The following is a 113,185-nucleotide window of genomic DNA, read 5'->3' on the forward strand; positions in this document are numbered from 1 at the left end:
ATCCGGGCCACCGCACTTTGCTTTCCAGGTGTCAGACCTCGAACTGACCCGACTCGAGGCGCTGCTTCACGTCGGCGAGGAAGCGGCCCGCGTCGGCGCCGTCGACCAGCTGGTGGTCGTAGCTCAGAGCGAGGTAGACCATGTAGCGCACGGCGATCGTCTCGCCGAGGTTCGGGTCGTCGATGACGACCGGCCGCTTGACGACCGCACCGGGCCCGAGGATCGCGACCTGGGGCTTGTTGATGATCGGGGTGTCGAAGAGCGCCCCGAAACTGCCGAGGTTGGTGATCGTGAACGTGCCGCCACCCAGCTCGTCGGGCGTGATCTTGTTGGTGCGGGTCCGCTCGGCGACGTCGGCGATCTTCTTGGCCAGGCCGGCGATCGAGAGGTCGCCGGCATCCTTGACGACCGGGGTCAGGAGGCCCTTCTCGGTGTCCACCGCGAACGCGACGTTCTCGCGGTCGTAGTAGGTCACCTCACCGGCCTCGGTGTCGATCGCGGCGTTGAGCTTCGGGTGCACCTTGAGCGCGTCGATGGCCGCCTTGGCGAAGAACGGCAGGTACGTCAGCTTCACGCCCTCGCGGGCCAGGAAGTCGGCCTTCACGCTCTCGCGCAGCCGCGCGATGTTGGTGACGTCGACCTCCATCACCTGGGTCAGCTGGGCCGAGGTCTGCAGCGATTCGACCATGCGCGAGGCGATGATCTTGCGCAGCCGCGACAGCTTCTCGGTCTTGCCGCGCAGCGGCGACGGGGCCGCCGGTGCCTGGGCGGCGGCCGGCGCACTCGAGGCGGCGGGCGCGGCCGCGGCGGGCTGCTCCTTGGCCTTGGCGGCGTCGAGGACGTCCTGCTTGCGGATCCGGCCGCCGACGCCGGTGCCGGTGACGCTCGCCAGGTCGACGCCCTGCTGCTGCGCCATCTTGCGCACCAGCGGGGTCACGTAGCCGGGACCGTCGCCACCGCCGACCGGCGCGGACTCCTCCGGGGCCGGCGCGGGCTCGGGTGCCTTCTCGGCTGCCGGGGCGGGCGCTTCCTTCTTCGGCTCTTCCTTGGCGGGCTCCGGCTCGGGCTCGGGCTCCGGCTCCGGCTCGGGCTCGGGCTCCGGCTCGGGCTCGGGCTCGGGCTCCTTGTCCTCCGACTTCGCGGGAGCGGGGTCGCCGGACCCGATCACGGCCAGCTCGGCGCCGACCTCGACGGTCTCGTCCTCCTCGACCTTGATCTCGAGCAGCGTGCCCGCGACCGGGGAGGGGATCTCGGTGTCGACCTTGTCGGTGGAGACCTCGAGCAGCGGCTCGTCGACGGCGACGTCGTCGCCGACGGCCTTCAGCCAGCGGGTGACCGTGCCCTCGGTGACGGACTCGCCCAGCGCCGGCAGCGTGACCGACGTACCGGACCCGCCCGACGGCTTCGTCTCGGCAACCGGCTTCTCGGCCTCCTCACCGGCAGGAGCGGGCTCCTCGGCGGCGGCGGGCTCCTCGGCCTTCTTCTCCTCGGCCTGGTCCTCCTCGGGCTCGGGCTCCGGCTCGGACTCGGCGGAACCCGCGTCGCCCGAGGACTCGCCCTCGTCACCGATGACCGCGAGGATCGCGCCCACCTCGACGGTGTCGTCCTCGGCTGCCTTGATCTCGAGCAGCGTGCCGGCGACCGGCGAGGGGATCTCGGTGTCGACCTTGTCCGTGGAGACCTCCAGCAACGGCTCGTCCACGGCCACCGCGTCGCCGACCTGCTTCAGCCAGCGGGTGACGGTTCCTTCGGTGACGGACTCTCCGAGTGCCGGGAGGTTGACTTCGGTGGCCATGGACTTCCTTCGCGTCGTGTCTGGATCTTGAAATCAGGAGTGGGCGTGCAGCGGCTTGCCGGCCAGCGCGAGGTGCGCTTCGCCGAGTGCTTCGTTCTGGGTGGGGTGCGCGTGGACGAGGGGTGCCACGTCCTCGGGGTACCCCTCCCAGTTGTAGATCAACTGTGCCTCGCCGATGAGCTCACCGACGCGGTCGCCGACCATGTGGACACCGATGACCGGTCCGTCCTTGCGGCGGATCAGCTTCACGAAGCCCTGGGTCTTGAGGATCTGGCTCTTGCCGTTGCCACCCAGGTCGTAGGTGAGCGACTCGATGCCGTCGGCGCCGTACGCCGCCGTCGCGGCCGCCTCGTCGAGGCCGACCGAGGCGAGCTCGGGGTGGGAGTAGGTGACCCGGGGGATGCCGGCCTCGTCGATCGGTTGCGGCGCGAGTCCGGCGATGTCCTCGGCGACGAAGATGCCCTGCTGGAAGCCGCGGTGGGCCAGCTGGAGGCCGGGCACGATGTCGCCGACGGCGTAGACGCCGTCGAGGTTGGTGCGGCAGCGCCCGTCGGTGAGCACGAAGCCGCGGTCCATCGAGACGCCCTGCTCGTCGTAGCCGAGCCCGTCGGTCGTCGGACCGCGACCGACCGCGACCAGCAGCAGCTCGGCCTCGATCACGTCACCCCCCTCGAGGGTGACCGCCACGCCGTCGTCGGTGACCTTCACGCTCTGGAACGGCGTGCCGGTACGGAAGTCGATCTTGCGCTTGCGGAAGGCCCGCTCGAGGACCTTCGACGACGCCTCGTCCTCGGCCGCCATCAGCCGGGGGAGTGCCTCGACGATCGTCACCTCGGCGCCGAAGCTGCGCCACACGCTGGCGAACTCACAGCCGATCACGCCGCCGCCCAGCACGACCACGGACCCCGGCACCCGGTCGAGCCCGAGCGCGTGGTCGGAGGTGATGACTCGCTCGCCGTCGATCTCGAGACCGGGCAGCGTGCGCGGGTAGGAGCCGGAGGCGAGGACGACGTGCCTGCCGGTGTACGTCGTGTCGCCGACGGTCACCTGCTTCGGGCCGGTCAGCCGGCCGGCGCCCTCGATCACGGTGATGCCGCGACCCTTGATCAGTCCGGTCAGGCCCTTGAACAGGCGCGCGACGACGCCGTCCTTGTAGGCGTTGACGCCGGCCATGTCGATGCCCTCGAAGGTCGCCTTCACGCCGAACGTCTCGGACTCGCGGGCCTGGTCGGCGATCTCGGCGGCGTGCAGCAGCGCCTTGGTCGGGATGCAGCCGATGTGGAGGCAGGTGCCGCCGAGGTTGCCCTTCTCGACCAGTCCGACGGACAGGCCCAGCTGCGCGGCGCGCAGGGCGCAGGCGTAGCCCCCGGACCCCGCACCGAGGATGAGGACGTCGAAGTCGGGGTCTGCCACGTGCCCCATCTTTGCACTTCTCCTCATCGTGTCCACACCGACCTCCGGCGTACTGAACGGTCACTTGGCACACTGGTCCCCATGTCATGGATGGACCGCTTCCGACGCGGGTCGAAGACGAAGATGACGGGCCCGGCGCGCGACGGGTTCCGGACCGGCTCGACCCGTGTGCGTGCGTCCGACGCCGTCGACCAGGAGCACCTGAATGCCTGGGTCGCCGAGAGGCGCGGGGTGGAGGGCTTCGTCGAGCCCCGCACGGCGGTGAGTGACGTGACGCTGCTGTTGGTCGCCCACGACGGTGAGTGGACCCGGCGCCGGGTGCCGTCGGTCAAGTGGGCGCACGCCTTCTGCAACGCCCACCAGGTGCCGTCGTACGACGCCGCGGTGGTCGGCATCCCGCAGCGGATGCGGGACTACAACCGGCGTCGCAAGGAGCAGGGGCCGCTGTAGCCCGCACGGCCCTACTTCTTCTGGGCCAGCGTCCGCGCGTAGTCGACCAGGGTCGCGACGCCGACACCGGTGCCGCCGGAGGTCATGTGGCCCCAGGCGCCGCCCGAGTTGAACGACGGGCCGGCGATGTCGAGGTGCGCCCACGGCACCCCGGCGGTGAACTCGCGCAGGAAGGCCGCGGCGTACAGCCCGCCGCCCCAGCGGATCCAGTCGTGCTGGGCGAGGTCGGCGATCTTGCTGCCCTTGATCCGCTCCTCCATCGAGTCGGGGATGGGCATCGGCCACATCTCCTCGCCGGCGGTGGTGGCGGCGGCGAGCACGTCGGCGACGACGTCCTCGGACCCGAGCACGCCGGCGACGCGGTCGCCGAGCGCGACGACCATGTGGCCGGTCAGGGTCGCGACGTCGAGGATCACGTCGGGCTTCTGCTCGGTCGCCCGGACCAGGGCGTCGGCGAGGATCAGGCGGCCCTCGGCGTCGGTGTTGAGCACCTCGACGGTGGTGCCGCCGTACATCGAGAGGACGTCACCGGGCCGGACCGACGACCCGGAGACCATGTTCTCGGCCATCGGCAGGAACGCGCTGACCTTCACCGGCAGGCCGAGGGCCGCGATCGCGAAGGTCGCCTGGGCGACCGCGGCGGCGCCGGCCATGTCGGACTTCATCTCGCTCATGCTCTGGGCGGGCTTGATGGTCAGGCCGCCGGAGTCGAAGGTGATGCCCTTGCCGACCAGCGCGAGGTGGTGCTTGGCGCCCTTCGGGGCGTAGGTGAGCTCGACGAGCCGCGGGGGAGCGTCCGACCCCATGCCGACGCCAAGGATGCCGCCGCAGCCGAGCTCGGCGAGCTCCTTCTCGTCCAGCACCCGGATGGAGACCTTCGGGGCGCCTCGGCCCTTGGTCAGCTCGCTGGTCGCCGCGACGACCGCGTCGGCGAACGCCGGCGGGGTGAAGTCGCCCGGCGGCGTGTTGACCCAGTCGCGGGTGGTCGCGACGGCGCGGGCCACGACGTGCGCGTCCGCGAAGGCCGCGACGGCATCCTTGCGGCGGGAGATCGGGCTGAGCACCACGACCTCACCGGGCGTGCCCGCCGCGGCTTCCTTCTTGTACGTCGTATACGTGTAGGCGCCGAGCTCGTAGCCCTCCGCGACCGCGCGCACCAGCTCGACCGAGTCGGCGGGCAGCGCGATCGCGACCGACGCCGCGTTGGTGACGGCCCGGGCGGCGGCGCCCGCTGCCCGGCGTACGGCGTTCGGAGTCGGCGTCTTCCCGAGGCCGACGAGCACCAGCAGGCTCGAGGAGACGGTGCCCGTCGTCGGCACCTTCACCACCTCGCCCGCCTTGCCGGTCACCCCGAGCGTGGCGAGCAGCGGGCGCAGCTTGCGCCCGTACGCCTTGCCGACGTCCTCACCGCCCGCGGCGAGCTCCGGGCCCCCGGGTGTCTGGACGACGCCGATGACCACGGCGTCGGAGCGGGTCTTGGCGGGGCTGGCGCTGCGCAGGGTGTAGGTCGTCACCGGGGAAGGATAGTCGGGTAAGTTCGCGCCATGTCCGACCTGCTCCGCTCCCCGCTTCACGACCGGCACGAGGCGCTCGGCGCGAAGTTCGCGGCCTTCGGCGGCTGGTCGATGCCGCTCGAGTACCCGTCCGGCGTCGTCAAGGAGCACACGGCGGTGCGCGAGTCGGTCGGCATCTTCGACGTGAGCCACCTCGGCAAGGCGGAGGTGACCGGGCCCGGCGCCGCCGGCTTCGTGAACCGGACGCTGACCAACGACCTCGGCCGGATCGGGCCGGGCCAGGCGCAGTACACGCTGTGCTGCGACGACGCCTCGGGCGGCGTGGTCGACGACCTGATCGCCTACCTGCACGACGAGGAGCGGGTGCTGCTGGTCCCCAACGCCGCCAACACCGCCGAGGTGGTCCGCCGGCTCGACGCCGAGGCGCCCGAGGGGATCACGGTCGCCAACCGCCACCGCGACCTCGCCGTCCTCGCCGTCCAGGGCACGAAGTCCGACGAGGTGCTGGCCACGGTCGGCCTGCCGGCCGGGCACGACTACATGTCGTTCGTCGAGGCACCCTTCGAGGGCGAGACCGTCGTCGTCTGCCGCACCGGCTACACCGGCGAGCGCGGCTACGAGCTGGTCGCACCGAACGCCGTCGCCGTACCGCTGTGGGACGCGCTGATGGCGGCCGGCGAGGAGTTCGGCATGCTCGCCTGCGGGCTCGGCGCCCGCGACACCCTGCGCACCGAGATGGGCTACCCCCTGCACGGCCAGGACATCTCGCCGGACGTGACGCCCAACGAGGCCCGGCTCGGCTGGGCGGTCGGCTGGACGAAGGACGCGTTCTGGGGCCGCGACGTGCTGACCGCCGAGCGCGCCGAGGGTCCGAAGCGGATCCTGCGCGGTCTGGTCGCGACCGGCCGCGGCATCCCGCGCCCCCACATGAGCGTCAGCCTCACCGCCGACGTGCTCCTCGGCGAGATCACGTCCGGCACCTTCTCGCCGACGCTGCGCAAGGGCATCGGGCTGGCGCTGCTGCCGTCGTTCGTCGACCCCGACGCCGAGGTGGGCGTCGACATCCGCGGCCGACGAGAGATCTTCCAGCTGGTGAAGCCGCCGTTCGTGGACCCCTCCGTGCGAGAGTCGTGACCGTGAACCTTCCCGACCAGCCGCCGACCTTTCGTCAACCCGGCCCGGCCGAACGGCCGTGGTGGTGGCGCCTCGAGAACGCCGCCGGCGACGAGGTGACGCCCCCCGACGACGACCTGGCCGGCCAGCGGTTCGCGAGCCAGGCCGACGCCGAGTCGTGGGTCGGCGAGACCTGGTCCGACCTGGCTGCGGAGGGCGTCGACGCGGTCACGCTGTTCGAGGACGACCGTCGGGTCTACGGGCCGATGTCGCTCCACCCCTGATCCACGGCTGAGGGGAACCTTTCTCGTCTTCTCGGGGGTCTGGTCGGTGGGGGTCCGTGCGAGAAGGATGCAGTCATGCGGAACGACGCCGACTTCGCTGCCTACATGGCAGCGCGCTGGCCGTTCCTCGTGCGCTCGCTCGTCCTGATCGGCTGCCCGCGCCACGAGGCGGAGGACGTCGTCCAGACCGGGCTGGCCCGCTGCTACGCGTCCTGGGACCGGGTGCGCAGGGCCGACGACGTGGATGCCTACGTCTACCGGACCGTGCTCAACTGCTGGCACAAGAGCCGCAAACGCCGGTGGTGGGGCGAGGTGCCGACCGAGGTGCTGCCCGAGGCGCCGACGACCGAGGACCCGACCGACCAGGTCCTGCTCCGCCAGGCCCTCGAGGCCCAGCTGGCCCGGCTGTCCCCGGAGCACCGTGAGGTGCTCGTGCTCCGCTTCGTCGCGGACCTGACCGAGCCGCAGGTGGCCGAGGTGCTCGACGTCCCCGTCGGCACCGTCAAGAGCCGGGTGTCGCGGGCCCTGGCCCAGATCGACCTGGCCGCGGTGAGAGAGGTGGCCGGGTGATGACCGAGCAGCTCGCCCAGGAGGTCTTCCGCACGGCCAGCGAGTCGATCGACGTGCTGTCGCCGCCCGTCGAGGGTGCGATCGGGCAGGCCCGCGGGATGCGCCGCAAGCGGCGCCGGGTCGTCGCCGGCGCGGTCGCGGCCGCGGTCGTCGTGGTCGCGGGTGCGACCTGGGCGACCACCCGGCCGGACGACGTGCGGCCACCGGAGCCGAGCCCGGCGAACGTCATCTCGTCGCCCAACCCGACCGCGATCGCCTGGTACGCCGGCGGGGAGCTCCACCTCGAGCACATCGCCGTCGAGCTGCCGCCGCTGACCGACCTCGTGGAGGTCTACGGGGGTGCGGTCTACGGCGATCGGGAGGGGGCGGTCGCCTACATCGCTGCCGACGGCACCCGCACGGTGATCGGGGAGAAGGCTGCCGCGGAGCCGTTGGTCGGCTCCGACGTGAGCGGCTGGGCGGCCTGGGTCGACCCGCGCGGCGAGACCCCCGCGCTGGTCGTCTACGACGTGGTCGGCGGCAAGGTCCTCGACCGCCTCGAGCTGCCCTCGTCGGACCCGGACAGCCACCCGGTGGCGATCGACCAGAACCACGTCTTCTACGTCACGCACGAGGGCGACTTCGCCTGGACGCCGCACGACGAGGAGCCCGCGCGCCTCGACCGCCAGGGCCTGCTCGACTCGTCCTCGGCCACCCGTGTCTACGGGGCGTCCGGGCAGGTCGACATGGTCCAGTCGTTCTTCAGCGTCCACTTCGTCCGCCGCGGCGAGGGCGCGATGCTGTCCGCGGGCGGCAACTACGTGCTGACCCGTGCGCCGGGCGCGTGGACCCCCGGCGCGCCGTTCCGCCCGCTCCTCTACGACGCCCGCTCCGGCGACCGCCTCGTGTCGGGGGTGGCCCCCGACGAGCTGGTCCTCGACGCGTCGTTCGGGGAGGAGCACGACGTGATCTACATCGTCGGCCGGGCCGCCGACCTCGACGTCGCCGCGGGCGGCTCCGAGGATCTCCAGATGAGGCTGCGCAGCTGCCAGATCGGCACCGCCGACTGCCACGACGAGGCGCTGCTGCCGCAGGCAGGTGAGCGGCCGCTGCTCGCCCACTAGCGTGGCGACATGCGCTTCAGCCAGGTGGACGTCTTCTCCCGCGAGCCGCTGCTCGGCAACCCGGTCGCCGTGGTGCACGACGCCGACGACGTCACCGACGCGGAGATGGCGGCCTTCGCGCGCTGGACCAACCTGTCCGAGACCACGTTCTTGCTCACGCCGACCCGGCCCGGCGCCGACTACCGGCTGCGGATCTGGACGCCCGGGGGCGAGCTGCCCTTCGCCGGGCACCCCACGCTCGGCAGCGCGCACGCGTGGCTCGAGGCCGGGGGAGTGCCCGCCGGCAACGACCTCGTGCAGGAGTGCGGCGCGGGCCTGGTGACGATCCGGCGCAGCGGGGACCGGCTGGCCTTCGCGGCCCCGCCGCTGACCCGCTCGGGTCCCGTCGACGCCGACGACGTCGCCGGCATCTGCCGGGCGCTGCGGATCTCGGAGTCCGCGATCGTCGAGACCACGTGGATCGACAACGGCCCGGGCTGGGTCGGCGTGCTCCTGGAGGACGCCGCCGCGGTGCTCGCGCTCGAGCCGGACTGGGCCGCGTTCGGCGAGCTCAAGGTCGGCGTCGTCGGGCCGTACGCCGACGGCCCGCTCGCGGTGGAGGTGCGCGCCTTCTGCCCCGGCTACGGGATGCCCGAGGACCCGGTCACCGGCTCGCTCAACGCCGGCATCGGCCAGTGGCTGGCCGGCGGCCGGCTGCCCGCGTCGTACGTCGCGAGCCAGGGCGCCGCCCTGCAGCGGGCCGGTCGGGTGCACGTGGGGCTGGAGGGAGGGACGGTGTGGGTGGGGGGCGACACCCGCACCACGGTCACCGGATCCGTCGACCTCTGACGACTAGGGTTCGAGTGTGCAGATCTATCTCGACCTCCTCCAGCGGGTCCTCGACGAGGGCGTGGAGAAGAGCGACCGGACCGGCACCGGCACCCGGTCCGTCTTCGGCCACCAGATGCGCTTCGACCTCGCGGCCGGCTTCCCGCTCGTCACGACGAAGAAGATCCACACGCGCTCGGTCTTCGGCGAGCTGCTGTGGTTCCTCCGCGGCGACACCAACGTGAAGTGGCTGCAGGACCGCGGCATCACCATCTGGGACGAGTGGGCCGACGACAACGGCGACCTCGGGCCGGTCTACGGCTACCAGTGGCGCTCGTGGCCGACCCCCGACGGCCGCCACGTCGACCAGATCGCCCAGGTCGTCGACCAGATCAAGGGCAACCCCGACTCGCGGCGCCACATCGTCTCGGCGTGGAACGTCGCCGACATCCCCGACATGGCGCTGGCGCCGTGCCACACGATGTTCCAGTTCTACGTCGCCCCGTCCGACTCGGGCCCGGGGCGGCTGAGCTGCCAGCTCTACCAGCGGTCGGCCGACGTCTTCCTCGGCGTGCCGTTCAACATCGCGTCCTATGCGCTGCTCACCCACATGGTCGCCCAGGTCACCGGCCTCGAGGTCGGCGACTTCGTGCACACCCTGGGCGACGCGCACCTCTACTCCAACCACCTCGACCAGGCGCGGCTCCAGCTCACCCGCGAGCCGCGGCCGCTGCCGACGCTGGTGCTCGACACCTCGGTCACGCAGCTCGACGCGTTCGACCTCGAGCACATCGCGATCGAGGGCTACGACCCGCACCCCGGGATCAAGGCCCCCATCGCCGTATGACCCCCGGTGGCAAGCGGGTCGTGATGGTCGCCGCCGTCGCCCGCAACGGCGTGATCGGCAACGGGCCCGACATCCCCTGGAAGCTGCCGGGCGAGCAGCGGCTCTTCAAGGAGCTCACCCTGGGCCACGTCCTGCTCATGGGGCGGGCCACCTACGAGTCCATCGGCCGGCCGCTGCCCGGCCGCACCACGATCGTGCTCACGCGGTCGCCGGCCTGGTCGGCGGACGGGGTCCTCGTCGCCCACGACCTCCCCGCGGCTCTCGCCCTCGCCGACACCGTCGACGGTGACGTGATGGTCGCCGGGGGCGGCGAGGTGTACGCCGCCGCGCTCCCCGTGGCCGACGAGCAGGTCCTGTCCGAGGTGGACCTCGCGCCCGAGGGCGATGCGTTCTATCCGGCCTACGACGCGGGGGAGTGGGTCGAGGCCTCGCGTGAGGTGTTCGACGGGTACGAGCGGGTCTTCCTGACGCGGGTCGGGTGGGGCCGGTCTTGCGACTGATGGCAGGGTGAGGCCATGGAGCTTCGAGTGTTCACCGAACCCCAGCAGGGGGCGACGTACGACGACCTGATCCGGGTGGCGCAGGAGGCCGAACGACTCGGCTTCGGGGCGTTCTTCCGGTCCGACCACTACCTCGCGATGGGTGGCGACGGGCTGCCCGGGCCGAGCGACGCGTGGATCACGCTGGCCGGCATCGCCCGCGAGACGAGCACGATCCGGCTCGGGACGATGATGACGAGCGCGACCTTCCGGCTGCCCGGGCCGCTGGCGATCTCGGTCGCGAACGTCGACCAGATGAGCGGGGGTCGAGTCGAGCTCGGCCTCGGGGCCGGCTGGTTCGAGGCCGAGCACCAGAAGTACGCCATCCCCTTCCCGTCGACCGGGGAGCGCTTCGACCGCTTCGAGGAGCAGCTCGCGGTCATCACCGGGCTGTGGGCCACCGAGGGCGGCTTCACGTTCGAGGGTGAGCACTACACGGTGACCGACTCGCCCGGGCTGCCGAAGCCGACCCAGACGCAGGGACACCGGGGCGGTCCGCCGGTCCTGATCGGCGGCACCGGCAAGAAGCGCACCCCCGAGCTGGCCGCCCGCTACGCCGACGAGTTCAACCTGCCGTTCGTCGACGAGGCGACCACCGAGACCCAGATCGCGCGGGTCCGCGAGGCCTGCGAGGCCCAGGACCGCGACCCGGCGACGATGACCTGGTCCAACGCGTTGGTGCTCTGCGTCGGCGCCGACGAGGCCGAGCTCGACCGCCGGGCCGCCGCGATCGGCCGCGAGAAGGCCGACCTGCGCGAGAACGGCCTGGCCGGCACTCCGGAGGAGGTGCTCGACAAGATCGGGCGGTACGCCGACCTCGGGGCGCAGCGCCTCTACCTCCAGATGCTCGACCTGGCCGACCTCGACCACCTCGCTCTGGTGGCGCGCGACGTGATGCCCCACGTGTGAGCGATAGCCTGTCCTCCATGACGTCCGCTTCATCGGCCCCGTTCGGCCGTGTCCTCACGGCCATGGCCACCGCGTTCCACGACGACGGGTCCGTCGACCTCGAGGGCACCGCACGGATCGCGACCCACCTGGTCGACCACGGTCACGACGGTGTCGTCGTCTCGGGCACCACCGGCGAGTCGCCGACGACGACCACCGCCGAGGACGGCCGGATCCTCGCCGCCGTGAAGGACGCCGTCGGCGACCGGGCCACGGTCGTGGCCGGCGTGGGCACCAACTCCACGGCCCACTCCGTCGAGCTCGCCGAGCAGGCCGCCAAGATCGGCGCCGACGCGCTGCTGCTCGTCACGCCGTACTACAACAAGCCCAGCCCGGCCGGCGTCCTCCACCACTTCACGGCTGTCGCCGAGGCCAGCGACGTCCCCATCATGTTGTACGACGTCCCCTCCCGCACCGGCACCCAGATCGCCCTCGAGACCTACGAGGCCGCCATCCGGCTCGAGTCCGTCGTAGCGGTCAAGGACGCGGTCGGCGACTTCGCCCGCGGCGTCAAGATCATGCAGATGGGCTACGCCCTCTACTCCGGCGACGACGTGAGCACGCTCGGCTGGCTCGCCCACGGCGGCTGCGGCGTCGTCTCCGTCGTCGGCCACGCCGCAGGCGACCAGATCCGCGGCATGGTCGACGCCTTCCTGGCCGGCGACCACGCCGCGGCCCTCACCAGCTTCACGCGGATGCTCCCCGCGACGGACGCCGTCATGGGCGTCCCCAACTACGGAGCCACCACCGCCAAGGCAGCACTCCAGCTCCTCGGCGTCCTCGACAACCGGAACGTCCGCGCACCCCTGGTGCCGTTGGACGACGACGAGGTGGCCGCACTTCGAGCGGGCCTCGAAGCCTCCGGCCTCCTCTAGACAAGGACCACGACTTGAGTCACCCCCACCCCGAGCTCTCCGCACCGCCGAAGCTGCGCAAGGGCGGTCTCCGGATCACCCCGCTCGGTGGCCTCGGTGAGGTCGGTCGGAACATGACCGTCTTCGAGTACGCCGGTCGCCTGCTGATCGTCGACTGCGGCGTGCTGTTCCCCGAGGACCACCAGCCCGGCATCGACCTGATCCTCCCGGACTTCGACAACATCCGGGACCGCCTCGACAAGGTCGAGGCGCTCGTCCTCACCCACGGGCACGAGGACCACATCGGCGCGACGCCGTACCTCCTGCGCGAGCGCGGCGACATCCCGCTCGTCGGCTCCGAGCTGACCCTGGCCCTGCTCGGCAGCAAGCTCCGTGAGCACCGCCTGCGCGAGACCGTCCACCACGTCGTGAAGGAGGGCGACCGGATGACGTTCGGGCCCTTCGAGCTCGAGTTCGTCGCGGTCAACCACTCCATCCCCGATGCGCTCGCGGTCGCGATCCGCACCGGCGCCGGCCTGGTGCTCCACACCGGCGACTTCAAGATGGACCAGCTGCCGCTGGACGGCCGGATCACCGACCTGCGCGCCTTCGGGCGGCTGGGGGAGGAGGGCGTCGACCTCTTCCTGACCGACTCGACCAACGCCGAGACGCCGGGCTTCACCCCGACGGAGAAGTCGATCACCCCGGTGATCGACCAGGTCTTCCGCGAGTCGAAGCAGCGGATCATCGTCGCCTGTTTCGCCTCCCACGTGCACCGGGTCCAGCAGGTCCTCAACGCGGCCGTCGCCCACAACCGCAAGGTGGCGTACGTCGGGCGCTCGATGGTCCGCAACATGGGCATCGCCCAGGACCTCGGCTACCTCCACGTGCCGCCCGGCGTGATGGTCGACGCCAAGCAGCTCGCCGACCTGCCGCCCGAGCGCCAGGTGCTGGTCTCCACCGGGTCGCAGGGTGAGCCGATGAGCGCGCTCAGCCGGATCGCCCAGCGCAACCACAACTTCGTGCACATCGAGGAGGGCGACACCGTCCTGCTCGCCTCGAGCCTGATCCCCGGCAACGAGAACGCCGTCTACCGGGTCATCAACGGGCTGGCCCGCTGGGGCGCGCACGTCGTCCACAAGGGCAACGCCCTGGTGCACGTGAGCGGCCACGCCAGCGCCGGCGAGCTCCTCTACTGCTACAACATCGTCAAGCCGCGCAACGTGATGCCGGTGCACGGCGAGATCCGGCACCTGCTGGCGAACGCCGAGCTGGCGCGCTCCGTCGGGGTCGAGAACGTCGTGATCGCCGAGGACGGTGTCGTCGTGGACCTCATCGACGGGGTCGCCAAGGTCGCCGGCAAGGTCGACTGCGGCTACGTCTTCGTCGACGGCTCGTCGGTCGGCGACATCACCGAGTCCGACCTCAAGGACCGCCGGATCCTCGGTGAGGAGGGCTTCATCTCGGTGATCGTGGTGATGGACTCGGTCAGCGGCAAGGTCGCCGCCGGCCCGGAGATCCACGCGCGCGGCAACGCGCTCGACGGGACCTCGTTCGAGGATCTCAAGCAGCCGATCATCGACGCGCTCGACCGGGCCATGGCGGAGGGCAACACCGACTCCTACCAGCTGCAGCAGACCGTGCGCCGCGTCGTCGGCCGGTGGGTCAGCAACACCCACCGCCGCCGGCCGATGATCATCCCGGTCGTCATCGAAGCCTGAGGCAGCCGAAGGGGCGTGTCGAGACACCGGTGAGCCAGCTGGCCACCGCAGGTGGCGCCGGTACGCCGTCGGCTCGCCGGGTCTCGACACGCGGGTCGCGACGTCGTTCCTCAGTCGCGCCGCTCGCTCGACCACCGGCTTCGGGTCCGCTGACGCGTCCCCGACACGCACTCCTGTGATGCGTGTGACTGGAGTGGCGCCTGCGTAGGGTGGGGACTATGGCGACCCGTACGTCTTCCCCGCCGGGGTCGCGGAGCAAGAGCACGTCTTCATCCAAGGCTGCGAGCACCTCGCGCAGCACCGGTCGAAGTGGCTCGAGCACCCGATCCCGGAGTACCAGCCCGAGGCGCAAGCCTGCCCCCAAGAAGACCACCAGCAAGCGCAAGCCTGCTCCGAGGCGACCGGCGCCGCGCGCCGTACGCACCGGACCGGGTCCGGTCGCGCGCTTCTTCGGCCTCGTCTGGCGGGGGGTCTCCGCCGTCTGGCTGGCCGTGGCGCACGGCGTCGGCGCCGTCGCCCGCGGCATCGGGCACACCGCCCGCGACCTCGAGCCGGAGCACCGGCGCGACGGAGTCGGGCTCTTCCTCCTCGGCATCGCCGTGGTCGTGGCCGCCGCCGTCTGGTGGCAGCTGCCCGGGTCGGTCATGGACGCCGCACGCACCGTGGTCGAGGGCTCGGTCGGCAAGGTCGGCTTCCTGGTCCCGCTCGCCTTGATCTTCGTGGGGTGGCGCACGATGCGCGACCCCGAGCACAACGGCCCGGTGGGTCGCCAGGTCGTGGGCTGGGCCGCGCTGTCCTTCGGCCTGCTCGGCATGGTGCAGATCGCCGGTGGCAACCCGCAGCCCGTGCTCGGCGACACGTCCGACCTCCGCACCGCCGGCGGCGCGATCGGGTACGTCGTCGCGAGCCTGCTGCTCGACCTGCTCCGCTCCGAGTACGTCGTGATGCCGCTGCTCGCCCTGCTCACCTTCTTCGGCGGGCTGATCATCACCGCGACCCCGCTCTACCAGGTGCCCGCGAAGCTGGCCGAGACCCGCGACCGCCTGCTCGGCCGCGAGACCGCTCCGGCGGAGGACCCCGACGCCACCCAGGCGATGCCCGCGGTCAAGGGGCGCAAGCGCCGCCTCGACGAGACCGGCGAGATCGACCCCGACATGGGCGACCCGGCCTACGACAGCCCGGTCCTCGCCGAGCGCGAGATGCGCCGGCGCAAGAAGCGGATGGAGACGACCGACGAGGGTCTCGACATCTTCGCCCCCGAGCCGCGCTCCGTGCCCGAGGTCGAGGAGCCCAGGGCCGACCTCGAGCCGCCGCCCCACACGCCGCTGCCGCCGCGCGTCGAGCAGCTCGCACTGTCCGGCGACATCACCTACTCGCTGCCCGCCAACGAGGTGCTCAAGCCCGGGTCGGTGCACAAGGCCCGCTCGAAGGCGAGCGACGCGGTGGTCGAGCGGCTGACCCAGGTGATGGAGGAGTTCACCATCGACGCCCAGGTCACCGGCTACACCCGGGGGCCGACGGTCACCCGCTACGAGGTCGAGGTCGGCCCGGCGGTCAAGGTCGAGAAGGTCACCGCGCTGTCGAAGAACATCGCCTACGCCGTCGCCTCGGCCGACGTGCGCATCCTCAGCCCGATCCCCGGCAAGTCCGCGATCGGCATCGAGATCCCGAACACCGACAAGGAGGTCGTGTCTCTCGGCGACGTCCTGCGGTCCGGCAGCGCGCGCGCCGACCACCACCCGATGGTGGTCGGGCTCGGCAAGGACGTCGAGGGCGGGTTCGTCGTCGCCAACCTGGCGAAGATGCCGCACCTGCTCGTCGCCGGCGCCACGGGCTCGGGCAAGTCGAGCTTCATCAACTCGATGATCACCTCGATCCTGATGCGCTCCACGCCCGACGAGGTCCGGATGATCATGGTCGACCCCAAGCGGGTCGAGCTGAACGCCTACGAGGGCGTGCCGCACCTGATCACGCCGATCATCACCAACCCCAAGAAGGCCGCCGAGGCGCTGGCCTGGGTCGTGCGCGAGATGGACATGCGCTACGACGACCTGGCCAACTTCGGCTTCCGCCACATCGACGACTTCAACAAGGCCGTCCGCGCGGGCAAGGTGCAGGTGCCGCCGGGCAGCGAGCGCGAGCTGACGCCGTACCCGTACCTGCTGGTGATCGTCGACGAGCTCGCCGACCTGATGATGGTCGCCCCGCGCGACGTCGAGGACGCGATCGTCCGGATCACCCAGCTGGCCCGGGCCGCGGGCATCCACCTGGTGCTCGCCACCCAGCGGCCCAGCGTCGACGTGGTGACCGGCCTGATCAAGGCCAACGTGCCGTCGCGGCTCGCGTTCGCGACGTCGTCGGTGACCGACAGCCGGGTCATCCTCGACCAGCCGGGCGCCGAGAAGCTGGTCGGCCAGGGCGACGGGCTGTTCCTGCCGATGGGCTCCTCGAAGGCCGTCCGGGTCCAGGGTTCCTGGGTCACCGAGGCCGAGATCGCCCAGGTCGTCAAGCACTGCAAGAGCCAGCTCGAGCCGACCTACCGCGAGGACGTCACGGCTCCGGCCGCGAGCAAGCGGGAGATCGACGACGACATCGGCGACGACATGGACCTGGTCATCCAGGCGATCGAGCTCGTGGTCTCCACGCAGTTCGGATCCACCTCGATGCTCCAGCGCAAGCTCCGGGTCGGCTTCGCGAAGGCCGGCCGCCTGATGGACATCATGGAGAGCCGCGGGGTCGTCGGGCCCAGCGAAGGCTCGAAGGCCCGCGACGTGCTGGTCAAGCCCGACGAGATCGATGCCGTGATCGCGACCCTCCAGGGGGAGATGTGAGCACCATGAACGCAGCACTCGACCACTCCTACGACGACCCGGCCGCCCACGAGCCGGAGCACCCGACGCCCGAGCAGGTCGAGGTGCGCCGCAACGGCGGGGTGTCCGCCGCCGTCGGCGGCGTCGCGTCCGCGGTGGCCATCGCCTATCTGGCCCGGGCAACCAGCAGCGGCTCCTGGGTCGACTGGGCGGTGTTCGTGGTGATGGGCGCCCTGGCCGCCACCTACCTGAGCGCGTTCGTCGACGCCCGCACCCCGCTGCTCGTCGCCGACGGCCTGGGCGTCCGGATCCGGCTCGGCCGGAGCTGGCGCGGGGTGCCCTGGAGCGAGGTCGAGTACGTCGAGCACCGCCCGCGCGCGGGGCTGTTCCGCGACGGCCGCGTCGTGCTCTTCGCCCGCGATCCCGTCGAGGTGTTCGGCGACCTGGACTCCCCGGCCCGCCGCCAGGCCCGGATCGCCGACCGGCTGCACGGCTCGCCGTTGGCGATCCCGCTGGCGCTGACGACCCGCGTCACCGGCGCCGGCGACGACCTCACCGCGGCCCTCGAGCGGCTGGCCGGCAACCCCGACCAGGTGGTCGAGGTCGCGCCGGAGCAGGAGCTCGAGGAGTGGGACGAGGTCGTCGACGCCGAGGACGCCGAGGACGGCGAGACCGGGCTCGAGGAGCGCGAGGACACCGGGCTCCACGACGACGCCGAGGACGACGACCACCGGCGCCTGCTCCACGACCCCCGGCCGGCGCTGGCCCGGGGCATCGGCTTCGTCGCGACCCGGTTGCGGCTGACGCCGTCGATCGGCACCGACGAGCCGTCGACGACCCCCGAGCCCACGACCAGCCTGCCGATGGTCGCCAGCGCGGCGCCGATCCCGCTGCGCGACCCGGTCGGCGGTGCGCGCGCCGAGGTCCGTTTCGAGGGCGCCGCGGCGCTCAAGTCCGACCCGTACGAGACCGACGACACGGCGTCGTCGGAGCTCCCGGAAGCGCGCGAGCTGCGCCGGCACGGCAGCGTCGACCTGGTCGAGGACACCGTCGTGTGGAGCGACCGGGTCCGCCCGATCGCCCGCGAGGGCGACGCCGTCCCGGCCCTGGTCATCGACGACTTCTCGGTCGAGCCCGCCGACGACCCGGTCGTCGGACCCGAGCTCGCCGCGGCCCGCACCCGGCTCTCGCTGACCGTCGACCAGCTCGCCGAGCGCACCCGGATCCGCCCCCACGTCATCGAGTCGATCGAGGTCGACGACTTCGCGCCGTGCGGTGGCGACTTCTACGCCCGCGGCCACCTGCGCACATTGGCCCGGGTGCTCGGTGTCGACGCCGCGCCGCTGCTCGCGGCGTACGACGAGCGGTACGCCGACGCCCCGATCGACGCCCGCCGGGTCTTCGAGGCGGAGCTCGCGACCGGGGTCGACGGCCCGATCCGCAGCACCCGTGGGGGCCCGAACTGGTCGGTGCTGGTCGCCGCCGTGATGGCGCTCGTGCTCGCCTGGTCGATCGCCCGGCTGATCATGGACAGCCCGGTCGAGCTGCACTCGACGACGCCGATCCTCAACGGCTCGGGAGGCGCCAACTCGCAGGTCAAGCTCGGTCCCGCGGTCCCGGTCGAGCTCGAGGCCGCCTCGGGCGGCGCCCACGTCGTCGTCCGCGACGGCGCCGGCGAGGTCGTCTTCAACGGCGACCTGGCCTTCGGCGAGACCAAGACCCTGGAGGCGTCTCCGCCGGTGCGGGTGCAGTCGTCCGACGGTGCGCTGGAGCTCACCGTCGACGGCGAGGCCCGCGGCCCGCTGGGTGCCGACGGCCAGCCCGCGCAGAACACGTTCGCCGCCGCCGCTCGCTAGCCCGATCGCCGAGTCCGCGCTGTGTCCGGGGTCATGGGCCTCGACGCGGCGCCGACTCGGCGTTTCCGCGGGTCGGTTGACATACTCGACAAGCGATGACGACCGAGACCAGCCCTGCCCCCACCCGAGACCTCCTGTCGGTCGCGATGGTGACCCTGGGCTGCGCCCGCAACGAGGTCGACTCCGAGGAGCTGGCGGGCCGGCTCGAGGCCGACGGCTTCCTCCTCGTCGAGGACCCGGCCGACGCCGACACCGTGGTGGTCAACACCTGCGGCTTCGTCGAGGCCGCCAAGAAGGACTCCGTCGACACCCTGCTCGAGGCCGCCGACCTCAAGGCCAGCGGTCGCCCGCAGGCCGTGGTGGCGGTCGGCTGCATGGCGGAGCGGTACGGCAAGGACCTCGCCGCGTCGATGCCCGAGGCCGACGCCGTGCTCGGCTTCGACGACTACCCCGACATCGCCGCCCGCCTGCGCTCCATCCTGGCGGGGGAGACCCACGAGGCCCACACCCCGCAGGACCGGCGCCTGCTGCTCCCGATCACGCCCGTCGAGCGCGCACTGTCCACGGCCCCCGTACCCGGACACGCCTCCGGGCCGGCCTCGCTGCGCCGCCGCCTCGACCAGGGCCCGACCGCGTCGCTCAAGCTGGCCAGCGGCTGCGACCGACGCTGCTCGTTCTGCGCGATCCCGGCCTTCCGCGGCTCGTTCGTGAGCCGCCGCCCCAGCGACGTCCTGCAGGAGGCGCAGTGGCTCGGCACCCAGGGCGCGCGCGAGCTCTTCCTGGTCAGCGAGAACTCCACGTCGTACGGCAAGGACCTCGGCGACCTGCGGCTCCTCGAGACGCTGCTGCCCGAGCTGGTCGCGGTCGACGGCGTCGAGCGGGTGCGGGTCTCCTACCTGCAGCCCGCCGAGACGCGTCCCGGTCTGATCGAGGCGATCGCGTCCACGCCCGGGGTCACGCCGTACTTCGACCTCTCCTTCCAGCACGCCAGCGCCACGGTGCTGCGCCGGATGCGCCGCTTCGGTGACCCCGAGAGCTTCCTCGGGCTGCTCGAGCAGGTCCGCGCGCTGGCCCCGACCGCGGGCGTGCGCAGCAACGTGATCGTCGGCTTCCCCGGCGAGACCGAGGCCGACCTCGAGACGCTGTGCGACTTCCTGGTCGCGGCCCGGATGGACGTCACCGGGGTGTTCGGCTACTCCGACGAGGACGGCACCGAGGCCGAGACGTACGACGGCAAGCTCGGCGAGGACGAGATCCGGGCCCGGGTCGAGCACGTCAGCGACCTCGTCGAGGAGCTGACCTCCCAGCGCGCGATCGAACGCATCGGCGAAGAGGTCGACGTCCTGGTCGAGCGCATCGACGGAGCCGAGACCGAGGGGCGCGGGGCCCACCAGGGCCCCGAGGTCGACGGCTCGACGTACCTGGTCGACAGCACCGCCCACGTGGGCGACATCGTCCGGGCGGTCGTCGTCGACGCCGAGGGCGCCGACCTGTACGCGAAGGCCCTCGGATGACCGAGGTCCAGGCGCCGCCGAGCAACTGGAACGTCCCCAACCTGCTCACCACGCTGCGGATCGTGCTGGTGCCGTTCTTCGGGTGGGCGCTCCTCGTCGACGGCGGCGAGTCGATCACCTGGCGATGCGTCGCGTTCGTGATCTTCACCGTCGCGATGATCACCGACAAGGTCGACGGCGACCTGGCCCGCAAGCACAACCTGATCACCAACTTCGGCAAGATCGCCGACCCGATCGCCGACAAGGCGATCACCGGGATGGCCTTCATCGGGCTCTCGGTCGTCGGCGACGTCTGGTGGTGGGTCACGATCGTCGTCCTGCTCCGCGAGTGGAGCGTGACGCTGCTGCGCCTCTCGGTGCTCCGGAAGGTCGTGATCGCGGCGGCCGACCTCGGCAAGCTGAAGACCACCTTCCAGGCGATCGCGCTCGGCATGCTCTGCCTGCCGCTGCGCGACCCGGACCTCGCCGACTGGATGGACGTCCCCGGCGACGTCCTCTTCTACGCCTCCCAGGCGTGCCTCGCCGTGGCCGTTGCCCTGACCCTGTGGTCGGGCTACGAGTTCTTCCGCGACGTGTGGCGTCAGCGGGCAAGCCTGCGCAACAACTGACGGACAGTTTGTCGACTTCTGCCGTTGCGGTTTCCCGCCGGGGGCGTCGACGTCCGGCTGGGTCAGGATTTTGCCGAAAGAGTTACGTCGCGTTCACGTCCACGCTGGATTTCTGCCCGGGACACGGGGTTATGGTGCAGGCCCATTCAGGTCCGCCGAAAGGTATCTCACAGTGCCCCCCAGTTCTCGGGCGCGCAGGGGCATGCGTGCTCTTGTCGCCACCTCCGGACTCGCCTTCGTCGCGAGCTCGCTCGTCTTCGTCACCACCACCGCGCCCGCCCATGCGGCGGACCCCGTCACCCTCAACCTGCTCGGCGTCAACGACTTCCACGGCCGCATCAACTCCTCCACCGTGAAGTGGGCCGGCACCGTCGAGCAGCTGACCGCGGCCGGCGGCGAGTCCGACACCCTCCTGGTGGGTGCGGGTGACCTCATCGGTGCGTCCGAGTTCGCCTCGGCGGTGGCCGAGGACCAGCCGACCATCGACATGTTCAACGCACTCGGCCTGGACGCCTCCGCGGTGGGCAACCACGAGTTCGACAAGGGCTTCGCCGACCTGACCGACCGGGTCATCGGTCCTGACGGCGACCGCAACGCGCAGTGGGACTACCTGGGCGCCAACGTCTACGAGAAGGGCACCACGACGCCGGCGCTGCCCGAGTACGCCGAGTTCGATCTCGACGGCATCGACGTCGCGGTCGTCGGGGCGGTGACCGAGGAGACGAAGAGCCTCGTCAGCCCGGGCGGCATCACCCAGATCGACTTCGGTGACCCCGTCGAGGCGGTGAACCGGGTCGCCGGGGAGCTGAGCGACGGTGACGACTCCAACGGCGAGGCGCAGGTCATCATCGCCAGCTTCCACTCCGGTGCCGCGGTCGGCGCCGGTTCGACGTACGAGGCCGAGGTCGCCAAGGGCGGCGAGTTCGCCGACATGGCCAGCCTCGACCCGGCGGTCGACGTGATCTTCAACGGCCACACGCACCAGACCTACGCGTGGGACGCGCCGGTCCCCGGTGAGCCCGGCGTGACCCGCCCGATCCTGCAGACCGGCTCCTACGGCACCAACGTCGGGCAGGTCTCGCTGACCGTCGACTCCGCGACCGGCGACGTCATCAGCTACGAGTCGCAGAACGTCGCCCGGACGACCGTGTCCGACGACGAGCTGGTCGCGACCTACCCGCGAGTGGCCGAGGTCAAGCAGATCGTCGACGACGCCATCGCCCACGCCAACGAGGTCGGCAACCAGCCGGTCGGCTCGGTGACCGGAGACATCACGACCGCCTTCACCGGCGGCACCTACACCGACGGCCACTACACCGGCGGCACCCGCGACGACCGCGCCTCCGAGTCCACGCTCGGCGACCTGGTCGGCAACGCGCTGCGCGACGGGATCCCCGCAGACATGGGCAGCCCGGACCTCGGCATCACGAACCCGGGTGGCCTGCGCGCCGAGCTGCTCTTCGCCGGCGACACCACCTCGAACCCCGCCAACACCGACGGCGTCGTGACCTACGCCGAGGCCAACGGCGTGCTGCCGTTCGTCAACAACGTCTGGCTGGTCAAGCTCAAGGGCTCCGACCTCGAGGCGGTGCTCGAGCAGCAGTGGCAGCCCGACGGCTCGTCTCGGCCGTTCCTCGCCCTCGGACTGTCCGACAACGTCCGCGTGACCCAGGACCCGACCCAGGCCCGCGGCTCGCGGATCACCTCGGTGCTGATCGACGGCCAGCCGCTGGACCCGGACAAGACCTACACCGTGTCGACGTTCAGCTTCCTCGGCACCGGCGGCGACAACTTCGGAGCCTTCACCGCCGGGACTCCCAACGACACCGGCCTGGTCGACCGGGACCTGTGGATCAGGTACCTGCAGAAGCACGACGACCTGGCGCCGGACTACGCCCGCCAGCAGGTCCAGGAGAGCGGCATGCCGAGCTCCGTGTCGGCCGGGGACGCGGTCTCGTTCACGCTGTCGAACCTCGACCTGACCTCGCAGGGTGCACCGGCCAACACCTCGGTGTCGGTCTACCTGACCCAGGGCACCCGGTCCGTCGCGATCGGTGACTTCCCGGTCACCGCCGGCGCGGCCACGGTCGCGTTCACCGCGCCCGCGAGCCTGGACGGCGCCTGGAAGCTGGGAGCGGTCGCCCACGACAGCGGCACCGTGGTCGGCGCCGCCGAGTTCACCAAGGCGACGACGAAGACCACCGCCCAGGTCACCCCGAAGCGGGCGGTCGTGAGGAAGACCAGGGCGACGGTCCGGGTCACGGTCACCGCAGGCGGAGACGCGGCTTCGGGCAAGCTCCGGGTCCGGGCCGGCGGCAGGGTCTACCACGCCACGCTGAAGCACGGCACGGCGACGGTCGAGCTCAAGCGCTTCAAGCGGGTCGGCACGAAGGAGGTCACCGTGCGGTACCTCGGCAGCGACACCGCCAAGCGCTCGGGCGACATCGTGACCATCAAGGCCGTCAAGAAGAAGTAGCACCCCTCGGGGCCCGTCACGCGGCGGGCCCCGAGGGTTCCCCCTCACAGCACCACCTCTCGGAAGGTCCACCATGTTCACGACGTCTCGGGCGTCGCGGCGGGTTCTGGCGAGTGTCGCCGGTCTTGCTGCGGCGGTCACCGGCCTCACCCTGGCCCCGCTCACCCCCGCCAACGCGGTCAGCACCGGCCTCGTCATCAGCGAGGTCTACGGCGGTGGCGGCAACGCCGGCGCCACCCTCACCAACGACTTCATCGAGCTCTACAACCCGACCTCGGCCGCGATCAGCGTCGCCGGCATGTCGGTGCAGTACCGCAGCTCGTCGGCGAGCGCCGCGGCGACCGGCGTCACCGCGCTGACCGGCAGTGTCCCGGCGGGCGGTCACTACCTGATCCAGGAGGCGGCCGGCACCGGCGGCAGCCAGGCCCTGCCCACGCCGGACGCGACCGGCACGATCGCGATGTCCGGCACCGCCTTCACGGTGTGGCTGGCGACCGGCACGACGGCGCTCGCGCCCGCCGCCGACGGCAGCACCGTCCGCACCGGGATCGTCGACCTGGTCGGCGTGAACAGCAACACCTTCGAGACCGCCAAGACCGGTGCCACCGCCAACGCCACCTCGGCCGGCCGGACCGCCGGCGACACCGACAACAACAGCGCCGACTTCGCGATCGGAGCGCCCAGCCCGGCCAACGCCGGACCGGTCACCCCGCCGCCGGACGAGGACCCGACCGAGGCGACGATCGCCGAGATCCAGGGCACCGGGGACGCGTCGCCGCTCGACGGCGACGAGGTCGTCACGCAGGGTGTCGTGACCGCGGCGTACCCGAGCGGTGGCTTCAACGGCTTCTACCTCGAGACCCCGGGCGCCCCGGACACCCCGGGAGCGTCCGACGGGCTCTTCGTCTACGGTTCCGCCGCGACCGCGCTCGTCGAGATCGGTGACAGCGTCGAGGTCACCGGCCAGGTCGACGAGTACCAGGGCACCACCGAGCTCACCGGGGTCGCGGCCGACGACGTCGTCGTGCTCGACACCCCGCTCGGCACGGTGACGCCGCTGAGCGTCCCGTGGGCCGACCTGGACACGCCTGCCGAGAAGGAGTCCCACGAGGGTGAGCTGGTCTCGCCGCAGGGCGCCTTCACGGTGACCGACAACTACGACACGAACTACTACGCGTCGTTCACCCTCGCCTCGGGCGACCACCCGCTGGTGCAGCCCACCGACGTCGCCGACGCCCAGGACACGGCTGCGATCGCCGCGATCAACGCCGACAACGCGGCCCGGTCGGTCACGCTGGACGACGGGCAGAGCGTCAACTTCAACAGCGCCGCCAACAAGGGGACCCCGCTGCCGTGGCTGTCCAAGGCCAACCCGGTCCGGGTCGGCTCGGCGGTCACCTTCCACGAGCCGGTCGTCCTGGAGTACCGCAACAGCCTGTGGAACTTCCAGCCCACCACCCCGGTGACCGACGACGGCGCCGACGTGGCGACGTTCACCAACACCCGGACCGCGGCCCCGGAGGACGTCGGCGGCGACATCCGGCTCGCGACGTTCAACGTGCTCAACTACTTCCCGACCACGGGCGCCGAGTACGACGCCTCCGGGCTCGGCACCTGCACCTACTACAACGACCGCGCGGGCAACCACATCACGGTCAACACCTGCGGCACCGACGCGAGCCCCGGCCCGCGCGGTGCGGCGGACGACGCCAACCTGGCGCGTCAGCAGGCCAAGATCGTGACCGCGATCGACGACCTGGGTGCCAGCATCGTGTCGCTGGAGGAGATCGAGAACTCCGTGAAGTTCGGGCAGGACCGCGATGCGGGCGTCGCGACCCTGGTCGACGCGCTCAACGCGGCCGCCGGTGCCGGCACCTGGGCGTACGCGCCCTCGCCGGCGGCGGCCGACCTGCCGCCGACGGCCGAGCAGGACGTGATCCGGACCGCCTTCATCTACAAGCCGGCCGACGTCTCCCTGGTGGGCGACTCGGTGGTGCTGACCGGCTCGGCTCCGTTCGCCGACGCCCGGGAGCCGCTGGCCCAGGGGTTCAAGGCGACCGGCGCACCCGACTCGGACGCGTTCGCGGTGATCGTCAACCACTTCAAGTCCAAGGGCTCCGGCGTCGACGACGGCACCGGGCAGGGCAACGCCAACCCGGACCGGGTCGCCCAGGCGCAGGCGCTCAGCGACTTCGCGACGAGCTTCTCCTCCGATCTCGGGACGGACGAGGTGTTCCTCACGGGTGACTTCAACTCCTACACCCAGGAGGACCCGCTCCAGGTGCTGTACGACGACGGCTACGTGGACCTGCAGACGCAGTTCAACGGCGGTGAGACGACCTACAACTTCGACGGCCTCGCCGGGTCGCTCGACCACGTGCTCGCCAACCCCGCCGCCGAGGCGATGGTGACCGGCACCGACGTCTGGCAGATCAACGCCGAGGAGTCGATCGCGTTCGAGTACAGCCGTTTCAACTACAACGCGACCGACTTCTACGAGCCCGGCCCCTACCGCGCCTCCGACCACGACCCGGAGGTGGTCGGCCTCGACCTCCCCGCGATCGCGGAGCCGCAGGCGTCGTCGACGATGACGGTCGTGGCGGTCCCGCAGGTCACGATCGCCAAGCTGATCCCGGTCGGCCTGATCATCCAGGTCAGGTCCGAGGGCACGAAGCCGACCGGCAAGGTCACGGTCGCCTGGGACGGCAGGACCAAGGAGGTGCGCCTGGTCCAGGGGTACGCCGCGGTCAACCTCGGGACGTTCAAGGACCCCGGCATCCACCACGTCGAGGTGACCTACCCCGGGACCGACACGATCGCGCCGGTCACCACGACGGTCGACATCCGGGTGATCAGGCTGTTCTAGCGCCAGGTCGTGCCGCGTTCGATCTCGCCTCGGCGAGGTCGAACGCGGCACGCACCAGCGCCAGGTGGCTGAACGCCTGCGGGAAGTTGCCGACCATCCGGTCGTTGCCGACGTCGTACTCCTCGGAGAGCAGGCCGACGTCGTTGGTCAGTCCGCAGAGCCGGTCGAACAGCGTGTGCGCGTCGTCGACCCGGCCGGCCAGGGCGTAGGCCGAGACGAGCCAGAACGAGCACGCCAGGAACGGGTGCTCGTCCCCGCCGAGGCCGTCGACCCCGCTCTGGGTGCGGTAGCGCAGCAGCAGGCCGTCGCGCATCAGGTCCTGCTCCACGGCCTCGATGGTGCCGAGCATCCGCGGGTCGTCGCCGGCGATGAAGCCGGTCTCGGAGAGCACCAGCAGCGAGGCGTCGACCTCGGTGGTCTCGTAGTGCTGGACGAACGTGTTGCGCGACGGGTCGAAGCCGCGCTCGAGCACCTCGGCGTGCACGGTGTCGCGCAGGTCGCGCCACCGGTCGACGGGTCCCTCGACGCCGAACTCCTCGACCGCCCGGACGGCGCGGTCGAACGCCGCCCACACCATCACCTGGGAGTGGGTGAACCGGCGCTGGGGGCCGCGGATCTCCCAGAGCCCGTGGTCGGGCTGCTGCCAGGTCTTCGCCAGGTTGTCGACCAGCGAGCGCTGGAGCGCCCAGGCGTTCGCGTCCGCCGCGCCGGCGACCTCACGGGTCTGCTCGAGCGCGATCATCACCTCGCCCACCACGTCGAGCTGGCGCTGGAGGGCCGCCCCGTTGCCGATCCGCACCGGACGCGAGTCGGCGTAACCGGGCAGGTGGTCCAGGGTGAGCTCGGTCAGCCGCCGGCTGCCGTCGGTGGCGTAGACGATCTGCAGGTCCTGCGGGTCGCCGGCGACCGCCCGGAGCAGCCAGCCCCGCCACAGCTCGGCCTCCTCGGTGTAGCCGGCCTGGATCAACGCCCCGATCGTCAGCGCCGCATCGCGCAGCCAGCAGAAGCGGTAGTCCCAGTTGCGCTCGCCGCCCGGGTCCTCCGGCAGCGAGGTGGTCGGTGCCGCGACGATGCCGCCCGTGTGGGCATCGGTGAGCATCCGCAGCGTGAGCAGGGACCGTCGTACGACGTCGGGCTGGGGCATGTCGTCGCGGCACTGGCCGGCCCAGTCCTCGTCGTCGGTGATCGACGCGTCGATCTTCTCGTCGTGGTCGCCGAGGTCGCCGATCGCGAGGTGCGACGGCATCCAGGTCGTCGAGAACGTGAGGACTTCGCCCTCCGCCACGTCGAACTCGTCGCTGTGCCGGTGGTCGGTGGCACGGGGGAGCCGCGGGCCGCGCAGGATCAGGCGGTCGGGTCCGCCGATGGCCACGATCACGGCTTCGCCGCCGACGGTCTCGCGCCGCACCCACGGCGTGACCGCGCCGTAGTCGAGCCGCACCATCCACACGTGCAGCATCCGCACGGTCCCGCTGATGCCGCGCAGCTTGCGCACCACGTCGGAGCGGTCGTCGTTGCGCGGCATCACGTCGGTCAGGGTGACGACGCCGGTGGCGGTGGTGAACGTGGTCTCGAGCGCCGAGGACACGCCGACGTAGCGGCGGGTCACGGTGTAGTCGTCGGCCGGGCACAGCTGCCAGTGCCCGTGGTCGTCGGTGCCGAGCAGTCCCGCGAAGCACGCCGCGGAGCCGAAGCCCGGGAGGCAGAGCCAGTCGATGGAGCCGTTGGTGCCGACCAGGGCGCCGGTCTGCCGGTCGCCGATCAGCGCGTAGTCCTCGATGGGCAGGGCCATGCCGCGAGGCTACTGGTCGGTGGGTGGCTATCTTGGGCCCCGTGACCGATCTGCTCGTCCGAGTGCACCTTCTCCTGCGAGCCGCAGGCAGCACGATCGCGACCGCCGAGTCGCTGACCGGTGGCCGGCTGGCGGTTGCGCTGACCGACGTGCCCGGGGGCTCGGAGTCGTACCTCGGGGGCGTCGTCGCCTACGCGACCGAGCTGAAGCAGTCGTTCCTCGGCGTCGACGAGGAGCTGGTCGAGCAGCACGGCGTCGTATCTCCCGAGTGCGCGAAGGCGATGGCCTCGGGCGTGCGCGCGGTGACGGGGGCGACGTACGGCCTGGCGACGACCGGCGTCGCCGGCCCGGGGGAGCAGGAGGGCAAGCCACCCGGCACGGTGTTCGTCGGCATCGCCGGCCCCGGGATCCTGGAAGCGGTCGCGCTCGAGCTGACGGGCACGCGCGGCCAGATCCAGGAACGGACCACCCGCGAGGCTTTCCAGGCTCTCGAGGCGGTCCTCCGACGGGAAGAAACCCCGCTCGGGTAGCGTTGGCCAGACATACCTCGAAAGGGAGACGCGCATGGTGCTGTTTCGTCGGCTGCTCGGCGACGTGCTCCGCGACCAGCGGATGCAACGCGGCATGACCCTGCGCGAGGTGTCCGCCGAGGCCCGGGTCAGCCTGGGCTACATCTCGGAGATCGAGCGCGGCCAGAAGGAAGCGTCCTCCGAGCTGCTCGCCTCGCTGTGCTCCGCGCTCGACGTCCTGCTGTCCGACGTGCTGCGTGACGTCTCCGACGCGGTCGCCCTCGAAGAGGCCGCTGCCGGCCTGACCCCGATCTCGGTCCGTCGCGGTGCGGGCGCGGTCGTCGCCTCGGCCGCGTAGCGCGGCGTAACCGGATGGTCCCGGCCCTCGTTGGGCGGCCATGAACCGTCGCCTGGTGGGCCTGCTCGGCCTCGTCGTCGTCCTGGCGCTCGGCGTCGGGCTCCTTCCTGCCGTCCTCGCCGCGCCGTCCTCGGCGGCTCTCCCCACGTTCAGCCGGCTCAGCGGCTTCACGCTCGACCACGACCGGGCCCGCATCGTCCCCGATGACTACACGGCGTACCGGCTCGACGTCGACCGCATCGCCGACCAGCTCCGCGCCCCGTCAGCAGTGGTCGCGGTCCCCGACCCCGACGGCGGCTCGCAGCGGTTCGCAGTCGAACCGACCGAGGTCATGGCACCCGGCCTCGCCGCCGCGCACCCCGAGATCCGCACCTATGCCGGTCGGGGTGTCGACGACCCGACCCGCACGATCCGTCTCGACGTGACCCCCATGGGCTTCCACGCCTCCGTGCGGGGCCCGGGCGGTGCGCGTGCCTGGTACGTCGACCCGGCGTACGACGAGCGCGGCACCGTCGTGCACCTCAGCTACTTCGGCGCCGCCGTCCCCGCAGCGGCCGACGCCTTCGTCGAGCGCGACCTCGCCGACACCGCGGCGGCCCTCGCGGCCGCACCGACGGCCCGGGCGCCTGGTGCGCCGGTGGAGCTGCGCACCTACCGGCTCGCGTTCCTCACAGACCCGTCGTACGCCGCGTACTTCGGCTCGGCCAACGTCCTGAGCGAGAAGGTCACCCTGATCAACCGGGTGGACCAGGTCTACAACGACGACCTCGCGATCCGGCTCGTCCTCATCGACGGCACCGACGCGCTCAACCTCGACACCGCCGCGAAGGCGACCGGCGTCGACGGGCCCTGCGGGGCGAGCGCGTGCTTCTCGGCCTCCCAGCTCGAGACCTGCAGCAGCGCGACCCTCGCGCGCAACGGATGGGTGCTCGGCCAGCTCGTCGGCGCCGACTCCTTCGACCTCGGCCACCTCGGCCTGGGAGTCAGCGGCGGCGGGATCGCTGGCCTCGGCGTCGTCGGCGGCGCGGACAAGTCCAGCGGCTGCACCGGCGTGCCGACGCCCGAGGGCGACTACTACGCCGTCGACTACGTGGCCCACGAGATGGGCCACCAGTTCGGCGGCAACCACACCTTCAACGGGACCCAGGTCAACTGCTCGCTGACCAACCGCAACGGCGCGACGTCGGTCGAGCCCGGGTCCGGCTCGTCGGTCATGGCGTACGCCGGCATCTGCGGCCAGGACGACCTCCAGCCGCACTCCGACCCGTACTTCTCGCAGCGCAGCATCGACGAGATCACCGACACGACCGCGACCGACCCCCGCGCACTCAACGAGATCCAGACGGTCACGTTGCGCGGCTTCGACACCGACGGCGACACGGTGACCCTGACCTTCCCCGGTCACGACCCGGTGACCCTGACCCGGGGCAGCACCGACTACACCGTCGTCGGCGTCACCGCCGCGATCCGCAGGCTGACCGGGTTCACCCCACGGGTGCAGCGCTACGACGGCGGCGCGACGCTGACCGACGACGGCTTCCAGCTGACCTTCAACGCCGCCAGCGGCGCCGGCGGCCAGGACGTGCCGCGCCTGGGCGTCGGGGCCACGACCGGCGGGGTGTCCGCGTTCGTCGGCGTCCAGGTGCAGGGCGGCCCGGAGGGCAACGGGGGCACGGTCTCGGCCACTGCCAACCATGCGCCGACGGTGACCGCGCCGGCCGACAAGACCCTGCCGATCCGGACGCCGTTCACGCTCAGCGGCTCCGGGACGGACGCCGACGGCGACGCGCTGACCTACCTGTGGGAGCAGAACGACGAGGGCAGCGTGCTGCCCACCGGTGGCACCGCCCTGGTGAGCAACACCAAGACCGACGGGCCGCTCTTCCGGGTCTTCGGGATCGCCGCCACAGTCTCGTCCGCGGAGTCCCACCAGTCGCCCTCGCCGGGCGAGAACCTCGCCGACGGCAGCACGGCGCGGACCTTCCCCGACCTGACCCAGGTCCTGGCCGGCAACACCAACGCCCAGACCGGCAGCTGCCCCGCGGCACCCGCCGACACCGACGCCGACATGCCGGCCGCGGTCGTCGACTGCTACTCGGAGTTCCTGCCGACCGCCGACTACGCCGGCCCGATGCACTTCCGGCTCACCGCCCGCGACGGCTACGCGGCGGGCGGCGGCACGTCGTACGACGACGTCGTGCTCACCCTCGACAGCTCCGCCGGACCGTTCCTCGTGACCTCCCGGCGCACGGCGGCGCAGCCCGCCGTCGGCGGTGGCCCGGAGGCCGTGACCTGGGAGGTCAACGGCACCGACGCCGCGGGCCTCGCGCCGACCGTGCGGATCAGCCTCTCGACCGACGGCGGGCTGACCTACCCGTCGGTCCTCGCCGCGTCGACGCCCAACGACGGCAGCGCAGAGGTCACCCTCCCGGCCGTCGACACCGCGCACGCCCGGATCAAGGTGGAGGCCGTCGGCAACTACTTCTTCGACGTCAACGACGCCGACTTCGCGATCGCCACCGACGACCCGCCGGCACCCGACACCCAGGCTCCGGACACCGCGATCACGCGAGCACCGCAGGCGTTCACGCTCGGCCGCGCGGTCCTGCGCTACGACGCCACCGAGGCGGGCTCGACCTTCGAGTGCACCCTCGACGGCGCGGCGCGTGCCTGCGGGTCCGACGGGCTGGTGCTCACCGGGGTCACCCCGGGCACCCATGTCTTCACGGTCGCTGCCCGCGACGGGGCCGGCAACCTCGACACCACCCCGGCGACGACCCGGTTCGCTGCGCCGTACCCCGCCACCACGCTCAAGGCGTCGCGGGGTGACTGGAAGCGCGGCGACGGGTTCGTCAAGGCCGCGTCACGCGGCGCGACGCTGACCCGCGGGGCCGTCGACGTCTCGAAGCTCGCGCTCGTCGTCGGCACCGGTCGCGGGTTCGGCCGGGTCGCGGTCTCCCTCGACGGCAAGCGGCTGCGCACCTTCTCGCTGGCCGGCGAGCGTCGCACCCGGGTGCTGCTGCCCGTCATCACGCTGGCGAGCCCGACCAGCGGCAGGCTGAGGATCACCACCCTCGACGGCAAGCCCGTCCGCATCGAGCGCGTCGGGCTCCTCTGACCCCCTCCCGTCAACGAGGGGGCTGGCAGGACGGGCACCAGTACGCCACGCGCTCGACGCCCGGGCGGCCGAGCTCGGCGCGCTCGATGGGGGTGCCGCAGCGGCGACAGCGCTCGCCGGGGCGGCCGTAGATCCAGAGGCTGCGGCCGCGGCGCTTGTCGCCGGTGGTGCAGATCTGGGGGAGGTGCCGGTTCTGGTCGAGCATCGACCGGGCCAGCCGGACCATGCGCAGCGGGTCCGTCACCGCGCCGACCGGCGTTCGTGGGTCGTAACCGATGAGGAAGCACAGCTCGGTGCGGTAGATCGTGCCGATGCCGGCGAGGTTGCGCTGGTCGAGGAGCGCCTCGCCCAGCGGCCGGTCGGGGTCGGCGGTGAGTCGCCGGACGGCCTCCTCGTCGTCCCAGTCGGGACCCAACAGGTCGGGGCCGAGGTGGCCGACCACGTCGACCTCGCGGTCGCGGGGCACCAGCTCGACGATGCCGAGCGTGAAGCCGACCGCGCTGCGCACGCCCACGTCGAGCACGACCCGCGCCAGGTGCGCCGGCTTGGTCCAACGCTCGCCCGGTCGGTAGACGCGCCAGGAGCCCTCCATCTTCAGGTGGGTGTGCAGGGTCCAGGGCTGTTCGTGGTCGATCCGGGTGAGCAGGTGCTTGCCGCGCGACACCGTCTCGACGACGGTGCCGCCCGACAGGTCGACGGTGGCGTGCTGCGGGACCCGGAAGTCGGTGCGCTCCAGCCGTTGACCGTCCAGGGCGCGCCGGAGCCGCTCGCCGGTGCGCCAGACGGCGTCGCCCTCAGGCACCGGACGACCTCAGCCGCAGTCCCTTCGGGGTCGCCACGAAGCCGGCCGCCTGCAGGGCCAGGCGCAGCGGGGTCGACCCGGCGCCGAGCAGCTGCTCGCCGTCGGCCTTCTCGACGGTCAGCCGGCCGAGGGAGCCGCGTCGTACGGCGTCGCCGAGCGACGCCGCGGCCGGGGTGAGCAGGTCGGGGTCGTCGGTCCAGGTGAGCAGCGTGCGCCCGCCGCGCTCGACGTAGAGCGTGAGCACGCCGTCGACGAGGACGACGATCGCACCGGCCTTGCGGCCCGGTCGGTGGCCCGTGGTCTCGGGCCACGGAAGGGCGGCGCCGTACGGGTTCGCCGGGTCCGTCGCCGCCAACGCGACAGCGGTCGGCTTGGCGTCGGTGGGGAGCTCGGCGAAGGTGCGCAGCCGGTCGACCGAGCCGGCGGTGCCGAACTGCGCCGCGCCGAGCCCCGCCACGAAGTAGCCGCGGCGGCAGCGGCCGGAGTCCTCGAAGGCCGAGAGCACCTTGTAGACCGCGGCGAAGCCGCCCGGCACCCGTTCGCTCACCACCGTGCCGCGGATGACGACGCCGTGCCGGTCGAGCAGCCGCTCGGCGGTGGCGTGCGCGCGCCGGGTGGGGTCGGTGTCGAGGTCGGGCAGCAGGGCCCAGCGGCCGGCGGTCTCGGGCGGACCGGTGCGGCTGGGCCGGCCGGGCCGGCTCGTGGTCGTGCGTGGCGGTGGGCGCCGGCTGCGGTGGGCGGGCGTGCCACCGCGGGTGAGCGCGCGCAGCGGGGTGAGGGTGTCGTTGCTGACCCGGCCGGACCAGACGAGCTCCCAGAGTGCAGCGGACAGCGCAGCGTCGTCGGTGGAGCGCACCGCGTCGGACAGCTGGCGGAAGAACCACGCTCCGCCGGGCGAGAGCGCCTCGAGCACGGCCTGGTGGAGCTCGCTGTGTTCGAAGGGCTGATGGTCGGGAAGGGTGAGGGGCGCCTGGTCGGCGAGGTGCAGCGAGACCCAGCCGTCGGCGCCGGGCAGCGCGGCGTGGCCGGCCCACACGACCTCGCCGGAGGCGGTGAGCTCGTCGAGGTAGGACGGCTCGTAGTCGCGCACCCGCGCTCCCAGCACCAGCGGCTCGAGGGCCGAGGCCGGGACCGCGCAGCCGGCGAGCTGGTCGACGACGCTGAGGACTCCGTCGACGCCGCGCAACCGGCCGCCGACGTGCTGCCACGCCGTGAGGAACCGGCCCAGGGTCTCGGGCTCGACCGGCTCGATCTCCTGACGCAGCCGGGCCAGTGAGCGCCGCCGCAGCCGGCGCAGCACCTCGGCGTCGCACCACTCGGTGCCGGAGCCGGCCGGGCGGAACTCGCCGTCAAGCACCCGGCCCTGCCCGGCCAGCCGCTGCAGGGTGTGGCGCACGACGGCGGCGCCCAGGCCGAGCCGGGCGGCTACGTCGTCGGTGGTGAAGGGCCCGTGGGTGCGGGCGTAACGGGCGACCAGGTCGGCGAGCGGGTCCTCGACCGGGTCGGTGAAGGCGTCGGGGGTGCCGGGCGGGACGGGCACCCCGAGCCCGTCGCGGAGCCGGCCGATGTCCTCGACGACCGCCCAGCGCTCGGCGCCGGCCATGCGGACCTCGACGACCCGACGGGAGTCGGCGAGCGCCTTCAGCCAGCCGACGACATCGGAGCCGTCGACCGAGCGGGCGACGACCTCGTCGGTGCTCAGCGGTCCGATCAGCCGGATGAGGTCGACCAGGCCCTCGGCGTCGCGGGCCCGGCGGTCGGGGGCGAGCCGCTGGAGCTCGGCCTCGACCTCGGCCAGCACCTCGGGGTCGAGCAGCTCGCGCAGCTCGGCCCGGCCGAGCAGCTCGGCGAGCAGGCCCTGGTCGAGCGCCAGCGCGGCGGCGCGGCGCTCGGCGATGGGGGAGTCGCCCTCGTACATGAACTGCGCGACGTAGCCGAACAGCAGGCTGCGCGCGAACGGCGACGGGGAGTGCGTCGACACGTCGACGACCTGGACCTCGCGGCGCTCGACGCCGCGCATCAGGGTCACCAGGCTCGGCAGGTCGTAGACGTCCTGGAGGCACTCGCGCACGGCCTCGAGCACGATCGGGAACGACGGGTAGCGCGACGCGACCTCGAGCAGCGCCGCCGACCGCTGGCGTTGCTGCCACAGCGGGGAGCGGCGGCCGGGGTCGCGGCGGGGGAGCAGCAGCGCCCGGGCCGCACACTCGCGGAAGCGCGAGGCGAAGAGCGCCGAACCGCCGACCTCCTGGGTCACCAGGGCCTCGATCTCGTCGGGCTCGAACACGATGACGTCGCCGCCGGGCGGCTCGGCGTCGGTGTCGGGGATCCGGATCACGATGCCGTCGTCGGAGGCCACGGCCTGTCCGTCGACGCCGTAGCGCTCGCGCAGCCGGGCGTTGATCGCGAGCGCCCACGGCGCGTGCACGGGGACGCCGTACGGCGAGTGCACGACCAGCCGCCAGTCGCCGAGCTCGTCGCGGAACCGCTCGACGACCAGGGTCGTGTCGGTCGGCAGGAGGTTGGTGGCCTCGAGCTGCTCGTGGAGGTAGGTGACCAGGTTGCCGGCCGCCCACGCGTCGAGGCCGTCGGCGCGGGCGCGCTCCTCGGCCCGCTCGCGCGGCAGTGCGCCGAGCTCGCGGGTGAAGGCGCCGATCGCCGCACCCAGCTCGGCCGGGCGGCCCAGGGTGTCGCCCTTCCAGAACGGGAGCCGGCCGGGGATGCCGGGCGCCGGCGTCACCAGCACCCGGTCGTGGGTGATGTCCTCGATGCGCCAGCTCGTCGCGCCGAGCGCGAAGATGTCGCCGACCCGCGACTCGTAGACCATCTCCTCGTCGAGCTCGCCGACCCGCCTGCCCGGGCCCTCGCCGCCGACGAGGAACACCGCGAAGAGGCCCCGGTCGGGGATGGTGCCGCCGCTGGTGACCGCCAGCCGTTGCGCGCCCGGACGGCCGGTGAGGGTGCCGGTCACCCGGTCCCACACGATGCGCGGGCGGAGCTCGGCGAACTCGTCGGACGGGTAGCGCCCGCTGAGCAGGTCGAGCGTTGCGTCGTAGGCGCTGCGGGGGAGCTGGGTGAACGGCGCGCTGCGCTTCACCAGCTCGAAGAGCTCGTCGACCTGCCACGCATCGAGGGCCGTCATGGCCACGACCTGCTGAGCGAGCACGTCGAGCGGGTTGGTCGGCACCCGGAGCGACTCGATCGCGCCGCTGCGCATCCGCTCGACCGCGACCGCGGTCTGGGCGAGGTCGCCGCGGTGCTTGGGGAAGAGCACGCCGCGCGAGATCTCGCCGACCTGGTGGCCGGCCCGGCCGACCCGCTGGAGGGCGCTGGCCACCGACGGTGGCGACTCGATCTGGATGACGAGGTCGACGGCGCCCATGTCGATGCCGAGCTCGAGGCTGCTGGTGGCGACCACGCAGGGCAGCCGGCCGCGCTTGAGGTCGTCCTCGATCAGCGCGCGCTGCTCCTTGGACACCGAGCCGTGGTGGGCCTTGGCGATGATGCTCTCGGCGCCCTGGCTCTGGCCGGACTGGGCCATCAGCTGGGCGGGCGGCTCGCCACCCGCCTCGAGCACGACACCGGCCCGGTCGCTCGCGATCTCGTTGAGTCGCGCGGTCAGCCGCTCGGCCAGGCGCCGGGAGTTGGCGAAGACGATCGTCGAGCGGTGCTGCTCGACCAGGTCGACGACGCTCTCCTCGACGTGCGGCCAGATGCTTTGCGCACGCTGGGGCTCGTCGGAGTCCTCGTCGTACTCGCTCGGGGCCGTCATGTCCTCGACCGGGACGACGACCGTGAGGTCCCACTCCTTCTCCGAGGGCGGCGCGACGATCTCGACCGGGGCGCCGCCGCCGAGGAAGCGCGCGACCTCCTCGAGCGGGCGCACGGTCGCCGACAGCCCGATCCGCTGGGCCGGTCTCTCGAGGAGGGCGTCGAGCCGCTCGAGGCTGACCGCGAGATGGGCGCCGCGCTTGGTGCCGGCCACGGCGTGCACCTCGTCGACGATCACCGTCTCCACCCCGCGCAGCGACTCGCGCGCCTGGCTGGTGAGCATCAGGAACAGCGACTCGGGCGTGGTGATGAGGATGTCCGGGGGAGCGGTCGTGAGCTTGCGCCGGTCGGCGGCGGGGGTGTCGCCGGACCGGACGCCGACCGTCACCTCCGGCACCGCTGCGCCGAGCCGGTCGGCGGTGTGGCGGATGCCGGTCAGCGGCGCGCGCAGGTTGCGCTCGACATCGACGCCGAGCGCCTTCAGGGGCGAGATGTAGAGCACCCGGCAGCGGTGCCGCTTGTCCTCGGGCGGCGGGGTGGTCAGCAGCCGGTCGATGGACCAGAGGAAGGCGCTGAGCGTCTTGCCCGATCCGGTCGGCGCGACCACCAGCGCGTGCCGCCCGGCGCCGATCGCCTCCCACGCCCCCCGCTGGGCAGGCGTCGGCTCGGCGAACGCCGCACCGAACCAGGTGCGGGTCGGCTCGCTGAACCGCTCGAGACCACCGCTGTCGTCTGCCACCGGACCATCTTTGCTCACGGCACCGACAACGCCTTCGGTGCCGGCCTTGCGCGCGGGACGTGGCTGCCATCGGTAGTCGTCCAGGAGCCCGTCCCTCACCTGGCTACCCAGGGAACCGTTGCGCACCGAAGTCGGCGAGCAGCTCGTCCCTCGCGCCATGGATGATCTCCTCAGCGAGCATCCGGCCGATCACCGGCGCAAGGGTGATGCCGCTGTGGGTGACCGCTTCGTAGTAGCCAGGCACCGTCGGCACCGCCCCGACCGAGGGAAACCCGTCGACCGGGATGGGCCGCTCCGCAACCCGGGTCTCCGTGATCCGAGACCTGCTGAGGTCCGGTACGGCGTGCAGCGCCGACTGGTGGAGCTGGCGCGCGAGTTCGGCTGGAGCCGCACTGGTTTCGATGAGTGCGTCCACGTCGCGACTGTGCAGGACCACGGACCCGTCTCCGTCAGGACGGATCTCGACGTGGGGCGTGTGCATGGCCCGGTGGATCGGAACGTGAGCACAGCCGAGCCGGGCGACGACGCCGGGCTCGGGGCGCATTGGTAGGTGCCGGCCGACGAGCCCGGCGACTCTCGAGGCGCTGGGTCCTGCTGCATTCACGACGGCGTCGACGACGAGGCGCTCGCCATCCGACAGTGTGACTGTCCGGACGCTCCCGTCGGCGCCGACGCCGATGGCGCAGACCTCGGTTCCGAACCGAGGTTCGGCGCCCGACTCGACGGCTCGGCCAACCGGGCTTCCGACCAGCTGACGCCCGTGCACCCAGGCTTCGTCGGGGCAGAACAGCACTGGAGCCCTGTCGGGCACCGTGAGTGCGGGTTCGAGATGACGGCGCACCTCGGCTCCCGTGCAGACCACGACCCGGTAGTCCCAGCTGGCCAGGAGGTCGGCAGTTTCCAGGAGCCTCGCCTCCGCTGCGGGATCGTCGGCCCAGCGCAGATGACCGCTGGGGTGCCACCACGAGCCCGGTCCGAGGGAGTCGGCGAGCTCGCGGTGGGCGGCCATGCCCGCGACGTTCAGGTCGAAGTAGGACCTGCGCGCTGTCTTGTTGCTGGCGTTGACCCACGAGAAGGACCAGTGGGTGACTCCTTCGCCCGGCTGGCCTCCATCGATGAAGACCACCTGGGCCCCGCGCTGCCGCAGGTGCCAGCCGACACAGGCACCGAGAATGCCCACGCCGATGACAGCGACACGTTGAGCGTGCTTCACGGGCCCGACGCTCATAGCCAGTCCTCCCAGGACAACAGGCGAACTCCGGATACATCCAGCGCCCTCGACGGTAATCCATCGACAAGCCACTGAGATGAGCCGCGTCCGTACTGCGGCAGAGCCGGCAGACGCGGATGATCGGGTGCCATCCGCGGGTTGACTTCTCCCGTTCTAAGCGTATAATCGAACACATGTTCGAACATCGAGAAGTCGACGTCGCCGCCGTCCGCGGCTGGACGTCGGCTCTCGCGAGCGCGGCGATGACGCCTGACGACGGCGAGCGGATCGACGAGATCCGGGCGCTCGAGGAGCTGGTCTGTGCCGCGCAGTCGCGGCAGGCCCGGCTGGCCGCGGAGTTCGACCGGTCGCAGCGGGCGATCCAGGCCGAGCGCGGCACCCCGCCGGCGCAGCAGGGCCGCGGCATCGCCGAGCAGGTCGCGCTGGCCCGCCGCGAGTCGCCGCACCGGGGGCAGCGCCATCTCGGGCTCGCGAAGGTCCTCGACACCGAGATGGCGTGCACCGCCTTCGCGTTCGCCTCGGGCGAGATCACCGAGTGGCGGGCCATGACCATCGCCCGCGAGACCGCCTGCCTGTCCCTGGAGGACCGGCGCACGGTGGACCGGGCGATCGCGGGCGACCCCGAAGCGCTTGCGGGCTACTCCGACCGGGTCCTGCTCGGCGAGCTGCGCAAGCTGGTCTGCCGCCTCGACCCCGCCTGGGTCGCCGAACGCCGCCGCCGTGCCGAGGCCGAGCGGTGTGTGACGGTGCGCCCCGCTCCCGACACGATGGCCTACCTGACCGTCCTGCTCCCGGTGGCGCAGGCGGTGGCGGCCTACGCCGCCCTCAAGACGGCCGCCGACTCCGCGACCGCGGCCGGTGACCCGCGTGGTCGCGGGCAGGTCATGGCCGACACCCTGGTCGCCCGGGTCACCGGTGCACCGGTCGACGAGCTCGGCCGGCCGGTGGTGCCGGTGGCGATCAACCTCGTGATGAGCGACCAGGCACTGGTGGCCGGCGCCCACGACAGCGCCCACCTCGACGGCCACGGGCCGATCCCGGCCGGGCTGGCCCGTGAGCTGGTCGCCGACACCCTCGACGCCGGCACCCGGACCTGGCTGCGCCGCCTCTACGCCAGCCCCACGACGGGCGAGCTGGTCGCGATGGACTCGTCGGCCCGCCTCTTCCGTGGCGGGCTGCGCGCCGTGGTCCAGCTCCGCGACCAGTTCTGCCGCACCCCGTGGTGCAACGCCCCGATCCGGCACGGCGACCACGCCGTGGCCGTCGCTGACGGCGGCCGGACCTGCGCCGCCGGCGGACAAGGCCTCTGCGAAAGCTGCAACTACGCCAAGGAAGCCACCGACTGGCGCGCTCGACCCAGACCCGGACCCGGCCACACCATCGAGACGGTCACACCCACCGGACACAGCTACCCCTCCGCCGCACCACCCCTCCTCCGACCCCGCATCGGCGCCTACCGACAAGTCGCCGACGGCGTCTGGACACTCGTGGCGTAGGGCTCAGACCCCCACTCACAGCCAGCGACGCACCCGCCGCGCGTAGTCGTCGTACGACGCACCGAACCGCCCGTGCAGGAACCGCTCCTCGGGCCGGATGGCCCCCCAGAGGACGAGCAGCACCGCGGCCCCAGAGCGTGGGTGCGAGCAGCGCCAGCCCGAGGTAGAGCGCGAGCAGGCCGACGTACAGCGGGTTGCGGGAGAGCCGGTACGGCCCCTCCTCGATGATCGTCTGCGTCGCCTGCCCGGGAAGCAGCCCCGTCCCGTGCCGTCCGAACAGCCACAGCGACCAGCCGTTCCACCCGGCGAACACCAGCACCAACGCCCAGCCGAGCGGCATCCGCCACCCGCCGAGGTCGACCGGGTCTCCCCACTGCAGGGTGACCAGCCAACCGACGAGCAGGGGCGTGCCGATCGCGACCGGCGGCCAGAGCCGGAACGCGACGGTGTCCTCGGGGTCCGGCACCATCTCGTCAGTGTCGCGGGTGGTCCTCGTCTGCGGTGCGGTTCAGGTCGCTCGCGCCGGCTGGGCCTACCCCTGTCGTCGTCGCGCCGATCGTCCCCGCTCGCGCATCCGGGCCATGGGGAGCGGCGGCTGGTCCAGCGGGTTGGCCGCGGCGACCTCGTCCATGGCGTCGAGGATGTTGCGGAGGTTGATCGTCAGCGCGCCGTACACCGGCCACAGGCCCGGCTTCGGGTCGAGGTCGCCGACATCGACCACCAGGGTGGTGAGGCGCTCCCGGGCTGACCGGATGGCTCGGGGGTCGGCGGCGACGGCCCGGCCGGCGTCCCCGAGCAGGCGCGGCCACCGGTCGCGGAAGCCGGGGTCCCACTGGTCCTGGCTCGCCGAGTGGTAGCCGAGGGTGCGCGCCATGCTGCGCGTGTCGGCGACCGCCTGCTCGAGGCGGCGGAGCAGGTCGCGCCAGCGGTCGGGGTCGCGCAGCTCGCGCGCCGAGCGGCGCGAGTTCATCCGGCCGCTCTCCTGGGCCTGGCACACCAGCGCCCAGGCGTCGTCGAGGGCGGCGTCGAGCGACCGTCGAGCGACCGGGTGCGGTCGACCCAGTCGTCGACCTCGGCGTCGGTGCGCTGGGCGATCAGCCCGTCGCTCATGTCGACGAGCAGCGCGCCGATCCGGTCGTCGAGGCGGTTCATCGCGGCGATCGCCGTACGACGACGCAGCGGCGGCCAGACGACCGCGTTGACCAGCAGGCCCACCCCGATGCCGATGGCGGTGTCGCCGAGGCGGTCCAGCAGCGCCGAGTCGTCGCCCGCGAAGCCGGTGGTCAGCACGACCAGCGCGGTCGCCGCGGCCGCGGTCGCCTCGTCGGTGAACCACGGCAGCGCGCCCACCGCGAGGCCGAGGACGAGCACCACCGCGACCGACAGCGTGTCGAGGCCGAGCACGTTGCCGACGCCCCAGGCGAGCACGACGCCGACGACCGCGGCGGTGACCTGGCGCAGCCCGCGGGAGAACGTCCGGTAGACGGTCGCGTGGACGACGAGCAGCGCGGCCCAGGGTGCGAGGAACGACTGCGACAGCGAGAAGACCTCGGTGGCCAGCACCCAGGCGAGGACGGCCGCGAGCCCGGTCTTGAGGAGCTGGGTGACGCCGTTCCAGAACACGGGGTCTCGGCTGCGACCGCGCCAGTCGACGGTCGCGAGGATGGTCATCTCGTGACGTTACCCATCGAGCACGGCGTCCAACTCGACCTCGACCTTCCACCGCGGGTCGAGCAGCCCCGCCACCACGACCATCGTCGACGCCGGCTGCACCGCGCGGAAGAACTCGCCGTGCACGGCCCCGATGGCGTCGCCGTCGGCGGCGGAGACGACGTACTGCCGCGTGCGGACCACGTCCGACACCGAACCCCCCAGCTCCGCCAGCGCGGTCAGGCAGATCTCCCAGCAGCGGCGGGCCTGGACGGCGGGATCCGGGTCGACCGAGCCGTCCGGCCACACCGGCGCCGTCCCGCTCACCGCGATCGTCGAGCCCACGCGGACGGCGCGGCTGAAGCCGATCGAGGCCTCGAAGGGGGAACCGGAGCGGGCGGAGGTGCGCGTCATGGCGACACCCTAGGAGGAATGGGGGTGAACCTGTCGGCATGCCGGTCTAGGGTCGGGCAGCGTGGCTGACACCGACTCGATGATCCTCGCCCAGGGGCTGCGCAAGTCGTTCGGCGACTTCGAGGCCGTGAAGGGCATCGACGTCGACGTACGCCGCGGCGAGGCGTTCGGCTTCCTCGGCCCCAACGGCGCCGGCAAGTCCTCCACCATGCGGATGATCGCCGCCGTCTCGCCGGTCAGCGCGGGCGTGCTGCGGATCCTCGGCCTCGACCCGGCGACCGACGGCCCCGAGATCCGCGCGCGGATCGGCGTGTGCCCCCAGGAGGACACCCTCGACACCGAGCTGACCGTGCGCGACAACCTCTACGTCTACGGCCGCTACTTCGGCCTGCCCCGCAAGGAGGTCCGCCAGCGGGTCGACGAGCTGCTCGAGTTCGTCCAGCTCACCGAGAAGGCGTCGGCGATGGTCGAGGACCTGTCCGGCGGCATGAAGCGCCGGCTCACGATCGCCCGCAGCCTGGTCAACCGGCCCGAGGTGCTGCTGCTCGACGAGCCGACCACCGGGCTCGACCCGCAGGCCCGCCACGTCGTGTGGGACCGACTGTTCCGGCTCAAGCAGCAGGGGGTGACGCTGGTGCTCACCACCCACTACATGGACGAGGCCGAGCAGCTGACCGACCGGCTCGTGGTCATGGACAAGGGCCTGATCGTCGCCGAGGGCTCGCCGTTGAGCCTGATCGCCGAGCACTCCACGCGCGAGGTCGCCGAGCTGCGGTTCGGCGTCGCCGAGATCGGCAACAGCCACGAGGCGATCGCCGGCAAGGTCGCGGACCTCGCCGAGCGCGTCGAGGTGCTGCCCGACCGGCTGCTCCTCTACACCGCCGACGGAGAGGAGACGATCGCCCAGGTGCACGAGCGCGGTCTCGAGCCGGTCGCCACACTCGTACGGCGCTCGACGCTCGAGGACGTCTTCCTCCGCCTCACCGGCCGGACCCTGGTCGACTGATGCCCGACCGCACCGACGACGTCCGGAGCACCGCTCCCTCCAACCCGATCGCGGGCGCCGCCCGGATGTTCGACTACTGGGCGATCCTCTACCGGCGCACCTGGAAGGGCAGCGTCATCACGTCCTTCGTGAGCCCGCTGCTCTACGTGCTCGCGATGGGGGTGCTGCTCGGGGGCTTCATCCAGGGCGACCCCAGCGAGCTCGAGGGCGCCACGTCGTACCTCGACTTCGTCGCTCCCGGCCTGCTGGCCGCCCAGGCGATGACGATCGTCTTCGGCGAGGTCACCTACCCGGTCATGGGCATGGTCAAGTGGCACCGCACCTACTTCGGGATGACCGCGACCTCGCTGGGCATCCCCGACGTGATCGTGGCCCACCTCGGCTTCGTGCTGTTCCGGGTCGCGCTCTCGTGCGCGGTGTTCGTGGTCGTGATGGCGCCGTTCGGGGTCTTCGCCTCCGTGGGCGGCGCGCTCGTCGCGTTCCTCGTCCAGCTGCTGGTCGGGCTGGCGTTCGCGACCCCGGTCTACGCGCTCTCGGCAGGGCTCAAGAACGAGAGCCCCTTCGCGCTCGTCTACCGGCTGGGGCTGATCCCGCTGTTCCTCTTCTCAGGCGCCTTCTTCCCCGTCGCCAACCTCGACCGGTGGATGGAGGTGCTCGCCAAGGCGACCCCGCTGTGGCACGGCGTCGACCTGACCCGGATGTTCACCCTCGGCCAGGTCGACTGGTCGATGGTCGCCGTCCACGTCGCCTACCTCGGCGGCCTCGCGCTGCTCGGCTGGTTCTGGGCCGTGCGCCGGCTGACGAAGCGGATGGTGAGCTAGGCCATGTCGATCCTCACGACCTCGGTCGGCCGCTCCGCCCGCTCGCCGCTCTCGCCCGGCGACGCCGCCGGCCTGCTGCTCTACCGCAACTTCCTCGCCTACCGCCGGGCCTGGTACATCTTCGTCAGCGGCTTCCTCGAGCCCGTCCTCTACCTGTTCTCGATCGGCGTCGGCGTCGGCCAGCTGGTGACCGGGTTCGAGTTCAACGGCGAGACCATCCCGTACGCCGACTTCGTCGCGCCCGGCATGCTGGCCGCATCGGCGATGAACGGCACGATCATGGACGCGACGTTCAACTTCTTCTTCAAGCTGAAGTACAACAAGCTCTTCGACCAGATGCTGGCCACGCCGCTGACGACGATGGACATCGCCCGCGGCGAGTTGACCTGGTCGCTGCTGCGCGGCGGCCTCTACTCCGCCGGCTTCCTGGTCGTGATGCTCGCGATGGGACTGGTCGGCTCGTGGTGGGCGCTGCTCGTCGTCCCGGCGGCGCTGCTGATCGGGCTCGCCTTCGGCGGCGTCTGCATGGCGCTGACGACGTTCATGCGGTCCTGGCAGGACTTCGAGTACATCACGCTGGCGACGCTGCCGATGTTCCTCTTCTCGGCGACGTTCTTCCCGGTCACCGCCTTCCCGGTGGTGCTGCGCTGGGTCGTCGAGCTCACCCCGCTCTACCGCGGGGTGGTGCTCTGCCGCGAGCTGACCACCGGGGCGCTGTCCTGGGGGAGCGCCGTCTCCGTGGTCTACCTGGTTGCGATGGGGCTCGTCGGCCTGCTGGTCGTGCGGCGACGGCTCGACAAGCTCCTGCTCACCTGAGCCGCAGCTCGCACGGCTGCCGGCGAGGTCATGGCGCCATCTTCTCGGAGGGTGGCGGGAACTCGCGCGCCGGCGGCGCAGTCGGGCTGGGAGGATGTGGCCATGACCAGCGAGAGCGCCATCGCGCCGGACACCAAGGACTGGACGTGGGTGCTGGACCAGCCGTGCCCCGAGTGCGGCTTCGAGGCCGACCGGGTGACGGTCGACCGCATCGGTGAGGTCATCCGCGACAACGCGACCAGCTGGGAGGCGGTGCTGGAGGCGCCCGACGTCGCCGTCCGCCCGGAGCCCGGCACCTGGTCGGTGCTCGAGTACGCCTGCCACGTCCGCGACGTCCACCGCATCTTCGACCTCCGCGTCGGCCTGATGCTCGACCAGGACGAGCCGCGTTTCCCCAACTGGGACCAGGACGAGACCGCGGTGCTCGAGCGGTACGGCGAGCAGGACCCGGCCGTCGTCTCCGTCGAGCTGATGGACGCTGCGGCCGCGGTCGCCGAGCGCTACGACTCGGTGCCGCCAGGAGCCTGGAGCCGGCGCGGCCACCGCAGCAACGGCAGCGAGTTCACCGTCGAGAGCATCGGTCGCTACCACCTCCACGACCTGGTCCACCACCTCTACGACGTCCGCGGCGCGGTGGCGCGCGCGACGGTCGAGGCGTACGACGCCTCGGCTGCTGCCTACCGCGACGGCACGGCCGCGATGCCGGCCCTCGTCCGCGCGGCCCTCGACGACTTCGTCGCCGCGCTCCCGGCCGGCGCACGGGTGCTCGAGATCGGCAGCGGTCCGGGCCGCGACGCCCGCGCGCTGGAGGACGCCGGGCTGAGTGTCCGGCGCACCGACATCACCCCCGGCTTCGTCGAGCTGATGCGCGACGAGGGTCACGACGCCGACCTGCTCGACCCGCTGACCGACGACCTCGACGACCCGCGGCGCCCGGGCACGCCGTACGACGCGGTCTGGGCCAACGCGTCGCTGCTGCACGTGGCGCGCGCCGACCTGCCGGCCGTGCTCCGGCGCCTGGCCGACGCCACCACCGCCGGCGGGCTGCTGCGCTTCACGGTCAAGGAGGGCGACGGCGAGGCCTGGTCGACGCACGGCCACGTGGCCGGCGCCCGGCACGTCACGTTCTGGCGTGAGGATCCGCTGCGCGCCGCCCTCGAGGCGTCCGGCTGGGAGATCGACCAGGTGCGCCACGACGACGGCGCCGAGACCGGCCAGCCGTGGCTGGACGTGTGGGCGACGCGGTCGACGAGGCACGCATGAGACACACCGAGTTCTGGGCGCGGATGGACCACGCACTCGGCCCGGCCTACTCCCGCTCGTGGGCGGACCTGTTCGTCATCGGCGAGCTCGGCGGCCGGACGGCGTCGCAGGCGCTGGCCGCGGGCGTGCCGCCCAAGGAGGTCTGGCGCGCGGTGTGGAGCGCCCTCGAGCTCCCGGCCAGCGAGCGGTGACGACCGGCGGGCTGGTGCTGTCCGACCTGGTCGCGGTCCAGCGCCACACGGTCCGCACCCTCGTCCTGTCCCAGGCCGTGGGCGCGATCGGCATCACCATCGGCATCGCGACCGCGTCGCTGCTGGCCCGTGACATCTCGGGGTCGGAGAGCCAGGCCGGGCTGGCCCAGACCTTCCAGGTCCTCGGCACCGCCGTCGCCGCCTACCTCCTCGCCCGGCTGATGGCCCGTCGCGGCCGCCGGGTCGGGCTGACCACCGGCTACCTGCTCGGTGCGTCCGGCGCGGTGCTCGCGGTCCTCGCCGGTGTCCTCGACTCGATGGTCCTGCTGCTGGTCGGTGCGCTGCTGCTCGGGACGACCAGCGCGGCCAACAACAGCGCTCGTTACGCCGCCACCGACCTCGCTCCGGACGAGCACAAGGGCCGTGCGCTGTCGACCGTCGTCTGGGCCACCACGATCGGCGCCGTGGCCGGCCCCAACCTCACCGGTCCGGCCGGCGCCCTCGCCAACGGGCTCGGCATCCCGGAGCTGACCGGCCCCTTCGCGCTCGGCAGCCTGGGCATGGTGCTCGCGGCGCTCATCGTCACGGTCGGGCTGCGGCCCGACCCCCTGCTGCTCGCCCAGGAGGCGGCCGGCGTCGCGGCCGAGCCGCCGCGGGGCACGGCCTGGTCGCGCGCGGTGGTGGTCAGCCGGGAGCGGCCGGTCCTCGCCTTCGCCGTCCTCGCCATGGCCTGCGCCCACGCCGCGATGGTCGGCATCATGATCATGACGCCGCTGCACATGGAGCACGGTCACGCCGAGCTGCGCGTGATCGGCCTGGTCATCAGCCTGCACGTCCTCGGGATGTTCGCGTTCTCCCCGCTGGTCGGTCTCCTCGCCGACCGCACCGGCCGGCCCGCCGTGCTCGTCGAGGGGGCCGCGCTGCTGCTCGCCGCGATGGTGCTCTGCGCGTTCGCACCCGAGGGCAGCTCGTGGCAGATCTTCGCCGGGCTCTTCCTGCTCGGCCTGGGCTGGTCCTTCGCCACCGTCGCGGCCTCGACGCTGATCGCCCAGCACGCGCCGATCGAGGCGCGCACCGACGTCCAGGGCGCGGCCGATCTCGTGATGGGCCTGACCGCTGCCTCGGCCGGGGGACTGGCTGGCGTCGTGGTCGATGCGTGGGGCTACACCGAGCTCGCGGTCTGCGCCGTCGGCCTGGTCGTGCTCGTCGCGATCGCCGGCCTCGGCGCGCGGGCCACCACGCGACTGGCAGGCTGACCGCATGAGCATCGCAGACATCGCCGTGATCGGGGGGACCGGTTTCTACTCGTTCCTCGACGACCCGGTGGAGCACACCGTCGAGACGCCGTACGGCGCGCCGTCGGCGCCGGTCGCGGTCGGCACCGTCGCGGGCCGCTCGGTCGCGTTCCTCCCGCGGCACGGCCCGCACCACGAGTTCCCGCCGCACGCGATCCCGTACCGCGCCAACCTCTGGGCGCTGCGCTCCCTCGGCGTGCGCCAGGTGCTCGCCCCCTGCGCGGTCGGCGGCCTGCGGCCCGAGGTCGCGCCCGGTGACATCGTGGTGCCCGACCAGCTCGTCGACCGCACCTACCGCCGGATCCCGTCGTACGTCGAGACCGGCGCCGTGCACCTGCCGTTCGGCGACCCCTACTGCGACCGGCTGTCCGCGACGGTCGCCGCGGCCGACCCGGTGATCAAGTCCGGGGGAGCGATGGTGATCATCGAGGGTCCGCGCTTCTCGACCCGCGCGGAGTCGCGCAGCTATGCCGGCGAGGGCTGGTCGCTGATCAACATGACCGGCCACCCCGAGGCGGCGCTGGCTCGGGAGATGCGGCAGTGCTACGCGGCGATCGCGCTCGTCACCGACATGGACGCCGGCGCCGAGACCGGCGCGGGCGTCGGCCAGGAAGAAGTGTTCGCGCTCTTCAAGGCCAACCTCGAGCGGCTGACCGGGATCCTGACGCGCACCATCGAGACCATCCCCGACCCCGACGGCTGCTCCTGCTCCACCTGGGCCGACGGCATCGACCTGACCTACGAGGTGCCCGGCGCGTGAAGGTCCTGCTCACCGGCTCCGCCGGCTTCATCGGTACGGCGATCGGCGCGGCGCTCGAGGGCGACGGCCACGAGGTGGTCCGCGTCGACCTGATGCTGCCGATGGCGCACGGGTCTTCGGATGCGCCGGCGGGCACCCACCGGCTCGACGTCCGCGACGCGGACGGCTGGGGCGACCTGCTCGACGGCGTCGACGCGGTCTGCCACCAGGCGGCGGTCGTCGGCGCGGGCGTGAAGGTCGGCGACCTGCCCGCCTACGCCGGCCACAACGACCTCGGCACCGCTGTGCTACTCGCCGCGATGCACGACGCGGGGGTGCGCCGGCTGGTGCTCGCGTCGTCGATGGTGGTCTACGGCGAGGGCCGCTACACCTGCCCCGAGCACGGCGACCAGTCCCCGCCGCCGCGCACCCGCGCTGCCCTCGACGGAGGCGACTTCGACAACCACTGCCCGGTCTGCGGCCTCGTGCTGGGCTGGGCGCTCGTCGACGAGACCGCGCGCCTCGACCCGCGCTCGTCGTACGCCGCCAGCAAGGTCGCCCAGGAGCACTACACCTCCGCCTGGGTCCGTCAGGCCGACTCGTCGGCGGTGGCGCTGAGGTACCACAACGTCTACGGGCCCGGCATGCCGCGCGACACGCCGTACTCCGGCGTCGCGGCGATGTTCCGCTCGTCGCTGGAGCGGGGCGAGGCGCCGCAGGTCTACGAGGACGGCGGGCAGATGCGCGACTTCGTCCACGTCGCCGACGTCGCCCGCTGCAACGTCGCCGCGCTGGAGTCCGTGGTCGCCTCGGACGCGGGGAGGTACGACGCCTACAACGTCGCGTCCGGCGAGCCGATCCCGATCCTGCAGGTGGCCGAGATGGTCGGCGCGGGCACCACATCGGGCGTCGCGCCCGAGGTCACCGGCGGCTACCGCCTCGGCGACGTGCGGCACATCGTGGCCTCGCCCGAGCGGGCGCGGGCCGAGCTCGGCTTCAGCGCCTCGATCCGCCCCGCCGACGGGCTCCGGGAGTTCGCGACGGCGCCGCTGCGGGCGTGATCACCAGCTCGTGTAGAGCAGCTGCTGCACGAGCAGCGCACTCACGACCTGCACCAGCACCCCGGTCCGCCGCCAGCGCTCGGGCAGCAGCGCGGCCGACAGCAGCAGCCACGGCACGAACGGCAGCCAGATCCGCTCGACCTCGGCCTTGCTCATCCGGGACAGGTCGGCGACCACGATCGCGGCGGCCGCGGCCGACACGAGCAGCAGCACCACCCGGTCGGCCTTCCGGCGCAGCGCCACCACCTGGGCGAGGCCGGCGCCCAGGAGAGGCCCGGCGCAGACGACGAGCGCGGCCAGGTTGCCCCAGAGCCAGTACGACGCGGGCCGGTCGGCGGCGATGCCGTCCCAGTAGCGGTCGTTGAGCACCGGGTAGGCCTCCCACCACGAGAACCCGCCCGCGGCCAAGGCCAGCACCACCACCAGCGCGGTGGCCGCCGCGACCGGCAGCGGCAGCCAGGACCGGGCGAGCACCAGGACCGCGACCGCGATCAGCCCCACGAGGGGCAGGCCGTACGACATCAGCACGCCGTAGCCGAGCAGCAGCCCGGCGAGCGTCGACCACGCGACCGATCGGCCCCGCGCAGGGGACGTGGCGCCGAGCGCCAGGCACGCCAGCCCCCACGCCGCCACTGCCGCGAACACGGCGTCCGCCGACACCGCCATGAAGACCGCGGCCGGGGTGAGGACGAGGAACGGCGCGGCCCGGCGAGCCATCACCTCGGCACCGAGCGCGCGCAGGGTCACCAGGACCGCGAGGGCGGTGGTCGCGGCGATGACCGTGACGACCAGCCCGGCGGCGAGGTCGCCGCCCAGCCCGACCTTCACCAGGCCCACGAAGAACAGCAGCGCCCCCGGCGGGTGGCCGGCGGGATGGGTCGGCCAGTTGTCGGGCGCCGAGTAGGGGATCCGGTCGACGTACGTCGTCAGCAGCTGGTGCACGTCCGTGACGGCGCGCGCCGAGCGCAGGTACTCGTAGTCGTCACCGAGCACCCGCGAGATCCCGGACGTCCCGTCGACGAAGGCCAGCGCCAGCAGCCAGGCCAGCCCGACGACGTACGACACCAGGAGCAGGCGCTGCCACGAGAGCCGCTCGGCGACGTCGACGGCGTAGCGCCAGCCGAGCACGGCGATCACGAGCGCGGGCAGCGTGCCGGCGCCGAGGAGCTTCGGCTCCCAGTAGCCGTGCAGCGGCGGCAGCTCGCCGGCCGCCAGGCTGCGCGGCGCGCGCGCCCACACCTCCCAGCCGAACATCGGCGGCACCGCGAGCGCGGCGGCCACCAGTGCCACGCAGAGAACTAGACCGATCCAGGGCGGACGAACGCTGGTCGGCATGCAACCGACCTTAGAGGGGCACTGTTCCGAATAGCCGTCATGGAGCCTCTTTGCGATCTCATCCTTCCGTGTCGCGACGAGGCCCCGGCCCTCGCGGCACTGCTCCCGGCCGTCCCGGCGGAGTTCGCGGTCATCGTGGTCGACAACGGGTCGTCCGACGACACCGCCGAGGTGGCCCGCAGGTTGGGCGCCACGGTGGTCGGCGAGTCGACCCCGGGGTACGGCGCGGCCGTGCACGCGGGCCTGCTCGCCGCGACGCGTGACTACGTCGCCTTCATGGACGGCGACGACTCCTTCGACCCCGCCGAGCTGCTGCCGATGCTCGAGGACGTGAGCTCCGGGCGAGCGGACCTGGCCGTCGGCCGGCGCCGGCCGGTCTCGCGCGGGGTCTGGCCCTGGCACGCCCGCCTCGGCAACAGCCTGATCGTGTGGTGGCTGCGCCGCCGGATCGGCATGAACGCCCACGACATCGCCCCCATCCGGATCAGCCGTCGCGACGAACTCCTAGCTCTCGACGTACTCGACCGGAGGTTCGGATACCCCGTGGAACTTCTTCAGAAGGCGACGCACGCCGGCTGGCGGCTGGCCGAGCGAGACGTGTCCTACCGCCCTCGCGCGGTCGGGACCCGCTCCAAGGTCTCGGGGTCCGTCCGCGGCACGCTGCGCACCGCCCGGGACTTCTGGCGCGTCCTCTCGTGACCGGGGCACGCGTGCTCGTCGTGGCCAAGGCGCCGGTCGCCGGTCGGGTGAAGACCCGGCTGGGCGCCGAGATCGGCATGGCCGCCGCCGCCGACCTCGCGGCCGCCGCACTCCTCGACACGATGGCCGCCTGCCGTGCAGGCTTCGGCCCCGACGCCTGCCTGCTCTCGCTGTCCGGCGACTTCGCCGACTCCGTGCGCGGCGACGAGCTGGCCCGCGCCGCCGAGGGCTGGTCGGTCGCCCGCCAGCGGGGGAGCACCTTCGCCGAGCGCCTCGCCAACGCCCACCTCGACGTCCCGCCCGGGGGACCGGTCGTCCAGGTCGGCATGGACACCCCGCAGCTCACCCCGGCCCTGCTGACCGAGGTCGCCGCGGCGACCGACGAGCACGACGCCGTGCTGGGCCCCGCCGAGGACGGGGGCTGGTGGGTGCTCGCGCTCCGCCGCCCCACCGCCGCCCGGTCGCTGCACGACGTACCCATGTCGACGCCCACGACGTACGACGACACCCGGCGCGCGCTCGTCGGCGAGGGCCTCGACGTGGGGGCGGCGCGGACGCTGCGCGACGTCGACACGGTCGCGGACGCCCACGCGGTCGCGGCCGCCGTGCCCGGCAGCCACTTCGCCCGGGCCTGGGGTGCGCGATGACCGCCGAGCTGCGCCTCGACTCGTTCTCCACCGTCTTCTCCCGAGCTCTCCGGGGCCACCCCTGCTCGGTCGTCGGCATCGCCGACCTGCCCCAGCCGCTCCCCATGGACAGCTGGACGCGGGAGGCCGACGAGTCCGACCACCTGCTCCTCGACGAGTGCGTCGGCGCGACCGTCGACATCGGCTGCGGGCCGGGCCGGCTCAGCGCCCGCCTCGTCGAGCTCGGGCACCCGGTGCTCGGCATCGACGTCGTCCACGAGGCCGTCCGGCAGACCCGTGACCGCGGCGCCTCCGCCATCGTCCGCGACGTCTACGACACCCTGCCGGGTGAGGGCCGCTGGGAGACCGCGCTCCTCGCCGACGGCAACATCGGCATCAGCGGCGACCCGGTCGGACTGCTGCGGCGGGTGCGCGAGCTGCTCCACCCGCGGGGCCGCGTGGTCGTCGAGGTCGGCGCGCCGGGCACCGGACTGCACACCGTGTGGGCCACCCTGGAGTGTGACCAGACCAGGAGTCGTCCCTTCCGCTGGTCCACGGTGGGAGCCGACGTGATCCACGAGATCGCCGACAAGGCCGGCATGACCGTGAGCGACCTCCGGGAGCGGAGCGGGCGATGGTGCGCCGTGCTCGCCGGACCGTGAAGGTCCCCACCGAGGCGGACTTCCCGTCCCGGTTGCGCAGCGCGGCGGTCACGGCCCGCGTCGGGATGTGGCTCGGCATCTGCTTCACGATCTGCTTCGCCACGGGGCTGATCAGCCACTACGCGCAGAACCACTCCCAGCCGATCCCGTTCCCGACCAGCCCGTCGTGGGGCTACCGGGTCACCCAGGGGCTCCACATCATCACCGGCACGGCGTCGGTCCCGCTGTTGCTGGTGAAGCTCTGGACCGTCTACCCGCGGCTGTTCGTCCGCCCCCCGAAGGGCGCCCGCCGGCTGCTGCTCACCGGCCTCGAGCGCGGGTCGATCGCCGTCCTGGTGGCCGGTGCCGTGTTCCTGCTCGCCTCGGGCCTCGCGAACTCGTCGCAGTGGTACCCGTGGGCGTTCTCGTTCCGCGCCACCCACTACGCGGTCGCCTGGATCACCATCGGCGCGCTGCTCGTGCACATCGCGGTCAAGCTGCCGATCATCCGCGGCGCGCTGAGCTCCGACGTCGAGGACACGACGTACGACCGGCCCACCGCGACCCGGCCCGGCGTCCTCTCCCGCCGCGGCCTGCTCCGCACGACCTGGGTGGCCGCCGGGGTCGCGGTGCTGGCGACCGCCGGCAGCACGGTGCCGATCCTGCGGAAGGTGTCGGTCTTCGGCGTCCGCTCCGGGGACGGCCCGGCCGGCATCCCGATCAACAAGTCGGCCGCCGCCGCGAAGGTCGCCCCGGCGGCCCTGAGCGGTGACTACCGGTTCAGCGTCGCGTACGGCGAGGAGGAGCGGTCCTTCAGCCGCGACGAGCTGCTCGCGATGGAGCAGCGGACCGAGACCTTGCCGATCGCGTGCGTCGAGGGGTGGAGCGCGAGCGGGACGTGGTCCGGCGTCCGGGTGCGCGACCTCCTCGACCTGGTCGGTGTGCCGTCGGGCAGCGACGTGCTGGTGGTCTCGCTGCAGGAGTCCGGCCCCTACCGGGAGACGATCCTGCAGGGGAACTTCGCCGACGACGACCGCACCCTGCTGGCCCTGGCCCTGGAGGGCGAGCCGCTCGCCCTCGACCACGGCTACCCGGCCCGGCTCATCGCGCCCAACCGGCCCGGCGTCCTCCAGACCAAGTGGGTCACCCGGCTGGAGGTGTCGGCATGAGGGCTCAGCTGACGAGGGCGGGCATCGGGGCGGTCGGCGTGGTCGTCGGCCTGTTCGGTGCGTGGTTCCTGCTGACCCGCCAGGACTTGGACCAGCTGACCAGCGCCGCTACCTGGCTGGTCGTCGGAGTCGTGCTGCACGACGGCGTGCTCGCCGGCGCCACCCTGCTGCTCGCCGCGATCGCCCTGCGCCTCCTCCCACGAGCCTCCCGGGCGCCTGCGGCCGTCGGCTTCGTCGTGCTCGGGTCGGTGACCCTCCTCGCCGTGCCGGTGCTCGGCCGGTTCGGCGAGCGGCCCGACAATGCCACGCTGCTCGACCGGGACTACCCGGCCGGCTGGCTGGTGCTGGCGCTGCTCACCGTGGCGGCCGTGATCGTGGCCTCCGTGTGGAGATCCCGGCGCGCGACACGCCGCAGGTCATTGCGCTGATCGAACAGGTGTTCGGGCTAGGTTGGGTCCACAGGCACGACGCGGAGCGAGGTTCTCCACAGAGGTGGCGGCGCTGATCAGGCGCTGTCGGTGGCTCGCTCTAGCGTCGCCGATGTGCCTGACACACCCCGACAGAAAAGGAAGCAGCTGATGGCTGGAGGAGACCGCGAGAAGGCCCTGGACGCCGCCCTCGCCAACATCGAGAAGCAGTTCGGCAAGGGCTCGGTCATGCGGCTCGGTGACGAGGTCCGGGCACCGCTCCAGATCATCCCGAGCGGGTCGATCGCCCTCGACATCGCCCTCGGCCTCGGCGGCTTCCCGCGTGGCCGGGTCGTGGAGATCTACGGGCCGGAGTCGTCCGGCAAGACGACCGTCGCCCTGCACGCCGTGGCCAACGCCCAGGCGGCCGGCGGCGTCGTGGCGTTCATCGACGCCGAGCACGCGCTCGACCCCGACTACGCGAAGGCCCTCGGCGTCGACACCGACGCCCTGCTGGTCTCGCAGCCCGACTCCGGTGAGCAGGCGCTCGAGATCGCCGACATGCTGATCCGCTCGGGCGCGCTCGACCTGATCGTCATCGACTCCGTCGCGGCGCTGGTGCCTCGGGCCGAGATCGAGGGCGAGATGGGCGACAGCCACGTGGGCCTCCAGGCCCGGCTGATGAGCCAGGCGCTGCGCAAGATGACCGGTGCGCTCAACAACTCCGGCACCACGATGATCTTCATCAACCAGCTGCGCGAGAAGATCGGCGTCATGTTCGGCTCGCCCGAGACCACCACGGGTGGCAAGGCGCTGAAGTTCTACGCCTCGGTCCGGCTCGACGTGCGCCGCATCGAGACGCTCAAGGACGGCACCGACATGGTCGGCAACCGGACCCGCGTCAAGGTCGTCAAGAACAAGGTCGCCCCGCCGTTCAAGCAGGCCGAGTTCGACATCATGTACGGCAAGGGGATCAGCCGCGAGGGCGGCCTGATCGACGTCGGCGTCGAGGCGGGCCTCGTCCGCAAGGCGGGTGCCTGGTACACCTACGAGGGCGACCAGCTCGGCCAGGGCAAGGAGAACTCCCGCAACTTCCTCAAGGACAACCCCGACCTCGCCAACGAGCTCGAGAAGAAGATCCTCGAGAAGCTCGGTATCGGCGCGCAGGTCGACCAGGAAGCCGGCGTCGACCTGCCCGAGCCGGTCGGTGTCGACAGCTTCTGAGGGTCTCGACGACGACCGACCCGCCCCCGACTGGATCGGTGACGTGTCGGCCGGGGTGGACGCGTGGACCCAGCGCGCCGCCCCGGCCGACCCTCCACCGCCACCCGAGGATCGTGTCCCCGAAGCGGACCCCGAGTCGGTCGCGCGCAAGATCCTGCTCGACCAGCTCACCGGTCAGGCGCGCAGCCGCCGGGAGCTGAGCGACAAGCTCGCGAAGAAGAACGTGCCGCCCGAGCTCGCGACCCGGCTCCTCGACCGGTTCGAGGAGGTCGGGCTGGTCGACGACGAGGCGTTCGCGAAGGCCTGGATCGCCAGTCGCCAGCCGGGCAAGGGTCTGGCTCGCCGGGCTCTGGCCCAGGAGCTGCGCCGCAAGGGGATCGACGACGAGGTGGCCCGTGCCGCGCTCGACGAGATCGACCCGGCGGACGAGGAGGCCGCGGCCCGGGCGCTGGTGCGCAAGAAGCTGCGCTCGCTGAGCCGGGTCGACGCCACCACGGCCACCCGCCGCCTGGTGGGGATGCTGGCCCGCAAGGGCTACGGCTCGGGCGTCGCGTTCGCGGTCGTCCGCGACGAGCTGGCCGCGAGTGGGCTCGATGTGATGGCCGACGACGCGACGTAGGGGACTGGCACAATCCGCGTGTGACGACTGAGCGCGAGGTCCTGACGTACGAGCTGTTCGGCACCGCGGTGCAGGACCTGGCGCGCCAGGTGGTCGACAGCGGCTACGAGCCCGACCTGGTGCTCTCCATCGCGCGTGGCGGCCTGGGCCTCGGGATGGGTCTCGGCTACGCGCTCGACGTCAAGAACCTGTCCGCGATCAACGTGGAGTTCTACACCGGCGTCGACGAGCGGCTCGACGTCCCGATCATGCTGCCGCCCACGCCCGACGCCGTCGACCTGGCCGGACTGAAGGTGCTGATCGCCGACGACGTGGCCGACACCGGCAAGACACTCGAGATCGTCCGCGACTTCTGCGCCGACCACGTGGCCGAGGCTCGGATGGCCGTGATCTACGAGAAGCCGTGGACGGTCATCCGACCCGACTACGTGTGGCGCCGCACCGAGTCCTGGATCGACTTCCCGTGGTCGTCGACCCCGCCGCTGGTCCGGCGGTCCCGGCCCGGGCCATGAGCGACGACGACCGGCTCCACGTCGTCGTCCACGACCGGGGCCGCGACCTCGCCGGGGTCGTGCACGACGGCGAGTCCTGGGCCGCCGCGGCCCGGCGTACCGCGGCGAGCGTGCACGGCGACCCGGTGCCGGTCGACCTGTCGGGGGAGGTCAAGCAGTTCCTGGTCGACCACGACAACCGGGTGACCGTGCGGGCGATGACCCGCGGCGACCTCCGCGACGTCACCCGCTGGCGGCAGAGCGAGCACGTCCGGCGCTGGTGGGCATCCGAGGGTGAGCCGACAGCGGAGGCGGTCGAGGCGAGATACGGCCCGCGCATCGACGGGATGAGCCCGACCCGCATGTGGGTCGCCGAGGTCAACGGCCGCTCGGTCGGCTTCGTGCAGGACTACCGGATCGGCGACTACCCCGACTACGTGGTGCTCGGCCCCGACCCCGACGCGATCGGTGTCGACTACGCGCTCAGCGAGGAGTGGAGCGGGCGCGGGCTGGGGGCGCGGGTGCTGTGGGCCTGGATGGTGCGCACCCGGCACCGGTTCCCTGGTGCGACCACCTACTTCGCCGCCCCCGACCACCGCAACGCCGCCTCGCTGCGGATGCTCGCGAAGGCGGGCTTCGTCGAGGGGCTGTGGTTCGACGAGCCGCAGGAGGACGGCACGGTCGACACCGTCGTCGGCTGCACGCTCGATGTGCGTAGGGTCATCGAGTGAGCGCCCACGCACTGCAGGTCCCACCCGGCCCGGTCGACCTGACGGCCTACGCCACCGACGGCACGCCGGGGAGCGACCTCGGCAAGCAGAAGGGGAAGCAGGCGCTCTTCGCGCTCGGCGACGAGCTCTCCGCCCTGCAGGAGCGCCTGTTCGCCCAGGGGCGCAGCGGCTCGCCGCTGCGGGTGCTGCTCGTGCTCCAGGGCATGGACACCTCGGGCAAGGGCGGCATCCTGCGCCACACGGTCGGCCTGGTCGACCCGCAGGGCGTCCGGATCACGTCGTTCAAGGCGCCTACCGAGGAGGAGCGCGCCCACGACTTCCTCTGGCGCATCCGCCGGGCGCTGCCGGAGAGGGGCTTCATCGGCGTCTTCGACCGCTCCCACTACGAGGACGTGCTGATCGGGCGGGTTCACGAGCTCGCACCGCTCGAGGAGATCGAGCAGCGCTACGGCGCGATCAACGACTTCGAGCGCGAGATCACCGATGCGGGCACGACGGTCGTCAAGTGCATGCTGCACATCTCCGCGACGGAGCAGCGGCGCCGGCTGCTCGCGCGGCTGGCGAAGCCCTCGAAGTACTGGAAGTACAACCCGGCCGACGTCGACGAGCGCGCGCACTGGAGCGACTACCAGCGTGCCTACGAGATCGCGCTCGAGCGCACCAACACCGAGCACGCTCCGTGGCACGTCGTGCCCAGCGACCGGAAGTGGTTCCGCAACCTGGCGATCGGCGAGCTCCTGGCCGAGACCCTGGAGGGGATGGACCTCGACTGGCCGCCCCCGACCTTCGACGTGGACGCCGAACGGGTCAGGCTGACCGAGGCTGACCCGGTCGCCTGACCCGTTCGTGGACGTGCTGTCGGTCAGTACGAGTACGTGTAGAACGTCCCGGTGCGGGTGGTGGCGAAGGTCTTGCTCGACGGCAGCTCGACCCTCCAGTAGAACCGGCCCTTGCGCGGAGCCGGCAGCGGCGTGCTGAAGCGGCTCTTCTTGTTCGTGCGGACGGCCTTGAACTTCTTCCACTTCTTGCCGTGCTTCTTGAAGACGATCGCCTTGCCGTGGTACTTCGGCGTCACCTTGCCGGTGAGGACGACCCGACGCGTGCCGGTGTTCTTGACCGTCAGCTTGCGCTGCACCTTGGAGGCCACGCCCGCGGACGTGGGGGAGTAGTCGCCGCTGCCGCTGTAGAGCACCCGGTAGTTGGCGTTCCCGACCGCCTTGATGCTGTCGTAGAGATAGGCCGAGGTGGCGGTCCTGACCGTCGTCCAGTCCTTGCCCGGCAGCTGGCGCTGGACGGTGAGCGTGCCGTCGTAGACCTGCTCGCCGGCGTCCGTCTCGACGTTGATGGACAGCGACAGCGAGTCGCCGTAGACCGGGACACCGGGCTGGGTCTGGTAGCTGCCGGCGTAGATCCAGCCCTTCCCGTCGGTCCCGCCGACGATCCTGGTGGCGGTCGCGGCGGAGGCCGGAGCGGCGGCGCCGACGAGGCTGACCGCTCCGGCGACGAGGGTGGTGGCGAGCAACGCCGTGAGACGGCGACGAATGTGCATGGGGAGTCCTTGTCCAGAGATGGGGCACCCGTTTTGTTCCGGATGCTTGCCGTCCGATACCCAGGGAGGGCGTCGGCGAAACCGGTCGGGCCGGGGCCCGGACCCTCGCTAGGGTGTGCCGGTGATCCCCACCGTCTCCGTGACGCGCTACGTCACGCCCCTGCGCGAGGGCGGCAGCCTGCCGGGCATCGTCGAGGGCGACGACCTCGGCACCTACGTGTGCAAGTTCCGCGGCGCGGGCCAAGGGATCCGGGTGTTGGTCGCCGAGGTGATCGTGAGCGAGATCGCGCGCCGGATCGGGCTGCTCACCCCGCGGCTGGTCGCGCTCGACCTGGATCCGGAGATCGCCCGCTACGAGGCCGACCAGGAGGTCCAGGACCTGCTCAACGCGAGCCCGGGGCTCAACCTGGGGGTGGACTTCCTGCCCGGGTCGTTCGGCTTCGACGGCGACCTCCCGACGGGCGAGGGCTTGGCGGCGAAGGTGCTGTGGCTCGACGCGTTCACCGCCAACGTCGACCGCACCTGGCGCAACCCCAACCTGCTGTTCTGGCACGGCGACCTCTGGGTGATCGACCACGGCGCCGCGCTCTACTTCCACCACGCGTGGTCCGGCGGCTCCCTGCAGAAGGACGGGGCCGCCGAGCGGTTCGCCGCCCAGCCGTGGAGCCCCGACGACCACGTCTTCCTCGCGTCCGCCGACCGGCTGGCCGCGGCCGACGCCGAGATCGCGCCGCTCCTCGACGAGGCGGTCCTCGGCGACGTCCTGGGCGAGGTGCCCGACGCGTGGCTCGAGCCGGTGCCGGGCGCGGAGACCCCCGACGACGTGCGCGCCGCCTACGTCGCCTACCTGACCGCCCGGCTCGGCACCCGGCAGTGGCTCCCGCAGGTCGTGGGCCGATGACCGCCGGCCGGCCGCGGCTGTCGTACCAGTACGTCGTCCTGCGCTGCGTGCCGCGGGTCGACCGCGAGGAGTTCCTCAACGTCGGCGTGGTGATCTACTGCCAGGCGACCGACTACCTGGCGGTCTCGTGGCAGGTCGACCGCGACCGGGTCGCCGCGCTCTACCCCGCGCTCGACCTCGACCAGGTCTGCGACGCGCTCGACTTCGTCGACGGCGTCTGCGCCGGCGACGAGCGCGGGGGAGCGGCGGCCACCAAGCCGATCGGCCAGCGGTTCGGCTTCCTCAAGGCGCCCAAGAGCACCGTGCTCCAGCCGGGCCCGGTGCACGGTGGCGTCACCCATGACCCGGTGCGCCAGCTGGAGCACCTCGTGGAGAAGCTGGTCGGTTAGCTCTCAGACCGGGACGAGCTCGACCGCGCCCACGGCGTAGCGGGCGAGCACGGTGCGCGCCAGCTCGGGGTGGGCGCCCAACGGCTCGGAGACGGCGACCGCGCCTGCCTCCATCGCCAGCTCGGCCGCCCGGTCGGGCAGGAAGCCGGGCGCGAGGAAGAGCGACGCGACCGCGATGTGCCGTCGACCCTCGCGACGGAAGGCGCGGACGGCCTCGCCCGTGGCCGGGGGAGACGCCGACGCGAAGGCGGCGGAGACGGGCAGCTTGTGCCGCGAGCCCCACACCCGGGCCAGCCGGGCGACGGCCTGGTTGGCGAGCGGGTCGGTCGAGCCGGCGGCGGCGAGCACGAGGGCGTCGAGCTCACGGACGCGGGAGGCCTTGAGCGCCTCGCGCAGCCGCACGTCGAGCACCTCGAGGAACTGCGCCTCCAGGCCGAGGATCGACGTGGCGCGGATCTGGAGACCGCGGTGCTTCGCGGAGGCCTCGGCGACGGCGCTCGGGACGTCCACCTTGGCGTGGTAGGCCTCGGTCAGGAGCAGCGGGACGACGACGATCTCGTCGAACCCGGCCCGGACCAGCTTGTCGACCACCGTCGAGAAGGACGGCTTCGACAGCTCGAGGAAGGCCTGCTCGACACGCAGGTCCGGGCGCATCGCGCGAACCTCGTCGACCAGGGCCTTGATCGTCGCGGCGGACCTCGGGTCACGACTGCCGTGAGCCAGGGCCACCAGTGCGGGAGCAGCCATCAGCGTGCCCTCCGTTCTGTGTTCGTTCCAGCGTTCGATCGAGCACGAGTGCCGGCGGCGCTGCCGGTGTGGGTACGGGTCATGAGTGGATCCCGCACTCGGTCTTGGAGGTGCCGGCCCAGCGGCCGCTGCGCGGGTCCTCGCCCGGCGCGACGCGCCGGGTGCAGGGCCAGCAGCCGATGGACGGGTAGCCGTCGTAGGCGAGCGGGTTCACGAGGATGCCGTTCTCGGCGATGTAGCGCTCGACCTGCTCGTCGGACCACCGCGCCATCGGCGAGACCTTGACCTTGCCCTTCTTGGCGTCCCAGCCGACCACCGGCGCGATGACCCGGTTGTGGGTCTCGGCGCGGCGCAGGCCGGTCGCCCAGGCGTCGTAGTTGTCCAGCGACTCGGCCAGCGGCTGCACCTTGCGCAGCTTGCAGCACAGGTCGGGGTCGGTCTTGTACAGGTCCTTGCCGTGCGCCGCGTCCTGCTCGGCGACGGACTGCACCGGGGTGATCGAGATCAGGTTCACGTCGAGCGTCGCCGCGACCGCGTCACGGGTGCCGATCGTCTCGGCGAAGTGGTAGCCGGTGTCGAGGAACACCACATCGATGCCGGGCACGACCTTCGACGCCAGGTGCGAGAGCACGGCGTCGCCCATCGAGGACGTGAGGCAGAAGCGCTCGCCGAACGTCGCGGACGCCCACTCGATGATGCTCTCCGCGGGGGCGAGCTCCAGCTCGGCACCCCAGTGGGACACCAGCTCGCGCAGCTCCTCGGGGGACCGGCCGGCGGTCTCGGTGCCTCGGTAGTTGCGGGCCGAGGTGGTGGTGGCGGCGCTCATCGGCGACCAGCTCCCCCGTCGACGACCGAGGGTCGGACCAGGCCGAGCATCTTCAGGGAGAAGGCACGCAGGCAGCCGCGGCACTCCCACGACCCGTGCGGCGAGGTGACCTCGCCGGACTCGGAGACGACCTCGTGGGGACGGAGGTCCTGCTCGCCGCAGTAGGGGCAGTGGAAGGGGATCCCGCGCTCGCTCATGCCGGCGCCCCCTCCAGGACCCGCTCGCCACGGAGCAGGTCCTCGTCGGCCCGGGCGACCCAGGCTGCGAAGCTCTCGCCGGCCTGGCGGTCGGCGAGGTAGGCGTTGACGACGTTGGTGATGTAGTCGTCGAGGCCGGCGCTGGTGACCTTGTGGGCGCGCAGCTTGCGGCCGAAGTTGGCCTGCAGCCCGGTGGCACCCCCGAGGTGCACCTGGAAGCCCTCGACCTGCTCGCCCTCGTGCATGACCAGCTGACCCTTGAGTCCGATGTCGGCGACTTGGGTGCGGGCGCAGGCGTTGGGGCAGCCGTTCACGTTGACCGTGATCGGGGTGTCGAGCTCGGGGAAGCGCTTCTCGAGCTCGCCGACCAGCAGGCGGGCGCGCTCCTTGGTGTCGACGATCGCGAGCTTGCAGAACTCGATGCCGGTGCAGGCCATCGTGTTGCGTCGCCAGTTGGACGGCCGGGCGGACAGGCCCAGCTCGTCGAGACGGTCGACGAGCGCGTCGACGACGGCGGGCTCGACGCCGACCAGGACGATCTTCTGGTACGGCGTGAGGCGGGCCCCGGCGACACCGAACTCCTCGATCAGGTCGGCGAGCTGCACCAGGAGAGTGCCCGAGACCCGGCCGGCGGTGGGCGCGACGCCGACGTAGAGCTTGCCGTCCTTCTGCTCGTGCACGCCGATGTGGTCGCGGTGCCCCACGGGCGACGGGGGCGAGTCGCAGGAGACGAGCTCGCGGTCGAGGTACTCGTTCTCGAGCACCTCGCGGAACTTCTCGATGCCCCAGTCGGCCACCAGGAACTTCAGGCGAGCGCGGGAGCGCAGCCGGCGGTAGCCGTAGTCGCGGAAGATCGACGCGACGCCTTCCCAGGCGTCGGCCACCTCGTCGAGCGGGATCCAGACGCCCATCTTCTGGGCGAGCATCGGGTTCGTGGACAGGCCGCCACCGACCCAGAGGTCGAACCCGGGGCCGTGCACGGGGTGCACGGTGCCGACGAAGGAGACGTCGTTCGTCTCGGGCGAGACGTCGTGGCTCGGGTGCCCGGTGAGCGCGGTCTTGAACTTCCGCGGGAAGTTCGCGAAGTCGGGGTTGCCGATGTAGCGGCGCTTGATCTCCTCGAGCGCCGCGGTGCCGTCGATGATCTCGTCCTTCGCCACGCCGGCGACGGGGGAGCCCAGGAAGGGGCGCGGCGAGTCGCCGCAGGCCTCCATGGTGTCGAGCCCGGCCGCCTCGAGCCGCTCCCAGATCGCCGGCACGTCCTCGATCCGGATCCAGTGGTACTGGATGTTCTCCCGGTCGGTGACGTCGGCGGTGTCACGGGCGAAGTCGACCCCGATCGTGCCGAGCGCTCGGACGGCGTCGTGCGACAGCAGCGCGCCGTCGGAGCGGACCCGCATCATGAAGAACTCGTCGTCGAGCTCCTCCTCCTCGAGCATCGCGGTCTTGCCGCCGTCGAAGCCCGGGGCGCGCTGGGTGTAGAGACCCATCCAGCGGAACCGGCCGCGCAGGTCCGCCGGGTCGATCGAGGCGAAGCCGCGCTTGGAGTAGGTGTAGAGGATCCGGTCGCGCACGTTGAGCGGGCTGTCGTCCTTCTTGGACTGCTCGTTCTTGTTCAGCGGCTCGGAGTAGCCGAGCGCCCACTGGCCCTCACCGCGCATGGTGCGCGGGATCTCGGTGCGGGTCGGTGCCTTGGCGGTGTAGCGCGGGTCGGTCATGGGAGAGGCTTTTCCTTGACGGGGGTGGCGCTCGGGGCTCCATCCGGCAAGGACCACGTCGTCGGGGTCCGGGCCGGAGAGCCAGCGGCGCGATGGGCGGCTGGTCAGGCTCAGTACGTCAGGGAGGGCCGACACATCATGCTGCGGGTACGACCGAAGTCCACGTGGCGTCGCACCACGAGGTAGGTCGTCGCAGCAGTGATCATGTCAAGGAGTCTCAGGGAGCGGACGCCGATCCGACAAGGTGAAATCTCATGTGGTGGGACGGCGATCCACGATATGAGACGTTCGGCCGGGTCTGCGGCGTCAGATCGACCGGCGTGCGACCCACGTCACACCGGCCGACCCGGCGCGGAGCCGCTCGCGGGCGTCCGGACCCGCCACTACGCTGGCGGCCATGACCGACGCCCGCCTCAGTTCCCTCACCAGCAGCGCCTACCAGCAGGCCCTCGAGGTGATCGCCTCGGTCGAGCCGCGGGTCGCCGACGCCACCCGTCAGGAGCTGGCCGACCAGCGCGCCTCGCTCAAGCTGATCGCCAGCGAGAACTACGCCTCGCCCGCCGTGCTCCTCACGATGGGCACCTGGTTCAGCGACAAGTACGCCGAGGGCACGGTCGGGCACCGCTTCTACGCCGGCTGCCAGAACGTCGACACCGTCGAGTCCCTGGCTGCCGAGCACGCGCGCGAGCTGTTCGGCGCGCCGTACGCCTACGCCCAGCCGCACTCCGGCATCGACGCCAACCTGGTCGCGTTCTGGTCGATCCTCGCCCACCGGGTCGAGACCCCGGCGCTGGCGAAGCTCGGCGCGAAGAACGTGAACGAGCTGACCGACACCGACTGGGAGACGCTGCGCCACGAGCTCGGCAACCAGCGCCTCCTCGGCATGTCGCTCGACGCCGGCGGCCACCTCACCCACGGCTTCCGCCCCAACATCAGCGGCAAGATGTTCCACCAGCAGCAGTACGGCACCGACCCCGAGACCGGGCTGCTCGACTACGACGTCGTGCGTGCCAAGGCGAAGGAGTTCAAGCCGCTGATCCTGGTCGCGGGCTACTCGGCCTACCCCCGCCGGGTGAACTTCGCGAAGATGCGCGAGATCGCCGACGAGGTCGGCGCCACCCTGATGGTCGACATGGCCCACTTCGCGGGCCTGGTCGCGGGCAAGGTCTTCACCGGCGAGGAGAACCCGGTGCCCTACGCCCACGTCACGACCACCACGACCCACAAGTCGCTCCGTGGCCCCCGCGGTGGCCTGGTCCTGGCCCAGGAGGAGTACGCCGCCGACGTCGACCGCGGCTGCCCGATGGTGCTCGGTGGCCCGCTCTCGCACGTGATGGCCGCCAAGGCCGTGGCACTCGCCGAGGCCCGTCAGCCGGCGTTCCAGACCTACGCGCAGGCCATCGCCGACAACGCCAAGTCGCTCGCCGACGGGTTCCTGTCGCGCGGTGCGAAGCTCGTGACCGGCGGCACCGACAACCACATTGTGCTGCTCGACGTCTCGGGGTTCGGCCTCACCGGCCGCCAGGCCGAGTCCGCCCTGCTCGACGCCGGCATCGTCACCAACCGCAACTCGGTGCCGCAGGACCCGAACGGCGCCTGGTACACCTCCGGCATCCGGCTCGGCACGCCCGCGCTGACCACCCGGGGCTTCGGGCACGACGAGTTCGACAACGTCGCCGAGCTGATGGTGCACGTCCTCCAGAACACCCGGCCCGGCACGACGAAGGCGGGCGAGCCGTCGAAGGCGTCGTACACGCTCGCGGACGGCATCGCCGACAAGGTCAAGGACGCATCGGCGGAGATGCTCGACAAGCACCCGCTCTACCCAGGCCTGAGCCTCGTGTAGCGAAGCTCCCGCACGTGGCCTTCGACCTGGCCTGAGCATCTCCGCGGTTTGCCGCCGGTCGACTCGGGTAGGCGTGGCGCATGGCACAGACCGAGACGACCGCGCCCGCAGCCGAGCAGCCACCCAAGAACCGCACCCACTGGCTCTACCTGGCGGTGATCGCGGCGGTGGTCCTCGGCATCCTGGTCGGGCTGGTGTTCCCGGACTTCGCGGTGAAGCTCAAGCCGCTCGGTGACGGGTTCGTCGGGTTGATCACGATGATGATCCAGCCGGTGATCTTCTGCACGATCATCCTGGGCGTCGGCTCCGTGGCCAGTGCGGCCAAGGTCGGCAAGGTCGGCGCCCTGGCGTTGGGCTACTTCATCGTGATGTCGACGTTCGCGCTCACCATCGGGCTGGTCGTCGGGAACATCATCAAGCCCGGCTCCGGCCTGGACCTGAACGACGACGTCGCAGCCGCCGGAGCCGAGCAGGCTGAGGCCGGCCACGGGAGCACGACGGACTTCCTGCTCGGGATCATCCCGGACTCCTTCTTCTCGTCGCTGACCTCGGGCGACGTCCTGCAGACCCTGCTCGTCGCGCTGCTGGTCGGGTTCGCGCTCCAGCAGATGGGCTCGACCGCCGCGCCGATCCTGACCGTCGTGGAGTACGCCCAGAAGCTGGTCTTCCGGGTGCTCGCGATGATCATGTGGGCGGCGCCGATCGGTGCCTTCGGTGCGATGTCCGCCGTCGTCGGCGAGACCGGGTTCGACGCGCTCAAGAGCCTGGCGCTGCTGATGGTCGCCTTCTACATCACCTGCGCGGTGTTCGTGTTCGGGGTGCTCGGGACCGTGCTGAAGGTCGCGACCGGCGTCAACATCTTCGCGCTCTTCAAGTACCTCGCCCGCGAGTTCCTGCTGATCCTCGCGACGTCCTCCTCCGAGTCCGCCCTGCCGCGGCTGATCGCGAAGATGGAGCACGTCGGCGTCGACAAGACGACCGTCGGCATCGTGGTCCCGACCGGCTACTCGTTCAACCTCGACGGCACCGCGATCTACCTGACGATGGCGACGCTCTTCATCGCGGAGGCGATGGGCGAGCCGCTTCACATCGGCGAGCAGATCTCGCTGCTGGTGTTCATGGTGATCGCGTCGAAGGGTGCCGCCGGAGTCACCGGCGCCGGCCTGGCGACGCTGGCCGGGGGCCTGCAGTCCCACCGCCCGGACCTGGTCGGCGGCGTCGGTCTGATCGTGGGCATCGACCGGTTCATGTCCGAGGCGCGGGCGCTGACGAACTTCGCCGGCAACTCGGTCGCCACCGTCCTGATCGGCACCTGGACCGATGGCGTGAACCGCGAGCGCCTCGACCGGGTGCTCGCCGGCGAGCTGCCGTTCGACGAGCGCACCATGGTCGACGCCGACGAGCCGGCCCCCGAGGAGCGGACGCCCGAGACGGTCGCGTGACCGTCGCCATCACACCACCGGCGTCGTGCGCTCCACGATCGCGCGCAGGTCGCCGCCGTCGAGGGCTCCGAACACCCCGTCGTACGACGTGCCGAGCCGGGAGGCGCAGAAGACGTCGGCGACCTCCGGGGGAGCGAAGCGCACCAGCAGCGCACCCTGGAGGCAGGCCGCCATCCGCCCGGCCAGCCGCCGGGCGTTGACCTCGAGCGTTGCGGGGTCGCCCATCAGCGAGCCGATCAGGGCCAGCGTGTCCTCGATCGCCCGGTCGAGGCGGGCGTCGCCGCCGCGGGCCCGGCCGACCTCGGTGATCCAGGCGTCGAGCACCTCGGGTTCGCGGCCCAGGGCGCGCAGCACGTCGAGCGCGTTGACGTTGCCCGAGCCCTCCCAGACGGAGTTCAGCGGCGCCTCGCGGTAGAGCAGCGGCAGGCCGGACTCCTCGACGTACCCGTTGCCGCCCAGGCACTCGAGCGCCTCGGCGACCATGAACGGGGTGCGCTTGCAGACCCAGAACTTCGCGAGCGGCAGTGCGATCCGGCGCAGCGCGGCCTCGTGCGGGTCGTGCCGCGCGTCGACCGCCGCGGCGAGCCGCAGCGCCAGCGCGGTCGCGGCCTCGGTCTCGACCGCGAGGTCGGCCAGCACGTTCTGCATCAACGGCTTGTCGCTGAGCAGCCCGCCGAAGGCCGAGCGATGGGCGGCGTGCCAGGACGCCTCGGAGACGGCGCGCCGCATCAGCGCGGTCGAGCCGAGCACGCAGTCGAGCCGGGTGGCGGCGACCATCTCGATGATCGTGCGCACGCCGCGGCCCTCGTCGCCGAGACGCTGGGCGACGGTGCCGTCGAACTCGAGCTCCGACGAGGCGTTCGACCGGTTGCCGAGCTTGTCCTTGAGTCGTACGACGTCGAGCTGGTTGCGGGTGCCGTCGGGCAGCACCCGCGGCACCACGAAGCAGGTCACCCCGCCTTCGGCCTGGGCGAGCACCAGGAACATGTCGTTCATCGGCGCGGAGGTGAACCACTTGTGGCCGTGGAGGGTGTACTCGCCGTCGCTCGACGTCGGCCGGGCCTCGGTCACGTTGGCGCGGACGTCGGAGCCGCCCTGCTTCTCGGTCATGCCCATCCCGGCCAGCGCGCCCCGCTTGGACGCGGGCGTCCGCAGGCCCGGGTCGTACGTCGTGGAGGCCAGCAGCGGCGTCCACTCCTTGGCGATCGCGTCGTCGACCCGCAGCGCGGGGATGGAGGCGTAGGTCATCGAGATCGGGCAGCCGTGCCCCGGCTCCGTGTGGGACCAGGCCATGAAGCCCGCGGCCCGGCGTACGTGCGCGTGGGGGGAGTCCTGCTCCCACGGCGTCGCGGCCAGCCCGTGGCCGACCGCTCGCTCCATCAGCCAGTGCCACGACGGGTGGAACTCGACCTCGTCGATCCGGTTGCCGTAGCGGTCGTACGGCGTGAGGTGCGGGTGGTGCTCGTTGGCGAGCATCCCGTGCTCGCGGGCCTCCGCGGTGCCGGCCTCGGCGCCCAGCGCGAGCAGGTCGTCGACGACCTCGGCCGACGCGTGGCGGGTCACGCCCTCGACGAGCGCGAGATCCGCCGTGACGACGTTGTGACCTGCCAGGAGGGGGGCTTGGTTCGTGGCTACCCGGATGTCGGAACGCATGTGGTTACGGTAGTTGCTATGGCCGAGGCGGAGAGTGCGGAGAGCCGGGAAGGGCCCTCCGCGGCCCCCCCGGTCGTGCTCTGGCTGCGCCACGCCCGCGCCGAGCTCTGGAGGGTGATCGTCACGACCGTGGCGTCCTGCCTGAAGTACCGCGTCACCGGGCTGGCGGCCGAGGCCGCGTTCTTCGCGGTGCTGTCGGTGCCGCCCCTGATCTTCGCGATGGCGGGCGCGATCGGCTTCGTGTCCGACCAGTTCACCGCCGCCCAGGTGGACGACGTGCGCAACGCCGTCATCGACCTGTCCCAGCGGGCACTCACCGACGGCGCCGTGAACCGGATCATCGTGCCGACCATCGACGATGTCCTGAAGGGCGGCCGGTTCGACATCATCTCGCTCGGCTTCGTGCTGGCCCTGTGGTCCGGGTCGCGCGCCCTCAACGTCTTCGTCGACACCATCACGATCATGCACGGGCTCGGCGGCCACCGCGGGATCGTCAAGACCCGGGCGCTGTCGTTCCTCCTCTACGTGCTGGCGATGGTCACAGGCGTCGTCTCGATCCCGCTCGTGGTCGCAGGCCCGGCGCTGGTCGGGGACTGGCTGCCGGAGCGCGCCGACTTCCTCATGCACTTCTACTGGCCGGCCGTGATCGTGATCTGCATCTGCTTCCTCGCGACGCTCTATCACGTGTCGGTGCCGGTGCGGACGAACTGGAGCTTCAACCTGCCCGGCGCGACGTTCTCGCTGGCCTGCTGGGTGCTCGGGTCCTACCTGCTGCGCTGGTTCCTCACCATCACCGCCACCGACTCCCGCTCCATCTACGGCCCGCTGGCCGCACCGATCGCGGTGCTGCTGTGGCTCTACCTGGTCTCCATCGCGGTGCTGATCGGGGCCGCCGTGAACGCCGCCTTCGACACCGTCTTCCCGCAGAAGACGACGATGCTGGCGAGACTCGAGCTCATGCAACGGCTGCGCCGCATCGGTTCCCGGGAGCCGACGGACTAGATTGCCAGCGTGCCGGACGACTCCAGCGACATCACCCAGGGCCGCAGCCGCGGCAATGTCTCGCTCCCCGACCGGATCGTGTCTCCGTGGTGGGCGCTCGGACGCCGCCTGCTGCTGGCGATCGCGATCCTGGCCGGCACCGTCGCCCTCGTCTACCTCGACCGCGGCAGCTACGCCGACAACAACGACCCGTCCGGCAAGGTCGGGTTCATCGACTCGATCTACTACACGACCGTCACGCTCAGCACGACCGGGTACGGCGACATCGCGCCGGTCGCCCCGCACGCCCGGCTGATCAACGCGTTCGTCGTCACCCCGCTCCGCATCGCCTTCCTGGTGCTGTTGATCGGGACCACCCTCGAGGTGCTCGCCTCGCAGGGCCGCGAGATGTTCCGCATCGCCCGTTGGAGGAAGCGCATGGGAGCCCACGTCGTCGTGGTCGGCTACGGCACGAAAGGCCGGGCCGCCGTCGACACCCTCGTGAACAACGGCCAGGACCGCGAGTCGATCGTGGTCGTCGACCCGGGTGCCGAGGCCCTGCAGGAGGCGCACGCCGACGGCCTCGCGGTCGTCACCGGAGACGCGACCCGCCGCGACGTGCTGCGTCGGGCCGGCGTCAAGGAGGCGAGCCAGGTCATCATCACGACCAACCGCGACGACTCCAACATCCTCGCGACGCTGACCACCCGGCAGCTCAACCCCGACGTCTGGATCGTCGCCGCGGTGCGGGAGCAGGAGAACGTCGCGCTGATGCGCCAGTCGGGCGCCAACTCCGTGATCACCTCCTCCGACGCGGTCGGGCGGCTGCTCGGGCTCTCGTCGCTGTCGCCCACGCTGGGGTCGGTGATGGAGGACCTCCTGACGTACGGCGAGGGCCTCGAGGTCGCCGAGCGCGACCTGATGGTCTCCGAGGTCGGCAAGCAGCCGCAGTCGCTGCCCGACCAGGTCATCTCGGTCGTGCGGGACGAGAAGGTCTACCGCTACTTCGACCCGGTGGTCACCCAGCTCGCCCGCGGCGACCGGCTGATCGTCGTACGTCCTGCCAAGGAGCTGCCGTGGGCACCGCGGCCGGGCACGCACGACGAGGACTTCGCCACCGACGACTGATCTCGCGACTGGTGAGTCGCCACCCACACGGCCCTCGATACGGCTAGCCTGCAGATCACACAGGTGGGGGCCTAGTGGGGGTGGAGATGCCGGGCGACCGGAAGCAGCAGCATGCGCTGGTGAACCCTGGGACAGCCGTTGGGCTGGCCGGGGTCATCGTCGTGCTCGCGGTGCTCTCGTCCCTTCCGGCGGGTGAGGCCCCGGGCTACGTCGACGTCTACCCGGCCGGCGGCCTCCCGATCCTGTGGCTGCTCGTGCGCGGCGCCCGCGTCGTCAGCGTCGACACGGCTGTGCTGGCTGTGGTCCTCTTTGGCAGCAACCTGCTGGCCGGCTCGGACCCCGACGTCGCTGGGACGTTCGCGGTCGCGAACATCCTCCAGACCGTGCTCGCCGTGCTGCTGCTGCGGCGCTGGTGCCCGCAGATGTGGGGCTGTGGGGGAGCGGAGCCCCTGGACCGGCCGCGGGTGCTGGCCAGGTACGGCGCCGCGCTGGTGCTGGCCACGGCGGTCGGTTCGGCTGTGGCCATGACCGGTGTGGTCGCGGTCGAGGCCCACTCGACGTCCCTGGCCGGCCTGCTCTGGTTCGGGCGCAACCTCTGCAGCGCGCTGATCGTCGTCACCCTCGGTCTTCTGCTCGGCCAGCGGGCGTCCGCACCCCGACCCCGGCCGCGCCTGCTCGGTGACGCGGGCGTCGTCGAGCTGGTCGCGGCGACGGCGTTCACCGTCGGGATGTACGCCGTGGCCTTCTCCTTCGACGACCTGCCGCTGGCCTTCCCGCTCCTGGCCGCCACGGTGTGGTTCGGGCTGCGGTTCTCCACGGTGCTGAGCGGCGCCCACTCGTTCCTGGTCGGTGTCGTCACGATGACCCTGACCGTCATGGACATCGGCCCGTTCGCCGCCGTCGAGCGACTCGACCTGGGCTATCTCCTGGCCGAGTTCTACGTCGCCACGATCGTGATCACCGGCCTCGGCCTCTCGACCGGGCGCGACGAGCGACACGCGCTCGCGGCCGAGCTGCGCCGTACGGAGGAGGACGCGGTCTACCAGGCGAGCATCCGCGACGCCGTGATCGGGTCGATCAACGAGGGTCTGCTCGTCGTCGACGAGTCGGGCGAGCTGCTGGTCCACAACGACGCCGCCGCCCGCATGCTGGGCGCGGCGGAGGGGCCACTGACCACGGAGTCGCGCCTCGTGCTGACCACGTGGTGGGCCGACGGCTTCCAGATGGGCGACGAGGACAAGCCGACCGTCCGCGCCCTCCGGGGCGAGGCGGTCCATGACGCCGAGGTGGTCGTCCAGGTCGCCGACGTGGGCGACCGGGTGCTGAACGTGTCCGCGATCCCGCTGCCGCGTGACGTGGTCCGGGGCCGGGCTCGGGCGCTGGTGCTCTTCCGCGACGTCACCACCGAGCTCGCCCACCGCGAGGAGCTCGCGGCGTTCGCCGGCGTCGTCGCCCACGACCTCCGCAACCCGCTCGCGGCCATCGACGGCTGGACGGAGATGATCGCCGACGAGCTGGACGCCGGGGCGCTGGACGCCCAGCTCGCCCAGGAGTTCGTGTCCCGGGTGCGATCGTCGTCGCGGCGGATGCGCGAGCTGATCAAGGACCTGCTCGCCCACGCCACCAGCAGTCAGCGCGACTTGGAGCTGAGTCGGGTGGACGTCACCCAGCTGGTCGAGGAGATCGCGGCCGCGCGGCACGCCGAGGGCTTCGTCAGCTGCTCGCCGATCCCTCTGGTGTCGGCTGACGGCGTGCTCGTGCGCCAGGTCCTCGACAACCTGATCGGCAACGCGCTCAAGTATGTCGCGCCCGGGGTGGAGCCCAAGGTCACCGTGCACGGGTGCCAGACCCTGCCGAACCTCGTGACCATCCAGATCGCCGACAACGGCATCGGGATCCCCGCAGGAGAGCGGGAGAAGATCTTCGAAGAGTTCCACCGCGCCCACTACCGCGACTACGAAGGCAGCGGCCTCGGGCTCTCGATCGTGCGACGGATCATCACCCGGCACGACGGCACGATCATGGCCCGCGCGAATCCCGCCGGTCAGGGCTCGGTCTTCGAGTTCACGCTCCCGTCGTACACCGACTGACGGTCACAGGACGGCGACCCGCTCCGGTCCGAGGTCGAAGAGGACGTCCAGGCCGGTCATCGAGCACAGCCACCGGAACTGCCGGCTCGTCTCGATGAATCCCATCGTCGCACTGTCTGCCTCGAGCGCGGCCACCGTACGGGCCAGGACGCCGAGGGCCGAGGCGTCCACGAAGGACACGGCGCCGACGTCGACCACGACGCGAGGACAACCGCTGTCGCGGATCGCTCGGAGCTCGCGCGACATGGTCCGGGCGGAGAAGATGTCCAGCTCACCGTGCGCGGTGAGCGTGATGGTCGGGGGACGGACTGAGGTGTTCAAGGTGAATTCCACGTTGCTTCGACGGTACGTCCGAAGTCGGGCCGCCGGTACACCCGATCGGGTCAGTCCTCACGGGAGCGCTCGGCCGTGGTTTCAGCGGCGTTTGTGCTGGTAGACGAGGATCGCGACGACGACGACCCCGATGACGACGACGAGGGTCTGTGCGGCGGTCAGGCCGAGCAGGAAGTGTCCGCCGCCCGGAGGGCGCCGGATCCGCACCGCGTCGACCATGCCCCGACCGTACGCCGGACGACCTGAACCTCCAGATTCTCTCAAGCCTGCACCTTCTCGCAGCCGACCTGCCTACAGTCGTCGTGGACAAGGGAGCTGGCCCGAGGTCGTCGCTGCCCCCGGGCCAACTTCCTGTCCATCCAGGTCGGGGAGCCCTCAGCGGGAGAGATCGAGCCCGCGGTAGAGGTGCAGCTCGTCGCGGATCCGGTACGGCACCGGTCGACCGGCCGAGGCCAGCGCCGCGGCGTACGTCTCGAGCGCGGCCAGCAGGTCGCGCCGGGCGTCGATCGTCGAGGTGTGCCGCTTCATCGGGGCCGCCCGTTGGAGATCCAGGCGTGACCGGGCCTCGTGCACGTGCCGCAGCAACCCGTCGAGGTGCTGCTGGGACGGTTGGTCGGCTGGAGCGGGGTGAGCCACGGGTCACGCCTTCGGAGACCGTCACACGCCGTGTCCGAGTGGGCGCGGCCCGGGCGGGTTCCGACCACCGTAACCCGTCCAGGTGTCCAACTGGACCAATCCCTCGGGCCCGGACGAGTAGGTTGGAGGCAATCACCTGCCGAGCCGGGCTCCTTCCCGGGCGACGACACCACGATGATGGTGCTGCAGCTGGCTTCGGGGCGCCGCCTGCGACTGCTCGTCGTGCAGGGCGACACCGAACCGGTGGCCGCGCAGGCCGCGATGGACGCGGCCGCGGCGGGGCAGGCGACCTCCGCGTCCGCCTGAGCCCTACGCCTCGGCGCTCCAGTGGAGCAGGAACCGTCCGACCCGAGGCTTCGGCGCGGCGGGGAGCCGCGACACGTCGACTCCGCAGCCCTGCCGGCACTCGCCCGACTCGGCCCGCCAGTCCGTCGCCGTCTGCGCGCCCGGTGGCCCGGAGCCGCGGTAGGTCACCAGCAGCGAGGTCTCACCGCACGACGGACAGTCGTCGAGCTGGTACCTGAAGAACTGGATCCCCACGGGTGGGCGGTACCCGCGACCCCACGCGGCACACGCTCCGGGCCCAGGTGGTTTGGTCCAGTACCTCCAGTTTCGCGAAACCTGCGGCGAAATCCGGTCAGCAGGCCGCCCGGCGTCCTAGATTCATCTCGACCCCGCTGGTGACCCGAGACGCCAGCGGGGTCACTTCATTTCCGTGCGCTCGGCACGAGGGTGAGACCCGCCGTCACCGCATGTTCTCCTTGAAGAGCCGCAGCAACTGGTACGCCGAGCCGGCTGCGTCTCCGAGGTCACGTCCGGACGGCTGCTGGAGGAACGAGGTGAAGCCGTCAATCTCGCGGATCTCTTCGTGGCTGGCGTGGCGGAACCCCATCGTCCAGTCGGGGAAGGCCCGCGCGTCGATGCGCTCTCGCAGCAGCGTGAACACCCCGCGGTGTCGCGGGTCGCGGACGATCGACGCGAAGGTGCTGTCGACGGCCTCGTCGGGCCCCTCGAGGGTCTGGATGATGTTGCCCCCGCTGTAGAGGAGCATCCCGGTCAGACCGAGTGCCTCGTTCTTCGGCCGGATCGTCGCGAGCATCTCGCCCAGGCGATGGACGTCGAGGTGTTCGCTGGCTGAGCTGACGTAGGTGAGGGACAGCAAGGTATCGAGCTCCGAGAGATAGACGCCGGGAGCGATCAGGTTACCTGCGTCTTTACCTTCGGGCATGCGTGCTCCGCCCCGTTCCTGGCTACTGCGCTGTCAGCCGTCGCGTCGGGGTGATCTGTCACCACGGCGCGGCGCTCTCATGTCCACGCGGTTCGCGCGCATCCCGAAGTCGGAAGAACTCCTCGACGCCGCTCAGCCCACCCATTTCAAGGCGTTGCGGTCGGACGTGAACTCGTTGATGCGTTGGCCGATGCACTCCTCGGCGATGCCGGACGTCCGTGTCCAGCTCGCCTCGCCTCAGCAAAGGTTGGTATAAGGCGCGGCAACTCGAGGCGATGAAGGCAACGCGCTATAAGGATTGGGCCGGCGGCTGTCCGCCGGGAATGAAGAGATGTCTCTAGCCCCTCGAGGAGGTTGAAGTGCCTGCCAGCGTCGCGTTTCTTTCAGACCGCCTGACATCGGATCACAAGGCCGCCCTGCACCGTGCTCAGATCCTGATGGAGAACGACAAGGCGTGGACGGACTGGCTCGTCGATGCGGGCGTGCGTGGTGGACCTCTGCGTTCGATCATCCTGACGGTTGACGATCGAGAGAAGGTCCAGCGCTCGGTCCGTGGCGATGGCTTCAGCTACAAGGTCGACGCCGGCCGGATCGTTGACGCCGACCAGCGAGGCCAAGTCGTATCCGAGTGGCTGGCGATCCACGGCGAGATGTTCGACTACTGGGCCGAGAAGAAGGTGACGACACCGCACCCGCCGCTGCCCGATCCTGACGCCCAGTTGCCGGCAGAGGTTGAGGAGAGGCTCGCTGCGATGCGAGCCGACCAGATGCTCGAGGCGACGCACGATGACTATCTCGCCGAGCTCATAGACCAGGACGAGGAAGACTAAGGGTCATTCCTCCAGTTGCAGGAGGATGACGGCGCTCCCGTCACCCTGAAGGGCGATCGATTGGTTGACCACCTTCGCGTGCCGTAGTTCTTGCTCAAAGATTGGCGAGAATGCGACGTCACGCTGGCCGCCACCTTGGGGGAGGCGGTCCTCAAGCACGTGGAGCATGACCAGTCGGAGTGCCATGGCGGGCTAGCTCGTGTGGCACGCCGGCACGCAATGAGCGCAGCCGTCGACGTCCGTGTAGTAGCCCCTCGCAGCTTGGACTGCTGGTTGGCAGTTCGCGTGGTAGCCGAGGTCCTGGCGATTCGTTGAGGTGGGCAAGCAGCCCTTGGTTGAAGCGAGGTCGTGGACCTCGTGGTCTCCGTTTGACTGGGCGTTCTTGTTCACGCAGTAGTTGGGCATTGGGATCGCCTCCTTGGCGGAGCACGCTAGACCCGTGTGACGCCAGTCACAACAGCAACAAGTCCCCTCCGCCGCTCTTCCCACTCTGGTGTCGAAGACGACCCGCTTCCACTCGAGCATGGGGCCGCTGGTGATCCGGGCGCACGGTGACGGTGAGCTGCCGTGGGAGATCTCGACTGGATACGTCGGCCTGACGTCGCCCTGACGCATCCGCCGGTCACGTCGACCCATACTGGTCGGGGAGCGGGCACGTCCGTGCGATCCAGTCGGAGGCTCCCATCGGCCAGGTTAGAACATGCGTTCGAACGATTTGCCGGCAAGAGGTATATACGAACAGAACGAAAGGCATTACAATACTTTCGTATCTAAGGAGGAGGCTGGATGGTTGCCAAGGCGTTGGAACAGCACACGTACTTGCCCGAGGACAGGGCGGCTGAGGTGTTGAGCTTCCTTGATGCTCATGAGGCTGCTCGTGGAGCTAAGCCGTCCCCGCGCTACCTGCTTGCGGGTGCGGACGAGCACGACAGCATCGAGATCCCGGCTGGAATCCACGCGATATTGCGGCAGGTAGTGGCAGCGATGGAAGCTGGGAAAGCGGTCACGATTGCGCCCCAGAATCAACTACTGACTACACAGCAGGCGGCCGACATTCTCGGGGTCAGCCGCCCGACGGTGGTCAAGCTCATCGACGAAAGGATCTTGCCGGCGGATACGCCTGGCAAGCGTCGTCGGATGATCAAGCTTGACGACTTGCTCGAATATCGAGCCAAGCGGCGCGAGGACCAGTATCGGGCAATCCTGGAAACGGCGGTCGACTATGACGAGCCCGACGAAGATCCGGCCGTCATGACAGAACGTCTTCGGCGCGTGCGCGCAGAAGTCGCCGCCGAGCGGACTCAGGATCACATTTAGGTCTGCGAGGATGGCGGCGTGTTTGCCGCCATCCTCGATACGAGCGTGCTCTGGCCGAACCTTCAGCGCGATTTCCTGCTGTCGATGGCGGTTGAGGGCCTCTATAGGCCGCTTTGGAGCGATGCAATTCTGGAGGAACTTCAGCGACACGAGGCTATTAAGTTAATGGATCGCGGGACGAGCCAGGATGAAGCGACCGCCCGAGCAGCGAACCTCATCGAACTGATGCGTACTAACTTTGATGATGCGCTTGTACATGGGTGGGAAGGCCTAGTTGGCTCATACGGCCTGCCAGACCCTGATGACGAGCACGTGGTGGCGGCTGCGGTGGTCGGAGGGGCGGGCGCAATAGTCACGACAAACCTGAAGGACTTTCCCTCAGGAAAGGTCCCATTGGACATCCAGGTACTCGGGGCTGCGGAGTTCGCCGCGAACACTGCCGACGTTGACCCGGCTCGCGCAGCCGCGACCCTCCGGACGCTTTCCGACCGGCACCTGAGGCCGCCCAGAACACCTCACGAGCTGTTGAAGACGCTGGCCGATCGCTACGGCATGGATGAGGTGGCCGAGATCATCGAGCCGATGTTGTGACGCTTCGAAGCGATCACCTTGGCTCCGGAGAGTTCTCGTTCGTCAGCCCGCCTTTCGGCATCTGAAGTATGGTCCGCGTCTCGCCGGCCCGGTGCGCGTTCCATGCCCGGATCGTCATAGCAAGGCCCTCGGTCTCGTTGATCCGGCCCCCGCGCACGCGTAGCCGGGTGATCCGGCCTCGGAGCTGTGCGATCGGGTCGCTGCTCGCGATGCCGTCGCCGTCCGACACGCGCATGAGGAACCAGCTCGCGTCTTCGGCGTCGAGCTTCGCGAACAGGAAGTGGCACAGCCCGTAGACCGACGCCGGCAACGACTCCCGCGACGCCAGCCGGGACGCCAGGTCCGCGGACGGGCGGATCTCGGGGTTCTGCTCGAGGAAGGCGTTCATCTCGAGCGGGGTCGGTCGTATGGCGCCAGTGTTGGTGCGCATCCCGCGTTCCCACATCACCGCACGCCGGGCGACCGCGGCCAGGATGCTGGTGTTGTCCTCACCTTGGAGCTTGAGCGCGTCGGAGTACTACCTCTTCGCGCCGGCATCCACGGTCGGCATGACGTCAGGGGAGAGGCCGCGAACCACGACCATCGGCACCGTGGCGCCGGACATGATGATCGCTTTCAAGCGGTGCTGACCGTCGAACAGGTGACCGTCGGCCGAGAACTTCACCGTCTCCCCATTGAGAGCCCAGCGCTCGGCTGACATGTCCCGGGTGTACCCGTCGACCACAGAGCGGCGCAGGTTTCGGTTGTTCGGGTTTTTCGACAGCCAAGACTCAGCGAGCTCAGGGGAGACCTCAACGATCTCCACGGTCGGCGCAGGTCTCGTTCGAGATTTAACTTCTTTCACGGGTTGCTCTCTCTGGGCTGGGGCATCTTTCAGTAGACGCCGCGGTGAGGTGGGCCCCCGTACTTCCTTGCCGCGGTGTTGACCAAGTCAGCCCGCCTTGGATCGGCGGGCTGCACGGTGGGGAGCGGCCGGGGTTCAACGGGACTTCGTTGTCGATCAATGGTTCGGCTCCTCTGGTGCGACGGTGCGGAGGAACTCCGCAGCAGCCTCACGTCGGCTCAGGTGATGACCGTGGTTCTCGTGGGCAACGGCCTGGATCCGCCGTTCGACCTCAGAGGGTGCTTCGTCCTCGACGTCGGCCACGTGCCAGGCGCATCGATAGGCCAACGAGTGCAGTGGAAGCCCAACTCCATGGCCTCCCAAAGGCTGAACTCGCCTCCCAGATGAGGCTCGATGCTGAGCGTTGGTGCCGCCCTGGTGCCGCCCTGGTGGCGTCGAGGGGCGTCCCGTCGGGTTCGGTCGACACACTCAGGATCACGGACATGTCTCCGACCGTCTCCCTGCGCCAGTGATGAACGGCGACAGGGGTCTGCTGGTGATCGATGTCGTGCCCGCCGTCGGCCTCTGCCAGTCGGCACCACTCGGGCAGGCGATCGCGAGCGGGGCAGTGGTGGTGCTCATGCTCGGACCTCCTGGCACGAGCCTGGCGGACGACGTTCGTGTGTGTCGCTCAGGCGAATGTGCGGTGCTCATACGGGGTCTCCCGGTCCCGGAGCCTCCGCCGTCCATTGGACACATATTGGACACGCGCCCTGAATGCAGAAGGCCCCTGATCTGCGATTCCGCAGGTCAGGGGCCATGTCTTGCTGGTGGGCGATACTGGGTTTGAATTGTTGAGAGACGGGTCTTCGCGGCTCTCGCTCCTGACGCCTGATCTAGCGTAAACTCGCAGGTCAGAGGCGGTTTTCGAGGTCTGACAGACGTGGTCAGACGAGGTCGTATTTGGACGTCTATATTCCCCGAGATCCCCCTCTTGTTCCCCGAAAGGCGATACTGGGAGGACACAAGATGTCTCGGGCGAAGGTGCGCACCCGGCGAGGTTTCGGGCGCATCGAGAGGCGTGACAACGGCCGCTACCGGGCGGCCTACACGGGTCCCGACGGGCGCCTCTATCGAGCACCGGTGACCTTCGACGCGAAGGACGACGCGGTCGCCTGGCTGTCTGCCCGGCGGGCCGAGATCCAGATGGAGGTCTGGGCTCCGGAGGTCGCCGCGCGGGGCGCTCGGCGGCGGGAGGTGCCGACGTTTCGCGCCTACGCCGATCTGTGGCTGGAGACTCGCAAGACCAAGGGCCGCGAGCTGAGACCGACGACCCGCCGGCAGTACCGGATGCTTCTGGACAAGTTCATCCTGCCGACCTTCGGCGACGAGCGGATCGACCGGATCTCGAATGCGGACGTCAACGCTTGGTACGACGCCCTCGCGCCCGGCCGCGAGACCATCCGAGCCCAGTCCTACAGCCTGCTGCGCACCATCTTCGCCAGCGCGGCCTCGGAGCGGCCGCACCCGTGGATCCCCTACAACCCGGCGCATATCCGCGGTGCCGGGAGCACCAAACGCGCCCACCAGGTGCAGCCGGCGAGTCTGGACGAGCTGCGGATCATCGTCGAGGCGCTTCCTGACCGCTACAAGCTGATGGCGCTGCTGGCGGCTTGGTGCGCGATGCGGTTCGGCGAGCTGGCCGAGCTGCGCCGCGGCGACATCGACCTGCGGACCAGCCGCGTGAAGATCCGCCGAGGAGTGGTGCGGGTCGACGGTGAGTTCATCGTCGGGCCGCCGAAGAGTGACGCGGGGAGCCGCGACGTGGCGATCCCGCCGCACCTGGTGCCCCTGGTCAAGGACCATCTGAAGAAGTTCACGGCTCCCGGCAGGGACGCGTTGCTCTTCCCTGCGTCTGCGGACGAGAACCTGCACATGGCGCCCTCGACGCTCTACAAGGTCTACTACCCGGCTCGGAAGGCCGCCCGCCGCGAGGACCTCCGCTGGCACGACCTCCGCCACACCGGCGCTGTGCTGGCCGCGCAGACCGGCGCGACGCTCGCTGAGCTGATGGGTCGGCTCGGTCACTCGACGCCAGGGGCGGCCATGCGCTACCAGCACGCGGCTGCGGATCGTGACGCCGAGATCGCCAAGAGGCTCTCTGAACTCGCCAGATCGAAGACATGAGTGTCGGTGCGTCTTCGTACTCTTCAGACATGACGACGGTTTCAGACGACGATATCCGCCACCTGCCGTTGCCTGACCTCGCTCTGCGCCTCTTGGGTTCGCTCAGCCGCGAGCAGGCCAACTTCAACAACCTGATTCAAGGCTTCAAGCAGCGAGGCGGGTACGGCTCGCCGCAGCCTGGGGACCTGGACGGGCTATTGGCACGGCTCGCGGACGCGTGGGCCTGGCTCCAGGCACACGGGCTGATCGGACCGTCGGCGCAGAACCCGACCGGGGACTGGCGGCGTATTACGGCGATGGGCCAGGAGGTCGTCGATGATCCGAACGCCGTCGAGAAGGTGTGGGCAGCGGAGCGCCTCGCCGGCGACCTACACCCCGCGTTGTCCTCAGCCCGCTCCAACTTCGCCTTGGGTGACTACGAGACGGCGTCGTTCGCTGCGATGAAGTCCGTCGAAGTCGAGGTGCGCCGCGTGGCGAAGTTGCCGAACGAGTTGCTAGGTGTCCCCCTCATGAGGAAGGCGTTTAGCCCCAAGGACGGCATTCTCCGCGATCCCGAGGCGGAGGGTGGTGAGCAGCAGGCTACGGCTGACCTGTTTGCCGGGGCGATCGGCGCCTATAAGAACCCGGCGAGCCATCGCACGGTCAACTTCGACGACCCGACTGAGGCTGCTGAGGTCATCCAGTTGGCCGACCTTCTCCTCCGGATTGTCCAGCGCGCTGAAGCGCGGTTGGCGCAGTAGCGGGCCTCGCCCTCCGGTATGTTCGGTGTTCGGTATTGACCGAACACCGAATGCCTGACACTCTGGACCCGTGGATACCGAGGAGCTCGTCATCGACGCTTTCCGGCAGTTGGGGATTGAAGCCCGACTGCTCGTCGGCGCGCCCGCGGGCGGGGATCTCGCGCTGGGCCTGACGGGCTTCAACGCGCAGTTGGCGCTGAAGCGTCGGTCTCTCGTCACCGACGCGACCGTGAGCCAGCTCCTCGAAGAGGTTGACGGCGGCACACTGTTGGTCGTGGCGGACCGGGTGACTGAGTCGGCCCGCAATCTGCTGACTTCTCACCACGCTGGCTACCTCGATCTCCGTGGCCGCCTAGCGTTGCGCACGGGACACATCCTCATTGACGCCGAAGTCGAACCGATCAAGGAGCGCGCCGAGCGAGTCGATGCCCTCAGCGGCAAGGCTGGCCTGGAAGTCGCGGTGGCGTTGCTCCTGGAGCCCGAGAAGGGTGCATCGGTTCGGGAGCTCGCCCGAGCGCTCGGCCGGTCAGCCAGCACGGTCTCCGAGGTGTTGAAGGCGCTGCGTCGGCAAGGACTTGTCGACGAGAGCAACCGAGTCATCGGAACCGACCTCTTCTGGCAAGTTGCGGATCGATGGTCGACACCTCAGACCTACGTCGCGCAACTGCCTGACCCTCGCGACCCGAGCGCGAAGGCGTTGGGTCTGGGCCTGGACGACGAGGTCGGCTGGTCGACGGTCGGGTCGGTGCCGGCATCCGTGTACGGCGCGCCCGTGGTGGCGCGGGAGGACCAGGTGGTCGAGTTCTACGTCCCCGACGCGGCGACTGTTCGTCGGGCGGTGACGCTCCTCGGCGCCGCCCCCACAGCTGCGTCGGCAAAGGCATCGATTCGCGTGGCGCCGGTCCCCGCCGTCCTATCGCATCGCGAGACGCCGAAGGTGCGGGGAATCAAGTGGCCAGTGGCTCACCCGCTGTTCGTGGCGCTTGATCTGGCGCAGGACCAGGGGCGTGGACGCGAGATCCTCGACGCCTGGACGCCGACGGAGGGCACTCGTGTCTGGTAGGCGAGTCTCGTTCGTCGGTGATGCCATGACGGCTGTGGTCCAAGCGATCGACGAGGTTCACACGCTGATCGGCGCACCTCCGGTCGTCGTCGGCGGTGTCGCGGTGATGTGTCGGCTCTCTACGCCGTACCGGGCGACCACGGACCTCGACGTCGTCGCCGGCGCCGCAGTTGCAGATCCTTCGTGCTGCGGCAGGGGCCACGCCGGTCGAACCAGCAGCCGTGCTGTTGCCGACGCCCTTCGGTGACGTCAAGATCGACGTTCTCGAAGTCCGGCAGATCGAACTGGACGAGCCAAGTGACGATCCCGGCGATCGTCTGCATGCGTCGGCACACGCGTGGGCGAACGACATCGCCACGGACGTCATGATCGAGGTTGTGCGTCTCAACGGCGATCCCGTCGAGGTGACCACGAAGGTTGCCGAGCCCGGTCCTCTGATCGCTATGAAGATCCAGGCGGTGATGAACCGCTCGGTCGACAAGCAGGGCACGGACCTGCGCGACATCGTGCGGCTCGCGCTCGACCCTGAATCTCGCCCGGCCGCGATGAGCCAGATCGGCACAGTTGACGGTGCCCTCGCGCGTGACATCGCGATCCACGTCGACCTCTGGCTGGTCCGCAGGAAGGACCAAGCTCTGCGCTGGATCCGAGGCACCGGCGATCAGGACGTCACGATGGACGACCTCGACCTGGTCGCCGAGCTGCTTCTCGCGGCATGCGAGCGATAGGTAGCTGTCAGTTCACTGGAAGGCCGACGGCGTCACCTTGTCGACTGGCTCGCCGACGAGGTCTGCCCAGGCCTGCATCGTGCCCGAGAGTGCGATCGCTGCGCCTGACTGGACGGCGTGGCTGCCCTGCTTGGTGATGAGCGCCTCCAGTGCGCTGTGGGCTCGTCCGCGCCGGGCGAGGTCGAGGATGTCGCGGGCCGCGCGCTCGCCGTACCAGTGGCCCTGGGGGAGCCGGGCCTTCGCGCCGATGCCTGCTGGGGCGTCGGGATGATTGCCGGTCAGGATGGTGTCGAGCAGGTCGAGGGCAACGCCGATGGTGCCGGCGACGGTGGCCTGCGACCCGTCGGGCGACTCGGGTACGGCGGTCGCGAGGATGGCTCCGGCGAGGTCGGACTGGTCGTCGGCGATCGCCTCGACGAACAGCCGCAGCGTTGTGAGCGCGAGCGATCGTGCTTCTCCGACGGGCGTGAACAGCTCCATGTTGCGACGCTCGACGGCTCGGTCGAGGGCCGCCTGCAGAGTCTCCATGTCCGGGATGCTGTCCGGAGCGTCGAGATCAATGCCGTCCGCGGCGAGGATCGGGGCGAACTCGCGCATCAGGTCGTCTGCCATGCCGGGCGTGTGCACGATCTCGGGACCGCTCCACGGCGGCTCGGGGGAGGGGCGGCGAGGGTCGACCATGCTGACATCTTCACAGGTGGCGTAGGACGCGGGTTCGGAGGCTCGGACCGCGCTATACCGTCCCGCCCGGGGGTTGGCGCCGCTAGATTGCTGGTAGCAGTTGTCGGCATTGGCGCCGCCAGCAGACGGGAGCGGACTCGGTGACGACGAAGCAAGACATGCTCCGGCTCCAGAAGGTTGCGGAGTCGGCGGCGGCCCGAAAAGTCGACGCCACAAGGCACAAGTGCTTTGTGTCGTATCACGTCGATGACATGTCCGAGGTCGAGACGTTCATCGACGACTTCGGTTCAGAGTTCATCGCGCGGTCGGTGGGCGTGACGGTTGAGGACGATTTCGTCGACAGTGATGACGAGGACTACATCAAGCGCCGCATCCGCGAGGAGTATCTGACGGACTCCACCGTGACCATCGTCCTCCTCGGAAAGTGCACCTGGTCGAGGAAGTTCGTCGACTGGGAGATTTCCTCCTCCCTGCGAAACGACACGGCCAACAAGCGCAGCGGCCTGCTTGTCTATCCGCTTCCGTCGATGAACAACTCGGCGACGCTTCCCGATCGGGTAAAGGACAACTGGGTGAAGGATGATGTAGCGGCTTCGTATGCGCGCTACTTGACCTACCCCACGTCTGCGTCGGTCGTTCGGTCGAGCATCGAGAGCTGTTTCAACGATCGGACCTCGAAGGGTGACCTCGTCGACAACAGTCGGGCACTCAAGAAGGCGAACTCCACCTGCTCGTGAGCCTATCGGCTCGGGATGCTGGCAGACGTTGGGAGCGCAAGTGACGGTGACTTACCAGGTTCAGGTGTTGCACGTCGATCGCCCGAACTGGCTCGCCGAACTTCGCCAAGCGGTTGCTGTCGAGCTCAGCGATCTCGGCGTGCACAAGTCGCTCTCGGTGAACGTCACTGAAGACCTGCTGCCTGGCGACGCGCCGGCCGTGGCCGTAGTACTCGTCGGGCCAACAGCGAAGGACAGCGGCGTTCTGGCCAGCGGAGTTCGAAGAGCGCGTGAGGATGGGCTTGTAATCCTTCCGGTCGTCGACGACTTGGCAACGTTCCATGCGCAGGTGCCTGAGTCACTGTCCCAATTCAATGGTTTCGAGTGGTCCGGCCAGGAACCCGAGCGCAGGCTCGCGCGCGTCGTGCTTGAGCAGCTCGACATCGAGGAGCGCGACCGGCGCGTGTTCATCAGCCACAAGAGAAGCGATGGTCTGGCTGCCGCTGAGCAGCTCCACGATGAGCTCACGCATGTTCGCTTCAGCCCATTCATTGACCGCTTCGGAGTACCACCGGGTGGAGACGTCCAAGGCCGCATTGCTGACGCGCTCGAGCGATTTGCGTTCCTGCTCCTGCTCGAGACGCCCGAGGCCCACCTCTCGGACTGGGTGTTCGACGAAGTTGACTACGCTCTCGCTCATGCGATGGGTCTCCTGATCCTCCAGTGGCCCGGAGAGCCGACTCCGATACCCGGGAGCGTCGGAATCCCGCGGCTGAAGCTAGACCCCACCGATATTCAGAGCAACGCGCACAACTATGACGTTCTCACGCCAGATGCCGTGGATCGGATCATTCGCGAGGTCGAGGCGGCCCACGCCCACGGAATCGTTAGGCGGCGCCGCATGCTCCTGCGGAGTGTCCAGGAGGCAGCCGAGGGTCGCGGTGCGACTTGTACCGCGCTCAAGGACTGGACTTTGGAGATCAGCGGTCCTCGGGGGCGGGCGATCGTCGCGGTATCGCCGCGCCTGCCTGAGTCTGAGGACTTGCACCGGCTCGATGACACTCGAGATCGAATCGACCCGTACGCGGATGCGGTCTTGGTGCACGCTGCTCGACGTCTTGACGAACCCAGACGGCGGCACCTTGAGTGGGTTAAGGGAGAGCGCAGACTGGAGTTGCTTCCAGAGAATGCGATCGGGGGTGAGTGGTGATCCAGCAGGCAGAGCAGGGTCCGTTGGAAGGCAGGTCGGTCTTCGTCTCTGCGAGCATTCCGGACCCCAACCGGTGGGATGGCGACTTCGATGCACTTGAGATCACCGATGCCGTCGTCGCCGTGGCTCGCGCCGTTCTGGAGCAAGGTGGGCGACTGGTTACAGCTGCCCACCCGACTATTGCGCCTCTGCTCCTCTATGTCGCAGCTGAGCAGGCGACGGCGAATGTGGCTCGTGTGGTGATCTACCAATCCGCAGTATTCGACCCGATCCTGCCGGAAGCGACCCTGCGGTTTGAGGCCGACGGCGTCGGCTCGGTCATTCGCACTGCTGCGGTCGGAGACGAGCCGCCGGACCCGACACGTGCGCCGCAGAGCCTTGCACTGATGCGACGTCAGATGCTGACCGATGAAGCTCCTATCGCTGCAGTCTTCGTCGGCGGCATGGCTGGCATACCCGATGAGCACCAGCTTTTTGAAGACCTTCGTGAGAGTGCTCCGACCTACGCACTTGGGCACCCGGGCGGCGCCGCAAGGACCCTAGTTGGGTCGTCACCGGAAGAGCTACGTGAAGAACTGGCAGATGGCGACATCTATCCAGCGGTGGCTCGGCGAATTCTCGACGACCTCGTTGGTCGGCTGGCTTAGCAGCAGAAACCCGCGGACAGGAGAACGAACGATGGCTCGGAACGTCTTCTACAGCTTTCACTACAAGCCCGACAACTGGAGGGCGTCGCAGGTCCGCAATGCGGGGGTTCTCGAGGGGAACCGGCCGTGCTCGGACAACGACTGGGAGTCGGTGACGAAGGGCGGCGACGCCGCTATCAAGAAGTGGATCGATGGTCAGATGTCGGGGCGCAGCTGCGGCGTCGTACTCATCGGGTCGGGCACTGCCGGCCGCAAGTGGATCAATTACGAGATCGAGAAGGCGTGGAACGACGGTAAAGGGGTAGTAGGCGTCTACGTACATCGCCTTCTGGATTCGAGCAAGACGCAGACGACCAAGGGCGCCAATCCTTCGACTCGTTCACGCTCGGCGGGGGCACGAAGAAGTTGTCCTCGGTCGTGAAGGCGTATGACCCGCCCTTCTCGGCAAGCACCTCCGTGTACGACCACATCAAGTCGAACCTGGCTGATTGGGTCGAGGAGGCAATTCGTATTCGGAGCGCTCAGTAGAAGGCTGTGCGGGGGACCCGGCGAAGGCCACTCAGAGCAGCCGCCGGATCTCGTCAGCGGTGAGCCCGCGGCTAGCCAGTCCGCGGATCAGGCGTTCTCGGGCACCTCGGCTGACCGGCTTCCCATGGCGTTCCTGCCATCTCGCGCGTTCCTCAGCGAGCCAGCCCATGCCGGCGTCGAGCACGAGTGGCTGCCACTCGGTGCGCAGCTCCGCCGGCAGGCGCGGTGCAAGGTCAACCCAAGCGTCGACCAGGAGGGCGCCGTCGAGGTGGTTGAAGAGCTGCTCTTCGTCGCCGTGGGTCAGCAGCCACGCGTAAGCCTCGACGCGGCCCTTGCGGTTCAGCACGTCGGACGTGAGGAGAGTTCGGTCGGCACCGCGGACATCGATCGGGGCGAAGCAGGCGGGTGGGTCGACGCGCCAGAGCTGGTCCGGCACCAGATATGTGCCGCCGCGTTCGCCGTGGACCTCGCGGAAAGTCACCCGCGGCTGGAGGCCGAGGTCGAAGCCGAGGGAGTGGAGGATGCGCTCGGCCACGGCGAGCGTCGGTGACTTGGTGCCCCGCTCGTACGCCGAGAGCGTGGGCTGGGACGTCCCGGAGCGGCGCGCGACGGCTTCCTGGGTCAGCTCGCGGGCGACGCGGGCGACCTCCAGCAGCGAGCGGCGGTCCACAACCAGAACATATCCAAAAGGATCTGGCGCGCCCATAGGGCGACGATGGCCTGCACACCTGTCCTCCAAAGGCACCCACTGATCTGAAGGAGTGCGAGATGAGCGTGGCTGACTACTTCGGACTCGACGACCCCGAGTCCGCACTGATGACCGAAGCGCGGGCCGGGTGGGTCCGGTGGTGCGGCGAGGACCCCGACCTCGCGGTCGTCGACGACCTGACCGACCTCCGGGCCTGGACCTGGCGGGCGGAGCGCGAGGCGAAGGGTCGCGTTTTCGGTCGCCTGGCCGAGGTTGCGCAGACCGAGGATGCGGCGCGGGCTGCGCTGGTCTGGCTGCTGCTACCGGGCGCGATCAACCTGGCCGACGGGTTGCGCGACTTGACCGCGGACATCGACGGTCTCGTCGCCGGCCAGCTCTGGATCGAGGTTTCCCGCAGCCACCTGCACTCGCCGTACGGGCTGGCGAAGGCGGTCCTCAACAGCACTCGGCGTGCGGTGCTGGCCGAGCTGGGAGTCGGCAGCCACGGGAGGCAGCGCGACCGGGCGTGGAGCCAGAGGGTCCTGCTGGACCGGTTCGAGGAGCAGGCGGTGCAGGCCGAGCCCGAGGGCGTCGACCCGTACGACGAGCTGGTCGAGGTACTCGACGCGGCGCTGCGCGACAACGCAGTCGGGGGCATCGACATCTGGCTCCTGCACGAGCTGGCGGTCGCCGCCCACGCCGCGGGCGCGCCGATGCGCCGCGGGCGGTGCGGACTGACGTCGCCCGCTTTGGTCGACGAGATCGCTCGTCGGCGTCCAGAGGCGGCCCGCACGCTGCGGCGCTGGCTTGGCAGCGCGGTGGACCAGCTCGCGGCGTACGTCGACTCCTGGCAGGACGACGCCCGGCTCGCGCAGTGGCGCATCGACCACCCGCACCGGCTGCCCACCGAGAGGGAGCAGATCGAGACCGAGCGGGTCTACGACGAGTACCTCACAAGCCGAGGCGAGGGCCCTGACTGGGAGCCGATCGGGACGGACGGGGTTCCGCTGGTGCTGCGCGCCTCGGCTTGAGCTGGTTGCGGATCCGGTAGGCCAGTGCGGCGGTCGGGTGGTCGTCGGGCAGCGGCTTGCGAGCGGCGGCACGGGAAAGCAGCCGCTCGGCGTCGTGCCCGGTCCGCTGCAGGCGGTCGAGCTCGCGCGCCAGCTGCAGGGTCTGGTCGTCGCTGCGGCCGACGTACCCGACGATCTTCGCCTCCCAGGCGCGGACGATGTCGGTGTAGCGCTGGTTGATCTGGTTAGTGAGGTTGCGGTGGTACGCCGCAGGCGCATCGGCGTCCGGTGGCGGGCCGGCGAGTCGGCGGTCGTCGTCAGGGACGCCCTGGGCCGCCCTCCACAGAGCGACCTCGTCGTAGAGCGCGCCGTCGAGGACGTCGGCGTACCTCTGGGCCCACGTCGGCAGGGTGTCCCGCGGCTGCGCGCGGACGCCGTCGGCCAGGGTGCTCACCCGCTGGGCACGGGCCTCGAGGTACGGGCCCCAGGTCTCGTGCCACGCGACGTCGGCCGGGATTCCGGGGAGCCAGGGGAGTGGACCGGCGTCGGCGGCGTCCAGCGCGTCTTCCCAGCCCGAGCCGAGCACCCGCTGGGCGCCGAGGGCCACGGCGTCGGCGTACCGGACGACGGCGTCGTGCAGCTGCGCCTCGACCCGCGCGGCAGTGGCGGCGGTGGAGGTGGCGGAGACGGCGGCGCCGTCGCGGGCGAGGATGCCTTCGAGCATCTCGGTGGCGGTGAGCTGGTCGCCGTGGCCGGGCAGGGCGAGCTGGTGCGGGTCGGTGGGGGCGGCGAGCACGACGTGGGCGTGGTTCTCGCGGCGGCCGCGGGTGAGCATCGTGTAGAGCAGCTGCCGGGACTCCTCGCCGGTGACGATGCCGTGCATCGCGTCCGCGGTGAGGCCCTGGGCGGTGTGCACGGTGCTGGCGTAGCCGAGGTCGACGTGCGCGGCGACGTACTCCGCGGGCAGCATCGTCGTCAGGCCCGAGGTGGTATGCCGCACGGACAGGCTGCCGTCACGGATGCCGGTGACGGTCCAGCGGTCGCCGTTCTTGACCCAGTCGGTGCCGCTGACGCCGAGGCGGCGGTCGTTGTGGCGGGTGATGATCGTGTCGCCGACCGACGCCTGGTTGCCGTCGCGCAGCGGCACCTCTGTGCGCGGCTTCATCCCGGTCAGGCGTACGGCGCGGGCGCGGGCGTTGAGCTCGGCGACGAGGTCGCGGGTGGGGGCAAGCATGAGGCAGTCACGACCGCCGGCAGTCTCACGGATCCAGGAGTCGAAGACGGCCTCGACGCAGGTCTCGGTGTCGCCGACGTGGACGCGGTCGTGGTCGAGGTAGTACCCGAAGGCGGCGGGGTCGCCCTCACGCAAGTCGAGGGAGGCGGCTGCCTCGGCGGGGTCGGCGAACCGGACGACCTCGTCGAGCCGGTCAGCGCCGTGGTGGTGGGCGATGTCGCGGAGCACGCCGCCGGCGCCGATCGCGGCGAGCTGCTGGTCGTCGCCGATCAGCCGGACGGTGGCGCCGCGGTCCAGGCAGTAGCCGACGACCCGGTCGAGGGTGAGGGTGTCGGCCATCCCGGCCTCGTCGATGACGATCAGGGTCTGCGGCCCGATGCCGGCGGCCCAGCCCTCGAACCGACCCGTGGTGATCTGGTGGTCGAGCTTGGCCAGGGTCTCGCTGAAGATCTCTGCCGCGTCGGAGAGAACCGCGGCCGCGGCAGCCGAGGGCGTGAGCCCGATCGCGTCGTACCCGCGGTCGATCCACACCTGCGCGAGCACCTTCATCGCGGTGGTCTTGCCCGACCCGGCGGGTGCGAGCGCGAGCCGGACGCGGCGGTCGCTGCTGGCCATCGCCAGCACCAGGTCGCGCTGGCCGTGGTTGAGCCGGTCGCCCTCGACCGCGGCCGCGCGGATGGTGATCTCGACCTCCTCGGGATCGAACGAGAACGCACCGTTCATTCCGGCCGCCGCGACCAGGCGCTCCTCGGCTTCGAGGATGCGGGCGCTGGTGAAGTGGTCGCGGCCGGTGTGGCGGTAGACGCTGGTGCCGTCCGAGCGCCGCAGCGCATCGGGCTCGGCGATCGGATCGCGGTCGGGGGTCAGGTTGACGAAGCGTGCCTCGGCGGCGTCGACGACCCACTGCACGACTTCGCTGACCCGCTCGGGAGGTACGGCGACGTCGCGCACCTGGCGCTGCGCCTCGGCGTACACGTGCCAGGACTGCCACGTTGCCTGATGCGACTCGAGCTCGCTCAGCACGCGCTGCGCCGTCGTGTTCACCCAGTCCGCCGACACCTCCTGCGGCTCGGGACCGCTCGGGTGCAGCCCGGCGCGAATCATTGCGCCGAGCCTCGCCGGGCCAAGGAGGTCCGTGGCCTGCCGAAGCCACGCGTCGCGCTGCTCGGACTCCGACCGCGGCTCGTGCTTGGCCCGGCGAGTCTCCAGGTTCGCCTGTTGCGCCAGCGCGACGGCCTCGACCGGCGTCGGTGGCCGCCCCTGCGCGCGGGTGAAGTCGCGGGCCAGCTCGCGCTGGCGCTTGGTGATGTCGGCTCGACGTGTCGACCAGAGCCGACACAGGCTCGGGTCGACCCCGACGATCTCGCGCACCGGCCGCTTGCCGCCCGGCAGCACCGGTCGAGCCTCGAAGCGGACGCCGAGGAGCGCGTGCAGGTGGTGCTCCAGCGCGGTGTTGTAGGTCTCCGAGGCGGCTACGACGTGCTGGTGCAGCACCCGGCCATAGATCGAGAGCCACTTGCCCTCGCGGGTCTGCACCTTGTTGGCGACGGCGACGTGGGTGTGCAGGTCGGGGTCGCCTGCGCGGGAGTCGCGGTGGGTGAAGGCGGTCGCGATCAGCCCGCGGGTCTCGACCTGCCGAGCGCCGTTCGCGCCCTCGCGGGTGAAGATCACCTCGCGCTCGAGGTAGGCGAGCGCGTCGGCGACCCCAGCGCCGTGAGCCTGCTCGATCAGCTTGGCGACCTCGGGCGGGGCGACCGCCCAGAGCGTCGAGACCGACTTCACCGGGCTGAACGTCAGGTCGTACCCTGCGACCGCGGTCTGCCGTGGCCGTGAGTAGCGAGCCAGCGCAGCCGACAGCTCCCGCTCCGAGGCAGGTTCCCGATCGTGCTCCCGGACGAACCACTCCCGCGCGACCTCCGACTTCATCCGGGCGATCACCTCGCTGGGCGGACGACCTCCGTCGGAGGTTGCGCGCTCCGCGGTGGTTAAGCCTGTCGAAACCTCGTCGACCCGCCGCTGCACCTCGGCGTTGAACCCGTCGACGCCCTCGGTCCCGTAGACCTTGTACGGCCATCCGAGCGACTCGCCCGTCAACGGATGTGACGCGGAGCCGAACAGGTGCTTCATCTGTTCGGTGGTGACCACGTCTCCGGCCTCGAGCCCGTCGACCCCGACCAGCCCGGAGCCGACCCAGCGGCCGGGCACCTCGCCCTTTGCCGCGTAGTAGTCGGCCAGGGGAGTGGCGCCCTTCTCCGTCGAGTCGAGCGCAGCGACTTGGTCCGTGAGGTACTCGTAGCCCGATCCAGTCGACAGTTTGTGCAGGGTCATCACGATCCCCAAGGCCGCGGGCGCGCCGCGAGTGGCCAGGACGGGCGGACCAATGAAAGAGGTGTGTGGGCCGAGAAGGGCGGGAATCGAGAGGCGGAGGAACGTCAGGAATCGGAGGCAGGGTAAGAAGAGCCACGAGGGCCGCGGAAGGGCAGGAAGGGCAGGATGGGCAGGAAGGGCAGGAAGGGCGGATTGAGAGAGTCGCCCATCACCAGGCGGACTCGGGGAGGGTCCAGATCGATGCGGGTCGGTCAGGATCCATGGTGATCTCGAGATGCTCCAGGAGGCGGATGCGAAGGCTTCCGCGAAGGCGCGCTTCGTCGATTCTCGACCGCTCCTCCCGGCCGACGATGTCGTTCATCTCTTCCGGTGGAAGCTCGCTGACCCCGACGATGACAGCGAGCTCTTCGTCCGCCTCGTCGCCGTCGACGCGCGTGGCTGGCGGGAGGAGTCGCACCGTTGGGACACCGGCGGGCGACAGTAGTGCGACGTACGGCGAACGGTCGTCATACACGCGCAGGACTGGGCCAGCCGTAAAGGGTTCGGACGACGTGTCGTTGATGCCCATCGGTCGGCCGGTCAGGATCGAATGAGCCTGGTAGCTGTTGGTCACCACGACCGGGTCGGAGACTGAGCCACCGGCAATGGCCGCCTCCAAGTCAGCAGCCAAGGAGTCAAACGTCGTTTCGGAGGAACCCGCTAGGTCGGCTACAACCAGGTCGAGGATCCGGTCCTCCTCGCCGCGGACGATCCCGCGAACAAGATCGTCGGCGAGGCGTTCCGGCTCAGCTACCACCCGAGTCTCGGCGAAGTACCAGCGTGGTATGAGGGTGTCGAGGCCGAAGTTCGTCTGGACTGGTTCGGCAGCTGAATCGGGCGCGGTCAGAAGCGCTTTGGTGAGCGACTCCTTCCGCGCCGCGGCAAGCTTCTCGTGTACCGCGGTTCTGAATGCCGCGACGCGATCCGGATCGACGGGGAGACGCGCGTAACTCTCCTCTAGGAGCGCGTCGCCTTGATCCACGACGTCGCTGAGATGCTCCTTCAGGCGATCGAAGTGGTTCTCAGGGACGCCGAGGGTGGCGCGCGCGCCGGCGAAGCCCCCCTTTTCCCACGAGTCAATGACGGTCATGAGGCGCCGCGCAGCATCGACCTCTTCGTCGCTGGATGGATCGATCGGTTGCCATGTCAGGCGAGGGCCAGCAACGAGCATCAGTGCCAAAGCCATGTAGGTCCCGATCTGAATCACGCCGCCGCTCATCGGTCCGCGTTCATTCAACTCCCACCAATGGATGCCGAGCTCGTTCTCCAATTCGTCGGACGCACGGAGCATCAGGACGAACGCTTCGTCGTGTTCGAACGCGTTCGCGATCTGAGAGCAAACGGTCTTGAACGACTCATCTTGGTTGCCGTGATCGAAGCGATAGAGGACCCATGCATAAAGAGCGAGGAGTCCTGCCCCCGTGACGGGGCCGAGGCTCGAGCCGGGTGAGGTACTGCCGTGCAGGAAGTACTTGATTGCGACTCGCGCGGCCTCGGGGTCACCCGATTCGATGGCACTCTTTACTACTCGCAAGAATGTCCGGGTGTAGATGACGTCGGCCCCGCGAACGACTTCCTGGTCGAGGCGGCCAAGGTGGAGGTAGAAGCTCCCGAACTCGGACAGTCGGAGCAGGAGGGCATCTTGACGCGCTGTGGTGTCTGGGCTTGGCGCGGCCAGCTCCTGGCTCCACGCTGACTCGAACAACGTGAGGATCATGCCAAGCGCATTGAGCACTCCTCGCTCAGCGCAGGCGACTGCCACCCGCCGCACCCACGAGAGAACGTCGACCCAGAGAAGGCGAGACGTACTTGCGCTGACGCTGTCGACAACTCCATGCAAGTCGCGGACGATCTGTTCCCACTCGCGGCCCAGTGGGAGGTTTGGGCCGGCACCGGTCGCTGTGGCTGTCTGAAGACCGAGTTGTTCATCGAGGATGGTTTCGATCAGGTTTTGGTAGACGTCGAGTCCATCTTGAACGACGCCCATCTCGCGGCGCTCGATCGCCATGACGACGTTGTCTCTGAGGGCTGCCAGAGAGGACTCGAAGGCAGAGCGCGTCATGGCTGCCCCTCCCAGCGAAGCGCCTTGGTGAGACGGCTCCGCAACTTGGCGAGGTCGCCCGAATACGACTCGGCATTCTTCAGGACGAATATCTCGTGTCCCGCATCGATGGAGGACCCGATCGAGGCCATGATGCGTAGTTCTGGCGGGGTCCCTGTCGAAGGTTCTCCAGGCGCGTTGGTGGCTGCGGCGGCGGTGAAGGCGCTGGCATCTTCGTCGGCGATGTCCTTGACGATGTCGGTCAGGAGGTCAATGTCGACGTCCACCAGTGTGCCCGCTCGATCCGCTGCGACGAGGACAGTTCCGTCAACGGTCGCGGTGCTGCTCCAGCGCCACTCACGGGGAGCAACAGCGTGGAGTCGGGCCTCTGCCGCCGCGCGCGTGTGGGCTTCGCGCATGCTCTTCTTGAGGTCGTCGACGAGTGCCTTCTCGCCAAGGCGAAGGGCCTCACCTGGATTGGCGTAGACCTTGCCGACGCGTGCATAGGACCAACCGATCCAGAGGATTGTCAGAGCGACGACCGCCACCTCGACAACGGCAGACTCCGGTTGATCAAGGAAGAGCGATGCAGCTCCGACCTGGATGGCGCCGACAATCGAGAAGGCCAGGACAGGTCGAAACTGGCTCTCCTGAAACAAGACTTGGCGCACCCCGCGCGACGTGACGACAGGCTCCGACGTCAGCTGCATGAGGACCGCGAGGCCGGCGAAGGCGATGGAAGCGAATCCAGCCAAGACCTGCCAGGCCGTGCTGATGACTGCCGAGGGGTCTTCAACTTTGAAGGCATTAGCGTGCGGGAACAAGGTTACGGCACCAGTCGTCCAGGCGAGCGCAAACGCAGCCGCTTGCACGAGGCTGCTCCATGCGAACGGTCGTCGATCCCAAGAGTCGCGCCCAACGTCGATGGCCGTCCTGATGCGTCCAGTCTTCGGCGAGTGCCGCGCTATCTCCCATCGAACTTGCTCAAGTAGCCACCGCGAATTCGATCCGTGATTGCTTCGCCGCCTCACGCGACTTCCTCGGGAACGGCGGTGCGTTTGATTCGCTGGAGCGTGTCGACGATGACCTCGACATCAGCATCGGGGAAGAAGTAGTCGGGGCCGGTGGGCGCGTGGTCTGTGTAGGGGGATTCGAAGAGGCGGGCCGGCTCCATGACCCCGTTCTTGGTGAGCTCGTCGATGATGAGGTTCACGAAGCGCACCTGGTCGGCGGAGAACTTGGTGCTGTCGAGGTAGTTCTCGAAGGCCTCGAGTGCCGCGGACCGATCGAGGCCGACGAGGCTGCGGACGAAGATGCCGAGGCCGCCGCCCTGCTCGGTGGCCCAAGCGATGTCGACGTGCTGGCCGCCGGAGGCGACGAGCATCTGCTCCAGCTCGGTGAGGTCGTCCGCCGTGAGCTGCTTGTTGCGGCGAAGGCGCTGAAGGGCGAGGTTGTCGAGGTGTTCGCGCAGGTAGGCCTCTGCCTTGGCGCGGAAGCGCTCGAAGTTCGTGCCGGGCGTGACTCTGGGTAGGACGACTTCGATGCCCTCGCCGAGGATGTCCTCAAAGTCGGTGTAGACGGGGTTGCGCGACGTCTTCTCGATGAAGCGGGCAAGGCCGCGCAGCTTGCGGCGCGCTTCCTCGAGCATGGACAGGGTGACGTCGATCCACCATTCGTCGCCGGCGACCGACTCCAGCAGCACCGCCTGCTCGGCGACACTTGGGATAGTTGTCTTGCCGAGCAGCGCGGAGGCGATGCGCTGCACGGTCTCACGCAGTCGTTCGGCGAGGACAGCGTCGCCGTCGAGCTGGGCGAGCTGGCGACGCAGGATGAGCAGGTCGAAGCGCTTGGCGTCCTCATCCTCGTCATGAACCGACGACGGAAGTCCGGCGAGCGCGAGCAGTGGCTCGGTATCCTCCGCCGCGATCGACCCCCAGGCGCCGGTGTCGGCGTACTTCTCGACTGCCTTGCGGTGCGGGCGGACAACGAAGTTGTCGAGGTTCATCCCGGCAACGACTTCGTGCAACGTCGAGGCGGTCGAGGTCCGCAGGTCGGGCTCGGTGTCACCCAGCCCGATCACCAACCCGAGGCGCGCCTCGAAGAGACGCTGAGACAGCGACTTCTGGATCTGACCCTGCGAGCCGGGGAGATCCTGGCTGAAGTACTCGAGATTGCCGCAGAAGTCGAAGACGAGGAAGTCCTCCTTGTCCTCGTCGGGGCCGAACAGATCTGGGCACAGGCGAGTGCCGCGGCCGATCATCTGCCAGAACTTCGACTTCGAGCGGACCATCTTGAAGAAGACGAGGTTGACGACTTCGGGGACGTCGATGCCGGTGTCGAGCATGTCGACGCTGATCGCGATGTGCGGCGCCTTGTCCTTGATCGAGAAGTCGTCGATCAGTGACTGCGCGTACGGCGTGCCATGGGTGATCACGCGGGCGAAGTGGCCGGCTAGCTCGGGATAGGCGAGATTGAAGCGTTTCTCGATGAACTCGGCGTGCTTCTGGCTCTTGGCGAAGACGATCGTCTTGCCCAGTCGGTCGGCGCCGGCCACCTTGTAGCCCTGGATCATCAGCGATTCGAGGACCTTGTCGACCGTGTCCTCGTTGAAGAGGAACCGGTTGAGGTCCTCGGCGTCGACCTCTTCGGGCGGACCGTCCTCGCCCCAGTCGAGGGCGTCCCACTGGTCCTTCTCTTCCTCGGTGAGGTCGTCGTACTTGATGCCCGACCGCAGGAACTGGGTGCCGACGCTGATGCCCTTCGGTGGCACGAGGTAGCTGGACTCGACGGCCTCGTCGAGGGAGTAGTTGTCAGTGGGCACGCCGTCTTCGAGATGGAACAGTCGGTAGGTGTTGTGGTCGACCTCGTCCTTCGGCGTCGCCGTCAGGCCGACGAGCAGCGCGTCGAAGTAGTCGAAGATCGCGCCGTACTTGGCGTAGACGGAGCGGTGGGCCTCGTCGATGACGATGAGATCGAAGTAGCCCGGCCCGAATCGACGGAGGCCGCCGTCGACCTCATTGATGAGGTTCATCATCGTCGGGTACGTCGAGACGTAGACGCGACCCTCGATGGCCTTCTCGGTCACGAGGTTCACGGTCGTCGAGCCGGGCAGGTGCTCCTTGAATGCGTTCGCCGCCTGGCGCACCAAGGCTGTGCGGTCAGCGAGGAACAGCACACGCTTGACCCAGTTCGCCTTCTGGAGCAGGTCGACCAGAGCGATGGTGGTGCGGGTCTTGCCTGACCCGGTGGCCATAACAAGGAGGGCCTCGCGCTGCTTGCGGTCGAACGCATCGCCCACGGCCTTGATTGCTCGCACTTGGTAGGGCCGGCCGGCGATGTCGGTGTTCACCTGCGCAGACGACAACGCGAGCTTGGTCTGGCGGCGCTGGATCAGCAGCTCCAGCTCGTCGCGGGTGTAGAACCCCTGGGTCTGCCGCGGCGGATAGCCGCCGGCGTCGTCCCAGATCCGGTGTTCGTAGCCGTTGGTGTAGAAGATCACTGGTCGTCGGCCGAACTGCTTCTCCAGGCAGTCGGCGTAGAGCTTGGCTTGCTGCTGGCCGACCTCGGGTGACTTGGAGGTGCGCTTGGCCTCGACCACCGCCAGTGGCAGAGCATCGGCGCCCCACAGGACGTAGTCGACGAATCCCTTGCCCTCGGCGTTGGGCATGCCGTTGACGGGGTACTCGCGGTCGCGCTCTTCATCCAGCGTCCACCCGGCCTCGTGCAGCAGGACGTCGATGAACAGATCGCGGGCGGCGGCTTCGTCGTAGTCGCGCGTGTCGGGCGCGGCAGCTGCCTGGGCGGCTGCGATCTGAGTCTTCAGCTCGGCGATCTCCGCCTCGTGGGCGGCCAGTCGCTCGTCCTTCTCGGCGAGCTCGCGGGCGTGGGCCTCGTCCTGCTCCTTGAACTTCGCAGCGAGGCGGGCAACCTCCTCGCGCGACAGCGGCGCGGCTTTGGCTGCGTGGGCCGGGTCGAACTGGGCCTGTAGCGGCACCACCTTCGGCGCAGGGGAGTGATGGTACGACGTCCACACGACGACGTTGAACAGCTCGCGCAGCACCGCGAGCGACACATCGGGACGGATCTGCCGGTTCTCGTGGACGGCCGTATTGGCGATGCGACGGATCGCGGTCAGCTTCTGCGTGATGCCCTGCGGCACCTTGGCCTTGAACGCAGCGTCGTTGATCTTCGCCGCGAGGTCGTCGCGGTAGGGGATGGGCAGCGAGAGGACGTCGTAGAGATAGCCGACGAGCTCCTCGACCACCCGGCGGCTGTAGAAGCACGCGGAGCGAGGGTCCGACGCGAGGTACGACTCAGCCCGGGCGCAGTCGTCGTGCAGTGACGGCAGCGTCTGGCGGACGAAGTCGAAGTTACCCACGGAGTGCATCCTGCCGAATCGGAGTAGGCGCGTGTTGGAAAGCCTTCACCCGAGCAGGTCCTCCAGTTCAGTGACGCCCCTTTCGATCTCGGCATTGAGGGCCTTGATGTCTGCAAGGATTTCTCTGGGTGGGCGCGTGGACCCGGTGTCCTCGGGGGTCTCTTGATACCGGCTCGGCGTGAGCAGATAGTCGTTGGCGGCGATCTCGTCGCGCGGCACAAAGAAGCTCTGGTCGGAGCGCTTCCGCGACAACTCAGGGCTGGCCGGATCCTCCCGGGTCTTCCAGCGAGCGAGGACGTCATGGAGGTCATTCGCAGCCACGGGCGTGCGCTTCTTGTCGAGAGACCGACCGTCGGCGCGAAGGTCGTAGAACCACACGCGGTCGGTACCGCCGACCCCTGTCTTGGTGAAGACCAGGATCGCGGTCTGGGTCGCCGAGAATGGTTCGTAGGCGGCGGGCGGCACCTTGATGACGGCATCGAGTTTGTGGTCGTCGACGAGGGCCTTACGCAGGGCCAGTTGGGCCTTGTGAGTTCCGAACAGCACCCCTTCGGGAACGATCACTGTGGCTCGGCCACCGAGTTGCAGAAGGCTGAGCACTCGGCCGACGAACAAAGGCGCCTTTGTCGTCGATTTCACGTCCCTGTGCAGGTCCTTGTCGAGGGCCGACTTCTCGACCGACCCATTGAACGGGGGGTTGGTCAGCACAAGCGAGTACCGACCAACATCATCATCCGGCATGGCCGCCAGCGAGTCGCGGCGGCGAACGTCGGGGGTGTCGATGCCGTGGAGAAGCAGGTTCATGGTGGACATGCGCGCGAAGGCCGGGTCGTTGTCGAACCCGTGCAACAAGCCGTGCTGGAAGTGCTTGCGAGTTGTGTCGTCCAGGAGAAGCTCCGGGTTCGTCTCGCGGAGGTAGTTGGCGGCGTACACGAGGAAACCACCTGACCCACTCGCGGGGTCGGCGATCAGATCGCCGGGTTGCGGATCGACCAGCCTGACCATCAGGTCGACCAGGTGCCGTGGCGTGGGGAAGCCCCCGCTGCTGTTCTTGGTGGTGATCTTCGAGATCAGGTACTCGTAGACGGCTCCATTGGCCGCCGGAGACGAGTACGGCACCTTGTCGATGAGATCGACCATCCGGCTGAGTGCACTTGGCGAAGGAATCGTGAACACGACGTCGGTGAAGGTCCCGCCGCGCTCGCGGAGGAAGTGAATGACCGTGGTCTCGAACAGCCCGAACATCCTGCTCGCCTCAAGGTTCTTCAGCCTCGACCAGCGGAGTTCCTCGGTCTCCGCGTCGAAGATTGGGTTCTCGATCGGCCTACCGATGACGTTGGCCTTCTTCTCGGCGGCGGTGTGGATGACGTCGAGTCGTCGAACTGCCAGGAGCAAGGTCGCTTGGGCGACGATGTCGTAACCGTCCTCAGTCCCGACCTCCTCGAAGGCATCCCAAAGTTCGTCGATCACCTGCTTGAAGTCAGTGGCCATCCATGACTCCTGCTGTCTGCGCCGACTTGAAGGAATCCAGGGTGTGTAAGTCCACTCGCCGTACCGGGCCTCGGCAAGGGCGTGAGCGAGGATGAGGCGAGAGGTACGACTCGGCCCGGGCGTTGTCGCCGTGTAGAAACGGCAGCGCCTGGCGGACAGAGGACTTCCCCATGTCTGACGACTACTCGCCGTCGTCGTCGATGTCGAAGCGGTTCGCAAGCCGCTCCAGGGTGAATTCCTGACGGAGCTTGCACGAGGTGTTGGGGTTGTAGAACAAGCCCGGCTCACTGTAGGCCTCGGCCAGGGGGACGGCAGCCAGCCATCTGACGGGGAGTACCCATTCGGAGATGTCGTCTGTCTCCGTCTGGCCGGGCTCGATGTGCTGGTAGTTGCCCCGGAGTTTCTCCTGGGCCAGGGGTGTCCACTCGCCCTCATGCAGGACGAGTGCGGCATCGAATCGCTTGGCATCCGCGAGAGTCACCCCAACTCCCACATAGCCACTCCCCGGCACGTAGACATTGACCCGGTGGCCGACGGGGATCGTGCGCAACGTCCCTGACGAGCGCGCTGATCCTCCAGCGGACACGAATCCGAGCTCCAATCCGTCTTGCCAGTCGCGGCCGTGGGTGGCGAAGTTGACGTACCAGTCAAGTCCGTTCCAGGCGGCGCGCTTGCTCTTCTTGCCTCCCGTGGTCGCGGTCGGTGTCTCGTCGTCCGACGCCGTAAGCCAGGAGCGGGCGAGGTAGCGACGCCCGTCGTCCTCGAGATAGGAGAAGAAGACCGCGTTGACCGGGACACCGAAGTCGCGAAGGTAGTTGACGATCCGCTCCGAGCTGGCGTCGAGCTCGGCAGCCACGATGGTGAGGCTGAGGTCACCGTTGAGCTCGTCGGGCGGCGCGCTTCCGAAGACGTCCTCGAACGCGGCCTCGAATGGCTGGTCGAGGTGCTTGGTTGCGATGTCGATGATGTCGTCGCGCGACAGTGTCGAGGCCCAGGAGCCGTAGTCGAGCACCTGGGCGACGACCTCTCGTGGAGTCTTGTCGCGCTTGAGCTCCAACAGGTGCAGGTTTCCGTCGGCGTCGATCGCCAGCAGGTCGAGACGTGGACCGTACGGCGTGATCACCTCGCTGCCGATGACCAGCAAGCGCTCGCCGAGCAGTGACGGGTCGCGTTTCAGGAACTCGTGCAGGTCCTTCTCTGCGGGGAGTACGGACGCCGTCAGCGGCTTCGGCTCATCGCCGTCGATGCGCCACATCCTCATTTCAACCGGCATCGGTCACAGCTCCCCTCGGAATGCGCGGGACTGGAGGGAGGCGAACAGGTGTGCATCCTCGGATGCCGCGTATTCAACCCGTGCCCGCTGGTCCTGTATGAGTTCGATTCGCGTGGCGAACTTGCGCTGCAGCGACAGTGGTGGAACCTCCAGGGGAAGCTTCGCCAGCCGCGCTTTCGAGATGTTCGGCATGCTCGACGCCGAGCCACTCGAAAGGTCACGAACGGCCGGGCGCTTCTGCGGGTTCATCATCAATGCCTGGAAATAGCGCCTGTCGAGTCGATCCGCGTCGAGGTGCAGTCGGAAGATGAGATCAGGCAGGAGGAGGCGGGGACGCACCGCGTCGACAAGTGCAACTGCTCCGACCAACTCGCGCGTGTTCTTGCGAGTCATCAGGACATCACCACTGTGAACCTCGGTTGAGGCCATGCCGCCCACGTGGCCGGAGTACGCCTTGTTCTCTCCGGCCTGAAAGCGCCCATAGGTGACGGCACCGAGCTTCAGCACCCCCCACTCGTCGGGTTCCGCAGGCCGCGCATGGCAGTTCGGGCTCGTGCCGTTGTCGACCTTCGGCACGAGTTCTCCGAACGGGACCATTTCCCAGCGGCCTTCGCGCAAGCTGCCGAACATGTCGTGGAAGACCGACTGGGTGAGGGCATCTAGGTGCGTGAGAACTTGGCGGCGCTTGGTGCGGAGGGCGTCGGCGTGGTCGAGAATCGCGGCGATGCGGCGCTGCTCGGAGACTGGGGGCAGATGTAGGTCGTATCGGAGGAGTTGCTCGCGGTTGAGCTTCGGAATGTTTGCGCGGTTCGACAAGGACGTCGCGTAGTCGAGGAAGTCTTGGCTGCGGAGTACGTAAGCGACGTACTCGGGGGTGGCGAGATTGCGGTCGACATCGAGCGCGTACATGTCCGCACTACAAACCCCCGCGAGGTCGACGAGGGCTACCTTGTTCAGGTTGGGACGAATCTTCGAGTACAAGACGTCGCCTGCCTCGAATCGATACTTGCCGCTGGTTACGCCGTCCTCGCGAGCGGTCCGATATCCAAGTAGACGTCCGGAGCCCTTCTCGATGGAGTCGGGCGCGATATGGGGCAGGTGGGCGAACTCCGGACGAGTTGGATCAACAAGCGATGACCGAACAGTGCAGACATCGCCGAGCGTGGTCACGAGAGCATCGCCTTCAGCTCGGCGAGGCCTTTGGCGATCTCCTCTTCCAGAGCCTCGATGTCGGCAACGATCTCCAGCGGGGCTCGGTGCTCGATCTCGTCGTGAACGATCTCTTTGTAGCGGTTCAGCGAGAGGTCGTAGCCCTGGATGACGATGTCGCTCTTGGACACGAGGAAGGACTGCTCGGTGCGGGCTCGGTTTTTCTCCCCGTCGCGGTGCTGCCAGCGAGTGAGCACATCGGGGAGGTCGTTGGCCTCGACCGGGTTGCGCTTGTCGTCGAGCGAGAAGCCGTCGGCGCGGACATCGTAGAACCAGACGTCGTCGGTCCCGCCCGAGTTCGTCTTGGTGAAGAACAGGATCGCGGTCGAGACGCCGGCGTACGGACGGAAGACACCGGACGGCAGCTTCACGACGGCGTCAAGCTTCTGGTCCTCCACCAGAGTCTTGCGAAGCGCCTTGTGCGCCGTACTCGAACCGAACAGCACGCCATCAGGGACGATCACCGCTGCGCGGCCGCCGGGCTTAAGGATCTTCAGGAACAGCGCGAGGAAGAGCAACTCGGTCTTCTTCGTCTTCACGATCCGCTGGAGGTCCTTGGCGGTGGCCTCGTAGTCCAGCGATCCCGCGAACGGCGGGTTGGCGAGGATGAGGGTGTACTTGTCCGCGTCGCCGGCGGCTCCCTCGGAGAGGGAGTCGCGATAGCGGATGTCAGGGGACTCGATGCCGTGCAGCAGCATGTTCATGCTGCCGATGCGCAGCATGGTGGAGTCGAAGTCGTAGCCGTGGAACATCGACTGGTGGAAGTGCTTGCGCTGCAATGAGTCGAGCAGAGCTTCGGCGTGGGTCTCACGGACGTACTCGCTCGCGGCGACGAGGAAGCCGCCCGTGCCGCACGCCGGGTCGCAGATCTCGTCGGACGGCTGTGGCGCGGTCATCTTGACCATGAGCTCGATGATGTGGCGCGGCGTGCGGAACTGACCGTTGACGCCGGCGGACGCGATCTTGGAGAGCAGGTACTCGTACAGGTCGCCATTGGTGTCGCGGTCCGCCATCGGGATGTCATCGAGCATGTCGACGACCTTCGACAGCAGCGCCGGGGTCGGGATGGTGAAGCGGGCGTCCTTCATGTGCTCGCTGTAGGTGGTGCCGTCACCCAGGGCGCGAAGCAACGGGAACACCTCTTCAGCGATGGTCTTGTGCATCACCTCGGGCGACGTGTTCTTGAACTGGCCCCACCGAAGGTGTGCCTGACCAGGCAGGAACACTGGGCTCTCGACCTCGGTCTTCGTGACGCGGGCCTTCGTCTCGGCCAGCGTTTGGATGTCATCGAGGCGGCGGATGAACAGCAGGTAGGTGATCTGCTCGATGACCTCCAGGGGGTTGCTGATGCCGCCAGACCAGAAGGCGTCCCAGACGCGGTCGATCTTGCTCTTCAGCTCACCCGTGATCACTGGCGCAACTCTAGTGAGCGCACGGCGTTCAGACCGGGACATTGGCCACCTCCTGCCGCCCGGGATCTCCAGGCAGAGCCCTGCAGGATGGCTGTTGCCACCGACACAAGTGGTCATGTTGCACACGCTGATGGCCACTCGCTGCCGCGCGTCGGCCTTGGGGAACGAGGGCGGCCAGACGGGCCGCCACCGACCCAGGAGTCCCCATGGCTGCCACCATCACTCGCAAGCTCGTGTCCCTCACCGATGCGGCCGACGTCCTCGCCGTCTCGACGAAGACCGTCCGTCGCTACATCGCCGACGGGCATCTCGAGGCCGTGCGTCTCGGGCGCAAGACGCTGCGGATCAAGCTCGACTCGATCGACAGGTTCATCGATGCGCGGCCGGTCGGCGGCTGGAGGCGCGCGGGATGAGTGGTTTGGAGGCTCGCTTCGCTCGCACCTCAACCACCGGGGAGCGATCAGACGCGGTCAGAAAGGCCGGTTCGTTGTTCCCCGAATGTTCCCCGAATTGGAGAGAGACCCTCGAAAGGGCCTCTGACCTGCGGTTATCTGGTGGGCGATACTGGGTTTGAACCAGTGACCTCTTCCGTGTCAAGGAAGCGCGCTACCACTGCGCCAATCGCCCGTGCCGCCCGCACTATATGCCGGGCGATCGAGGTGGAGACGGGATTTGAACCCGTGTAGACGGATTTGCAGTCCGTTGCCTCGCCTCTCGGCCACTCCACCATTGGAGGCCAAACCGTGAGAGAGACCTCTCCGAGCGGACAACGAGACTCGAACTCGCGACCTCAACCTTGGCAAGGTTGCGCTCTACCAACTGAGCTATGTCCGCCTGCGCTCCGACCGGTCTCCCGGTCGGCTGCGTGAGAACAGTAGCCGATGCCCCAGACCATGCAAAATCCGCCCCGGCGTCGCGCGTTGCCGGTCGGCGGGCCCTCGCCGAGCCCTCCTAGAGTGGCCGCATGCGTGCCTGGGTCAACGGGGAACTCCTGTCCGATGCGACCGCTGCGGCGGTCTCCGTGACCGACCACGGGCTGACCGTGGGCGACGGTGTCTTCGAGGCGATCAAGGTCGTCGACGGGCAGCCGTTCGCCTTCACGCGGCACCTCGAGCGGCTCCACAGGTCGGCGCGCGGGTTGGCGCTGCCGGAGGTCGACGAGGACGCCGTACGGCGCGGGGTGGCGGCCGTGCTCGCGGGTGCGGACCTCCCGCTCGGCCGGATCCGCATCACCTACACCGGAGGCCCGGCGCCCCTGGGGTCGGGCCGCGGCGATGCCCCGCCGACCCTGATCGTGGTGGCCGACGCGATGCAGGCATGGCCGGCCGCCACGGCGGTCGCGACCGTGCCCTGGCCGCGCAACGAGCGCGGCGCGCTGGCCGGCCTCAAGACCACGTCGTACGCCGAGAACGTCATCGCCCTGGCCGCCGTCCGGGAGCGCGGCGCGAGCGAGGCGATCTTCGCCAACCTCGCCGGCCACCTCTGCGAGGGCACCGGCTCCAACGTCTTCTACGTGGTAGACGGCGAGCTGCGCACGCCCACCGTGGCGAGCGGCTGCCTGGCCGGGGTCACCCGCGCGCTGATCCTGGAGTGGTACGGAGGTCGCGAGGTCGACGAGCCGGTCGAGGTCGTCGAGCAGGCGAGCGAGGTGTTCTTGGCCTCCACGACCCGCGACGCGCAGGCCGTGTCCCGGTGGAACGACCTCGAGCTCCCTGCGCCGGGCCCGGTCACGACCGAGGTGCGCGAACTGTGGCGCGCGCGGGAGCCGGAGCTACTGGGTCTGTGAGTCGCCCGTGATCGCCGCGACCATCTGGTCGAGGTCGATCCGCTCGGTGCCGAGCGGGACGACCGCGAGCGTCCGGGTGAGGAAGCGGTAGAGCTCGTTGGTGAGCAGCTGCGTGACCAGGCGGCCGTCGGGGGAGCAGAGCTCCATCACGACCGCGGCGCGGCCGTTCTCGTCGATGCTCGGCCAGAGCTGGATGTCGCCCTCGCCGGCCGGGTCGGTCATGCCCTGGAGGAGCAGGTCGCGGCCCACGGCCCAGCGCACCTCGTCCCGCGGGCCCCGGAAGGTGATCCAGACGGCCCACGGGTCGGACGGGTCGTAGCCGAAGGACGCAGGGAGGTCGAGGCTGCGCCCGTACGCGTCGAGGCACTGGAGGACGACCTCCTGTGAGAGGGCGCGCGACATGGGCTGCTGGGTCACGGTGGGGAGACGGACGGACGGCGGATTCGTGACGCGATCCGGACCTGAAACCGCCGAATGTGATCGGCCCGCGTCGGTAGGCTAGAGTCTCCGACCGCACCGCCCCTCACGGGACGGAGCACGTCTCGGGCGATTGGCGCAGTGGTAGCGCGCTTCGTTCACACCGAAGAGGTCACTGGTTCGAACCCAGTATCGCCCACCGAGATTCTCCGAGCCCGGGAAAGATTCTCCGAGCCCGGGAAGGATTCTTCGAGTCCGGGAAACCGGAGCGCGGCACGCCCGGACCCACCGATACGATCGGTGGGTCCTTTCCTTTCTGTCCTAGGAGCTCCTGTGTCCGACCTCAAGATCGTCCTCGTCCACGCCGACGCGCGTGAGGACCGGACGGTCACGACGGGCACCAAGGCCTGGGAGCTCTTCGCCGACGACACCGCCGTGATCGCGGCGCGCGTGAACGGCGACTTGAAGGACCTGGCCTACGAGCTCGCCGACGGCGACGAGGTCGGGGGAGTGGCGATCGACAGCAAGGACGGCCACGACATCCTGCGGCACTCGACCGCACACGTGATGGCGCAGGCGGTGCAGCAGCTCTTCCCGGAGGCGAAGCTCGGCATCGGGCCGCCGGTGGAGAACGGCTTCTACTACGACTTCGACGTCGAGACCCCGTTCGTGCCCGAGGACCTCGCCAAGATCGAGACCGCGATGCGCAAGATCATCAAGGAGGGCCAGCGCTTCGAGCGCCGGGTCACCTCCGACCACGACGCGATCGCCGAGCTGAAGGACGAGCCGTACAAGATCGAGCTGATCGGGCTCAAGGGCGCCGGCAAGTCCGACGACGCCGCCGAGGGCGCGAACGTCGAGGTCGGCGCCGGCGAGCTCACGATCTACGACAACGTCCGCCGCAACGGCGACGTCGCGTGGAGCGACCTGTGCCGCGGTCCGCACCTGCCGACCACCAAGCGGATCCCGGCGTTCAAGCTGATGCGCAGCGCCGCGGCGTACTGGCGCGGCGACGAGAAGAACAAGCAGCTCCAGCGCATCTACGGCACCGCCTGGGAGTCCAAGGAGGCGCTCGAGGAGCACCTGCACCGGATCGAGGAGGCCGAGCGCCGCGACCACCGCAAGCTCGGCCGCGACCTCGACCTCTTCAGCTTCCCCGACGAGATCGGCTCCGGCCTCGCGGTCTTCCACCCCAAGGGTGGCGTGATCAAGCGCGAGATGGAGGACTACGTCCGCCAGCGGCACATCGAGGAGGGCTTCCAGTACGTCGGGACCCCCCACATCAGCAAGGAGGGGCTGTTCCACACCTCCGGGCACCTGCCGTACTACGCCGACACGATGTTCCCGCCGATGGAGTTCGAGGGCGCGAACTACTACCTCAAGGCCATGAACTGCCCGATGCACAACCTGATCTTCAAGTCGCGCGGGCGCTCCTACCGTGAGCTCCCGCTGCGGCTCTTCGAGTTCGGGTCGGTCTACCGCTACGAGAAGTCCGGCGTCGTGCACGGCCTCACCCGCGTGCGGGGCCTGACCCAGGACGACTCCCACTCCTACGTCACCCCGGAGCAGGCGCCCGCTGAGGTCCAGCACCTGCTCGACTTCGTGCTCGGCCTGCTGCGCGACTTCGGCATCGACGACTTCTATCTGGAGCTGTCCACCCGCGACGACTCGAAGCCCGACAAGTTCGTCGGCACCGAGGACGACTGGGCGACCGCGACCAAGGTCCTCGAGGACGTCGCGATCGCCTCCGGGCTCGACCTGGTGCCCGACCCGGGCGGCGCAGCGTTCTACGGCCCGAAGATCTCCGTCCAGGCGCGCGACGCGATCGGCCGCACCTGGCAGATGTCGACGATCCAGTACGACTTCAACCAGCCCAAGGGCTTCGAGCTCGCCTACCAGGCCGCCGACGGCAGCCGTCAGCAGCCCGTGATGATCCACTCCGCCAAGTTCGGGTCCCTCGAGCGGTTCTTCGGGGTGCTCGTCGAGCACTACGCCGGCGCCTTCCCGCCCTGGCTCGCGCCCGTGCAGGTGCAGGCGATCCCGGTCGCGGACGCGTTCTCCGACTACCTCCACGAGGTGGCGAAGAAGATGCGCATCCAGGGCCTGCGGGTCGAGGTCGACGACTCCGACGACCGGATGCAGAAGAAGATCCGCAACGCGCAGCTGCAGAAGGTGCCGTTCATGATGATCGCCGGCAACGACGACGTCGAGGCGGGCGCGGTGTCCTTCCGCTACCGCGACGGCCGCCAGGACAACGGCGTGCCGATCGACGAGGCGATCCAGCGGGTGCGTGACGCGGTGGCGTCGCGCGAGCAGGTCTGAGCGTTCGAGCGGTGCGGGGACCAGCAGCCGCGCTGCTGGTCCTCGTCCTCTCGGCCGGGGTGCTGAGCGGCTGCTCCTCGCCGAGCAGTGAGGGAGGGGCGCCGACGGCGACCCTCCCGACCTCGCCGCGGCCGACGTCGGTCGTCGCGCCGACAGCTGATCCGGAGACCGCGCGCCTCCAGGCGCTCGCACAGCTGGCCGAGCAGGCGGCCGCCCGGATCCCCCGGCCGCGACCGGCTGCGCCGCGCCCGGCCGGTGCGGTCCTCGGCGCCGACATCAGCTGGCCCCAGTGCCCGAAGGGTCTCGGGATCCCCGAGCGCCGGACCCTGGGCAGCCCGCTCCCGCTGCCCGCCGCGGAGTACGTCGTGATCGGCCTGACCAACGGCCCGGGCTTCACCACGAACCCGTGCCTGACCGATCAGGTGGCGTGGGTCCGCGAGCGGCGCCTCTTGGCCGCGGCGTACGCCGTCGTCAGCTATCCCGACGCCGCAGCCGTCGCCGAGCACGGTGGTGTCGGGCCCTACGACGGTCGCAACGATCTCGGCGCGCTGGCCAACACGGGCTACCAGCAGGCGCTGGCCAACGTCGGCGCGATGCGGGCCGCGGGTCTCGGCAGTCCGATCATCTGGGTGGACGTCGAGCCGGTCCCCGACTTCGCGTGGAGCAGCGACCTGGTGGCGAACGGCGCCGTGGTGGAAGGCGCTGCACGGGCGTACGCCGACGCCGGCTACCGGGTGGGCATCTACTCCACGCCGTACCTCTGGTCGGAGACCGTCGGCGACCTCGCCCTCGGCCTCCCGGAGTGGCGCGCGGCCGGCCAGACGTCGCGCACGGAGGCACTCGCTCGGTGCGGGTCCGACTGGGTGATCCAGGGAGGTCGGGCGATCCTCGGGCAATGGGTGGAGCAGGGGCGGGACCAGAACGTCACCTGCCCCGGCGTCGAGGCACACCTGGGACGCTGGTTCTTCCAGTACTGATCAGCCGACGGCCTTGACGTACCTGCGGCACGGCGAGACGTACGTCGTGCCGTCCGCGGTCACCTCGTAGGGCAGGTCGTCGTCGTTGCGCCAGCCGCGCTTCTCGTAGAACGCCCGGGCCCGGGCGTTGCCGATCGCGACCGCCAGCCAGGCCACGTCGTACCCGGCGGCCGCGACCTGCCGCTCGGCCTCGTCGAGCAGCAACGACGCGACACCCCGGCCGTGTCGGGACGGGTCGACGAAGACCTGCTCGACCTCGTCGCGGTCGACCATGATGAAGCCGACCACCTCGTCGCCCAGCACGGCCACCGTCGTGTCGTCGACGCGGGCCGGGGTGCGCTCGTGGAAGGACTCGAGCGTGCGGGCCGCGGTGAGTCCGTTGGGGACGTGGCCCGGGTGCGAGGTGTGCCAGGCGGCGTGCCAGATGTCGGCGACGCGGGCCATGTCCTCCGCGGTCGCGGGACGCAGGGTCGGATCGGTCACCAGCTCACCCTAGGGTTGCTCCCATGAGTGATCCGGCCGGGCAGGTGCGTGACGGTTTCGAGGGCTTCGACCGGCTCTGGACCCCGCACCGGATGGCGTACGTCGCGCCGAGCCTTCCCGAGGCAGACGACGACTGTCCCTTCTGTGCGATGGCGGACCTGCAGGTCGAGCAGAGCCTGGTGGTCCACCGCGGCGCCACCTGCTTCGCCGTGCTCAACCTCCACCCCTACAACCCCGGCCACCTGATGGTGCTCCCGCACCGGCACGTCGCCGAGCTCGAGGACCTCACCGACGAGGAGGCCACCGAGCTGATGACGACCACGCAGCAGGCGGTGCGGGTGCTCCGGGCGGTCAGCGGCCCGCACGCCTTCAACGTCGGCCTCAACCTCGGGGGAGTGGCGGGCGGCTCGCTGTCGCAGCACCTGCACCAGCACGTCGTGCCGCGCTGGTCCGGCGACGCGAACTTCATCACCGTCCTCGGCGGCACCAAGACCCTGCCGCAGCTCCTGTCCGACACCCGCGCGCTGCTGGCCGCCGCGTGGCCGACGGCGTGAGCGACGCCGAGCTCGCCGCCCGCCTCGTGCGCGAGGCCGGGACCCTCGCCCGCAGGATGCGCGACGGTGACCTCGACGTCGGTACGAAGACCTCGATCTCCGACGTCGTGACGGCCGCCGACCACGCCGCCGAGCAGCTGGTCGCCGACCTGCTCGCCGCCGAGCGTCCCGACGACGGCATCCTCGGCGAGGAGGGTGCGAGCCGGGCCGGGGCGAGCGGCCGCACCTGGGTGATCGACCCGGTCGACGGCACCTACAACTTCGTCGCCGGCCTGGACTGGTGGTGCTCCGCCATCGCGCTCACCGACGGCGACGAGCTGGTGCTCGGCGCGGTCCACCACCCGGCGACCGGCCGGACCTTCGTGGGCGGGCCCGCAGTGCCCTCGACGGTCGACGGCCGGCGGCTGCCCCCGGTCGTCGACCGGCCGCTGGGCGAGTCGTGCGTGGCGACCTACCTCCACCCGCCCTTCTACGCGGGCGAGGTCGGGGCCGCCTTCGTCCGGGCGATCGGGGGAGCAGCGACGCTGCGGACACTCGGCTCCGGGTCGATGGACGCCGTGGCCGTCGCCGAGGGCCGGCTGCACGTGCTGTTCCAGCACACCGTGCCGCCCTGGGACGAGCTGCCCGGTGCCGCGATCATCCACGGGGCCGGGGGCGTGACGCGGCACGTCGAGGCTGCGGGCAAGGACTGGTACGTCGCGGGCGCGCCGACCGCCGTCGCCGAGGTCTGCGCGGCGCTCGTCGGTCAGAGCAGCGCGTAGGGCGGCTCGGCCGACCTTCCCTGGAAGGCGAGGATGCGCGGGTTGACGACGCGGCCGTCGCGGATCTCGATGGCGTGCGTGAGGGTCTCGTCGGCGTCCCACGAGTCCGGGCCGTCGAGCACCGGACGGATGAACGGGATCAACGCGTTGCTGTTGTCCCAGGTCGCGGAGTTCCAGAGGTACGACGGGCTGTGGTCGACCGCGTAGTAGAGGACGTGGTTGCCGACCTCGAACGTCGGGTCGTCGAACGTCGTCGGTCGCGCCCAGCTGAAGCCCATGTCGAGGTCGCAGGACACGTCGACGATCAGGCTGCCGGGCCGGAACGCCGCGAGGTCCTCGGTCCGCAGGTAGGTGAGCGGCTTGGCGGTGTCCTGGAGCGTGCAGTTGACGATGATGTCGTTCTCGGCGAGGTAGGCGGCCAACGGCTCGCGACCCCGCTCGGTGATGACGTGGCTCTGGTGCTCGCCGTCGGGCTCGTGGTCGAACTGGCGGATCCGCACCGAGTGGATCGGAGAGCCGACGGCGGTCACGCCCCGGTTGGTGAGCACCGCGACCTCGTGCACCCCGTGCGCGTTGAGGGCCGTGACGGCCCCGCGGGCCGTGGCGCCGAAGCCGATCACGATCGCCGTCAGCCGGCGGCCGTAGTCACCGGTGATCCCCGCCAGCTCCATGGCGTGCAGCACCGAGCAGTAGCCGGCGATCTCGTTGTTCTTGTGGAAGACGTGCAGCCCGACGGCGCCGTCGTGGGTCCAGTGGTTCATCGCCTCGAAGGCGATCAGGGTCAGCTCCTGGTCGATCGCCATCTGGGTGAGCTCGGTGTCCTGGACGCAGTGCGGCCAGCCCCAGAGCACCTGACCGGGCCCGAGCGCGGCGATGTCGGAGTGCTGGGGCTTGGGGAGCAGCACCACGGCGGAGTCCGCCAGGATCTCCTCGCGCGCGGCGAACCCGGCGACGTACGGCGCCAGCGAGTCGTCGGAGGCGCCGAAGCGCTCGCCGTAGCCGTGCTCGAGCGTGATCCGGGCACGCAGGTCGGCCGCCAGGCCCGCGATGTGCTCCGGGTGGATCGGGAGCCGGTGCTCGTTCTCCTTGGCGGAGGTCCCCACGACACCGAGCTCCAGGAGCGTCACTTCTTCTTCGTCGGGTGGATCTTGTCCGAGAAGGTGTCCGCCGATCCCTTGTCGCGCTTCTCCGCGCGCTTCTCCTTGATGGACTTGCCGGTCTTCTTGGTCATGGCCTGCCGCGGCGACTTGTCGCTCATGGGGGATCTCTCTGAGAGGAAGCCTGAACGGCTCCGTATCCCGACAGTACGCCCCCGTGCGGCGACGTCGGTCGCCGCACGGGGACGGTCTGGTCAGCCCCGGACGCCGTACAGGTGCTCGAGCGCCAGCTGGTCGAGCTTCTCGAAGCCCATGCCCCGCTGGGCGGCGGCCTCGGGGTCGAACGCCTCGGCGCGCAGGTCGGCGAGCGACTCGCCCGCGGCCAGCGTGGCCACGCCGAGCTGGTCGACCCGGGCCTCCTCGAGCGCCTGCTGCACCTCGGGGTCGGCGCGGAACGCGCGGACCTTCTCCCGCAGGATCAGGTAGTTGCGCATGCACGCCTCCGCCGAGACCCAGACGCCGTCCATGTCCTCGGTCCGCGGCGGCTTGTAGTCGAAGTGGCGGGGGCCTTCGTAGCCGCCGTTCTCCACGATGTCGACGGTCCAGAAGGCGCCGCGGGCGTTGCCGGCGCCGAAGCGCAGGTCCTGGTCGTAGCGGGGACCGTGCTGGCCGTTGAGGTCGATGTGGAAGAGCTTGCCGTGCCACAGCGCCTGGGCGAGACCGTGCGCGTAGTTGAGCGACGCCATCTCCTCGTGGCCGACCTCGGGGTTGAGGCCCACCAGCTCGGGGTGGTCGAGCTCGTTGATGAACGCGAGGGCGTGGCCGATGGTCGGGAGCAGGATGTCGCCGCGCGGCTCG

General features: G+C 70.2%; 105 protein-coding genes, 4 tRNA genes and 1 pseudogene (1 of these 110 cut by a window edge). 66 read left to right on the forward strand and 44 right to left on the reverse strand.

Annotated features, from left to right (window positions below):
• Positions 1-31 precede the first annotated feature (31 nt).
• Positions 32-1,795, reverse strand: coding sequence for a 2-oxoglutarate dehydrogenase, E2 component, dihydrolipoamide succinyltransferase (gene sucB / locus PD653B2_RS08050; RefSeq protein ID WP_085871831.1), 1,764 nt, complete (start codon positions 1,793-1,795; stop codon positions 32-34).
• Positions 1,796-1,828: 33 nt separating this feature from the next.
• Positions 1,829-3,208, reverse strand: coding sequence for a dihydrolipoyl dehydrogenase (lpdA, locus tag PD653B2_RS08055; RefSeq protein ID WP_242665194.1), 1,380 nt, complete (start codon positions 3,206-3,208; stop codon positions 1,829-1,831).
• A gap of 81 nt (positions 3,209-3,289) precedes the next feature.
• On the opposite strand from lpdA, the gene PD653B2_RS08060 reads away from it, so the two are divergent.
• Positions 3,290-3,658, forward strand: a complete 369-nt coding sequence (locus tag PD653B2_RS08060; protein WP_242665195.1) for a hypothetical protein — start codon at positions 3,290-3,292, stop codon at positions 3,656-3,658.
• An 11-nt stretch (positions 3,659-3,669) separates the two neighbouring features.
• Here PD653B2_RS08060 and PD653B2_RS08065 read toward each other — a convergent pair whose 3' ends face one another.
• On the reverse strand, positions 3,670-5,172 hold the full coding sequence (locus PD653B2_RS08065; protein WP_085871832.1) for a leucyl aminopeptidase: 1,503 nt from the start codon (positions 5,170-5,172) through the stop codon (positions 3,670-3,672).
• A 30-nt stretch (positions 5,173-5,202) separates the two neighbouring features.
• On the opposite strand from PD653B2_RS08065, the gene gcvT reads away from it, so the two are divergent.
• From gcvT to PD653B2_RS08145, 16 genes are all read left to right on the forward strand, one after another.
• On the forward strand, positions 5,203-6,306 hold the full coding sequence (gene gcvT / locus PD653B2_RS08070) for a glycine cleavage system aminomethyltransferase GcvT (protein ID WP_085871833.1): 1,104 nt from the start codon (positions 5,203-5,205) through the stop codon (positions 6,304-6,306).
• A gap of 2 nt (positions 6,307-6,308) precedes the next feature.
• Complete coding sequence (locus tag PD653B2_RS08075) at positions 6,309-6,569, forward strand: hypothetical protein (RefSeq protein ID WP_085872054.1); 261 nt, start codon at positions 6,309-6,311, stop codon at positions 6,567-6,569.
• Between the two features lie 75 nt (positions 6,570-6,644).
• Entirely contained in the window at positions 6,645-7,139 is a 495-nt protein-coding gene (locus PD653B2_RS08080; RefSeq protein ID WP_085871834.1) for a SigE family RNA polymerase sigma factor, read from the forward strand.
• A complete protein-coding gene (locus PD653B2_RS08085; protein ID WP_085871835.1) occupies positions 7,139-8,242 on the forward strand; it encodes a hypothetical protein in 1,104 nt (367 codons plus the stop codon). The genes PD653B2_RS08080 and PD653B2_RS08085 overlap by 1 nt, the downstream gene beginning before the upstream one ends.
• Positions 8,243-8,251: 9 nt before the next feature.
• Positions 8,252-9,070 (forward strand): PhzF family phenazine biosynthesis protein, encoded by an 819-nt coding sequence (locus tag PD653B2_RS08090; RefSeq protein WP_085871836.1) that lies wholly within the window; start codon positions 8,252-8,254, stop codon positions 9,068-9,070.
• Positions 9,071-9,086: 16 nt separating this feature from the next.
• The gene (locus PD653B2_RS08095; RefSeq protein WP_085871837.1) at positions 9,087-9,896 is read left to right on the forward strand and encodes a thymidylate synthase; all 810 of its coding nucleotides are present in this window, start codon (positions 9,087-9,089) and stop codon (positions 9,894-9,896) included.
• A complete protein-coding gene (locus PD653B2_RS08100; protein ID WP_085871838.1) occupies positions 9,893-10,396 on the forward strand; it encodes a dihydrofolate reductase in 504 nt (167 codons plus the stop codon). Before PD653B2_RS08095 ends, PD653B2_RS08100 begins: the two co-directional genes overlap by 4 nt.
• 15 nt (positions 10,397-10,411) lie before the next feature.
• Positions 10,412-11,344 carry an LLM class F420-dependent oxidoreductase gene (locus tag PD653B2_RS08105; protein WP_085871839.1) on the forward strand — a complete coding sequence of 311 codons (933 nt, stop codon included), beginning with the start codon at positions 10,412-10,414 and terminating at the stop codon, positions 11,342-11,344.
• Positions 11,345-11,361: 17 nt separating this feature from the next.
• Positions 11,362-12,258: a 4-hydroxy-tetrahydrodipicolinate synthase gene (gene dapA, locus PD653B2_RS08110; protein ID WP_085871840.1), complete on the forward strand. Its 897-nt coding sequence runs from the start codon at positions 11,362-11,364 to the stop codon at positions 12,256-12,258.
• A gap of 14 nt (positions 12,259-12,272) precedes the next feature.
• The gene (locus PD653B2_RS08115; protein ID WP_085871841.1) at positions 12,273-13,958 is read left to right on the forward strand and encodes a ribonuclease J; all 1,686 of its coding nucleotides are present in this window, start codon (positions 12,273-12,275) and stop codon (positions 13,956-13,958) included.
• 218 nt (positions 13,959-14,176) lie between these two features.
• Positions 14,177-16,789 carry an FtsK/SpoIIIE family DNA translocase gene (locus PD653B2_RS08120; protein WP_207559381.1) on the forward strand — a complete coding sequence of 871 codons (2,613 nt, stop codon included), beginning with the start codon at positions 14,177-14,179 and terminating at the stop codon, positions 16,787-16,789.
• A 5-nt stretch (positions 16,790-16,794) separates the two neighbouring features.
• Positions 16,795-18,624, forward strand: coding sequence for a helix-turn-helix domain-containing protein (locus tag PD653B2_RS08125; RefSeq protein WP_133058986.1), 1,830 nt, complete (start codon positions 16,795-16,797; stop codon positions 18,622-18,624).
• Between the two features lie 134 nt (positions 18,625-18,758).
• A complete protein-coding gene (gene rimO / locus PD653B2_RS08130) occupies positions 18,759-20,138 on the forward strand; it encodes a 30S ribosomal protein S12 methylthiotransferase RimO (protein WP_242665208.1) in 1,380 nt (459 codons plus the stop codon).
• Entirely contained in the window at positions 20,135-20,746 is a 612-nt protein-coding gene (gene pgsA / locus PD653B2_RS08135) for a CDP-diacylglycerol--glycerol-3-phosphate 3-phosphatidyltransferase (protein WP_085871844.1), read from the forward strand. The genes rimO and pgsA overlap by 4 nt, the downstream gene beginning before the upstream one ends.
• A gap of 202 nt (positions 20,747-20,948) precedes the next feature.
• Complete coding sequence (locus PD653B2_RS08140; protein WP_085871845.1) at positions 20,949-23,222, forward strand: bifunctional metallophosphatase/5'-nucleotidase; 2,274 nt, start codon at positions 20,949-20,951, stop codon at positions 23,220-23,222.
• Between the two features lie 73 nt (positions 23,223-23,295).
• The gene (locus tag PD653B2_RS08145) at positions 23,296-26,088 is read left to right on the forward strand and encodes an ExeM/NucH family extracellular endonuclease (RefSeq protein ID WP_085871846.1); all 2,793 of its coding nucleotides are present in this window, start codon (positions 23,296-23,298) and stop codon (positions 26,086-26,088) included.
• Here the strand turns inward: PD653B2_RS08145 and PD653B2_RS08150 are convergent.
• Positions 26,075-27,880, reverse strand: a complete 1,806-nt coding sequence (locus PD653B2_RS08150) for a glycoside hydrolase family 15 protein (protein WP_085871847.1) — start codon at positions 27,878-27,880, stop codon at positions 26,075-26,077. The genes PD653B2_RS08145 and PD653B2_RS08150 overlap by 14 nt on opposite strands.
• A gap of 41 nt (positions 27,881-27,921) precedes the next feature.
• Between PD653B2_RS08150 and PD653B2_RS08155 the strand changes: the two genes are divergently transcribed.
• The 3 genes from PD653B2_RS08155 to PD653B2_RS08165 are packed head-to-tail and all read left to right on the forward strand — an operon-like array spanning position 27,922 to position 31,865.
• A complete protein-coding gene (locus PD653B2_RS08155; protein ID WP_242665196.1) occupies positions 27,922-28,410 on the forward strand; it encodes a CinA family protein in 489 nt (162 codons plus the stop codon).
• A gap of 34 nt (positions 28,411-28,444) precedes the next feature.
• Complete coding sequence (locus tag PD653B2_RS08160; RefSeq protein WP_085871849.1) at positions 28,445-28,747, forward strand: helix-turn-helix domain-containing protein; 303 nt, start codon at positions 28,445-28,447, stop codon at positions 28,745-28,747.
• 40 nt (positions 28,748-28,787) lie between these two features.
• A complete protein-coding gene (locus PD653B2_RS08165) occupies positions 28,788-31,865 on the forward strand; it encodes a M12 family metallo-peptidase (RefSeq protein WP_085871850.1) in 3,078 nt (1,025 codons plus the stop codon).
• Between the two features lie 10 nt (positions 31,866-31,875).
• Here the strand turns inward: PD653B2_RS08165 and PD653B2_RS08170 are convergent, their stop codons facing one another.
• From PD653B2_RS08170 to PD653B2_RS08180, 3 genes are all read right to left on the reverse strand, one after another.
• Positions 31,876-32,667, reverse strand: coding sequence for a DNA-formamidopyrimidine glycosylase family protein (locus tag PD653B2_RS08170; RefSeq protein ID WP_085871851.1), 792 nt, complete (start codon positions 32,665-32,667; stop codon positions 31,876-31,878).
• Positions 32,660-37,177, reverse strand: a complete 4,518-nt coding sequence (locus PD653B2_RS08175) for an ATP-dependent helicase (protein WP_165763387.1) — start codon at positions 37,175-37,177, stop codon at positions 32,660-32,662. Before PD653B2_RS08175 ends, PD653B2_RS08170 begins: the two co-directional genes overlap by 8 nt.
• A 103-nt stretch (positions 37,178-37,280) precedes the next feature.
• Entirely contained in the window at positions 37,281-38,405 is a 1,125-nt protein-coding gene (locus tag PD653B2_RS08180) for an NAD(P)/FAD-dependent oxidoreductase (protein WP_085871853.1), read from the reverse strand.
• Between the two features lie 176 nt (positions 38,406-38,581).
• Between PD653B2_RS08180 and PD653B2_RS08185 the strand changes: the two genes are divergently transcribed.
• Positions 38,582-39,904, forward strand: a complete 1,323-nt coding sequence (locus tag PD653B2_RS08185; RefSeq protein ID WP_085871854.1) for an HNH endonuclease — start codon at positions 38,582-38,584, stop codon at positions 39,902-39,904.
• 139 nt (positions 39,905-40,043) lie between these two features.
• Here PD653B2_RS08185 and PD653B2_RS26015 read toward each other — a convergent pair.
• The 4 genes and pseudogenes from PD653B2_RS26015 to PD653B2_RS08205 all read right to left on the reverse strand — a co-directional run.
• Positions 40,044-40,373, reverse strand: a pseudogene (locus PD653B2_RS26015) (methyltransferase family protein); the annotation flags it as partial.
• Positions 40,374-40,436: 63 nt separating this feature from the next.
• Positions 40,437-40,874 (reverse strand): hypothetical protein, encoded by a 438-nt coding sequence (locus PD653B2_RS08195; RefSeq protein ID WP_133058985.1) that lies wholly within the window; start codon positions 40,872-40,874, stop codon positions 40,437-40,439.
• A complete protein-coding gene (locus PD653B2_RS08200) occupies positions 40,871-41,575 on the reverse strand; it encodes an FUSC family protein (RefSeq protein ID WP_085871857.1) in 705 nt (234 codons plus the stop codon). The genes PD653B2_RS08195 and PD653B2_RS08200 overlap by 4 nt, the downstream gene beginning before the upstream one ends.
• Positions 41,576-41,584: 9 nt before the next feature.
• Positions 41,585-41,968: a RidA family protein gene (locus PD653B2_RS08205; RefSeq protein ID WP_085871858.1), complete on the reverse strand. Its 384-nt coding sequence runs from the start codon at positions 41,966-41,968 to the stop codon at positions 41,585-41,587.
• 79 nt (positions 41,969-42,047) lie between these two features.
• On the opposite strand from PD653B2_RS08205, the gene PD653B2_RS08210 reads away from it, so the two are divergent.
• The 8 genes from PD653B2_RS08210 (at position 42,048) to PD653B2_RS08245 (ending at position 49,160) form a co-directional block, all read left to right on the forward strand.
• Entirely contained in the window at positions 42,048-42,974 is a 927-nt protein-coding gene (locus PD653B2_RS08210; protein WP_085872056.1) for an ABC transporter ATP-binding protein, read from the forward strand.
• A complete protein-coding gene (locus tag PD653B2_RS08215) occupies positions 42,974-43,795 on the forward strand; it encodes an ABC transporter permease (RefSeq protein WP_207559380.1) in 822 nt (273 codons plus the stop codon). Before PD653B2_RS08210 ends, PD653B2_RS08215 begins: the two co-directional genes overlap by 1 nt.
• 3 nt (positions 43,796-43,798) lie before the next feature.
• Positions 43,799-44,611, forward strand: a complete 813-nt coding sequence (locus tag PD653B2_RS08220) for an ABC transporter permease (RefSeq protein WP_085871859.1) — start codon at positions 43,799-43,801, stop codon at positions 44,609-44,611.
• Positions 44,612-44,713: 102 nt separating this feature from the next.
• Positions 44,714-45,874: a methyltransferase domain-containing protein gene (locus tag PD653B2_RS08225; RefSeq protein ID WP_085871860.1), complete on the forward strand. Its 1,161-nt coding sequence runs from the start codon at positions 44,714-44,716 to the stop codon at positions 45,872-45,874.
• Complete coding sequence (locus tag PD653B2_RS08230; protein ID WP_085872058.1) at positions 45,871-46,065, forward strand: DUF3046 domain-containing protein; 195 nt, start codon at positions 45,871-45,873, stop codon at positions 46,063-46,065. The genes PD653B2_RS08225 and PD653B2_RS08230 overlap by 4 nt, the downstream gene beginning before the upstream one ends.
• Positions 46,062-47,321, forward strand: coding sequence for an MFS transporter (locus PD653B2_RS08235; RefSeq protein WP_242665197.1), 1,260 nt, complete (start codon positions 46,062-46,064; stop codon positions 47,319-47,321). The genes PD653B2_RS08230 and PD653B2_RS08235 overlap by 4 nt, the downstream gene beginning before the upstream one ends.
• Positions 47,322-47,325: 4 nt before the next feature.
• Positions 47,326-48,120, forward strand: a complete 795-nt coding sequence (locus tag PD653B2_RS08240) for an S-methyl-5'-thioadenosine phosphorylase (RefSeq protein WP_085871861.1) — start codon at positions 47,326-47,328, stop codon at positions 48,118-48,120.
• The gene (locus tag PD653B2_RS08245; protein WP_085871862.1) at positions 48,117-49,160 is read left to right on the forward strand and encodes an NAD-dependent epimerase/dehydratase family protein; all 1,044 of its coding nucleotides are present in this window, start codon (positions 48,117-48,119) and stop codon (positions 49,158-49,160) included. Before PD653B2_RS08240 ends, PD653B2_RS08245 begins: the two co-directional genes overlap by 4 nt.
• Here PD653B2_RS08245 and PD653B2_RS24835 read toward each other — a convergent pair whose 3' ends face one another.
• Entirely contained in the window at positions 49,161-50,495 is a 1,335-nt protein-coding gene (locus tag PD653B2_RS24835; RefSeq protein WP_089503913.1) for a hypothetical protein, read from the reverse strand. It lies immediately after the preceding gene.
• A 39-nt stretch (positions 50,496-50,534) separates the two neighbouring features.
• Here PD653B2_RS24835 and PD653B2_RS08255 point away from each other — a divergent pair, with 39 nt between their 5' ends.
• From PD653B2_RS08255 to PD653B2_RS08300, 10 genes are all read left to right on the forward strand, one after another.
• Positions 50,535-51,194, forward strand: coding sequence for a glycosyltransferase family 2 protein (locus PD653B2_RS08255; RefSeq protein WP_085871864.1), 660 nt, complete (start codon positions 50,535-50,537; stop codon positions 51,192-51,194).
• Positions 51,191-51,841, forward strand: coding sequence for a TIGR04282 family arsenosugar biosynthesis glycosyltransferase (locus PD653B2_RS08260; RefSeq protein WP_242665198.1), 651 nt, complete (start codon positions 51,191-51,193; stop codon positions 51,839-51,841). The genes PD653B2_RS08255 and PD653B2_RS08260 overlap by 4 nt, the downstream gene beginning before the upstream one ends.
• Positions 51,838-52,482, forward strand: coding sequence for a class I SAM-dependent methyltransferase (locus tag PD653B2_RS08265; RefSeq protein WP_085871865.1), 645 nt, complete (start codon positions 51,838-51,840; stop codon positions 52,480-52,482). Before PD653B2_RS08260 ends, PD653B2_RS08265 begins: the two co-directional genes overlap by 4 nt.
• Positions 52,455-53,630, forward strand: coding sequence for a molybdopterin-dependent oxidoreductase (locus PD653B2_RS08270; protein WP_085871866.1), 1,176 nt, complete (start codon positions 52,455-52,457; stop codon positions 53,628-53,630). The genes PD653B2_RS08265 and PD653B2_RS08270 overlap by 28 nt, the downstream gene beginning before the upstream one ends.
• A complete protein-coding gene (locus tag PD653B2_RS08275; protein ID WP_085871867.1) occupies positions 53,627-54,058 on the forward strand; it encodes a hypothetical protein in 432 nt (143 codons plus the stop codon). Before PD653B2_RS08270 ends, PD653B2_RS08275 begins: the two co-directional genes overlap by 4 nt.
• Before the next feature lie 150 nt (positions 54,059-54,208).
• A complete protein-coding gene (gene recA / locus PD653B2_RS08280; RefSeq protein WP_085871868.1) occupies positions 54,209-55,261 on the forward strand; it encodes a recombinase RecA in 1,053 nt (350 codons plus the stop codon).
• Positions 55,245-55,880 carry a regulatory protein RecX gene (locus PD653B2_RS08285; protein ID WP_085871869.1) on the forward strand — a complete coding sequence of 212 codons (636 nt, stop codon included), beginning with the start codon at positions 55,245-55,247 and terminating at the stop codon, positions 55,878-55,880. The genes recA and PD653B2_RS08285 overlap by 17 nt, the downstream gene beginning before the upstream one ends.
• Before the next feature lie 20 nt (positions 55,881-55,900).
• On the forward strand, positions 55,901-56,392 hold the full coding sequence (locus PD653B2_RS08290) for a phosphoribosyltransferase (RefSeq protein WP_085871870.1): 492 nt from the start codon (positions 55,901-55,903) through the stop codon (positions 56,390-56,392).
• Complete coding sequence (locus PD653B2_RS08295; RefSeq protein ID WP_085872061.1) at positions 56,389-57,102, forward strand: GNAT family N-acetyltransferase; 714 nt, start codon at positions 56,389-56,391, stop codon at positions 57,100-57,102. Before PD653B2_RS08290 ends, PD653B2_RS08295 begins: the two co-directional genes overlap by 4 nt.
• On the forward strand, positions 57,099-57,941 hold the full coding sequence (locus PD653B2_RS08300) for a polyphosphate kinase 2 family protein (protein WP_085871871.1): 843 nt from the start codon (positions 57,099-57,101) through the stop codon (positions 57,939-57,941). The genes PD653B2_RS08295 and PD653B2_RS08300 overlap by 4 nt, the downstream gene beginning before the upstream one ends.
• A gap of 23 nt (positions 57,942-57,964) precedes the next feature.
• Here the strand turns inward: PD653B2_RS08300 and PD653B2_RS08305 are convergent, their stop codons facing one another.
• A complete protein-coding gene (locus tag PD653B2_RS08305) occupies positions 57,965-58,651 on the reverse strand; it encodes a hypothetical protein (RefSeq protein ID WP_133058984.1) in 687 nt (228 codons plus the stop codon).
• 121 nt (positions 58,652-58,772) lie between these two features.
• Here PD653B2_RS08305 and PD653B2_RS08310 point away from each other — a divergent pair, with 121 nt between their 5' ends.
• On the forward strand, positions 58,773-59,552 hold the full coding sequence (locus tag PD653B2_RS08310) for a HipA family kinase (protein ID WP_085872062.1): 780 nt from the start codon (positions 58,773-58,775) through the stop codon (positions 59,550-59,552).
• On the forward strand, positions 59,549-59,941 hold the full coding sequence (locus tag PD653B2_RS08315) for a DUF3037 domain-containing protein (protein WP_085871873.1): 393 nt from the start codon (positions 59,549-59,551) through the stop codon (positions 59,939-59,941). The genes PD653B2_RS08310 and PD653B2_RS08315 overlap by 4 nt, the downstream gene beginning before the upstream one ends.
• Before the next feature lie 3 nt (positions 59,942-59,944).
• Here the strand turns inward: PD653B2_RS08315 and PD653B2_RS08320 are convergent, their stop codons facing one another.
• The 4 genes from PD653B2_RS08320 to PD653B2_RS08335 form a co-directional block, all read right to left on the reverse strand.
• The gene (locus PD653B2_RS08320; RefSeq protein ID WP_085871874.1) at positions 59,945-60,688 is read right to left on the reverse strand and encodes a sirohydrochlorin chelatase; all 744 of its coding nucleotides are present in this window, start codon (positions 60,686-60,688) and stop codon (positions 59,945-59,947) included.
• 79 nt (positions 60,689-60,767) lie between these two features.
• Entirely contained in the window at positions 60,768-61,514 is a 747-nt protein-coding gene (locus PD653B2_RS08325; protein ID WP_085871875.1) for a phosphoadenylyl-sulfate reductase, read from the reverse strand.
• Positions 61,511-61,711: a hypothetical protein gene (locus tag PD653B2_RS08330; RefSeq protein ID WP_085871876.1), complete on the reverse strand. Its 201-nt coding sequence runs from the start codon at positions 61,709-61,711 to the stop codon at positions 61,511-61,513. The genes PD653B2_RS08325 and PD653B2_RS08330 overlap by 4 nt, the downstream gene beginning before the upstream one ends.
• On the reverse strand, positions 61,708-63,429 hold the full coding sequence (locus PD653B2_RS08335; protein WP_085871877.1) for a nitrite/sulfite reductase: 1,722 nt from the start codon (positions 63,427-63,429) through the stop codon (positions 61,708-61,710). The genes PD653B2_RS08330 and PD653B2_RS08335 overlap by 4 nt, the downstream gene beginning before the upstream one ends.
• 397 nt (positions 63,430-63,826) lie before the next feature.
• On the opposite strand from PD653B2_RS08335, the gene PD653B2_RS08340 reads away from it, so the two are divergent.
• Together PD653B2_RS08340 and PD653B2_RS08345 are read left to right on the forward strand one after the other, a co-directional pair.
• A complete protein-coding gene (locus PD653B2_RS08340) occupies positions 63,827-65,275 on the forward strand; it encodes a glycine hydroxymethyltransferase (RefSeq protein ID WP_085871878.1) in 1,449 nt (482 codons plus the stop codon).
• Positions 65,276-65,355: 80 nt separating this feature from the next.
• Positions 65,356-66,717 carry a cation:dicarboxylate symporter family transporter gene (locus PD653B2_RS08345; protein ID WP_085871879.1) on the forward strand — a complete coding sequence of 454 codons (1,362 nt, stop codon included), beginning with the start codon at positions 65,356-65,358 and terminating at the stop codon, positions 66,715-66,717.
• Positions 66,718-66,726: 9 nt separating this feature from the next.
• Here PD653B2_RS08345 and PD653B2_RS08350 read toward each other — a convergent pair whose 3' ends face one another.
• Positions 66,727-68,370: an acyl-CoA dehydrogenase family protein gene (locus PD653B2_RS08350; protein WP_085871880.1), complete on the reverse strand. Its 1,644-nt coding sequence runs from the start codon at positions 68,368-68,370 to the stop codon at positions 66,727-66,729.
• Between the two features lie 18 nt (positions 68,371-68,388).
• On the opposite strand from PD653B2_RS08350, the gene PD653B2_RS08355 reads away from it, so the two are divergent.
• The 3 genes from PD653B2_RS08355 to PD653B2_RS08365 all read left to right on the forward strand — a co-directional run bounded on the left by PD653B2_RS08355 (position 68,389) and on the right by PD653B2_RS08365 (position 72,569).
• Complete coding sequence (locus tag PD653B2_RS08355; protein ID WP_085871881.1) at positions 68,389-69,372, forward strand: YihY/virulence factor BrkB family protein; 984 nt, start codon at positions 68,389-68,391, stop codon at positions 69,370-69,372.
• Between the two features lie 9 nt (positions 69,373-69,381).
• Positions 69,382-70,479, forward strand: coding sequence for a potassium channel family protein (locus PD653B2_RS08360; protein ID WP_085871882.1), 1,098 nt, complete (start codon positions 69,382-69,384; stop codon positions 70,477-70,479).
• A 119-nt stretch (positions 70,480-70,598) separates the two neighbouring features.
• A complete protein-coding gene (locus PD653B2_RS08365) occupies positions 70,599-72,569 on the forward strand; it encodes an ATP-binding protein (RefSeq protein ID WP_165763388.1) in 1,971 nt (656 codons plus the stop codon).
• Between the two features lie 3 nt (positions 72,570-72,572).
• Here PD653B2_RS08365 and PD653B2_RS08370 read toward each other — a convergent pair whose 3' ends face one another.
• From PD653B2_RS08370 to PD653B2_RS24595, 3 genes are all read right to left on the reverse strand, one after another.
• On the reverse strand, positions 72,573-72,902 hold the full coding sequence (locus PD653B2_RS08370) for an STAS domain-containing protein (RefSeq protein WP_165763389.1): 330 nt from the start codon (positions 72,900-72,902) through the stop codon (positions 72,573-72,575).
• Between the two features lie 81 nt (positions 72,903-72,983).
• Positions 72,984-73,121, reverse strand: a complete 138-nt coding sequence (locus tag PD653B2_RS24840) for a hypothetical protein (RefSeq protein ID WP_165763390.1) — start codon at positions 73,119-73,121, stop codon at positions 72,984-72,986.
• Positions 73,122-73,277: 156 nt separating this feature from the next.
• Entirely contained in the window at positions 73,278-73,538 is a 261-nt protein-coding gene (locus PD653B2_RS24595; protein WP_133058982.1) for a hypothetical protein, read from the reverse strand.
• A 174-nt stretch (positions 73,539-73,712) separates the two neighbouring features.
• On the opposite strand from PD653B2_RS24595, the gene PD653B2_RS25845 reads away from it, so the two are divergent.
• Complete coding sequence (locus tag PD653B2_RS25845) at positions 73,713-73,844, forward strand: hypothetical protein (protein WP_278247463.1); 132 nt, start codon at positions 73,713-73,715, stop codon at positions 73,842-73,844.
• A 3-nt stretch (positions 73,845-73,847) separates the two neighbouring features.
• Here PD653B2_RS25845 and PD653B2_RS08375 read toward each other — a convergent pair whose 3' ends face one another.
• Together PD653B2_RS08375 and PD653B2_RS08380 are read right to left on the reverse strand one after the other, a co-directional pair.
• A complete protein-coding gene (locus PD653B2_RS08375; RefSeq protein WP_085871885.1) occupies positions 73,848-74,078 on the reverse strand; it encodes a hypothetical protein in 231 nt (76 codons plus the stop codon).
• A 205-nt stretch (positions 74,079-74,283) separates the two neighbouring features.
• A complete protein-coding gene (locus PD653B2_RS08380) occupies positions 74,284-74,766 on the reverse strand; it encodes a BLUF domain-containing protein (RefSeq protein ID WP_085871886.1) in 483 nt (160 codons plus the stop codon).
• 359 nt (positions 74,767-75,125) lie between these two features.
• On the opposite strand from PD653B2_RS08380, the gene PD653B2_RS08385 reads away from it, so the two are divergent.
• Positions 75,126-75,596 (forward strand): hypothetical protein, encoded by a 471-nt coding sequence (locus tag PD653B2_RS08385; protein WP_085871887.1) that lies wholly within the window; start codon positions 75,126-75,128, stop codon positions 75,594-75,596.
• Between the two features lie 3 nt (positions 75,597-75,599).
• On the opposite strand, the gene PD653B2_RS08390 is transcribed toward PD653B2_RS08385, so the two are convergent.
• Positions 75,600-75,782, reverse strand: coding sequence for a hypothetical protein (locus PD653B2_RS08390; protein ID WP_085871888.1), 183 nt, complete (start codon positions 75,780-75,782; stop codon positions 75,600-75,602).
• Positions 75,783-76,382: 600 nt separating this feature from the next.
• Here PD653B2_RS08390 and PD653B2_RS08400 point away from each other — a divergent pair.
• Both PD653B2_RS08400 and PD653B2_RS08405 read left to right on the forward strand, forming a co-directional pair.
• Complete coding sequence (locus PD653B2_RS08400) at positions 76,383-76,913, forward strand: helix-turn-helix domain-containing protein (RefSeq protein ID WP_085871890.1); 531 nt, start codon at positions 76,383-76,385, stop codon at positions 76,911-76,913.
• An 18-nt stretch (positions 76,914-76,931) separates the two neighbouring features.
• Positions 76,932-77,504 carry a PIN domain-containing protein gene (locus PD653B2_RS08405; protein WP_085871891.1) on the forward strand — a complete coding sequence of 191 codons (573 nt, stop codon included), beginning with the start codon at positions 76,932-76,934 and terminating at the stop codon, positions 77,502-77,504.
• A 13-nt stretch (positions 77,505-77,517) separates the two neighbouring features.
• Here PD653B2_RS08405 and PD653B2_RS08410 read toward each other — a convergent pair whose 3' ends face one another.
• Entirely contained in the window at positions 77,518-77,934 is a 417-nt protein-coding gene (locus PD653B2_RS08410; protein WP_133058981.1) for a hypothetical protein, read from the reverse strand.
• An 87-nt stretch (positions 77,935-78,021) separates the two neighbouring features.
• The gene (locus PD653B2_RS08415) at positions 78,022-78,309 is read right to left on the reverse strand and encodes a hypothetical protein (RefSeq protein ID WP_085871893.1); all 288 of its coding nucleotides are present in this window, start codon (positions 78,307-78,309) and stop codon (positions 78,022-78,024) included.
• Between the two features lie 1,047 nt (positions 78,310-79,356).
• On the opposite strand from PD653B2_RS08415, the gene PD653B2_RS08420 reads away from it, so the two are divergent.
• The 4 genes from PD653B2_RS08420 (at position 79,357) to PD653B2_RS08435 (ending at position 83,045) form a co-directional block, all read left to right on the forward strand.
• Positions 79,357-80,514, forward strand: a complete 1,158-nt coding sequence (locus PD653B2_RS08420; protein WP_085871894.1) for a tyrosine-type recombinase/integrase — start codon at positions 79,357-79,359, stop codon at positions 80,512-80,514.
• Positions 80,515-80,543: 29 nt separating this feature from the next.
• Positions 80,544-81,254, forward strand: a complete 711-nt coding sequence (locus tag PD653B2_RS08425; RefSeq protein ID WP_085871895.1) for a TIGR02391 family protein — start codon at positions 80,544-80,546, stop codon at positions 81,252-81,254.
• Between the two features lie 70 nt (positions 81,255-81,324).
• Positions 81,325-82,317, forward strand: a complete 993-nt coding sequence (locus PD653B2_RS08430) for a MarR family transcriptional regulator (protein WP_085871896.1) — start codon at positions 81,325-81,327, stop codon at positions 82,315-82,317.
• 170 nt (positions 82,318-82,487) lie between these two features.
• On the forward strand, positions 82,488-83,045 hold the full coding sequence (locus tag PD653B2_RS08435) for a prevent-host-death protein (RefSeq protein WP_207568279.1): 558 nt from the start codon (positions 82,488-82,490) through the stop codon (positions 83,043-83,045).
• Between the two features lie 12 nt (positions 83,046-83,057).
• Here PD653B2_RS08435 and PD653B2_RS08440 read toward each other — a convergent pair whose 3' ends face one another.
• Positions 83,058-83,726 (reverse strand): hypothetical protein, encoded by a 669-nt coding sequence (locus PD653B2_RS08440; protein WP_085871897.1) that lies wholly within the window; start codon positions 83,724-83,726, stop codon positions 83,058-83,060.
• A gap of 158 nt (positions 83,727-83,884) precedes the next feature.
• On the opposite strand from PD653B2_RS08440, the gene PD653B2_RS08445 reads away from it, so the two are divergent.
• From PD653B2_RS08445 to PD653B2_RS08460, 4 genes are read left to right on the forward strand one after another with little or no spacing between them, the layout of a single operon-like run.
• Positions 83,885-84,463, forward strand: coding sequence for a TIR domain-containing protein (locus tag PD653B2_RS08445; RefSeq protein WP_085871898.1), 579 nt, complete (start codon positions 83,885-83,887; stop codon positions 84,461-84,463).
• A gap of 40 nt (positions 84,464-84,503) precedes the next feature.
• Entirely contained in the window at positions 84,504-85,652 is a 1,149-nt protein-coding gene (locus PD653B2_RS08450) for a toll/interleukin-1 receptor domain-containing protein (protein WP_165763391.1), read from the forward strand.
• A complete protein-coding gene (locus tag PD653B2_RS08455) occupies positions 85,646-86,299 on the forward strand; it encodes a hypothetical protein (RefSeq protein WP_085871900.1) in 654 nt (217 codons plus the stop codon). The genes PD653B2_RS08450 and PD653B2_RS08455 overlap by 7 nt, the downstream gene beginning before the upstream one ends.
• Positions 86,300-86,330: 31 nt before the next feature.
• Positions 86,331-86,720 carry a TIR domain-containing protein gene (locus PD653B2_RS08460; protein WP_207559378.1) on the forward strand — a complete coding sequence of 130 codons (390 nt, stop codon included), beginning with the start codon at positions 86,331-86,333 and terminating at the stop codon, positions 86,718-86,720.
• Positions 86,721-86,858: 138 nt separating this feature from the next.
• Here the strand turns inward: PD653B2_RS08460 and PD653B2_RS08465 are convergent, their stop codons facing one another.
• Complete coding sequence (locus tag PD653B2_RS08465; RefSeq protein ID WP_165763392.1) at positions 86,859-87,497, reverse strand: helix-turn-helix transcriptional regulator; 639 nt, start codon at positions 87,495-87,497, stop codon at positions 86,859-86,861.
• A gap of 98 nt (positions 87,498-87,595) precedes the next feature.
• Between PD653B2_RS08465 and PD653B2_RS08470 the strand changes: the two genes are divergently transcribed.
• Entirely contained in the window at positions 87,596-88,546 is a 951-nt protein-coding gene (locus PD653B2_RS08470) for a hypothetical protein (protein WP_085871902.1), read from the forward strand.
• Here the strand turns inward: PD653B2_RS08470 and mobF are convergent.
• From mobF to PD653B2_RS08510, 8 genes are all read right to left on the reverse strand, one after another.
• Positions 88,467-92,087, reverse strand: coding sequence for a MobF family relaxase (mobF, locus tag PD653B2_RS08475; RefSeq protein ID WP_089503914.1), 3,621 nt, complete (start codon positions 92,085-92,087; stop codon positions 88,467-88,469). The genes PD653B2_RS08470 and mobF overlap by 80 nt on opposite strands.
• Before the next feature lie 208 nt (positions 92,088-92,295).
• Positions 92,296-94,188 carry a hypothetical protein gene (locus PD653B2_RS08480; RefSeq protein WP_085871904.1) on the reverse strand — a complete coding sequence of 631 codons (1,893 nt, stop codon included), beginning with the start codon at positions 94,186-94,188 and terminating at the stop codon, positions 92,296-92,298.
• Entirely contained in the window at positions 94,185-95,039 is an 855-nt protein-coding gene (locus PD653B2_RS08485) for a hypothetical protein (protein WP_085871905.1), read from the reverse strand. The genes PD653B2_RS08480 and PD653B2_RS08485 overlap by 4 nt, the downstream gene beginning before the upstream one ends.
• 155 nt (positions 95,040-95,194) lie before the next feature.
• On the reverse strand, positions 95,195-98,545 hold the full coding sequence (locus tag PD653B2_RS08490) for a DEAD/DEAH box helicase family protein (protein WP_085871906.1): 3,351 nt from the start codon (positions 98,543-98,545) through the stop codon (positions 95,195-95,197).
• 45 nt (positions 98,546-98,590) lie between these two features.
• Positions 98,591-100,036: an N-6 DNA methylase gene (locus PD653B2_RS08495; protein WP_085871907.1), complete on the reverse strand. Its 1,446-nt coding sequence runs from the start codon at positions 100,034-100,036 to the stop codon at positions 98,591-98,593.
• Between the two features lie 181 nt (positions 100,037-100,217).
• Positions 100,218-101,297: a hypothetical protein gene (locus PD653B2_RS08500; RefSeq protein ID WP_242665199.1), complete on the reverse strand. Its 1,080-nt coding sequence runs from the start codon at positions 101,295-101,297 to the stop codon at positions 100,218-100,220.
• 15 nt (positions 101,298-101,312) lie between these two features.
• Positions 101,313-102,479 (reverse strand): restriction endonuclease subunit S, encoded by a 1,167-nt coding sequence (locus PD653B2_RS08505; RefSeq protein WP_085871909.1) that lies wholly within the window; start codon positions 102,477-102,479, stop codon positions 101,313-101,315.
• The gene (locus PD653B2_RS08510) at positions 102,476-104,068 is read right to left on the reverse strand and encodes a type I restriction-modification system subunit M (RefSeq protein WP_242665200.1); all 1,593 of its coding nucleotides are present in this window, start codon (positions 104,066-104,068) and stop codon (positions 102,476-102,478) included. The genes PD653B2_RS08505 and PD653B2_RS08510 overlap by 4 nt, the downstream gene beginning before the upstream one ends.
• A gap of 68 nt (positions 104,069-104,136) precedes the next feature.
• Here PD653B2_RS08510 and PD653B2_RS08515 point away from each other — a divergent pair, with 68 nt between their 5' ends.
• On the forward strand, positions 104,137-104,343 hold the full coding sequence (locus PD653B2_RS08515; RefSeq protein ID WP_085871911.1) for a helix-turn-helix domain-containing protein: 207 nt from the start codon (positions 104,137-104,139) through the stop codon (positions 104,341-104,343).
• 139 nt (positions 104,344-104,482) lie between these two features.
• On the opposite strand, the gene PD653B2_RS08520 is transcribed toward PD653B2_RS08515, so the two are convergent.
• From PD653B2_RS08520 to PD653B2_RS08530, 3 genes are all read right to left on the reverse strand, one after another.
• Positions 104,483-104,557, reverse strand: a tRNA-Val gene (locus PD653B2_RS08520).
• Between the two features lie 30 nt (positions 104,558-104,587).
• Positions 104,588-104,658: transfer RNA gene (locus tag PD653B2_RS08525), tRNA-Cys, on the reverse strand.
• A gap of 33 nt (positions 104,659-104,691) precedes the next feature.
• Positions 104,692-104,764, reverse strand: a tRNA-Gly gene (locus PD653B2_RS08530).
• A 130-nt stretch (positions 104,765-104,894) separates the two neighbouring features.
• On the opposite strand from PD653B2_RS08530, the gene PD653B2_RS08535 reads away from it, so the two are divergent.
• Entirely contained in the window at positions 104,895-105,716 is an 822-nt protein-coding gene (locus PD653B2_RS08535; protein WP_085871912.1) for an aminotransferase class IV, read from the forward strand.
• On the opposite strand, the gene PD653B2_RS08540 is transcribed toward PD653B2_RS08535, so the two are convergent.
• The gene (locus PD653B2_RS08540; protein ID WP_242665201.1) at positions 105,702-106,133 is read right to left on the reverse strand and encodes an SsgA family sporulation/cell division regulator; all 432 of its coding nucleotides are present in this window, start codon (positions 106,131-106,133) and stop codon (positions 105,702-105,704) included. The two genes, PD653B2_RS08535 and PD653B2_RS08540, sit on opposite strands and share 15 nt — an antisense overlap.
• A gap of 127 nt (positions 106,134-106,260) precedes the next feature.
• Between PD653B2_RS08540 and PD653B2_RS08545 the strand changes: the two genes are divergently transcribed.
• From PD653B2_RS08545 to PD653B2_RS08555, 3 genes are all read left to right on the forward strand, one after another.
• Positions 106,261-106,332 (forward strand) — tRNA-Val (locus PD653B2_RS08545).
• Positions 106,333-106,466: 134 nt separating this feature from the next.
• Entirely contained in the window at positions 106,467-108,455 is a 1,989-nt protein-coding gene (thrS, locus tag PD653B2_RS08550) for a threonine--tRNA ligase (protein ID WP_085871913.1), read from the forward strand.
• Positions 108,456-108,466: 11 nt separating this feature from the next.
• Positions 108,467-109,432, forward strand: a complete 966-nt coding sequence (locus tag PD653B2_RS08555) for a hypothetical protein (protein WP_085871914.1) — start codon at positions 108,467-108,469, stop codon at positions 109,430-109,432.
• On the opposite strand, the gene PD653B2_RS08560 is transcribed toward PD653B2_RS08555, so the two are convergent.
• Positions 109,433-109,915, reverse strand: coding sequence for a GNAT family N-acetyltransferase (locus PD653B2_RS08560; RefSeq protein WP_085871915.1), 483 nt, complete (start codon positions 109,913-109,915; stop codon positions 109,433-109,435).
• Positions 109,916-109,938: 23 nt separating this feature from the next.
• On the opposite strand from PD653B2_RS08560, the gene PD653B2_RS08565 reads away from it, so the two are divergent.
• Positions 109,939-110,469 carry an HIT family protein gene (locus PD653B2_RS08565; protein WP_085871916.1) on the forward strand — a complete coding sequence of 177 codons (531 nt, stop codon included), beginning with the start codon at positions 109,939-109,941 and terminating at the stop codon, positions 110,467-110,469.
• Complete coding sequence (locus PD653B2_RS08570) at positions 110,466-111,230, forward strand: inositol monophosphatase family protein (protein WP_242665202.1); 765 nt, start codon at positions 110,466-110,468, stop codon at positions 111,228-111,230. Before PD653B2_RS08565 ends, PD653B2_RS08570 begins: the two co-directional genes overlap by 4 nt.
• Here the strand turns inward: PD653B2_RS08570 and PD653B2_RS08575 are convergent.
• From PD653B2_RS08575 to xylA, 3 genes are all read right to left on the reverse strand, one after another.
• Complete coding sequence (locus tag PD653B2_RS08575) at positions 111,215-112,357, reverse strand: N(5)-(carboxyethyl)ornithine synthase (RefSeq protein WP_085871917.1); 1,143 nt, start codon at positions 112,355-112,357, stop codon at positions 111,215-111,217. The two genes, PD653B2_RS08570 and PD653B2_RS08575, sit on opposite strands and share 16 nt — an antisense overlap.
• The gene (locus tag PD653B2_RS25850) at positions 112,354-112,488 is read right to left on the reverse strand and encodes a hypothetical protein (RefSeq protein ID WP_089503915.1); all 135 of its coding nucleotides are present in this window, start codon (positions 112,486-112,488) and stop codon (positions 112,354-112,356) included. Before PD653B2_RS25850 ends, PD653B2_RS08575 begins: the two co-directional genes overlap by 4 nt.
• A 93-nt stretch (positions 112,489-112,581) precedes the next feature.
• On the reverse strand, positions 112,582-113,185 hold the 3' portion of the coding sequence (gene xylA / locus PD653B2_RS08580; RefSeq protein ID WP_085871918.1) for a xylose isomerase. Its footprint extends 578 nt past the window's final position; only the last 604 of its 1,182 coding nucleotides appear in the window; its start codon lies off the right edge, out of view; it ends in the stop codon at positions 112,582-112,584.

Origin of the sequence: Nocardioides sp. PD653-B2 (genome assembly GCF_002117935.1) — a bacterium.
GTDB lineage: Bacteria > Actinomycetota > Actinomycetes > Propionibacteriales > Nocardioidaceae > Nocardioides.

What these genes read in the sequence shown, in the direction of transcription:
- PD653B2_RS08255 (WP_085871864.1), top strand. Translation starts at nt 50,535, where the DNA reads ATGGAGCCTCTTTGCGATCTCATCCTTCCGTGTCGCGACGAGGCCCCG.
- PD653B2_RS08335 (WP_085871877.1), bottom strand. Translation starts at nt 63,429, where the DNA reads ATGACCGACCCGCGCTACACCGCCAAGGCACCGACCCGCACCGAGATC.
- PD653B2_RS08195 (WP_133058985.1), bottom strand. Translation starts at nt 40,874, where the DNA reads ATGAACTCGCGCCGCTCGGCGCGCGAGCTGCGCGACCCCGACCGCTGG.
- pgsA (WP_085871844.1), top strand. Translation starts at nt 20,135, where the DNA reads ATGACCGAGGTCCAGGCGCCGCCGAGCAACTGGAACGTCCCCAACCTG.
- PD653B2_RS08535 (WP_085871912.1), top strand. Translation starts at nt 104,895, where the DNA reads ATGCGTGCCTGGGTCAACGGGGAACTCCTGTCCGATGCGACCGCTGCG.
- PD653B2_RS08400 (WP_085871890.1), top strand. Translation starts at nt 76,383, where the DNA reads ATGGTTGCCAAGGCGTTGGAACAGCACACGTACTTGCCCGAGGACAGG.
- PD653B2_RS08080 (WP_085871834.1), top strand. Translation starts at nt 6,645, where the DNA reads ATGCGGAACGACGCCGACTTCGCTGCCTACATGGCAGCGCGCTGGCCG.
- PD653B2_RS08180 (WP_085871853.1), bottom strand. Translation starts at nt 38,405, where the DNA reads ATGAGCGTCGGGCCCGTGAAGCACGCTCAACGTGTCGCTGTCATCGGC.
- PD653B2_RS08330 (WP_085871876.1), bottom strand. Translation starts at nt 61,711, where the DNA reads ATGAGCGAGCGCGGGATCCCCTTCCACTGCCCCTACTGCGGCGAGCAG.
- PD653B2_RS08275 (WP_085871867.1), top strand. Translation starts at nt 53,627, where the DNA reads ATGAGGGCTCAGCTGACGAGGGCGGGCATCGGGGCGGTCGGCGTGGTC.
- PD653B2_RS08470 (WP_085871902.1), top strand. Translation starts at nt 87,596, where the DNA reads ATGAGCGTGGCTGACTACTTCGGACTCGACGACCCCGAGTCCGCACTG.
- PD653B2_RS08205 (WP_085871858.1), bottom strand. Translation starts at nt 41,968, where the DNA reads ATGACGCGCACCTCCGCCCGCTCCGGTTCCCCCTTCGAGGCCTCGATC.
- PD653B2_RS08085 (WP_085871835.1), top strand. Translation starts at nt 7,139, where the DNA reads ATGACCGAGCAGCTCGCCCAGGAGGTCTTCCGCACGGCCAGCGAGTCG.
- PD653B2_RS08270 (WP_085871866.1), top strand. Translation starts at nt 52,455, where the DNA reads ATGGTGCGCCGTGCTCGCCGGACCGTGAAGGTCCCCACCGAGGCGGAC.
- PD653B2_RS08165 (WP_085871850.1), top strand. Translation starts at nt 28,788, where the DNA reads ATGAACCGTCGCCTGGTGGGCCTGCTCGGCCTCGTCGTCGTCCTGGCG.
- PD653B2_RS08220 (WP_085871859.1), top strand. Translation starts at nt 43,799, where the DNA reads ATGTCGATCCTCACGACCTCGGTCGGCCGCTCCGCCCGCTCGCCGCTC.
- PD653B2_RS08460 (WP_207559378.1), top strand. Translation starts at nt 86,331, where the DNA reads ATGGCTCGGAACGTCTTCTACAGCTTTCACTACAAGCCCGACAACTGG.
- PD653B2_RS08345 (WP_085871879.1), top strand. Translation starts at nt 65,356, where the DNA reads ATGGCACAGACCGAGACGACCGCGCCCGCAGCCGAGCAGCCACCCAAG.
- PD653B2_RS08440 (WP_085871897.1), bottom strand. Translation starts at nt 83,726, where the DNA reads ATGGTCGACCCTCGCCGCCCCTCCCCCGAGCCGCCGTGGAGCGGTCCC.
- PD653B2_RS24835 (WP_089503913.1), bottom strand. Translation starts at nt 50,495, where the DNA reads ATGCCGACCAGCGTTCGTCCGCCCTGGATCGGTCTAGTTCTCTGCGTG.
- dapA (WP_085871840.1), top strand. Translation starts at nt 11,362, where the DNA reads ATGACGTCCGCTTCATCGGCCCCGTTCGGCCGTGTCCTCACGGCCATG.
- PD653B2_RS08425 (WP_085871895.1), top strand. Translation starts at nt 80,544, where the DNA reads ATGACGACGGTTTCAGACGACGATATCCGCCACCTGCCGTTGCCTGAC.
- PD653B2_RS08160 (WP_085871849.1), top strand. Translation starts at nt 28,445, where the DNA reads ATGGTGCTGTTTCGTCGGCTGCTCGGCGACGTGCTCCGCGACCAGCGG.
- recA (WP_085871868.1), top strand. Translation starts at nt 54,209, where the DNA reads ATGGCTGGAGGAGACCGCGAGAAGGCCCTGGACGCCGCCCTCGCCAAC.
- mobF (WP_089503914.1), bottom strand. Translation starts at nt 92,087, where the DNA reads ATGACCCTGCACAAACTGTCGACTGGATCGGGCTACGAGTACCTCACG.
- sucB (WP_085871831.1), bottom strand. Translation starts at nt 1,795, where the DNA reads ATGGCCACCGAAGTCAACCTCCCGGCACTCGGAGAGTCCGTCACCGAA.
- PD653B2_RS08140 (WP_085871845.1), top strand. Translation starts at nt 20,949, where the DNA reads ATGCGTGCTCTTGTCGCCACCTCCGGACTCGCCTTCGTCGCGAGCTCG.
- PD653B2_RS08100 (WP_085871838.1), top strand. Translation starts at nt 9,893, where the DNA reads ATGACCCCCGGTGGCAAGCGGGTCGTGATGGTCGCCGCCGTCGCCCGC.
- PD653B2_RS24840 (WP_165763390.1), bottom strand. Translation starts at nt 73,121, where the DNA reads ATGGTCGACGCGGTGCGGATCCGGCGCCCTCCGGGCGGCGGACACTTC.
- PD653B2_RS08445 (WP_085871898.1), top strand. Translation starts at nt 83,885, where the DNA reads ATGCTCCGGCTCCAGAAGGTTGCGGAGTCGGCGGCGGCCCGAAAAGTC.
- PD653B2_RS08240 (WP_085871861.1), top strand. Translation starts at nt 47,326, where the DNA reads ATGAGCATCGCAGACATCGCCGTGATCGGGGGGACCGGTTTCTACTCG.
- PD653B2_RS25845 (WP_278247463.1), top strand. Translation starts at nt 73,713, where the DNA reads ATGATGGTGCTGCAGCTGGCTTCGGGGCGCCGCCTGCGACTGCTCGTC.
- PD653B2_RS08320 (WP_085871874.1), bottom strand. Translation starts at nt 60,688, where the DNA reads ATGGCTGCTCCCGCACTGGTGGCCCTGGCTCACGGCAGTCGTGACCCG.
- PD653B2_RS08420 (WP_085871894.1), top strand. Translation starts at nt 79,357, where the DNA reads ATGTCTCGGGCGAAGGTGCGCACCCGGCGAGGTTTCGGGCGCATCGAG.
- PD653B2_RS08210 (WP_085872056.1), top strand. Translation starts at nt 42,048, where the DNA reads ATGATCCTCGCCCAGGGGCTGCGCAAGTCGTTCGGCGACTTCGAGGCC.
- PD653B2_RS25850 (WP_089503915.1), bottom strand. Translation starts at nt 112,488, where the DNA reads ATGAGCGACAAGTCGCCGCGGCAGGCCATGACCAAGAAGACCGGCAAG.
- PD653B2_RS08145 (WP_085871846.1), top strand. Translation starts at nt 23,296, where the DNA reads ATGTTCACGACGTCTCGGGCGTCGCGGCGGGTTCTGGCGAGTGTCGCC.
- PD653B2_RS08340 (WP_085871878.1), top strand. Translation starts at nt 63,827, where the DNA reads ATGACCGACGCCCGCCTCAGTTCCCTCACCAGCAGCGCCTACCAGCAG.
- PD653B2_RS08215 (WP_207559380.1), top strand. Translation starts at nt 42,974, where the DNA reads ATGCCCGACCGCACCGACGACGTCCGGAGCACCGCTCCCTCCAACCCG.
- PD653B2_RS08500 (WP_242665199.1), bottom strand. Translation starts at nt 101,297, where the DNA reads ATGAGGATGTGGCGCATCGACGGCGATGAGCCGAAGCCGCTGACGGCG.
- PD653B2_RS08565 (WP_085871916.1), top strand. Translation starts at nt 109,939, where the DNA reads ATGAGTGATCCGGCCGGGCAGGTGCGTGACGGTTTCGAGGGCTTCGAC.
- PD653B2_RS08185 (WP_085871854.1), top strand. Translation starts at nt 38,582, where the DNA reads ATGTTCGAACATCGAGAAGTCGACGTCGCCGCCGTCCGCGGCTGGACG.
- PD653B2_RS08515 (WP_085871911.1), top strand. Translation starts at nt 104,137, where the DNA reads ATGGCTGCCACCATCACTCGCAAGCTCGTGTCCCTCACCGATGCGGCC.
- PD653B2_RS08265 (WP_085871865.1), top strand. Translation starts at nt 51,838, where the DNA reads ATGACCGCCGAGCTGCGCCTCGACTCGTTCTCCACCGTCTTCTCCCGA.
- PD653B2_RS08380 (WP_085871886.1), bottom strand. Translation starts at nt 74,766, where the DNA reads ATGCCCGAAGGTAAAGACGCAGGTAACCTGATCGCTCCCGGCGTCTAT.
- PD653B2_RS08480 (WP_085871904.1), bottom strand. Translation starts at nt 94,188, where the DNA reads ATGACGCGCTCTGCCTTCGAGTCCTCTCTGGCAGCCCTCAGAGACAAC.
- PD653B2_RS08225 (WP_085871860.1), top strand. Translation starts at nt 44,714, where the DNA reads ATGACCAGCGAGAGCGCCATCGCGCCGGACACCAAGGACTGGACGTGG.
- PD653B2_RS08315 (WP_085871873.1), top strand. Translation starts at nt 59,549, where the DNA reads ATGACCGCCGGCCGGCCGCGGCTGTCGTACCAGTACGTCGTCCTGCGC.
- PD653B2_RS08305 (WP_133058984.1), bottom strand. Translation starts at nt 58,651, where the DNA reads ATGCACATTCGTCGCCGTCTCACGGCGTTGCTCGCCACCACCCTCGTC.
- gcvT (WP_085871833.1), top strand. Translation starts at nt 5,203, where the DNA reads ATGTCCGACCTGCTCCGCTCCCCGCTTCACGACCGGCACGAGGCGCTC.
- PD653B2_RS08105 (WP_085871839.1), top strand. Translation starts at nt 10,412, where the DNA reads ATGGAGCTTCGAGTGTTCACCGAACCCCAGCAGGGGGCGACGTACGAC.
- PD653B2_RS08410 (WP_133058981.1), bottom strand. Translation starts at nt 77,934, where the DNA reads ATGCGCACCAACACTGGCGCCATACGACCGACCCCGCTCGAGATGAAC.
- PD653B2_RS08150 (WP_085871847.1), bottom strand. Translation starts at nt 27,880, where the DNA reads ATGGCCCTGCCCATCGAGGACTACGCGCTGATCGGCGACCGGCAGACC.
- PD653B2_RS08230 (WP_085872058.1), top strand. Translation starts at nt 45,871, where the DNA reads ATGAGACACACCGAGTTCTGGGCGCGGATGGACCACGCACTCGGCCCG.
- PD653B2_RS08125 (WP_133058986.1), top strand. Translation starts at nt 16,795, where the DNA reads ATGAACGCAGCACTCGACCACTCCTACGACGACCCGGCCGCCCACGAG.
- PD653B2_RS08200 (WP_085871857.1), bottom strand. Translation starts at nt 41,575, where the DNA reads ATGACCATCCTCGCGACCGTCGACTGGCGCGGTCGCAGCCGAGACCCC.
- PD653B2_RS08350 (WP_085871880.1), bottom strand. Translation starts at nt 68,370, where the DNA reads ATGCGTTCCGACATCCGGGTAGCCACGAACCAAGCCCCCCTCCTGGCA.
- PD653B2_RS08120 (WP_207559381.1), top strand. Translation starts at nt 14,177, where the DNA reads ATGGCGACCCGTACGTCTTCCCCGCCGGGGTCGCGGAGCAAGAGCACG.
- PD653B2_RS08295 (WP_085872061.1), top strand. Translation starts at nt 56,389, where the DNA reads ATGAGCGACGACGACCGGCTCCACGTCGTCGTCCACGACCGGGGCCGC.
- PD653B2_RS08390 (WP_085871888.1), bottom strand. Translation starts at nt 75,782, where the DNA reads ATGGCACTCCGACTGGTCATGCTCCACGTGCTTGAGGACCGCCTCCCC.
- PD653B2_RS08090 (WP_085871836.1), top strand. Translation starts at nt 8,252, where the DNA reads ATGCGCTTCAGCCAGGTGGACGTCTTCTCCCGCGAGCCGCTGCTCGGC.
- PD653B2_RS08325 (WP_085871875.1), bottom strand. Translation starts at nt 61,514, where the DNA reads ATGAGCGCCGCCACCACCACCTCGGCCCGCAACTACCGAGGCACCGAG.
- PD653B2_RS08060 (WP_242665195.1), top strand. Translation starts at nt 3,290, where the DNA reads ATGTCATGGATGGACCGCTTCCGACGCGGGTCGAAGACGAAGATGACG.
- PD653B2_RS08495 (WP_085871907.1), bottom strand. Translation starts at nt 100,036, where the DNA reads ATGGCCACTGACTTCAAGCAGGTGATCGACGAACTTTGGGATGCCTTC.
- PD653B2_RS08355 (WP_085871881.1), top strand. Translation starts at nt 68,389, where the DNA reads ATGGCCGAGGCGGAGAGTGCGGAGAGCCGGGAAGGGCCCTCCGCGGCC.